Below are 114,288 nucleotides of genomic sequence, written 5' to 3' on the forward strand. Positions count from 1 at the left end.
AAGCACGGGGTGCGGGCCGTGAACGCGTACGGCAGCTCGCGGGTGTCCAGGGTCTGCTGCGCGAGCAGGTTGGTGAGCGGGACCTCGGCCGTGGGGATCAGGAACAGCTCGCGGTCGCCGACCTGGGTGGCGAACAGGTCCTCCGCGAACTTGGGCAGCTGGCCGGTGCCGGTCATCGTGTCGCGGTTGACCAGGAACGGCACGGAGTGCTCGGTGTAGCCGTGCTCGGCCGTGTGCAGATCGAGGAAGAAGTCGGCGAGCGCCCGCTCCAGGCGGGCGCCGGGGCCGCGGCTCACGGTGAAGCGGGCGCCGGAGAGCCGGGCCGCGGCCTTGCCGTCGAAGAGGCCGAGCCGCTCACCGATGTCGGCGTGGTGCCGCTCGTCGGCCGCCTCGCACGGCGGCGGGCCGCCCCGGCGCACCTCCACCGCCTCCTTCTCGGAGTCGCCGTCCGGCACCGAGTCGAGCGGGATGTTGGGGATGGCGAGGACCAGGTCGGCGAGGGTCCTGCCCGCCTCCTTGGCGGCGGCCTCGGCCCGCTGCACCTCGGCGCGCAGCGCGCGCGCCGCCTCCTTGTCCTGCTCGGAGGGCGGCCCGCCCTTGCGCTCGCGGGCCGCGCGGTTCATCTCGGTGCGCAGCCGGGTCACCTCGGCCTGGGCGTCGGCCCGGCCGCGGTGGGCCGCGTCGAGCGCGGCCACGTCGAGGTCGTGGCGGCGGCGGGCGAGCCGCCGTACCGCGTCGGGGCCGGACGCGATCAGTTCGCGCGGATCGTGCATGGCTTCTCCTGGGGTCTGCGGCGGGGCGGGGGAGATACGCCGAGCCGCCCCTCTGGCGAGGGGCGGCTGCGGCTCCTGCCGGGGCAGGGCGGGGGAGGGGCGCGGGGCTGGGAGCGGGTCCGCTCCGGTGTTCACGCGGGGGCGAGGGCCAGGACGGTGTTCTGGCCGCCGAACCCGCAGGAATTGCTGAGCGCCAGATCGATGGGCATGGAGGTCGCCGAGTACGCCAGCTTGATGTCGACCTCCGCGTCCGGCATGACGAGGTTGGCGATGGGCGGCACCAGTTCGTGCTCGATGCTCAGCAGCGTGAACGCCGCCTCCACCGCGCCCGCCGCGCCGAGCAGATGCCCGGTCACGCCCTTGGTCGAGGTGACGAGCGGATCCCCCTGGAGGGTCCGTTTGATCATCCTCGCCTCGGCGACGTCGTTGAGCGGCGTCGAGGTGCCGTGGGCGTTCACATGCTGTACGTCGTCCGGGTCCGCGCCGGCGTCGGCGAGGGCCGCGCGGACCGCCGCCTCCACCCCGGCGCCGTCCGGATGCGGCGACGTCATGTGGTGGGCGTCCGCGGTGGCGCCGTAGCCGATGATCCGGCCGTGCTGGTGCGCCCCGCGGGCCCGGGCGTCCTCGACGCGTTCCATGACGAGGATCCCGGCGCCCTCACCCGCGACGAACCCGTCCCGCTCCGCGTCGAAGGGACGCGAGGCGTGGGTGGGGTCGTCCTCGCGCCGGGACAAGGCGCCCATCTGCGCGAACCCGGCCATCACCAGTGGAGTGATCATGGCCTCGCTGCCGCCCGCCAGGACGACGTCGCAGCGGCCGAGCGCGAGCAGGTCCCTGGCGGTGCCGATGGCCGTCGCCCCGGAGGCGCAGGCGGTGGCCACCACCAGGTTGGGTCCCGTCGCCCCGAACTCGATGGCCGTCTGACCGGCCAGCATGTTCGGCAGCTGCATGGGAAGCAGCAGTGGCGAGACCCGGTCGGCGCCCTTCTCCCGTAGCGCGTGGTGCTGTTCCTCGACCGTGCCGGGGCCACCGTCCGCGCAGCCGAGCACCACCCCGACCCGGGCGCCGTCCCAGGTCAGCGGGTCGAGCCCGGCGTCGGCGATGGCCTCGCGCGCGGCGACGAGCGCGAACTGGACGAACCGGTCGAGACGGTGGGCCCTGCGGGCGGTCAACAGCGCTTCGGGGTCGAAGCCGGGCACACGGCAGGAGATCCGTACCGGGTTGTCCGCCAGTACGGGATCGAACGCCGCGCCCGACCGGCCCTCGCAGACCGCCGCCCAGCTCGGCCCCACCCCGATGCCGCCCGGGGTGACGAGGCCGAGCCCGGTGACGGCGATGTCGATGCCGGCCATCAGACCTTCGCGCTCCTCTTCTCCATGAGTTCCACCATGTCGGCCACGGTCTCGGCCTCCAGGAGGTCGTCGTCGCTGACGTCGATGTCCAGTTCGGACTTGAGCAGCAGCGACAGCTCCACCACGGCCAGCGAGTCCAGCTCGATGTCGTCCCTGGTGGCCTCCGGGGTGATGGCCTCGGGGGACACCTTGAGCTTGTTGGACAGGATTTCCTTGAGCTGCTCCAGCATGACGATCCCTTTCGGAAGGCGTACGCGCCGTTCGGCGTACGGGTCTTGAGGAGGTACCGCCGGGCGCCCGCGGGCGTCAGACGGAGTGCACTTCGGGCCAGACGAGCGTCGTGGCCCCCCAGGAGAGCCCGCCGCCGAACGCGGTGAGCAGCACCCGGTGCCCGGCGGTGAGCCGGCCGTCGGCGGCGGACTGGGAAAGGAGCAGGGGGAGCGAGGCGGCACCGGTGTTGCCGACCTGCTCGATGTTGCTGAGCTGCCGCTCGGCGGGGATGCCGAGCCGCTCCGCGACCGAGTCGAGGATGCGGGCGTTCGCCTGATGGGCGGCGAACCGGTCGATGTCGTCGAGCCGCCAGCCGGACCGCTCGGCCGCCTCCCGCGAGGTGGCCGTCATCCGCTCCACCGCGTGCCGGTAGGTGTCGCGGCCGAGCATCCGGAAGTACTGGTCGCCCGGTTCGGGCGCGGTGCCCGCCGAGCGCTGCCGGGAGCCGCCCGCAGGCACCTCGATGAGATGGCTCAGCTCACCGTCGCTGCCGAGGACGAGCGGGCCCACCGCGCCCGGCTCGTCCGCCTGCCCGGCCCGCAGCACCACGGCACCCGCGCCGTCCGCGAAGATCACCGCGGTGGTGCGGTCCTCCGGGTCGACGATCGTGGTGAACGCGTCGGCCGCTACGAGCAGCACCCGCCCGGCCACCCCCGAGGCGATGAGCCCCGAGGCGGCGGCGAGCCCGTAGAGGAAACCGGAGCAGACGGCGGCGACGTCGAACGCCGCGACCTGGCCGAGGCCGAGCCGCGCCGCCACCGTCGGCGCGGTCGCCGGGCACGGCTGGTCGGGGGTGGTGGTGGCCAGGACGACGGCGTCCACCTGCTCGGTGTCCGCCGACTTCAGCGCGCGCAGACCGGCCTCCACCGCCAGGTCGGAGGTGGCGGTGCCGGGCGAGACCATGTAGCGCTCGGCGATTCCGGTGCGGGAGCGGATCCACGCGTCGGAGGTGTCGAGACGCCGCGAGAGGTCGTCGTTGGTCACCTTGTTCGGCGGCACGTAGGAGCCGATGCCGCAGACCACCGCCGACCGGCCGAGCGGCCGGGCCGCGCCGCTCATGCGCCCGGCTCCGGACTGCTGAGGACCTCGACGGGCAGCCCCATGTACGCCATACGGGACTCGGCCATCTCGTCGGTCCACCGCTCGGCCATGTCGTAGCGCTGCTCGGGCGTGGTGTCGAGCATCCGTACGCCCGGCCAGATCTCGTAGTCGCCGATCTTGTCCGCGTGGTCGGCCATGCCCTTCTGGAACAGCTCCTCGCGGTGGATGACGAACTCCCTGTCGGGGATCTCGTCCCACAGCTTCACCCCGGCCCGCAGGATCTCCATCAGGCGCGGGCGGTACTCGGGGTGGGCGACGACGTGGTCGCGCAGGATGGTGCTCGCCACCGTCAGATGGCGGATCTCGTCGATGGCGGTGCCGCGCGAGATCTCCCCGGTGGCGGGGGAGAGCGGGGTCCACTTGCGCTCGCTCAGCTCGGCGGCCGGGGCGAGGACGCCCTCGATGACGATGGCGAAGACGGCGACGCCGCCCGCGAAGTCGCCCTGGTCGCGGACGATGTCGAGGGTGAAGTCGACGACCGGGTCCAGGACCCGCGCGCGGTAGTCCGCGGCCATCTCGTCGATGTCCTTGAGGAGGGTCTCCGCGGGGTGCCCCAGCTCCACCAGGTGGTTGCGGAAGACGCGGGCGTGCCGGGCCTCGTCGATGAGCTGGGTGGCGTAGAACTCCATCTCGGGCACGCCCGGGGCGAGCGCCACATAGTGGCCCAGCAGCCGGGTGGCGATCTCCTCGGACAGGCCGCGGAAGCCGAACTCCAGTACCAGCGCGTCGCGCAGCGGCCCCGGCGCCTTCAGGAAGTCGGGGACGGTCGCGTTCTCGTGGTGGCCGGTCGCGCCGCGGTCGCGCAGGGTGCCCTGGGCGACGGAGGTGAACCAGTAGGCGAGGTCGCAGTCGTCGGGGCCGAGGGTGAGTTCCTTCGCGCCGTCGAGCAGTCCTGGCGCCTTGTCCCAGTCGGCCTCGGGGGCCACAGAACCGGTCATGATGCCGATGTCTCCTTCGTGGTGCGGGCGGGATGCAGGGAGCCTGCGAAGAGGCCGCCCGCGTAGCTGAACAGCGGCGGCCGGCTCTCGGCGGTGGCGCGGACGACATAGCCGAGCAGCACCTCGCCGTCGCCCGCCCGGTGCGAGGAGTGGAGCCGGCAGGAGTAGTGGGCGAGCGCCTCGGTCAGCCGCGGGGCACCGGCGTAGGTGTCGGCCGTCCAGGGCACGCCGTCGAACTGGGCGCTGCCGTCGGGCCGGGAGCTGTCCGCGAACCACCGCGCCAGATCGCCCTGCCCGCCGTCCAGTACGTTGACGACGAACCGCCCCTCGGCGGTGGCGAGCCGCGCGAAGGACGAGCCGGGCCGCAGCGCCACCCCGATCAGCAAGGGCTCGCGCGAGACCAGCGTCACCGTGCTCGCCGTGGTGCCGTGCAGCAGCCCGGCGTGGCCGACGGTCAGCACCGACACGGGTGAGGCCAGGTGGTAAAGCGCCCGGCGCCGCTCCGCCGGGTCCTGGCGCACCGGGCGCCGCAGCGGGGTGAGCGTGCTCATCGCAGCGCCTCCTCGCGCGCCCGGGCCGCGGGCCGCGGCACCTCGGCGATGTGCCCGACCGGCTCCGGGTCCTGCGCGTGGCCGACCGGCTTGGGGTGGGCGACCCCCAGGTCGTCGAGGAGCCGCAGATAGCCGCTCTGCCGCACCGGCTCGAAGGGCAGCGCGAACGACTTCATGAAGTTGCCGAACAGGCCGCGGTCGCCGAAAAGATGGAAGGGCAGCACGAGCAGCGCCCACTCGGGACCGATCAGCCAGCACCACAGCGCGGCCACCGCGGCCTGGGTGATGAGGCTGTGCATCACGTTGTAGAGGACGTAGTACACCTTGGAGATCGGTTTCCCGCCGCTGCGCTTGAAGGCGATCGCGCCGGGGATGTAGCCGATCAGGTCGATGTAGAGGAAGAGGGCGACCGCCGGGATCCAGCGGATCTCGCCGATGTGCGCGATGAGCAGCCCGGTGGTGACCGCGAAGCCCACCAGGTACTCGGCGCGGTGCAGGGAGAACGTCTTCGGCGTCTCGAAGGGATTGGCCTGGTCCATGGTCAGCTCCTGGCTAAGGTCTCAGGCGCCGACGGCGGCGGGCTGCGACAGTTCGATGCCGCCCGCGATCCGCGTCCGGGGGAACAGACCGGTCAGCGCCCAGGCGACGGTCTCCTTGATGACCCGCTCGGCGATCGGGTCGAGGATGCCCTCGAGGCTCGGGATGCCGAAGTCGAACTCGGCGTCGAAGCGGACGGCGACGTCGTCACCGGCCTGCGTCAGCGCCCAGGTGCCGGTGAAGGAGTCGAAGTCCCCGTCGGACTGCTCGAAGCGGATCTCGCCCTGCTCCGGCAGGAAGGTGTCGTCCTCGGTCCAGCGCAGCAGGCCGCTGCGGAAGTGCAGCTCCCAGCTGGAACTGCACCGGGGTTCGGGCAGCGTGGCGTGGACCGTGGTGGAGTTCACGTGAGGGGCCAGGTCCGGGTACTTCTCCCAGCGCATCACGGCGTCGAAGACCGTGGAGACCTGCACCGCGGGGACCACTGCTTCCAGTTCTACGTGCCGCACGATCAGTTACCGCCTTCCGGCATGGTGGCCGCGCCGCGCACGAGGTCGCGGGTGGCCAGGTCGAAGGAGTTGAGGAGGAACTCCACGTCGGTGTCGCTGAGGACGGCGGGCGGCGTGAACCGCACCACCGAGCTGCCGTTCATGGAGTGGTTCGCGACCACCCCGTGGTTGAAGAGCTCGATCAGCAGCTCGCCTGCGAGACCGGCCTCGATCAGCTCCACGCCGATGAGCAGCCCCTGGCCGCGTACGTCGACGACGAGTTCGGGAATGTTGCGGTAGGCGATCTCGGCGATCCGCGGCAGCAGCACGGCGCCCAGGTCGGTGGCCCGGGTGACCAGGCGCTCCTCCTTCATCGCCCGCACCGCGCCCTGCACCGCGGCCATCAGGACGGGCTGCCCGGAGAAGGTGGCGGTGTGGACGTAGGGGTCCTTGTCGAAGGGACGGAACGCCTTGCGGGTGGCGACCGCCGCGGAGACCGGCAGCACACCGCCGCCGAGCGCCTTGCCCGCGAGCAGCACGTCGGGGCGTACGCCCTCGATGTCGGCGCCCCACCACTCACCGAGGCGGCCGAAGCCGGACTGCACCTCGTCGAGGATGAGGAACCCGTCGTGTTCGCGGACCAGTTCCTCGACGCGCTTCAGATAGCCCTTGGGCGGCATGATGACGCCGCCCTCGCCCTGGACGGGCTCCAGGATGACGCAGACCTCGCCGGGGTGGGCGGAAAGCTCCGCCTCCAGGGCGTCGGCGTCACCGAACGGCAGGTGCTGGAAGTCGGGGATCAGCGGCCGGAACGGCTTCTGGTAGACCTCCTTCGCGGTGGCGGAGAGGGCGCCGAGCGTCTTGCCGTGGTAGCCGCCCCGCATCGAGACGGTCCGCTTGAAGCCGCCCGCGCGGGCCAGCTTCAGGCCGGTCTCCACGGCCTCGGCGCCGGACAGCGCGAAGTGCACGCGGTCCAGGCCCTCCGGCATCACGGAGACCAGCGCCTCGGCGGCGCGGGCCACGGTCGGTTCGAGGAGGATGCGGGTGGCGGTGGGGTGCGTACGCAGCTGGCGCTCCACCTCCTCCATCACGATGGGGTGGCGGGCGCCCATGATGAAGACGCCGTAGCCGCCGGTGTTGAGGAAGCGCTCGCCGTCGCTGGTGGTGAGCCAGGCGCCCTCGGAGGCCACCTCCATGTGGCTGCCGAAGAGTTCGGCGAGGGTGGCTCTGCCCTTGCTCAGGTGGGCGCGGTACAGGCCGAGGATCTCCGCCTCGGTGTCGGCCACGGGGGCGCCGGAGGCCGCCGGCGCCCCGGCGGCCGGGGATTCCTGGGTTACGGTCACGGTTTTCTCACTCCAAAGAAGCGGTGCGGTCGGGGCCGGTGGTCAGGCGAGGACCAGCGGACCTCCGTCGAAGTAGCGCAGGAGCGGCTCGGCGGCGGCGCCCCGGCCCGGCGGGTGGAAGGCGAGCGCGGTGGACGCGGCGGCCTCGAAGGCGTGGCCCGACGAGCGGATGAAGTCCAGGCCGCCGAGGAGCTCCAGGGAGCGCGCGGTGATGCGGGGCAGCGCGTTCTGCACGGCGTAGCGGGCGACGAGCACCCGGGCCACCGAGGCCTCGTCGCCCGGCTCGGGGCCGATCGCGCGGGCCACTCCTTCGAGCAGCGCCAGCGAGGCCTCCAGCTCGACCGCGAGGGCGGCCCGCTCCTGGACGCTGCCGCGCTCCCGCTCCTGGACCTGCTCGACGAGGGCCGCCGCGCCGCCCAGGTACCCGGCGGTGATGAGCATCTCGAACCAGACGAACCCGGCGGTCTGGAGATCGTCAAGGCGGCGCGGATCGTCGGCCCCGGCGCGTACGACCATGTCCTTCGGTACGAAGACGTCCTCCAGGCGCACCTCGTCGCTCTCGGCGGCGGCGAGCAGTTCGCTGCCCCAGAAGGGGTGGACGGACAGGCCGGGCGCGTCGGCGGGCACCAGGGCGAGCGCCAGCTCGGGGTCGCCCTCCAGGCCGTGGATGGCGATGCTCGCGGTGAGCAGGCTCATGGAACGGGAGAGGCTGCACGGCTTCTTGGAGCCGGAGAGCAGATAGCCGCCCTCCACCGGGCGTGCGGTCACCGCCGGGGTGAGGATGTTCTGCTCGGTGCGGCCCTCGGCCCAGCCGGAGGCCATCACCTGCTGCTCGGGGACGGCCCGGCGCAGCAGCTCGGTCTGGGCGTCGGTGAGCCGGCCCTTCTCGGTGGCCAGCGAGTAGAGCATGGCGACGGTGAAGTGGTGCATGGACACGGCCGCCACCAGGGACGGCGAGAGCGCGCCGAGGGCCAGCTGGGTGTGGAGCGCGTCCAGCGGGGCCGCGCCGTGGCCGCCGAACCTCTCGGGGATCAGCAGGCCGACACCGCCGTGGATGCGGAAGAGGTCGATGATCGGGCTGCCGGGCTTCTCCCGCTCGGTGTAGGGGAGCTGTTCCAGCTCCTTGAGCAGGCCGGGGTGGTAGCGCTCGCAGACGGCCCGAGCGGCATCGAGGGAACGCACGTCAGAACCTCCGTGGGTCCGTGGGGATGGGTGCGGCTCAGTCGTCGAAGGCGCCGAAGACCGCGTCGTAGGGGCTGACGTCACGGGCGATGCTGACGCCCTGCACGTGGGAGGTCTTGAGCATCGGGTAGTTGGCCTCGCCGAAGGCGCCGCCGGTGCGGCCGGTGCCGCCGTGGCTGGGCAGGTAGGGCAGGAAGCCGATGTGGGAGTCGTTGACCTTCAGCAGGCCGCCGTTGACGACGCGGCGCACGAAGGTGTCGATGACGTGGTCGGAGCGCGACCAGAGGGAGTTGCGCAGCCCGTATTCGTTGGAGTTGACGAAGCGCAGGAAGTCCTCCAGGAGGGCGTCGTCGTTGTCGGCCTCCGGCACGATGACGGGGATCAGCGGGAAGAACGTCTCCTCGCGCACCACGTCGTAGGTGCGGGCCCGGTCGAGGCCGTCGACGCGTACGACGGTGGGCTGGAGGAAGACACCGGTCTCGGAGGGGGTGCCGTCGAGTTCGGTGCGGTGGCCGCCGGTGACCAGCTCGGCGCCGTTGTCCAGGGCCTGGCGCAGGAGGCGGAAGAAGCGCTCGCTGCGCCGCACCGGGGAGAGCAGGACGTCCTCCTCCTCGGGGAAGCCCGGCTTGATCGCCTTGACCTGCTCCTTGACCTCGGCGATGAGGGCGTCCGCGACCGCCGGGTGGACCAGCACGTAGTTGGGGACCATGCAGATCTGGCCGGAGCCGAAGAACGACTCGGTGATCGCCTCGGCCGCCCACTTCACGTCGGCGTCCTTCCACACCACGATGCCGTCGTTGCCGGCGAGTTCGAGGATCGGCTTCTTGCCGTTGGCCACGCACGCCTGCTCGAAGCGCAGGCCCTCCTGGCTGCCGCCGATGTAGAAGATGTCGTTGATCAGCGGATCGGCGACCCAGCGGTCCAGGGTCTGCTTGGGATTGCTGCACACCGCGTTCAGGACACCGGCGGGGGCGTCGAACTCCTCCAGGAGCGGCGCCACGATGTCCCGCAGCAGCCACATGGTGGAGAGCGCGATGCTGCGCGGCGCCCGGACGACCACGGCGTTGCCCGCCATCAGGGCGAGCACGGAGAGCGCGGCGCTGGGCAGCGGGGCGTTCTGCGGCGGGTTGAAGGCCACCACGCCGTCCGGCTGGCGCTGCAGGATCAGCTTGCGGCCGCCGTACTCCTTCTCGACCCGCATCTGCTTCGTGTACCAGCGCAGGGAGCCGGGGGCGTAGATCTGGAGCAGGCAGCTCAGCTCCCAGCGGGCCAGCTTCACCGGGTGGGACTCGGCGACCAGCATCTCCAGGAACTCGTCCTGGTGCTTGATCAGTTCCTCGCGGAACCGGGTGCCGAGACGCATCCTCCGCTCCTGCGGGACGGCCGCCCAGTCGGGGGCGGCCGCGGCGGCGGCCTGCGTGGCGAGGTCGATGGCGGAGTCGTCGGCGATCGCGCAGCGCCCGACCACGTAGGGGTGGTTGGCCGCGTCGGATTCGGGGTCCTGTTCCAGCGTGCGCTTGAGGCTCACGCTGGTGAAGACGTCCTCCAGCAGGGAGCGCCCGCTGACGGTGTAGACCCACCCGTCACCCGCGACGTCCTTGCCAGCGATGTAGAGGTCGTAGCTCTTGAGTCCGGAATGTGCCGGAGCACTTTCCTCCTGTATGGCGCCGCGCATTATCAGCCTTTCGGGTGGGGTTTCTCCGAGTGGATTCCGATCTGGTGAGCCCTTGCGAAGCATCTCGATCGTGACAGCGGGATCTGACCCGGCGCTGACGCCGTACTGATTGGCCGGGCCGAATCGATTGAGACAACCCCGCGGCAAGTTGGGGAAAGCGGTGACTGAGTGGCGCGCCCGCAGGGTACGCGCGCGATGTCAGTGAGGCGTCAGCCCGCATTGCTTTCATGGCCGCATGTCTCCCGAACACATGACTCTTCAGCAATTTCGCGAACTTCCGCGGGCGGAACTCGCCGAGGAAATGGAGCAGCTCCTCGTCAGCCAGTTCAGGGCGACCCTGCTCATGGACGACGCGGAGGAACTCCCGCTCGACATCAGCTACTTCGACCTCGGCCTCACCTCGCTGAAGCTCACCGAGATGAGGCGGACCCTGGAGGGGATCCTCGACCTCTCCATCAACGCGAACGTGCTCTTCAACGAGCCCACGGTCGGCCGGCTCCTCGACTATCTCGTCGACGCGGTATCCGACCCGTCCCACGCAATGACCGGCGCGATACCCAGCACCAACTGATCCACCAGGGTCCCGGACAGAAGGAGACGCGGTATGCCGCGCGAGGAATCAGAGAAGAATCAGGTGTCCGACCGGGCGCCGGAGCCGATCGCGATCGTCGGCGTGGGCCTGCGATTCCCCGGCGGCAGCAATTCCCTGGATGAATTCGACGCCTTCCTGCGCGAAGGACGGTCCGGGATCGGCCCCATTCCCGGCGACCGGTGGGACGTCGAGGCGTTCACCCCGCAGAGCCCGGACGACAAGGGGAAGATCCACACGACGTCCGGCGGATTCCTCGACCGCATCGACCGTTTCGACGCGGCCTTCTTCAACATCTCCCCGAAGGAGGCCCAGTACATGGACCCCCAGCAGCGCATGCTGCTGGAGACCGCCTGGCAGGCCCTCGAACACGCCAACATCGACCCGGCGCCGCTGCGCCGCGGCAACGGCGGCGTCTACATCGGCGCCAGCTCCATCGACTACGCCCTCGAACTGGACTCCCTGCCCTACGAGGAACTGGACGGCCTGCTCGCCTCCGGCATCACCATGTTCCCGCTCTCGGGACGCCTGTCGTACTTCCTCGGCTGGCGCGGCCCGAGCATGAGCGTCGACACCGCCTGCTCCTCGTCGCTCGCCGCCCTGCACGTCGCCGTCCAGGGGCTGCGCGCGGGCGAGACCGACATCGCGCTGTGCGGCGGCGTCAACGCCCTGCACCACCCGCGCATCCCGGTGATGTTCTCCAACGCGCAGATGCTCTCCCCCGACGGGCAGTGCAAGACCTTCGACGAGTCCGCCGACGGGTACGCCCGCGCCGAGGGATGCGGCATCCTCGTACTGAAGCGGCTCTCCGACGCCACCCGCGACGGCGACACCGTCCTCGCCCTCGTGCGGGGCACCGCCGTCGGCCAGGACGGCGACAGCGCGGGCCTGACCGTGCCCAACGGCCCCGCGCAGGAGAAGGTGATCCGCTCCGCGCTCGCCGCCGCCGCGCTCGCGCCCGAGGACATCCAGTACGTGGAGGCGCACGGCACGGGCACCCCGCTCGGCGACCCCATCGAGTTCGGCGCCATCGGGGACACCTTCGCCGACTCGCACACCAAGAGCGACCCGCTGCTCGTCGGCTCGGTGAAGACCAACCTCGGCCACATGGAGCCCGCCTCCGGCATCGTCGGCGTCATCAAGGCGGTCCTGCAGATCCGGTCCGCGACGATCTACCCCCACCTCAACCTGGACACGCCCTCCGGCCGCATCCCCTGGGACCTGTACCCGGTGCGGGTGCCCACCGCCTGCGAGCCGTGGAAGGCGCCGGTGCGGCGCGCGGTCGTCAACAGCTTCGGCTTCGCCGGCACGATCGGCGCGGTCGTCCTGGAGCAGCCCCCGGCCGCCGAGGAGCGGCGGGCCGCGACCGGCGAGGCGCCCGCGACCCCCATGTTCACGCTCTCCGCCAAGACCGCCGCCGCCCTGCGCGAACAGGTGGCGAACTACCGGCGCTTGCTCGACGAGGACCCGGACCTGCCGGTCGACGCCCTCTGCTACACCGGCAACGTCTCGCGCACCCACCACCCCTACCGCCTCGCGGGCCCGGTCACCGACCGCGCGGCGCTCACCAAGCTCCTGGACAAGGCCGCCGACCACGACCACCAGGGCCCGGCCGGCATCCGCAAGGTCGCGTTCATGTTCAGCGGGCAGGGCTCGCAGTACGCGGGGATGGGCGCCCACCTGTACGAGCGCTTCCCGGTCTTCCGCCGCCACGTCGACGAATGCGACCGCCTCTTCGCGGCCCACCTCGGGCGTTCCATACGGGACCTGGTGCTCGGCACCGCCGACGACCCCGAGGCGATCGACCGCACCGAGTACACCCAGCCCGCCCTGTTCACCCTGGAGTACGCGCTCGCTCAGCTCTGGATGGCCTGGGGCGTGCGCCCGAACGTGCTCATCGGGCACAGCATCGGCGAGGTGTCGGCCGCCGCGGTGGCGGGCCTGTTCAGCCTCCCGGACGCCGTGACGCTGGTGGCCGCCCGCGCCCGCCTCATGCAGGCCGTGCGCGCCGAGGGCGGCATGGCCGCGGTCGCCGCCCCCGCCGAGGACGTCCTGCCGCTCCTGGAGCCCCACCCCGACCTGGCGCTGGCCGCCGCCAACGCGCCGGACCAGTGCGTGATCTCGGGCGGCGCCGACGCGCTCGCGCAGGTCACCGGGGAGCTGGTCGCCCAGGGGGTGCGCGTCGACCAGCTGGCCGTCTCGCACGCCTTCCACTCGCCGCTCATGGCCGAGGTGTACGACGACTTCCGTACCGCCCTGGACGCCCTCACCTTCCGCGAGCCGTCCATCAGCCTCATCTCCAACGTCACCGGCAAGCTCGCCCGCTTCGCCGAGATCGGCACCCCCGACTACTGGGTGCGGCACATCGGTGAGCCGGTGCAGTTCCTCGCCGGGATCCGCGCGGTCGCCCGGCGCGGCCGCCACGCCCTCGTCGAGATCGGCCCCTCCACCGCGCTGACCGCCCTCGCCCAGCGCTCGCTGCCCGTCGCCGACCACCTCTGGCTGGCCAGCCTGCGGCGGCGCGACCGCGGCGGCGACACCACGCTGCGGGCGCTCGCGGAGTACTACACCGCGGGCCTGCCGGTCTCGTGGGCCGGCTACCACGAGGGCCGTCTCGTCCCCGCCAAGACGGCGCTGCCCACGTACGCCTTCCAGCGCAAGCGCTACTGGCTGCCCACCACGACCCCCCGTAAGGGCGGTGCGCGGGGCGGCGCGGCGCACCACGCGCTCCTTGGCGCCGAGACGCAACCGGGCGGCGAGGTGCGGGAGTTCACGGCGGAGTTCACCGCCGAGGAGCTGGGCGCGCTGGCCGACTTCGCCGACGGCGACCGTACGACGCTGCCCACCGGTGCCTATGTCGACCTGCTGCTCGCGCTCCAGGACGCCGTGCACGGGCACACCCGCACCGCCGTCCAGGAGCTGCGTCTCCTCGAACCGCTCACCCTGAACGCCGACACGCCCTTCACGCTGACCACCCGGCTGCGGCCGCGCGCGGACGGCGGCGCGGACGTGACGGTCCTGAGCGTCGCGGAGAAGACCGCCGACGACGAGGACGGCACCGAACTGGTGCACGCCACCGCCGTCTTCGCCGCCGGTCCCGACCAGGCCCAGGACGACCCTGAGCTGGCAGGCCTCGCCCTCGGGCCCGCCGTGCTGGAAGCCGACGCCGAGGACCTCTACACCGACCTCGCGTCGGTGGGCCGCCCGCACGGCCCGCGCGCCCGCGTCCTGGTGAGCGCCGCTCGCCACCAAGGCGGCTGCCACAGCGCCGAGTTGAGCTGCCGCGGCACCACCGCAGTCGAGCAGATGCCCGCCGAGCTGATCGAGGCGGCCGTGGAGGCGGCCGTCGCCCTCGACCCCGAGGGCCCCGTCTTCCACGCCCGGGAGATCGCCTCCGTACGGCACTTCAAGAAGCCCCGCGCCGAGCGGCTGACCGTCGTCGCCCGCGTCGCCACGGAACGGGACCGGCGCCTCGCCGACATCCTGGTCCTGGAGGACGGCAGCCCCGTACTCGAACTCGGCGGCGTCACCCTCGCTCGCCCCGAAGTCCCCTCGGGCCGCCGCCAGTTCCTGCACCGCCCGGAGTGGGTGCGCCGCGCCCTGCCCGCCCTCGCGTCCGGCACGGCACCCCGGCACCTCCTGCTCCTCGGCCGCACCGACAGCGCCCCCACGGGGGACGGCGGCCCGCGCGTCACCCCGGTCGCCGACTCCGCCGCCCTCAAGGCCGCCCTGGAGGACACCTCCGTCACCGACGTCTGCTGGAGCTGGCGGCAGCTGCCCGGCGCCATGTCCGCCGAGCTGATGCGCGCCGAGTGCGAGCACAACTACCGCGACCTGCTCGGCCTGCTGACCGTCCTGGACGCCGCCGCCCAGCAGCGCCCGCCCCGGCTGTGGCTGGTCACCGAGGGCGCCCAGCGGCTGCCCGGCGACCGGGCGGGCACCGGCGCGCACCTCGGCGCCGCAACCCTGTGGGGCTTCGGCCGGGTGCTGCTCACCGAGTCGCCCCAGTACCGCGCGACGCTCGTCGACATCGAGCCCGGCAGCGACCTGTCGGCGCTGCTCGACGAGGTCCGCGCCGAGGCGCCCGGCGAGTACCAGGTCGCCCTGCGCGCGGGCCTGCGCCACGTCCGCAGGCTGCTGCCCGGCGACGCCGCCCGCACCTGGCCCGGCGGCTTCGCCCTGCGCACCCCGGACTCCGGCGACCTCTCCGACCTCGCCCTCGCCCCGGCCGACGACCGCGCCCCCGCGGCCGGCGAGGTCCAGGTGCGGGTCGCGTCGGTCGCCCTCACCGCCGCCGACGCCCGGGCCGCCCTGGACGGCGAGCAGTCGGCGGGGGCGGGTCCCGTGCTCGGCTCACTCGCCGCGGGAACGGTCCTGGCGGCAGGCGCCGAGGCCGCGTTCACGGCGGGCGACGAGGTGTACGTACGTCATGAAGGCGCCCTGTGCGCCACTCTCACCATCCCCGCCACCGAGGTGGCCCTCGCCCCCGGCGCGGCGAACGGCAGGTCCGACGGCAATGGAGGGCGCAAGGGAAGGGGCGGGGCCCTGGCCTTCCGCCTGGAGGAGATCGGCGAGGCGCTGCGCACCGCCGCCTCCGGAGCCCGCGAGGTGTGGGTGGACGTGCCCGGCGGCCCGGAGGCCGAGCCCGCCCCGGCCCGCGTCCGCCCCGACCGCACGTATCTCGTCACCGGCGGTCTCGGCGGCCTCGGCCTGGTCACCGCCCGCAAGCTGGTCTCGCTCGGCGCCCGGCACCTGACCCTGGTCAGCCGCGGCGGACGCGCCACCGAGGAGGCCGCGCCGGTCCTCGCCGAACTGTCCGAGCGGGCCGAGGTCACCGTCGTACGGGCCGATGTGAGCAGCGCCGACGACGTGCGGAACCTCGCCGCCGAACTCGCGGCGGGACCGCACCCGGTCGGCGGTGTCGTGCACGCGGCGGGCTCCTTCGACAAGAAGCTGATCGCCGAGCTGACCTGGGAGTCCATCGACGCCCAGCTCGCCCCGAAGGCGTACGGCGGCTGGCTGCTGCACGAGGCCGCCGAGGAGTTCTTCCCCGACCTCGACTTCTTCGTGACGTACTCCTCGATCGCCTCCGTACTCGGCGGCGCCACCCAGGGCCACTACGCCGCCGCGAGCGCCGGACTCGACGGCCTCGCCGAGTGGCGCGGCCTGCGCGGGCTGCCCGGCCTCTCGGTCAACTGGGGCGCCTGGGCCAGGGTCGGCATGTCCGCCCGGCTCGACGAGCAGCTCGCCCAGGAGATCGACCGCAGCGGCGTCCGCTTCTTCTCGCCCACCAGGGCGCTCGACACCCTCGCCGCGCTCTGGCAGCGGCCCGGCAGCCGCCGGGTGGTGGGCGAGTTCGATTGGGCCCGGTATGTGGCGGGCGGCGGCGTGGACGACGCGTTCTACGACCGGCTCGCCCGCCACGACCAGGGCGGCGCGGACGGCACCGGGCTCGACCTCGCCGCACTCACCGCCCTGCCGAAGCCGGAGCGTACGGCGCTGATCGCCGCGGCCGTGCGGGAGAAGGTCGCCGACGCCCTGCACATGGACGCCGACGACGACCTCGACCCGAACGCCGAGTTCGTCTCGCTCGGCCTGGACTCACTGATGGCCCAGACCGTCAAGGGCGGCCTGGAGACGCTGTTCCGCCTGCCGCTGCCCGCCTCGCTGACCTTCGACCACCCGACGGTCCGCAGGCTCACCGAGTTCCTCGACGGGCGCCTCGCCCCGGCCACCCAGCAGCACCCCTGACGGGAGACCACAGTGGAGAACCACACCACCAGCAACTGGACGCTGACCCGCACCTCCAGGGCGCACGCAGGGGGCCGGGCGGAACACGCGGCGATCATCTGCGAGGGCCGCACCACCACCTACGGGAAGCTGCACAGGGACAGCAACCGCGCGGCCCACGCCCTGCGCGACGCCGGGATCAAGCCCGGCGACCGCGTCGCCTACCTGGGCCGCGAATCGGAGAACTACTACCTGACGATCCTTGCCTGCGCCAAGGCCGGCGCCGTCCTCGTCCCGGTCAACTGGCGCCTCACCCAAGGCGAGGTGGACCACATCCTGCGCGACTCGGGAGCCGTGCTCCTCTTCGTCGACGACGAGTTCTGGGAGACCGCGGACCGCGTCAAGCCGCTCCTTCCGGGGCTGCGTACGGTCGTCCGCGTCGACGGCACCGACAGGGAGGGCGAACCGGCGCGCGGCGCCGGGCTGCCCGCCTGGTACGCCGACCACCCCGACACGGACCTGGAGCCGGGCACCGGACCCGACGACGCGGTCGTCCAGATCTACACCAGCGGCACCACCGGGCTCCCCAAGGGCGCGGTCCTCGCCCACCGCAGCTTCTTCACGCTGCCCGCCGCGATGCGCGAACACGGCGCCGACTGGCTCGACTGGCTGCCGGACGACGTCAGCCTGATCTCCCTGCCGGGCTTCGGCATCGCGGGCATCGGCTGGTTCATGCACACCTTCAACGCCGGTGGCACGAGCGTGGTCATGCCGCAGTTCATCCCCCAGGAGGCGGTGCGCCTCATCCGGGAGCACGGCGTCACCATCACCTTCGCGGCACCCGCCATGCTCCAGATGATGATGGCCGAACGCGGCGCGGGACCGGCCGCGTTCACCTCGCTCCGCAAGATCGCGTACGGGGCGGCGCCGATGTCGGAGACGCTGCTGGAACGCTGCCTCGCGGTGTTCGGCTGCCAGTTCGCGCAGATCTACGCCAGCACGGAGACCGGCAGCGTCGCGGTCTGCCTGCCGCCCGAGGCCCACCGCCCCGGCACCGGCCTCCTGAAGTCGGTCGGCAGGCCCTGCCCCGGCAACGAGGTCAAGGTCATCGGCCCGGACGGCGAGAGCCTGCCGCCCGGGGAGACCGGCCAGATCTGCGTCCGCACCCCCTCCCGCATGCTCGGCTACTGGAACCTCCCTGAGGCCACCGAGCGGACCGTCGTGGGGGAGTGGCTGCACATGGGCGACGCCGGCTACCTCGACGAGGACGGCTATGTGTACCTGCGCGACCGCATGAACGACACGATCATCGTGGCCGGGCAGAACATCTACCCCGCCGAGGTCGAGAAGGCGCTCGCCGCCCACCCGGCCGTCGCCGACGCCGCCGTCGTCGGAGTGCCCGACGCGCACTGGGGCGAGGCCGTGCACGCCGTCGTCGTCCTGCGGCCCGGCGCCACCGTCCGGCCCCGCGAACTGCTCGTCGCCCTCCGCGCCCACCTCGCCGACTACAAGATCCCGAGCGCCTTCCACTTCGCCGACGACCTGCCGCGCAACCCCTCGGGGAAGATCCTGCGCCGCGCGGTGCGGGACCGGCTGACCGCCGAGGCGCCCCCGGCCGAGCGCCTGACCCTGCCCGTCCAGCGCCGCGACTCGGCGCGTACGGCCTCGCTGCCGCCGCAGCGCCAGCACGCCTGACGCACGTATCCCGACCCGCCTCTCCGCCAGACGAAACGGAGCACCCCATGCAGTCCTTTGCCGGGCCCCTGCGCATCGGCATCCTGTTGCCCACCCGGGAACAGGCCATCAACGGCACCTACGCGGCCGCACCGCTGCTCGACTTCGCCCGGCAGGCCGAGGCGCTCGGCTTTGACTCGCTGTGGGCGGGCGACTCGCTGACCGCCCGGCCGCGCCTCGACCCGCTGGTGGTGCTCTCCGCGGCCGCCGCCGCCACCGAGCGCATCACCGTCGGCACGGCCGCGTTCACGCCCGCCCTGCGCCACCCGCTGATCGGCGCCCACATGATCGCGAGCCTGGACCACGTGGCCGCCGACCGTCTCGTCCTCGGGCTCGGCTCCGGCTTCCCGATGCCCGAGACGGAGGAGGAGTTCGCCTCCGTCGGCGCCTCCTTCGCCGGGCGGGTGGGGCGGCTCGACGAGATCACCGCGCTGTGGCGCACCGCCTGGCGCTCCGGTGAGGAGGGCCAACCCACCGAATACCAGGGCAAGTTCTGGCAGGCCGAGCGTCTTGAGCGGCTGCCGAAGCCCGCCTCGCCCGGCGGTCCGCCGCTCTGGCTGGCCGGCAGCGACACCCCGAAGGTGCTCGCCAGGGCCGCGGAGAAGTACGACGGCTGGCTGCCGTTCCTGCCCGACGCCGAGGCGTACGGCAGGGCCCGCGCCCGTATCGCCGAACTCGCCGAGGCGGCGGGCCGCGCCCCCGGCGCGGTGACGCCCGCGCTGTACGCGACCGTCACCGTCGACCGCGACGAGGCGGCGGCCAAGGCCGAACTGGAGCACTACATCGAGCACTACTACGGGCGCTCCCTGGAGCAGATGTCGGCCATCCAGGCCTACGGCTGGGGCAGCGCCGAGAGCTGCGCCGAGTGGCTGGGCGTCTATGTGCGCGCAGGCGCCCGCCATCTGGTCATCCGCGTCGGATCGCTCGACCCGGAGCCGCAGTTGAAGGAGATCGCCGAGGTGCTGCTGCCCGCGGTACGCGCCATCGGGGAGCAGACAACCGTTGGGAGAACACAGTCGTGACCACCGCCACCGCCACCGCCGCCCTGGGCCAGGAGATGTCCGCCGCGGGCGAGTGGTTCCACCCCGCCGTGCCCTCCGAGGACGCCTCCGTACGGCTGTTCATGCTGCCGCACGCGGGCAGCGGCGCCATCATCTACCGCGACTGGGAGCGGCTGCTGCCCGGCGACATCGCCCCGCAGGCCGTGACCCTGCCCGGCCGCCACAACCGGCGTGACGAGATGACGTACGAGGACTGGGACCCGCTGCTCGACGCGCTGCACGAGGCGGTCGTCGACGACCTGGACGAGCGGCCCTTCGCGTTCTTCGGGCACTGCCTCGGCGCGCAGCTGGCGTTCCGCCTCACCATCCGCATGGAGGCGGAGGGCGGCCCCTCGCCGGTCCTCGTCGGGATGTCCGGCTGGTCGCCCGAGGGCTTCTTCCAGCCGACGGAGGAGCAGAGCCGGATGCCGGACGCCGAACTCGTCGAGTGGATCAAGAAGTTGGGGTCGTTCCCCGCCGAGATCTACGACAACCCGCAGATGCTCGCGCTCGTCGTCCCCGCGCTCCGCGCCGACCTGCGCGTCGCCGCCCAGTACGTCGACGACGGCGCGGGCACCGCCTGCCCGCTGGTCTCCTACGGCGGCGCGTCCGACCCGCTGATGGAGAGCCCGGACGCCATGACCCACTGGGCCGAACGCAGCCCGCAGTACCTGGGCCACAGCGAGTACCCGGGCGGTCACTTCTACATCGACAGCCACGCCGAGGCCGTCACCACGCACTTCGCCCAGCGGCTGCGGCGACTGGCGGGCCGCTCATGACCACCGAAGCGGACCTCAACGTCAAGGCCGAGGCGGACATCGGCGTCAAGGGCGCGGACGTCCCGCCCGTCGCGCCTGAGGCCGCGCCGCCGGACGGGACCCCGGCGGCCAAGCCCTCCTACGGGGCGCTGCTCGTCGTCCTGGCCGGCCTGTTCATCACCAACCTCGACTTCTTCATCGTCAACGTGGCGATCCCCTCGCTCCAGACGAACATGCACGCCACGGCGGCCGAGATCCAGCTCATCGCCGTCACCTTCACCATCGGCCTGTCCGCGCTGCTGATCACCGGCGGCAGGCTCGGTGACATCTACGGCAGGCGCCGGGTCTACTCGATCGGCGTGGCGCTCTTCACGCTCGCCTCGCTGGCCTGCGGCATCGCCCAGAACATGGGCGAGCTGATCGTCGCCCGCGGCTTCCAGGGCGCGGCCGCGGCCCTGGTCATCCCGCAGGTGCTGGGCATCCTGACGACGACGTACTCGGGCAAGCACCGGGCGGTCGCCTTCAACGCGTACGGCATCGCGCTCGGCGCGGCCGCGGTCTTCGGCCAGCTGATCGGCGGCCTGCTGATCAAGGCCGACGTCTTCGGCATGGACTGGCGGACGATCTTCCTGATCAATGTGCCGATCGGCGTGCTCGTCCTCGTGCTCACCCCGAAGCTGGTGCCCGAGTCGAAGTCCGAGGGCCGCACCGGGCTCGACCTGATCGGCGTCCTGCTGGTCACCGCCGGGCTCACCGCCGTCGTGCTTCCGCTGGTCATCGGCCGCGAGGAGGGCTGGCCCACCTGGACGTGGCTGTGCATGGCGGCCGCGGTCCCGCTGCTCGCCGCGTTCTGGTTCAGCCAGCGGCGGCTCGCGGCGGGCGGCAAGTCGCCGCTGGTGAGCCCCTCGCTCTTCCACGACCGGGCGTTCGGCGTCGGGTCCGTCACGATCCTCGTCTACTTCTCGGTGATGGCCTCCTTCTTCCTGGTCCTCGCGCTCTACCTCCAGCAGGGGCACGGCACCTCGGCCCTGGAGTCGGGCCTGCTCTTCGTGCCGCTCGGCCTCGGCTTCTTCGTGGCCTCCGCGATGGCGCCCAAGTTCGCCGCCAAGCTGGGACGCCAGGCGCTCGCGCTGGGCGCCCTGGTGGTGGCGGCGGGCGATGTCGCCTTCGCCCAGACGGCCTCCGCCCTCGGCACCACGGGCTCGGTCGGCTGGTGCGTCCCGGCGATGGTGGTGTGCGGCTTCGGCATGGGGCTTGTGGTCGCCCCGCTCACCTCACTGGTCCTTGAGGGCGTGGCGCCCGGGCACGCGGCGGCGGCCTCCGGGGTCTTCTCCACCGGGCAGGAGATGGGCAACGCGCTGGGCATCGCGGTCATCGGCGTCGTCTTCTTCGACCAGGTCGGCGAGCATCCGTCCGCACAGGGCTACACCGACGGGTTCGGGTTCAGCCTGTACGTCCAGGCCGGCATCTGCGTCCTGGTCGCGGTCCTGGTGCAGTTCCTGCCACGCAAGGCCGAAAAAGTCTGACCGAAGGCCCGAAGACGGGCGGCACGGACGGCGGGTGCCCCGGAGCGAAATGCTCCGGGGCACCCGTCTTTCCGCGTGTTACGGGCACGTTTCCCGCGCTGGTCGGAGGCGGTGTGGGCGGCGACGGAGAGGATCAGCCGGGCGTCAGGGGAGCATCAGGCCTTTCGGCCAGCATGACGGAAAGGAATCAGCCATATCCCAGGGGGGGAATGTCATGCTGGTCACTCCTGTCATGTCCGAGATTCAACCGTCGCTCGCTGCCTGGCCCATGCCGCGCACCTGCCCTTATTCACCACCGGACGCCTACGCCGGGCTCCGCGGTGGCGCGCCCGTCAAGGTGCGGATCAGGACAGGCGAGGCATGGCTCATCACGCGCTACGACGACGTCCGCGCCGTCCTGACCGACGCGCGTTTCAGCTCGGACGACACCCGGCCCGGTTTCCCCGTCCGTATACAACTGCCGCCCGCGCCCCGGGTGATGTCGTTCACGCGCATGGACGGCCCCGAGCACGGACGGCTGCGCCGGATGGCGATGACCGAGTTCACCGCCCGCCGCACCCGCGCGCTGCGGCCCTCGGTGGAGCTGCTCGTGGAGCGCCTCGTCGACGAGCTGGAGCGGGGGCCGCGCCCGGTCGACCTGGTGGCCGCCTTCTCCGTGCGGCTGCCGTCCCTGGTGATCGCCCGCATGCTGGGCGTCCCGGAGGCCGACGAGTGCGACTTCACCGAGCTGAGCCAGGCCGTACTCTCCCAGGACGCCACGCCCGAGCAGATCTACGCGGCCTTCGTCGAGATGACGCGCTACCTGGACGAGCTGATCCGCCGGAAGGGCCGCGACCCGCAGGAGGACCTGCTCAGCCGTCTCGCCACGCAGTACGTGGCCACCGGCGAGCTGTCCCACGACGACCTGGTGGCGATGGCGAGGCTCTTCCTGGTGGCGGGCCACGAGACCACCGCCCACCAGCTCAGCCTGAGCGTCCTCAGCCTGCTGCGCGAGCCGGCGCTGTGGGACCGGCTGCGCCGCGAGCCGGACCTGTTCGCCCCGGCCGTCGAGGAGCTGCTGCGCTACTGGTCCATCACCCAGGACAACCAGGTCCGCGTCGCCGTGGACGACGCGGAGATCGCCGGCGCCCGTATCGCCAAGGGCGACGGCGTGATCCTCGCCTACCCGAGCGCCAACCACGACGAGACGGTCTTCCCCGGCGGCGACCGCCTCGACCTGGACCGGGACGCGAGCCGGCACATCGCCTTCGGCTACGGCCCGCACCTGTGCCCCGGCGCCTCCCTGGCCCGCATGGAGCTGGAGGTCGCCCTGCGCGCCCTGGTGCGCCGCTTCCCCGGCCTGCGCGTCGCGGACGCCCCCGGGGCGGTCTCGTTCCGCGAGAACACGATCAACTACGGCCTCGACGCACTGCTCGTGACCTGGTAGCGCCCCCGGCGACGGAGTCAGCCGCACGTCAGACCGGCGTCAGCGCCCGGTGGAAGAGTCTTCCGCAGGTGCTACCAGATCAAGGAGTACGCCCGACATGGCCGACAGCAGCGACGCCGCGGGCCCCACCAGGGCCCTGGTCATAGCCAATCCCGCATCCGGCAGCCACAGCCCTGAACTGGTGCGCGAGGTGCGGGAGATGTGCTCCGCCCACCTCAACCATTGCGAACTCCACCTCACCACCGCCCGGGGGGACGCGACCGCCTTCGTGCGCCGCGCCCTGGAACGGCCCGAGGGGGCGCCCGACCTCGTCGTGGCCATCGGAGGCGACGGCACCGTCCGCGAGGTGGTCCAGGGGCTCGACGGGACCGCCGGGCGGGCCGCGCTCATGGTGGTGCCCGGCGGTACCGGGAACTCCGGGTACAAGATGCTCTGGGGCGACCGGCCCTGGACCGAGTCGCTCAAGGCGGTGCTCGCCGACTCCGGGACGGGCGGCAGCGCCCGCGTGCGCCACCTGGACCTGGCGCGGCTCGCCGAGACGGGCAACCGCGTCTACCTGGGCGCCTGCAGCGGTGTGATCGCCGACGCGCTCATCACCGCGAAGGACAGCCCGCTCCACGGGCGGGAGCGGTACGCCAAGGCGTTCACCGACACCGCGGCGGCCTATGTCCCCTACCCGGGCCGGGTCGTCGTCGACGGGCGGGTGGTGCACGAGGGGCCGACCGTCCTCGCCAACGTCGGGGGCGGCCGCTACCGGGGCGGGCGCTTCCTGGTGCTGCCCGAATCGCTGCTCGACGACGGGCTGCTCGACGTCTGTGTCATCGGTGGCGGTGTCGCCGCCACCGAGGTGCCCGGACTGACCCTCGAAGCCGCGCACATGGGCCATCCGGCGACCGTCTACGCGCGCGGCCGCTCGATCACCGTCGAGCGCACCGACGGCGAGCGGCTGCCCCTGGAGCACGACGGCGAGTACCAGCACACCATCGGCGCCTCGGCCACCTTCGAGGTGCTCGCGGGAGCGCTCGCCGCCTGGGCCCCGACGGATCCCGCCTGACCTGACCCTTACGAAGCCTTACGGCCCTTACCACCCTTACGAATCCTTTCGACCAAGGAGACCTCATGAGCGACCTCAGCAACACCGTCACCCGCTACCTCGCCATCTGGAACGAGGCCGACGCCGACAAGCGCGCCGCGGCGATCGCCGAACTCTTCACCGCTGACGCCCCCTACATCGACCCGCTCGCCGCGGTCGAGGGCCACGAGGGCGTCGCCGCGGTCATCGCGGGCGCCCGCGACCAGTTCAAGGGCCTCAGCTTCGAACTGATCGGCACGGTGGACACCCACCACAACATCGCCCGCTTCCAGTGGGGCCTGGTGACCGAGCCCGGCGCCGAGCCGATCGCCATCGGCTTCGATGTCGCGGTCACCGCCGACGACGGCCGCATCAAGGGCGTCTACGGCTTCCTCGACAAGGTCCCCGCGGCCTGATCACCCCGGGGCGGCCGTGCGCCACCGGCGTACCGCCGCCCCGGACCACACCGGTACAGGAAGGGTGCGGCACATGTCGGCAGTCCTCGCCGAACGCGTGGCCCGGACGCTGTGCGAGCAGTGGGAGCGGCCCCGACCCGCGGCGGCCCGCGCCGCCACGGACACGCCGCTGCGCGAACTCTCCGCGTGGGCCGCGCGGTTGCGCCCCCAGGACGTCCCCTGCCGGGTCCTCAAGCTCGCCGCCAGCCAGGTGCTCTCGCAGATCGCCTCCATCAGGGCGGGCCTCGCCCACCCGCTGGGCCGCAAGCTCGTCGCCGCCTTCGGCCACCCCATGCAGCGCGACCCGCGCGCCGCGGCGGGTGTCTTCGCCGCCCTCGGCTCCTGGCTCAACCTCGACGACACCGCGTACGCCGGTCATCTGTCGAACTCCACCGTCGCGGTGCCCCTCGCCTTCGCGTACGCCCGCAAGCTCGACGGGCTCTCTCTGCTGACGGCCGTCGTCGCGGCCAACGAGTGTGCGGCCCGCATCACCGCCTCCGCGACCCTCGGTCCGCTGCGCGGGCAGAGCGCCGTGCACACCCACCTCGCGGGCGCGGTGGCCGGCCGGCTGCACTGCGACCGCGCCCCCGCCGCCCAGTGGGAGAACGCCTTCGGCCTGGCCTTCGCGATGCCCAACTGGCCGCTGATGCGGGCCTTCCTCGCCAGCGACGCCCGGCTTTTCAACACCTTCACGCCCGTACGCACCGCCATGGACGCCTGTGACGCGGCGGCCGCCGGGCTGCGCGGCGCCCCCGACATCATCGAGCACCAGGACGGCTTCCTGGCCCGCTTCGCGACCGTGCCGCTGCCCCAGGCGGTGGCCAAGGGGCTCGGCCGCCGCTGGCACACCGACACCCTCTCCTTCAAGATGCACCCGGGCGGCCCCGGCATCGACGCGGCGGTGGACTGCGCCGCGGAGATCCACCGGGAGCTGGGCCCTCTCCGCCCGCGCGACGTGGCGGAGATCGTCGTCGAGGCGTCCCTCTACACCCTCTTCGCGGGCGAGCGCGCGGCCCAGTACGTCAACGGCCCGGGCTCCCCGCTCGGCGCCCTCGTCCTCGACGTGCCCTACCCGGTCGCCACCACGCTGCTGACCGGGGAGTTCTCGGTGGACGACTTCTCCTCGCCGCGCCTGGACGACCCCGACCGCTGGGAGCTGGCCGGGCGCGTACGCCTGGAGCACGACACGGGCATGACCCGCGAACTGTTCCTGTCCGACGCGCCGTTCGGGGAGGCCGTGCGCGAGGCCGGCCCGCTGGCCGCGCCCTGGCTGCGCGGCTTCGGCGGCGACGAACTGGTCGACCTCATCGGTGATCTCGGCACCGCGGGCCAGGACTTCACCCGCTCGACGAAGGCCACCGGCGCCCGGGTCACCGTACGGCTGACCGACGGCCGTACCGTGACGCGCGGCCGTCTCATCCCGGTCGGCGCGGCGGGCCCCGACACGCGCGCGCGCCACTCGGAGATGGTGCGCGAGAAGTTCCTCGCGGTCGGCGGCGCGCAGCAGGTGGCGGACACCGTGGGCGCGCTGCACCGCATGCGGCCGCGGGGTGTGCGGCGGTGGATAGAGGCGGCCTTCCTGGACTGACCGAGGGGCCCGGTCAGTCCGGCTGCCCGTACGCCGGCAGGAAGACGTCCACGATCTCCTGCACGCGGTCGACGACGTCCTGGCGGTTGGCCTGGACCCAGGAGATGTGCTGCGCGCCGAAGAGCGCGGACCGCAGCACGCGCGCCAGCGCGGCCGGGTCGGCGGTCTCCAGCGTGCCCGCCTTCCGGCAGTTCTCCAGGAGTTCGGTCAGCAGGTCGGTGAAGGCCACGTAGGGGACCGGCATCTCGACCTTGATGTAGGGCCGCTCGATCTGGAGCCGGGAGCCCGCCTTGATGAAGTCGTCGTCACGGAAGCCGCCGGCCACCGCCGTCATGACCTCCGCGACCGTCACGGGCGAGGACTGGTCGCCCTCCAGGACGGGGGCGATGATCTCGTTCAGCCTGCGGTAGAACTCGTCCGCCACGGCGGCGGCGATCGCCTCCTTGTTGGCGAAGTGGAAGTACACGGCCCCCTTGGTCAGCTCCGCCTCGTCGGCGACGTCCTTGATGGTGACGGCGGGGAAGCCGGACTCGGCGAAGACCGAGGCCGCCGCGCGGAGGATCGTCCTGCGGGTGTGGATGGCCCGCTCCTGCTTGAGGTGCGAGGTGTCGTCGGACGGGGTGGCGGTCGGCAGAGGGGGCAGCGGTGCCTTGCGTTCGTTGCTCATGGCTTCCATATCGTGCTGTGCGCCAACGTGACTGTACGCAGGGTGAGTTGGTGGTGATGGCACGTGGTTGCGGCTCTTGAAATATACCTTCTCGCAGGTATATTAATTCCCGCGCCGCAAGGCTTCACACGTCTGATCTCCGGCAAGTGTTCGTCCTGATTTGGGGGAAGCGTTGTCTCAGAATTCGGTCGTGCTCATCGATGATTCCAGAAACCGGGACGCCTCATCAATGGCCTCCACCGCGCCTGGCCTCACGTTCCTCAGACCCGTCCCGCGCGAGCTGGTGCACCGCAGCTCGATCGCGGAGGTCTTCGTCACGGACGGCTGTCGTGTAAGCGACAGCCGTTTCTCCGTCGCGGCCCAGTGGCCGCGCGACCACGCGCTCTACCACCCCGACGAGCAGGGGTTCAGCGATCCCATGCTCTTCGCGGAGACCATCCGCCAGGCCATGCTCTACGTGGCCCACGAGCACTTCGAGGTGCCGATCGGGCACCGGTTCGTCGGCCGCGATCTGTCCTTCGAGATCACCGACCCGGCCGCGCTGCGGATCGTCGGCGTGCCCGTGCCGGTGGTCCTGGAGACCGAGTGGACCTGGGAGGAGGGCCGGCCGCGGGGGGCCCGGCTCGACGTACGGCTGTTCGCGGGCGCCAAGCTCTGCGGCAGCGGCACGATCCGGGTCTACGTTATGGACGACAGGCGGTACGGACTGCTGCGGCGGATGGCGTGGGGCGGCGAGGCCCCGCCCGCCCCGGCCGCCGTCCGCGCCGCCGCCGCGCCGCTCGTACCGCCGCGCCGGGTCGGCCGGCTGCGCTGGAAGGACTGCGTCCTGGAGCGCTGCTGGCCGGACGGGGACTGGCAGCTGCGCCTCGACCGCGACCACGCGGTGCTCTTCGACCACCCCACCGACCACGTGCCGCTCATGGTCCTGATGGAGGGCTTCCGCCAGCTCGGCCACCTCTGCGTCCACGAGACGGTCGAGGAACCGCTCGGCGGCCAGGCGTTCACGCTGGTCGGCATGGAGGTGGAGTGCGCGGCCTTCGCCGAACTGAACGCACCGATCCGGCTCGTCGTCGAACAGAGCGTGCCCGGCCGCACCCCGGCCGACGCCTACCGGCTGCGCGTCGCGGCCCTCCAGGGAGACACCCTGCTGGCCAGGACCGACATGACGTGGGCGGGCACCGGAGCGCGCAGCCCCCGGGAGGCGGCGGGCCACTGGCCCGAGCCGGCCTCGCTGACCGGGCTCACCTCGTAGCCCCACCCCGCGGGCCCGCCCCGCGGCCTCACTGCCCTGATCTGCCCCGCAGGGCGTGGGACAGGACGTTCCACATGGCGGCCACCCGGCCGCCGGACTCCGGCCGTTCGTGGGCGGAGCCCATCCAGAACACACCGAAGAACGCGGCCACGAGCAGGTCGGCCACGGCCTTGGCGGACGCCGATGCCTCCCAGTGCCCCTCCTGCTGCACCTCGCCCACCAGGTCGAACACGGCCGAGTGGGTCCCCTCCAGCAAGGTCGCCGTCACCCCCGACGCCTGAGCGGTCTCCAGCGTCAGCCGGAGCGCGGCGCGAGCGCGCACATCGCACTGGAAGAGCTCTCCCAGGGTGAGCATGAGGGTCCGCAGCCGGTCGAGCGCCGGGCCGGTGGAGGCCTTCGCCTCACCCAGGGGGAGTTCGACCGCGGCGGTCAGGTGCGAGGACAGGACGGCGGCCAGCTCCTCCTTGTTGGAGAAGTGGCCGTAGAGGGCGCCCTTCGTCAGGCCGATCTGGTCGGCGATCTTCTGCAGGTTGGTGTTCGCGTAGCCGTACCGCGCGAACTCGTACGCGGCGGCGTCCAGGACGGCGTCGTATGTGCGCAAGGCCCGTGCTTGCTTCGGCAAGGTGCACACCTCCTTCACTGGGGATCGAGCGGCGAGGGACCGACGGCGCTAAAGATACGTTCAAGAACGAATTCTAATCGGCGAGAGAGGTGTATGCCACAGATGATTCAGTCACAGAGTTCACCGGCAGGACATCAGCGCTCCGGCGGCCACGCGCTGCCGCCCGCGGCGGTCGCGAGCGCCGCCAGGTCGGCGGCCGTCCACGCGGACGGCGCCGAGCGCGAACGACGGCTGCACGACGAGACCGTGGGGCTGCTGACCCGCGCCGGATTCGCCCGGCACTTCGTACCCCGCGCCTGGGGCGGCACCGAAGGCACCTTCGGCGCCCTCATCGACGCGGCCGCCACGGTCGGCGCGGGCTGCACCTCGGCCGCGTGGTGCGGCGCCCTGTGGGGCGCGCACGGCAGATTCGCCGCCTATCTGCCTCCCGACGGGCAGCGCGACCTCTGGGCGGCCTCGCCCGACACGCGGATCACCGCCGTGATGAGAGCGTCGGGCGAGGCCAGAGCCACCCGGGACGGCTGGCTGCTGAGCGGCACCTGGGCGTACGCGAGCGGGGTGGCCTTCGCCGACTGGCTGCTGCTCACCTCCACCGAGCCCGCCGAACAGGGCGGCCGCTGCCGGGTGTTCGCCGTCCCCCGCATGCGGGTCACCGTCCTCGACACCTGGGCGGCCGAAGGGATGCGCGGCACCGGCAGCCACACCGTCGTCGTCGAGTCCGTGCTCGTGCCCCGCCACCGCTCCTTCCTCATGGCCGACCTGACCGCGGGCACCCCCGGCCCCGGACGGTCCAGATGCCACACCGTCCCCGCCCAGCTCGGCGGCGGCCTCCTCTTCTGCGCCCCCGCCCTGGGCGCCGCCCGCCACGCTCTCGAGGCGTGGTCCCGAGGGGCGGCGCGCCGCGCCCCGGAGCTGTCCGACGCCGACGCGCTGCGGCTGCACCGGGTCCTCGCCGTGTCGGCGGACGAGATCGAGGCCGCCCAACTCCTGCTGCGGGACGCCGCGCAGAGCGCCGACTCCGGCACCTGGACCGAGCGGGACGTCGCGCGGAACCGGCGCATCGCGGCCTCGGCCGTCGGGCTGCTCGCGCGCGCGGTCGAGCGGCTCCACCGCACCGGCGTAGGCCCGGATCCGGCGGGCCGGGACGTCGTGGGGCGGTGCCGCCGCGACGTACGCACCGTGGCGGGCCACCGCATGCTGCGCCGGGAGCAGGCCGCGGTCGACTACGCCCGCAGCGTCTTCTCCGCCTTCTGTGAACCGACGCCCTCCGAAGTGCGGGCGACCGAGCGGGATTTGGCCCTGGAGGCTCCCCATGCCGACGTCTGAACGCCCCACCCGGCTCGTCTTCTCCGATGTCGACGAGACCCTGATCACCTGCAAGAGCCTTCTCGACTTCCTCGGCCACTACCTGGCGGGCCGGTACGGCGCCGAGGGGGAGCGCCGCGCGGCCGGGATCCGCGAGGACCTGCGCGCCAGGGTGGCCGCGGGCCTGCCGCGGGCCGAGGCGAACCGCGCGTACTACCGCGCCTGGCGGGGCGAACCGGTGGCGGCGGTCGAGGAGTGGGCCCGTAGCTGGTTCGCCGAACGCAGCGCCGCCGAGGGCTTCTACGTACGCCAGGTCGCCGCGGAGCTGCGCAGGCACCGGGCCGAGGGCGCGAGCATCGCCCTGGTCTCCGGCTCCTTCCGGCCGCTCCTCACCCCCCTCGCGGAGGCGGTCGGCGCCGAACACGTGCTCTGCGCCCGCCTGGAGCGGTGCGGCCGCGTCTACACCGGCGCGCTCCTCGGTGCTCCCGTCATCGGCGACGAGAAGCGCCGCCTGGTGCGCGAACTGCTGGACCGGTACGCGCACATCGACCCGGCGGACTGTTACGGCTACGGGGACGACCCGACCGACCTGCCGATGCTGTCGGAGGTGGGGCACGCGGTGCTGGTCGGGGCGCCCTCCTCCGGGTAGGGCGGCGGACCTCCCTCAGCCCCTCTTGTCCGCGGGCCCGTCCGCAAGCTTGTCCGCGGGTTTGTCCGCCGGGCCCACCTCCAGCCAGGTGTAGCGGTCCGCGGGGAGGGACTGGCCGCGGATCTTGTGGGTGTTCTCGAGGAGCAGGCCGGTGTCGGGGTCGACGACGTAGCGGTCCTTGGTCCAGTACGTCACGTCCTCGCCCGGGCCCGTGGAGTACCGCGCCTTGCGCGTCATCTCCACGGCGACACCCGGCCTGCCCTTGCTGTCCTCCACGTCACCGATCAGCTCGATGCCGGGGGTGTCCGCGAGGATCCGGAAGAGCGCGGATCGAAGCTTGGGACCGGCGGGGGAGTCCTCCAGCATGATCACGATCTGTTCGAACCGCCTCTCGGCGTCCTTCGGGAAGAGCGCGGCGAGCGCCTTCTCGTCGGTGGGCAGCTCGTCGAGCTGCGGCCAGGTCAGCCACTCCTCGCCCACCGGCCACTTCTTGACCTCGCCCGCCTCGCCGGAGCGGGCGTAGTAGGTGGTGAAGGTCCGCTTCCCGTCGTCCTGGTTGTCCGTCTCGACGCGTACCTTCCAGTACTCGGCGTCCGACGCGGGCGCCCCGGCGGCCACCCCCGCCATGTCGTCGAGGAACCGGCCCGCCGAGGCCGAGGCGGTCGCCGCGGGCTTCCCGCCCAGGTCGAGGACGGGGTAGGCCACGGCTCCCGCGGCGATCGCGGCCACGGCGGCGGTGGCGACGAGCAGCCTGCGGCGGCGCGGTACGGGACGCGTCCCCTCCCGCGCCGCGAAGGCCACGGCGGCCTGTGCCGCGGCCACCGCGCCCGGCCGGGGCGGCGCCACGTCACCCGCGGCGATCAGCTCCGCGGCGCCGGGGAAGTCGAGAAGGCCGGCGCGCTCGGTGCCTTCGCTGCCTTCGGTGCGTTCGGTCATGCCAGGTCTCCTGTCAGCTTGAGAGGTGCGTCGGCGCGCAGCCGGTTGCGGGCGCGGTGCAGCCGTGATCTGGCCGTCCCCGCCGGGATGCCGACGACCGCGGCGGCCTCGCCGGGTGTCAGCTGCTCCCAGGCGACGAGCAGCAGCAACTCTCGCTCCACCTCGGGGAGTTCGGTCAGCAGGGCGCACAGCCGCGGGGCGACCGCCGCCGCGTCGAGCCGTGCGTCCACCGCCTCCCACGGGTCGTCGCGGCCGTCACCCAGCCGTCCGGGGCGCTGCCGTTCGGTCCGCCGCCAGTGCGCCGACAGGACGTTCCTGGCCACTCCGAACAGCCAGGCCCGCACGGGCCCGCGGGCCGCGTCGAAGCCGTGCCGGGTGGAGTAGGCCTGGAGCCAGGCCTCGGCCAGCAGATCGTCCGCGGCGCCGGGCGCCCGCCGGGCGAAGTAGCCGTGCAGGGCGTCCGAGTGGCGGCGCACCAGCGGCTCGAAGGCCGAGGCGTCGCGCCCGGCGCGGGCGAGCAGTTCCTCGTCCGTCGCCGCGCCGCCCGTACCGGGGCCGTCCCGTTCATCGGGCGTGCCGTCCCGTTCATCCGGTGTCACGAGCCCTCCGTCTCCGACCGCCGGACGGCGGTCTCACCCCCTACTTGGCATCAGCCGCCCGCGGCGTTCGCGAGCCCCGTCCTCGCCCCCGCCCCGCACAGCGGAACCACCGCGGTCCGCTCGCCGAGCACCCCGTCCCGCACGGCCGCCCAGCAGGCCACGCCGGTCGGCTCGACGTACAGGCCGCGCCCCGCGAGATCCCGCTGGGCCGCCGCGATCTGCTCCTCCGTCACCGTCAGGAAGTCGCCCCCCGACTCCCGTACCGCGCGCAGGATCTGGCGCGCGCGGGGCGGGCGCGGGATCGCGATGCCCTCGGCGAGGGTGGGCGCGGGCTCACTCCCGCCGGCCCGGACCAGGTCGTCCGCGCCCGCCCGCCAGGCGTCGGCGAGCGGGGCGAGCGCCGCGGCCTGCACGGCGTAGAGCGCGGGCGCCTTCGCGATGAGTCCCGCCGCGTACAGCTCGCGCACCGCGAGGGCCGCGCCGAGCAGCAGCGTTCCGTTGCCGACGGGCACGACGAGGACGTCGGGCAGCCGGCCGCCCAGGTCCTCCCAGACTTCGTACACGTACGTCTTGGTGCCCTGGAGGAAGTAGGGGTTGTGGACGTGCGAGGCGTAGAAGGTGCCCGGCTCGTCGGCGGCGGCGCGGGCGGCGCGGGCCGCCGACTCCCGCCCGCCGTCGACGACTTCGAGCCGCGCCCCGTGCGCGCCGATCTGCTCCATCTTCTTCGGCGACGTGCCCGCGGGGACGTACACGGTGCAGGGGAGCGCGGCCCGCGCGCAGTACGCGGCGACGGCCGTGCCCGCGTTGCCGCTGCTGTCGGCGATGACGCGCTCGGGCCCGAGGCGCCGCGCGAGGGCGGCGAGCACGACCGCGCCCCGGTCCTTGAAGGACAGCGTCGGCATGAGGAAGTCCAGCTTGGCGCGGATGCCGTCGGTCAGCTCCACGACGGGCGTGCGGCCCTCGCCGAGCGAGATCGCGGGGGCGGGCAGCGGCAGGCACTCCGCGTACCGCCAGAGCGAATTGACGCGCCCGGCAAGGGACTTGAGCTGCCCGGGAGTGGGGGAGAAGTCCAGGTCGAGGGGGCCGCGGCAGACGGGGCAGGCCCATTCGAGCGAGCCCGCCGGGACGCGTGCCCCGTCGGCGGGGCAGTAGGAGTCCGGCAGGGCGTGGGCGCTCGTGGCGGTCGTGACGGTCATGCGCGCAGGCTAATCGGGCAGGCGGATCGAGCAGGCCGGCCGCTCCCGGCCCGCCGACCGGACGGCACGTGACCCGTGGGGCGGGCGGTGACAGTGATACATGGAGTGTGCGTGGCGGTCGTGTTACGTCCGGTCGTGACTCTTGTGGGATTCCTATGGATCAGCCAATCTTTCGTCCCGACGGAGGCGGAATCCCGTACGGCAGGGCACGTCCATGTGAATGTACGCGTACAGATGTACGTACATATTGACATGTCCCTGTCGAGTACCCCTGTCGGGCGACGCCTCCGCATGTGTGGGCACCACCAGCACCAATCCCCCACCAGCGCACCACCTATTGAGGAGGACCCCTCAGATGGCAGTGATGCGTCATACCCGCCGAAGACTGGCCGGGATCAGCGCGACAGCGGTCGCGGCCCTCGCCCTCGGCGTCGTCTCCGCCCTCCCGGCCAACGCCCAGCCGGAGCGCGCGGAAGGCAGGATCGAGAACGCCGGCGCCCCCGGCACGATCAAGAACAGCTACATCGTGAGCCTCGGCAAGGACGCCCCGAAGGCCCGCTCCGCCGAGGGCCGAGCCCTCGCCAAGGAGTACGGCGCCGAGATCGAGCGGACCTACGACAAGGCCCTCAACGGCTACGCGGTCGAGCTGACGGAGGCCGAGGCGAAGAAGTTCGCCGCCGACCCCGCGGTCGACGCGGTCGTCCAGAACCGGACGTTCACTGCCTCCGCGACCCAGACCAACCCGCCCTCCTGGGGTCTGGACCGCATCGACCAGAAGAACCTGCCGCTGGACCAGAAGTACACCTACCCGGACTCCGCGGGCGAGGGTGTCACGGCGTACGTCATCGACACCGGCGTCCGCATCAGCCACACCGACTTCGGTGGCCGCGCCTCCTACGGCTATGACGCCATCGACAACGACAACACCGCGCAGGACGGCCACGGCCACGGCACGCACGTCGCCGGTACCGTCGCGGGCACCCTGCACGGCGTCGCCAAGAAGGCCAAGATCGTCGGCGTCCGCGTGCTGAACAACCAGGGCTCGGGCACCACCGCCCAGGTCGTCGCGGGCATCGACTGGGTGACCAAGAACGCCGTCAAGCCCGCCGTCGCCAACATGTCGCTCGGCGGCGGCGCCGACAGCGCGCTCGACACGGCCGTACGCAACTCCATCGCGTCCGGCATCACCTACGCGGTCGCGGCCGGCAACGAGTCGACCGACGCGTCCACGAAGTCCCCCGCGCGCGTCCAGGAGGCCATCACCGTCGGCGCCACGACCAGCACCGACGCCAGGGCCAGCTACTCCAACTACGGCAGCGTCCTGGACATCTTCGCCCCGGGCTCCTCGATCACCTCGGCGTGGAACTCCGGCGACTCGGCGACCAACACCATCTCCGGTACGTCGATGGCGTCCCCGCACGTCGCGGGCGCGGCGGCGATCTACGTGGGCCAGAACCCGTCGGCGACCCCGGCGCAGGTCTCCACCGCCCTCGTCAACGCCTCCTCGACCGGCGTCGTCACCAGCCCCGGCACGGGCTCGCCCAACCGCCTGCTGAACGTGACGGGCGGCACCACCAACCCGCCGGGCCCGAAGTTCACCAACGACACGGACTACGCGATCGCGGACAACGCCACGGCGGAGTCCCCGGTGACCGTGACCGGCGTCCCGGGCAACGCGCCCGCCGCCCTGAGCGTGCCGGTGACCATCCAGCACACGTACATCGGCGACCTCCAGGTCCAGCTGATCGCCCCCGACGGCACGGCCTACACCCTCAAGGGCTATGGCACCGGCGGCAGTTCGGACAACATCAACACCACGTACACGGTGAACGCCTCCTCGGAGACGGCCAACGGCACGTGGAAACTCCGGGTCAGCGACAACGCGGCCCAGGACACCGGGAAGATCGACACGTGGAGCCTGCAGTTCTGACCGGCCTCTCGTGAGCACGTGACTCGCCCTCGCGGTACGGCACCGGGTCAGCGACCCGGCCGGCCGCGAGGGCGAGGCGCGTGGTGCGGGAGCGAGGCGCGTGGCGCGGGCGGCAACTCCCGCCGCGGGCGGCAACTCCCGCGCCGGGCCCGCCGCTTCGCCCGCGCCACCCGCGAGGGGCGCCCGGCCTAAGGGCTTTTTGTCCGCTTCTGTGATAGTTCTTCGGTGTGACGTCCGTCGTGCCACCGCCCCTCGTGGCCAGGGTCCTGCTGCTCGCCGGCGGGAGTCTGAACGCGGCGCTCGCCGTTCTCGTCGCCTCCCCGCTGCCCCGCGTCCCGCTCCTGGTGCTCGTCGCGGCCGCGATCACCTCCTGGGGGCTGCTGCTCGTGGCGCCGGGGCTGCTCGGTCTCGCCGCCGCCGCCCTCGCGGGGCGGCGCCACCCCTGGTGCGCGGGGCTCGCCTCACTCGCGTCCTTCGCGGCGCTCGTCTACGGAGTGATGCCCTACGCCGCCGCGTACGGCACGGCCGCACGGCAGGGGCAACCGCTCACTCCCGCCGATTACTTCGACGGCGTCAACTACGCCAAGGTGCCCGACCGCTCCCGTACGGTCACCTACGCGCGCGTGGGCGACCGCGAGGCGCGCGGGCGGCGGGGGCACGGGCACAGGCTGGAGCTGGACCTGTGGGCCCTGCCCAAGCGGGCGGGAGTGCGCCACCCCGCGGTCGTCTGGGTGCACGGCGGGGGCTGGAACAAGGGGCACCGCAGTCAGACCCCCGAGTGGAACCGGTGGTTCAACGCGCGCGGGTGGTCCGTCTTCGACATCGACTACCGCCTCGCGCCCCACGCCACCCAGCTCGACCAGATCGGCGACGTGAAGTGCGCGGTCGGCTGGGTCAAGCGCCACGCGCGCGCATACGGCGTCGACCCCGACCGCCTGCTGCTCGTGGGCAGTTCGGCCGGCGGCAACCTCGCGCTCTCCGCCGCCTACACCGACGGCGACAGCCGGGTCCCGGCCTCCTGCGAGGCGGGGGACAGCTCGGTCTCGGGGGTCATCTCGCTCTACGGGCCCACCGACATGCGCCGCCTGATCGCCGGCACCGCGCTGCGCGCCGACCCCATGATGGCGCGCCTGATGGGCGGTTCGGCAGCCTCCGCCCCCGCCCGCTACCGCCTCGGCTCACCCGCGCGGCTGGTGCGGGGCGACCTGCCCCCGACCCTGCTGCTGCACGGCGGCGCGGACCGCGCGGTGCCGGTGGCGCAGGCGCGCGAGCTGGCGCGGCGCCTGAAGGGGGCCGGGGCCCCGGCGACGTACGTCGAACTGCCGTGGGCCGATCACTGTTTCGACGTGAACTGGGGCGGCTGGGGCAGCCAGATCGCCCGCGCGGCGACCGAACGTTTCCTCAGCACGCTTGATCGTTCGCCATATCGGGGTAAGAGCCCTGCGTAAAGACCTGCGAGGGTAGAAATCATCACTTCGAGTGATTCCTTGGCCTTGGGTTGCAGCCAACAACCCACGGTTGCCAGGCTGTAGCTGTCTGTCAACCTGATGGGAGTGGCCAGTGACTTTCGGTGAGCAGCCGGCGTATCTGCGCGTCGCGGGTGATCTTCGCAAGAAGATCGTCGACGGTTCGCTCCCGCCGCACACCCGGCTCCCCTCGCAGGCCAGAATCCGCGAGGAGTACGGCGTCTCGGACACGGTCGCCCTGGAGGCGCGCAAGGTCCTGATGGCCGAGGGTCTGGTCGAGGGCCGCTCCGGCTCGGGGACGTATGTGCGCGAGCACCCCGTCCCCCGCAAGATCATCCGCACCGGGTACCGCGCGGTGAACGGCGGCTCGACCCCCTTCCGCCAGGAGCAGGCCGCCGACGGCGCGCGCGGCACCTGGGAGTCCCGCAGCGAGCAGGCCGAGGCGGGCGCCGGGATCGCCGAGCGCCTCGGCATCCGCCCGGGCGACCGCGTGATGTGCACCAAGTACGTGTTCCGGGACGCGGGGGAGGCGATGATGCTCTCCACCTCCTGGGAGCCCCTCGCCGTCACGGGCCGCACCCCCGTGATGCTCCCCGAGGAGGGCCCGCTCGGCGGCTGCGGGGTGGTGGACCGCATGGCGGCCATCGACGTCGTCGTGGACAACGTCGCGGAGGAGGTCGGCGCCCGCCCCGGCCTCGCCGAGGAGCTGACCGCGCTCGGCGGCGTCCCCGGCCATGTGGTCATCGTCGTCCAGCGGACGTACTACGCCTCGGGCCGCCCGGTCGAGACGGCCGACATCGTCGTCCCCGCCGACCGGTACCGCGTCGCGTACCACCTGCCCGTGAAGTGACGCCCGGCGGCGAGCCCTGGAGATGGGCCTGGCTCGCCGGGGGGCGGGTTTCGGCTCTTTCGGGTCGACCCTCGCGTCCCTCGGCTATGCGTCTTTCCCGTGCGAGACGCACACGCGGGGAACCCGCCGCCCCGCGGACCGAGGTGCTCACGCCCCAGGTGCCGACATCGCCGACTGCCCGTCCAGCGGGCCCCGGGGGCGCATCCACGCGGTGCGCCCCCGGCCGTTGTCGCCCCGATGGCCGATTGACTACGGCCTGCGTATCTCTTTGTGCAAACTCGTATCCGCTGAGTAAAGGTCGGGCGTAGGCTCGGGCATATGCGGATTGCGGTTTCCTTGGTGATCGAGGCGTGGCGCGCGCCGGGGGCGGCGAGCGGAGGAACGCGATGAACGACGGGACGGTCCTGCTGCCCTGGTTCGTCATACGACAGGACGACGACGGCAACCGCTATCGCGTGGGCAGGTTCGCGACGAAGGCCGAGGCCCAGAAGATCGCGGACAGCCTCGACGATCTCGGCTCCGACCAGCTGTACTCGGTCGAGCGGCTGAGCCAGAACGGCGGCGGGCGGCAGTAGCCCAGGGGGCGGCGGGACCCGATGCGCCGGACATCTCCGGACAGGCCCTAGGCTCCCGCGCATGAACGAACGCATTGTGGTGGGCGCGGCCCTGTACGACCAAGGGCGCCTGCTCGCCGCGCGGCGCAGCGCGCCCCCCGAACTCGCGGGCGGCTGGGAGCTGCCGGGCGGCAAGGTCGAACCGGGTGAGCGGTGCGAGGACGCGCTCGTACGCGAGCTGCGTGAGGAACTGGGCGTCGAGGCGGAGATCCTGGAGCGCGTGCCGGGCCAGTGGCCGCTCGCCAAGGGATACGCCCTGCGGGTGTGGAAGGCCCGACTCCGCTCGGGAGTGCCCGAGCCTCTCCAAGACCATGACGAACTGCGCTGGCTCGCCCCTGACCAGGTCTGGTCGGTCGAGTGGCTGAGCGCGGACGTGCCCGCGGTCACCGCGGCGCTCGAACTGCCGCACGTCGCGCACTGACACCTCCCGCGCACCTCCTACGCCGTTCGTGCCACAGTGCGCCCCATTACGCGGTAAAGCCACCCAGATATCGGGTATGTGCCCATTAACCGCCCGAAATCGGACAGGTTCTGCCGATGGTCTGGAAGTGATCGGCGTGATCGACACCGAAGGCGACTGCGCCGAGTGGGACTTCCCCGCCGACCCCGGCGCCGTCCGCACCGCCCGCTCCGTCGTCCGCGAGCAGCTCGGCGACTGGGGCCTCGCACCCCTCGGTGACGTCACCGCCCTGCTGGTGAGCGAGCTGGTCACGAACTCCCTGCGGCACGCCTCCGGGCCCATCGGCGTACGCCTCGTGCGCCCCGCCGACCCGCTGGGCACCCTCCTCGTGGAGGTGTCGGACCCGCTCCCCGACCCGCCGCTCGCCCGCACCGCCGCGCCCGACGACGAGGGCGGCCGCGGCCTCCAGCTGGTGGCCCGCTCCTCGCGGAGCTGGGGCACGCGTCCCGGCCGCCCGGGCAGCACGGGGAAGACGGTGTGGTTCGAGCTGGCGCTGCCGGGTTAGAAGACTTGCAGTGTGCGAAGGGCGTCGGGCACAAGAGCCGCACGGGCCAAAAAGCGACGAGTCCGTGCTGTGATCGTGAACGCCGTGTGGCGCGGCACCGTAGTGCTGGATACTGCGGTCAGCCGTACGCGGCGGCCGGTGCCGGACGCGGTGAGCTGGAGGGGACGGTTCGCGTGAGCGAGATACCAGCGAAGGCGACGGAGCCCGAGAGGCCGTCGGGCGACGCGCAGGCCGAGCGGCCGTCGGGTGACCCGGCGGCCGGAGAGTCGAGCGGTGACGCGGCGGGGGAGGGGTCCGGCGACGTGCCGGCCGGTCCGACGGCCGACATGACCTGGCAGAGCAGCCCGCCCGGCTCGATCTACGACTACATCAAGGTCGCCTCCTTTTCGATCGGCCCCGACGGCCTCGTCGACCAGTGGAGCGTGCGCGCCGAGCGGCTGTTCGGCGTGGCCGCGCGCGACGCGGTCGGCAAGGACCCCATCGAGGCGTTCGTGCCGCCCGAGCTGCGCGCCGACGGTCACCGCAAGATGGCGGAGATCCTCGACGGACGGGAGTGGACGGGCATCGTCCCCTTCCGCGTGCCCGAGGGCGAAGGCGGCGGCGGACCGGGCGGGCCCGGCGGACGCGGACCCGGCGGACCGGGCATGGCGGGCATGGAAGGCATCGCCGAGGTCTACGTTATGCCGACCGGCACGGAGGAGGGCGAGCGGGCCGCGGTCTGCATCGTCGTCGATGTCCGCGCGCTCCGGCAGATCGAGACGGACCTCGCCTCCTCGCAGGCCATTTTCGGCCAATCTCCCTTCGGCTTCCTGTTGTTCGGCACGGACCTCAAGGTGCTGCGGGCCAACCGCCGCTTCGCCGAGGTCTTCGGCGGCGGCGTCGAGGACCAGCGCGGCCGCACCGTCCACGACTACCTGCCGCGCCACGAGGCCGACCGCATGGCCGCCGCGATGAAGCGGGTCCTGGAGACCGGCGACGCCGTCACGGACATGCAGATCGTCGGCCCCACGCCCGGCGGCAAGGACCGCAGGCACTGGTCGATCAACCTCTACCGCGTGCACAGCGGGTCGGGCCGGCCCATCGGCGTCGCGGGGCTCGGCACCGACGTCACCCGGCGGCACGCGGCCGCCCGCGAGGCCGCCCAGGCCCGCCGCAACCTCGCCCTCCTGAACGAGGCGGGCGCCCGCATCGGCAACTCCCTCGACCTGGAGACGACCGCCAGGGAACTCCTCGACGTCGCCGTCCCCGGCTTCTGCGACCTCGCCTCCGTCGACCTCTACCAAGGCCTGCTCGACGGCGACGAGACGCCGCCCGGCCTCGCCGACGGCAGCGCGGAACTGCGCCGCGTGGCCTTCTCGAGCGCCGTCGCCGACGCCCCCTTCCCGGACGGCGGCTCGCCCGTCGACGTCGGCTCCGTGCACCGCTTCGCGTTCACCTCGCCCTGCGCCGACGCCCTGCGCGCGGCCCGCCCCCGGCTGACCACCGCGGAGGACGACGAGTCCGCGAGCCGGCTCACCGGCGGCCTCATCCAGTCGACGCTCGCGGTGCCGATGGTCGCCCACGACACCGTCGTCGGCCTCGCCCAGTTCTCCCGTACGAAGGGCAGCGAACCCTTCGGCGAGCGGGACCGGGCGCTCGCCGTCGAACTGGCCGCGCGCGCCGCCGTCTGCATCGACAACGCCCGCCTCTACCGCCGCGAGCACGAGCGCGCCCTGATACTGCAGCGGTCCCTGCTCCCGCCCGGCGACCCCGAGGCGTCCGGCCTGGACATCGCCTGCCGCTATCTGCCGGGCAACGCGGCCACGGAGGTCGGCGGCGACTGGTTCGACGTCATCGAACTGCCCGGCCACCGCACCGCCCTCGTCGTCGGCGACGTCATGGGCCGCGGCCTGCGCGCCGCCGTCGCCATGGGGGAGCTGCGCACCGCCGTGCGCACGCTGGCCCTCCTGGACCTGGAGCCCGCCGAGGTCCTCTCCGCCCTCGACGAGATCGCCCGCGGCCTCGGCAGCCCCGCCGGACCCCAGCAGAGCCCCCGAGCCGCCCGCAAGGCCGCGGACGCCGACCTCAGCGAGGTGTACCTCGCCACGTGCGTCTACGCGGTCTACGACGCCGTCACCCGCCGCTGTACGTTCGCCAACGCGGGGCATCTGCCGCCCGTACTCGTCGAGCCCGGCGAATCCGCGCTCATGCTCGACGTGCCGCCGGGCCTGCCGCTCGGGGTGGGCGGCGAACCCTTCGAGGACGTCGAGGTCGAACTCCCCGAGGGCGCCCTCCTCGCCCTCTACACCGACGGGCTCGTGGAGTCCCGCGACCACCCGCTCGACGAGGGCCTGAACGCGTTCGTACGCGCCCTCAACGACGCGCCTCCCGCCCTGGAGGACGTCTGCGACCACGTCCTCAACACCCTCGACACCCACCACGGCGAGGACGACATCGCCCTCCTGACGGCGCGTGTCCAGGGCCTGCCCGCCGAGCACGTCGGCGACTGGACGCTGCCGCGCGACCCCAAATCGGTGGGCCGCGCCCGCGAACTGGCCTGCGACCAGCTGCGCGACTGGGACCTGGAGCGCCTCTGCGACACGGCGGAGCTGCTCGTCAGCGAGCTGGTCACCAACGCCCTGCGGTATGGCGAGGGGGAGATCAGACTCCGCCTCCTGCTCGACCGCACCCTGGTCTGCGAGGTCTGGGACGGCGGCTTCGTCCAGCCGCGCCGCCGCCGGGCCCGCGACACCGACGAGGGCGGCCGCGGCCTCCAACTGGTCGGCCTGCTCAGCGCCGGCTGGGGCTCCCGGAGGACCCCGCGGGGCAAGACGGTCTGGTTCGAACTGGCGCTCCCCGACGGCGAGAACGAACCGATGGACCCGGCGGAGGCCCTGCTCAGCCTCTTCTGACCCCACGCCTGACGCGGGGTCGGCTGCGCGTACGCGGGTGTCATGTGCTGACGTCCCCGGGCCAGGCGTGCTGATGTCCCACGCGGACGTCCGCGTGCTTGGCGTGCTGACACACGCAGGGGCGCGTGCCGACCCCGTCGGCCTCCTGCGGACGCCGGGCGGCTTCAGGATCGGGCGCTCGTGGTTCTCGCTCGCCCCTGGGCCCGCCTCACGTGGTCGCCTTGAGGGCGGCGAGGCGGGCCTCCACCTCCGCCGCGTCGCCCAGGCCGTCCAGCTCCTCGAACTGCGCGTCGAGCGAGGACGCGGCCAGCTCCTGCTTGCCGAGCGCCCGCGCCTCCTCGCGGCGCACCTTCTCCTCGAAGCGGCTCAGCTCGCTGGTCGGGTCCAGGACGTCGATGGTCCGGGCGGCGTCCATCATCTGGTTCTGCGCCTGCGCGGTCTTCGCCCGCGCCACCAGCTGATCGCGCCGCGACCGGAGGTCCGCCAGCTTCATCTTCATCCGGTCGAGCCCCGACCTGAGCCTGTCCACGATCTCCGTCTGCGAGGCGATCGTCGGCTCGGCCGCCTTCGCCTCCTTCTCGCACTGCACCTGCCGCCCGAGCGCCACCTTGGCGAGCCGGTCGAACTTGTCGGCCTCCGTCGCGCTCCCGCCCGCCCGCAGCTCATCGGCCTTCCGGCTCGCGGCGAGCGCCTTGCCGCCCCACTCCACGGCCGCGTCCTGGTCCTCCCGGTGGTCCTGCTCCAGCATCCGCAGATTGCCGATGGTGGTCGCGACCGCCTCCTCGGCCTCCCTGATGTTGTCCGTGTAGTCGCGGATCAGCTGGTCGAGCATCTTCTGCGGGTCCTCGGCCTGGTCGAGGAGCGCGTTGATGTTCGCCTTGGCGAGCTGGGTGACACGGCCGAGGATGGTCTGCTTCGTCATGGCCTGGTCCTCCTTGTACGAGGGTCGAGGGACGTACGACGTGTTGTGCTGCCGGGCCTCAGAACCTGCCGCCCCCGCCCCGGCGCCCCCGCGTCCCCCCGCCGCCGAAGCTCCCCGGCCCGCCCCCGCCGAAGCCACCACCCCCGAAGCCACCGCCTCCATAGCCGCCGCGCCGCCCCCCGCCCCCGAGCAGCTCGCCCAGGATGATCCCGCCGAGGACCGCGCCACCCATGCCCCCGCCCCTCCCGTCGCCGATGCCTCCGCCGATGCCGCCGCCCGAGCCGGGACCCCCGTAGGGATTGCCGTAGCCGCGCACGTCCCGCTCGGCGAGCTGGTGCGCCTGCCGGGCCAGGGAGTCCGCCCGCTGGGCCGCCGCGAGCGCGGCCGTGGCGTCACCGTCCTCGGCGGCCTGCGCCTGCGCCAGGAGCCGCCCGGCCTCGGCCAGCCGGGTCCTGGCCTCGCTGCCGACGGCGCCGCGGTGCGTGGTGACGTAGTCCGTGGCCGCCCCGACGGCGCTGCGCGCGGTGAGCAGGGCCTGGGCGAGCAGAGCACGGGAGCGGCCTTCGGCGACCTCGCGCTCCCGGGCGCCCGCGAGCGCCGCGTCGAGGGCCGCGTCGGCCTCCTCCACGCGGCGCAGGGAGGCGATCGGATCGCAGGGCCCGGCGGCCAGGTGGCCCCGCACCTCGGCGACCACCGACTCCGCGCGGGCGACACGGCCCCGCAGGTCGGCGGTGGAGACCCCGGCCGCGGTGCCTTCGAGCAGGCCCCGCGCGTCCGCGAGGTCGGCCTCGGTCTCGGTGAGCGCCCCCGGCAGCCGCTCGGCGGCCTGCGCCAACTCGTCGGCCAGCCGGTCGACGGCGTCCACGAAGGTGCCCGCCTGGTCGACGGCGCCCTCGGCGGCCCGCAGATGGACGGCGGCCCGGCCGCTGTCGCCCGCGTCGACGGACTGCCGGGCCGCGTTGAGGTGGGTGGTGGCGAAGACGAGGCGGTCCTTGGCCTGCTCGACGTGGCCGAGAACCGCCGCGGAGGCGGTCGGCGCGTACGTCCCGCGGAGCCCGGCCAGGGTCTCGTCGGCCGCGCCGGTACGCGCAGCGACCTGCCGGAACGCCGTCTCGGCGTGCTCCAGGGCCTGCGGGGCGTTCTTCTTCAGGGCGCGCAGCTCGTCGAAGCCCGCGGTCTCCGCGTCCAGGCGGCGGTCGGCCTCCGTGCAGCGCGCGATGATCTCCTCCAGCATGCGGCGGCGGGTCGGCTCGTCCTCGGCGAAGGCGTCGTCCAGCTCCTGCCGCAGCCGGAACGCCGCCGTCAGCTCCGAACGCGCGTACGTCAGCGCCTCATCGAAGGGCCTGACCGCTTCCTCACCGAACTGCGCGGTGGCGAAGCCCAGCTCCTCGGTGCTGGTACGGATCGCGTCGTCGGTCTCGACGAGGAGCAGCCGGGCCCTCTTGTCCAGCTCCGGCAGCGGCGTGGGGGCCTTGCCCGCACGGCCGCCCGCGCCCCGGCTCCAGCCGCCGCTCGGTGTCGTACGCGTCGTGAGCCGCTTCTTGCGCCGCCGGTACGCGACCGTCGCCGCGACCCCGGCCGCGCCCGCCGCCAGCACGGGCAGCACCAGGTCACCGGCGACGGACTCGTCACCCCCGCCGGAATCGCCCCCGCCGGGGTCGGCCGCCCCCGGGGTGAGGGACGGGGTCGGCACGGGGTCGCCCGCGAGGACCGCCCGGTAGCCGTCCGCGGCGCCGATGGCGGCCCCGGCCCAGTCGTTCTCGCGCAGGGCGGGCCGGATCGCGGTGGTGGCGACCTCCTGGAGCTGCTCGTCACTGAGCCGCGAGCCGTCGTCCACGGAGTAGGCGAACTGCCGGTCGTGCGTGGCGACGGCGAGCAGCACGTCGTCAAGGCCCAGGCCGTTGCGCTCGGCGGTGGCGTCCGCCCAGCTCTGCGGGGAACGGCCGGAGAAGTCACGTACGTACACCACGAAGAGCTGTACCGAGCGGTCGTCGTAGAGCCGGTCCAGGGCCCGCTCGGAGGCGTCCTCGCGGTCCCCGAGCGCGCCCACCCGGTCGGTGGTCTGGCCGGTGCGGGAGAGCGTGACGGGGTCCTCGGCGGCGGCGGGCGAGGGGCACAGCAGCGGAAACCAGGCGAGCAGCACGGCCACGGCGACCGCGGCTGCCCGCGAGGTTCTGGACGGGGGCGGCGTCACATTTGGGAGCGTATGACCCCATACGGGGTGTCGCGACCCGGGGGAGCGCGGCCTCAGGTCTGCCCGCTCCAGACCCAGGGACGCGGCAGCCTCAGGGCGTGCTGCCGAACGAGCGGCGGTAGGAGCGGGGCGGCACCCCGCGGCGGCGCACGAACTGTTCCCGCAGGACGGCCGCGCTGCCGTACCCGACGCGGCGGGCGATCTCCTCCACCGGCAGGTCCGTGGTCTCCAGCAGCTCCTCGGCGCCGCTCAGCCGCAGGCTCCGCAGCCAGGCGTGCGGGGTGGTGCCGGTCGCGGCGGTGAAGCGGCGGGCGAAGGAGCGCTTGCTCATCATGGCGCGCCGGGCCAGTTCCGCGACGGGCAGCGGCTCGTGGAGGTGCGCGCGGGCCCAGGCGAGCACCTCGGCGAGCCGCTCGTCACGGCAGTCCTCCGGCACGGGGGCGGCCAGATACTGCGCCTGCCCGCCGTCGCGGTGCGAGGGCAGCACCACGTCCCGGGCGACCGCGTTGGCCATCGCGGCCCCGTGCTCGCGGCGCAGCAGGTGCAGGCAGAGGTCGAAGCCCGCGGCGGCGCCCGCGCCCGTGATGACGCGCCCTTCGTCGACGTAGAGGGCGTCCGGTTCGACGGAGACCTCCGGGTGGCGGCGGGCGAGCAGATCGGCGAACCGCCAGTGCGTGGTGGCCCGCCGTCCGTCGAGCAGTCCGGCGGCGGCGAGGGCGAAGGCGCCGACGCAGTGCGCCGCGACCAGCGCGCCGCGCTCGTGGGCGGCGGACAGCGCGGCGAGCACGGCGGGCGGGGGCGGGGTGCGGAAACCGGCCCCGGGCAGGGCGATGACCAGATCGGCGCGGGCGAGCCGGTCCAGGCCGTGCGCGATGCTCAGCGGCACGCCGAGGTCGGTGGGCACCGACCCCGGGCGGTCGGCGCACAGCGCGAAGTCGAAGCCGGGCACCGCCTCGCCGTGCGGACCGAACACCTCGCTGACGATGCCGACGGCGAGCATGCCGACTCCCGGCGGGGTGTACGCGGCGATGGTCTCGAAGGGAGGCACGCGTGCAGTGTGGCAGCCGTGGCAGTAATCCTGCGATCAACGGCAGCTGTGCCACTCGTGCCCGTCCGCGCGCCCCGGCAGGATCAAGGCCATGACAGACGCACCGCTCGGCCGCAGCGCCAAGTACACGGTCCTGACCACCGGTTACGTCGGCTCCACCGGCCCCGGAGTCGCCGCCACCGTCTCTTACATAGCCGACGCCGGACGGCATGTGATCTTCGACCCGGGCATGGTCGCGAGCCGCGACGACATCCTCGCCCCCCTCGCCGGACTGGGGCTCGGCCCCGACGACATCACCGATGTGGTGCTCAGCCACCACCACCCCGACAACACCATGAACGTGGGCCTGTTCGGGCAGGCCCGGGTGCACGACCACAAGGTGGAGTACCGCGGCGACCAGTGGAGCAACCGCGACGCGGAGGGCCACGAACTCACCCCCTCCCTCCGGCTGATCCGCACCCCCGGCCACAGCACCGAGGACATCACGCTGCTCGCGGGGACGGACGAGGGCGTGGTGGCCTTCGCCGGTGACCTGTGGTGGCACGCGCAGGGCCCGGTGGACGACCCGGTCGCCCCGGACCGCGAGGTCCTGCGCGCCTCCCGGCAGCGGGTCATCGAGGCCGCGGACCTGATCGTGCCGGGCCACGGCGGCCCGTTCCGGCCGGACGGCAGCACGCCCCGCTAGGTACGGTGATCACCCGCCGACGCTCAAGGGCGGGCCCGCACGGGGGAGGGACGGGGATGAGGAGTACCTGGACGGGGGTACGGGAGCGCGTGCTCGCCCTGCGCGAGGCACCGCACTGGAAGGCGGTGTTCGGCGCGGACTTCCACGCGTACGGCCACCGGTTCGAGCTGCTTCCCGTGCTGACGGAGGAACAGGTCGCCGCGGTCGAACGGCACCGCGGCGTGACCTTCCCCGCCGAGTACCGCACCTTCCTCCTGGAGGTCGGCGCGGGCGGGGCGGGCCCCGACTACGGCCTGTTCCCCGTGAAGCCGGTCGAGCCGGACGCGCCGGACGCCCCGGTCGAGCCGGACCACTCCGCACTCCTCTTCCGCCCCGAACGCACCCGCGAACTCGCCGCCCACCAGGAGGCGGAGCCCCGACGCGCGGCCTACGGCAATACGGCGGCCGACGACGAGCGGTTCTGCCGCGACCATCACGCCTGGGACACCCGCGAGGACGAACTCCTTGACGCCCTGAGCGAGGGCACGCTCTGCGTCAGCTCCCAGGGCTGCGGCTACTACACGCTGCTCGCCCTCACCGGCCCGGCACGCGGCACGATGTGGCACGACGCGAGGGCGGCCGCCGAAGGCCTGCTCCCGGTCCAGCTCATCGGCAAACCCGGCCGCCTCACCTTCGCCCCCTGGTACCTCCACTGGCTGAACCGCGCGGAACGCCAGGCACATCAGCCGCCCGCGGACAGCATTACTCCCCGCGCCGCCGGATCTTGTTCCCCAGCCACACCAGCGGATCGTACTTACGGTCAACGGCCCGCTCCTTCAGGGGAATCAGCGCGTTGTCCGTGATCTTGATGCCCTCGGGACACACCTCCGTACAGCACTTGGTGATGTTGCAGTAGCCGAGCCCGTGCTCCTCCTGCGCCGCCCGCTTGCGGTCGAGGCCGGACTCCGCCGCCGCGTCCAGCGGATGCATGTCCAGCTCGGCGACCCGCATCAGGAAGCGCGGCCCGGCGAAGGCCCCCTTGTTCTCCTCGTGGTCGCGCACCACATGGCAGGTGTCCTGGCACAGGAAGCACTCGATGCACTTGCGGAACTCCTGCGAGCGGTCCACGTCCGCCTGCTGCATGCGGTACTCGCCGGGCCCGACGCCCGCGGGCGGCACAAAGGCCGGGACATCGCGCGCCTTGGTGTAGTTGAAGCCCACGTCCGTCACCAGGTCGCGCACGACGGGGAAGGCCCGCAGCGGCGTCACCGTGATGACCTCGTCGCGCTCGAAGACCGACATGCGCGTCATGCACATCAGCCGCGGCCGGCCGTTGATCTCCGCCGAGCACGAACCGCACTTGCCCGCCTTGCAGTTCCACCGCACCGCGAGGTCGGGCACCTGCGTGGCCTGGAGGCGGTGGACGATGTCGAGCACGACCTCGCCCTCGTTGACCTCGACCTTGAAGTCCTCGAGGCCGCCGCCGCCCGGATCCCCGCGCCAGACCTTGAACCGTGCGTCGTACGAACTCGCGCTCATTCGTACAGCTCCTCGTCAGCCAGGTACTTGACCAGCTCCTCCTTCTCGAAGAGGGCGAGCAGGTCCGGGCGAATGGGTTCGGTCGTCACACGGACGAGGTCGATCTGACCGCGCACAGGATCGGTGGCGGCCAGGCCGCCGCTCGGATCGGCGAGTTGGCAGAGCAGATTGGCGCGCCGCCACTCGCGGTCCATCCCCGGGTGGTCCTCGCGGGTGTGGCCGCCGCGGCTCTCCGTGCGCTCCAGGGCGGCCCGCGCCACACACTCGCTGACCAGGAGCATGTTGCGCAGGTCGAGCGCCAGGTGCCAGCCCGGGTTGAACTGGCGGTGCCCCTCGACCCCGGCCCGCCGCGCCCGCACCCGCAGCTCGGCGAGCTTCTCCAGGGCCTGCTCCATCTCGGCCTCACGGCGGATGATGCCGACCAGGTCGTTCATGGTCTGCTGCAGTTCCTGGTGGAGGGTGTACGGATTCTCCGGCGTCGCCCCGTCCTCCGGGCCCTCCGCGCTGAACGGGCGCAGCGCCTCCGCCGCCGCCGTGTCCACCTGCGCCTCGTCCACCACGGGCCGCGCGGTGAGGCCCGCCGCGTACCGCGCCGCGTGCAGCCCCGCGCGGCGCCCGAAGACGAGCAGGTCGGACAGGGAGTTGCCGCCGAGCCGGTTGGAGCCGTGCATGCCGCCCGCGACCTCTCCCGCGGCGTAGAGCCCCGTGACGCGGCGCGCGGCGGCGGTGTCGGAGTCGACGGCGATGCCGCCCATCACGTAATGACAGGTAGGCCCGACCTCCATCGCCTCCGCGGTGATGTCGACGTCCGCCAGCTCCTTGAACTGGTGGTACATGGACGGCAGCCGGCGCTTGATGACCTCCGCGGGCATGCGGGTCGACACATCCAGGAAGACCCCGCCGTGCGGTGAGCCGCGGCCCGCCTTGACCTCCGCGTTGATGGCCCGCGCGACCTCGTCGCGGGGGAGCAGTTCGGGCGGGCGGCGGTTGTGGTCCGGGTCCTCGTACCAGCGGTCGCCCTCCTCCTCCGACTGCGCGTACTTCTCCTTGAAGACGTCGGGGACGTAGTCGAACATGAACCGCTTGCCCTCGGAGTTCCTGAGCACCCCGCCGTCGCCGCGCACGGACTCGGTGACGAGGATGCCCTTGACCGACGGCGGCCAGACCATGCCCGTCGGGTGGAACTGCACGAACTCCATGTTGAGCAGGGGCGCCCCGGCGAGCAGCGCGAGCGCGTGCCCGTCACCGGTGTACTCCCAGGAGTTCGACGTCACCTTGAAGGACTTGCCGATGCCGCCGGTCGCGAGGACCACACCGGGCGCTTCGAGCACGAAGAAGCGGCCCGTCTCGCGGTCGTAGCAGAAGGTCCCGCTGACCCGGTCGCCGTCCTTCAGCACGCGCGTGACCGTGCACTCCTGGAAGACCTTCAGCCGTGCCTCGTAGTCGCCGAATTCGCGGAAGTCCTCCTGCTGGAGTGAGACGATCTTCTGCTGGAGGGTGCGGATCAGTTCGAGGCCGGTGCGGTCGCCGACGTGCGCGAGGCGCGGATACTCGTGCCCGCCGAAGTTGCGCTGGGAGATCCGCCCGTCCGGCGTACGGTCGAACAGGGCGCCCCAGGTCTCCAGCTCCCAGACCCGGTCGGGCGCCTCGCGCGCGTGCAGCTCGGCCATCCGCCACTGGTTGAGGAACTTGCCGCCGCGCAGGGTGTCACGGAAGTGCACCTGCCAGTTGTCGCCGGAGTTCACATTGCCCATGGAGGCCGCGATGCCGCCCTCGGCCATCACCGTATGGGCCTTGCCGAACAGCGACTTGCAGATCACGGCCGTACGAGCGCCCTGCTCACGCGCCTCGATCGCGGCCCGCAGCCCGGCGCCCCCGGCACCCACCACGACGACGTCCCACTGCTGCCGCTCCACTTGAGACATCAGAACAACCTCGGATCGTCGAAGGCGCTGGACGCGAGCAGATACACGTAGAGGTCGCAGAGCGCCACGCTCACCAGCGACGCCCAGGCGAGCAGCATGTGGCGCGCGTTCAGCTTCCCGACCCACTGCCACATGCGGTACCGGACCGGATGCCTGGAGAAGTGCTTGAGCTTGCCCCCCACGATGTGCCGGCAGGAGTGGCAGGAGAGGGTGTACGCCCAGATCAGCACGATGTTGACGAGGAAGACGAGGGTGCCGAGACCCATGTGGCCCCACTCGTAGTGCTCGTCGCGGAACGCGAGCACGGTGTCGTACGTGAGGATGCCCGCGACCGGCACCGCCGCGTAGAAGAAGTACCGGTGGATGTTCTGGAGCACCAGCGGGAAGCGGGTCTCGCCCGTGTACTTCTTGTGCGGCTCGGCGACCGCGCAGGCGGGTGGTGACGCCCAGAAGCCCCGGTAATAGGCCTTGCGGTAGTAGTAGCAGGTCAGCCGGAAGCCGAGCGGGAAGATCAGGACGAGCAGCGCGGGGGACAGGCCCCACCAGCTGCCGAAGATCTCCCAGTTGGGCCCGGACCGCATCGGTTCGCAGTTGTCGGCCAGGCACGGCGAGTAGAACGGCGAGACGTAGGGCGCCTGGTAGTAGTCCGCGTTCGCGAACGCCCGCCAGGTCGAGTAGACGACGAAGGCGAGCAGCCCGGCGGCGGTCGCCGCGGGCGCCAGCCACCAGCGGTCGGTCCGCAGGTGGGCAGCGGCGATCGCGGCGCGCGTGCCGTCGCGCACTCCGCCGCCGGGGGCCGTTCCGCTCTTCGGTTGGGGTTCCGTGCCGGTGGCCAACGAGGCTCCACTCCTTCGTCCTCGGGTACCTGGGGGGTCAGGGCGCGTGGCGGCCGCTTCCGCCGAGTCCCTCGTCGTCGAGGTCCCCGCCGCTCGTCCACAGCGCGCTGTCGTACGGCGTGTCGGGGATGGTCACGAGCTCCGGCCCGCGCGGCTCCTCGCGGGGCTTCGGCGGCAGGGCGGCGGCCCGCAGCAGGGCGACGCTCTCGCTCAGCCGGTCGGTGTCCGCGCGCACCCGGCGCACGTCGACCTCCGCCACCTGGTCCCCGGCCTGTAGCTCCAGCCTGCCGACGGTGCGGACCAAGTCGTCGACGCAGCGCTGTACGGCCGTCAATTCATCGTGCAGAGCCATGACTTGCCCTCACTTCAGGTGTGCGGTGGCAACGCTCATGCGCCTGCGAGTGTCGCGCGTCACATCCCCGCTTGTGAAGGGATCTGCGCCGATTGCCGGATCAGGGGCGGTGAATGCGCCGGAACACGCGCCTATCGCGCCGATCTCGACCGTCGGCGACCGGTCCGGCCCACTCCCGTCCACCCGCCGCGCCGGGCCGGCACCGGCCGATCCCGCCCGCATTGGGCCGCACGAGTGGGATCTGGGCGCTGCCACGCCGTGGCTCCGCGGCGCGGTCGGTCCGGTCACCTTCAGTGGGGCCATAGATGTGATCAGCTCCATATACCGCCAAACGTGATCAAACCCGGCCCGGTCCTGGTAGCGGGCGGCCGGGCGAGCCCCGGACCCCGGAGGTACCACCCATGTCCCACGACCGCGTCAGGGTCAGATCTGTCGTGTTCCTCGCGACGGGGGTGCTGGCCCTGCCCACCCTCGCCGGATGCAGCTCCAGCGACGAGGCGGGCCGGCCGACCGCGGGCCAGGACGTCGCCCCGGCGGCCCGGGACATGGTCGCCGACGGGGGGACCATGAACTGGGCGCTCGACGCGCTGCCCGAGACCCTCAACACCTTCCAGTCCGACGCCGACGCGGGCACCTCCCGCATCGCGGGCGCGGTCCTGCCGTCCCTGTTCCGCCTCGACGCCCAGGGCAGGACGGAGCGCAACGCCGACTTCCTGGAGTCGGCGAAGGTCGTCGAGCGCGAGCCCAGGCAGGTCGTCCTCTACAAGCTCAACCAGCAGGCGGTCTGGAGCGACGGCCGGGAGATCGGCGCCGACGACTTCGCCGCGCAGTGGCGGGCCCTGTCCGGCAAGGACACCGCGTACTGGACGGCCCGCAACGCCGGATACGACCGCATCGAGAAGATCGAGCGCGGCGCGAACAACCTGGAGGTGCGGGTCACCTTCGCCAAGCCGTACGCGGACTGGCGCGCCCTGTTCTCCCCGCTGTACCCGAAGCAGGTCATGGGCAGCCCCGACACCTTCAACGACGGCGCGCGCCGCAAGCTGAAGGTGACCGCGGGGCCCTTCGCCCTCTCGGACATCGACCGCAAGACGGGCGCGGTGACGCTGGGACGCAACCCGCGCTGGTGGGGGCGCCCGGCCAAGCTCGACAAGCTGGTGCTGCGCGAGGTCTCCCGCACCGCGCGGGCCGAAGCGCTGGCCAAGGGCAAGGTCGACCTCGCCGAGATCGACTCCACGGAGGCCGGGCGGATCACGCTCGCGAGCAGCGACAAGGCGGACCAGGGCCCGCTGACCCACGGCCCCGGCGCACAGCTCACCCCCGGCAAGGCGCTGCGCTCCTGGGCGATCGCCCACGGCTCCGACGAGGAGGCCGCGGCGGCCGAGACCGAGGCGCGGCAGGCGACGCGCACCGCCGTCAAGAAGTACGCGAACGAACAGGCGGGCCTGAGCGGTTACGTGGTCCGCAAGTCCCTGGAGCCCGCCTACACCCAGCTCGCCCTCAACGGCTCCGAAGGCCCCCTCGCGGACGACCGGGTGCGCCGCGCGGTGGCCCGCGCCCTGGACCGCGAGGCGCTCGCGGAGGCGGTGCTCAAGCCGCTCGGCCTGCCCGCGGAGCCGGTCGGCAGCCATCTCGCCCTCGCCGGGCAGCAGGCGTACGCGGACAACAGCGGGGCCCTCGGCGAGCAGGACACGGCCGAGGCGCGGGCGCTGCTCGCGGACGCCGGGTGGACGCCGGGCGGGGCCCTGAAGGACAAGCTGAAGGACAAGAAGCCGAAGACGGCGGGCGGGGAGGCCGAAACGGAATCCGGCACCGGCACCGACTCCGGCTCCGGCACCGGCTCCGGCCAGGAATCGGACGACGGCGACGGCACGTACATCGTCGGCGAGGACGACGGCAAGGCCGCCGACAACAGCACCTCCGTGCTCGCCCCCGCGCCGGCCGCCGCCTACCAGCGGGCCGCCCTGACCCGCCAGGCCGACGTCCTCGGCCTCCCGGGCGAGGCCGACACCAAGACCGAGGCCAAGAAGAAGACCGACGCCAAGAAGGTCGCCGCCAAGAAGAAGAACGTCAAGAAAAAGGACGCCAAGAAGAACAGCGCCAAGAAGAAGGACGCGGCCGACCACCCCGGCCGGCACGACTCGCGGAAGTCCGCCGTCCGCACCAGCTCCCGGGACCAGGCCAAGGGCGGCGCCCCCGGGGCGTACGCCCCCAAGGGAACGGCCGCGCCCGCAGCCGCCCCCGCCGGCCCGCTCGGCAAGGACGGCAAGCCCCTGACCCTCCGCTTCGTGCTGCCCTCCGGCGACGGCTCGGAGCCGCTGCGTGCCGTGGCCGACCGGATCTCGCGGATGCTGGAGAAGATCGGCGTCCACACGGAGACGGCGAAGGTCTCCGACAGCAGCTACTTCAAGGACCACATCGCGTCCGGCCAGTACGACCTCGCCCTGTACTCGTGGCCCGCCTCGGCCTTCCCGGCCACCGACGCCCGCCCGATCTTCGCCAAGCCGGTCCCGGCCGCGGACGGCTCGCTCAACGTCGAGCAGAACTACACGCGCGTCGGCACCGACCACATCGATCAGCTGTTCGACCAGGCGATGGCCGAACTCGATGAAGAAACGTCACGCTCCTTGGTGAAGAAGGCCGACGCCCGCATCTGGGCCGAGGCCGGTTCCATCCCGCTCTACCAGCGCCCCCAGCTGATGGCGGCCCGCCCGAACCTGGCCAACGCCGGAGCCTTCGGCTTCCAGGCCCCGCACTACGAGGACATCGGCTTCCTCAAGCCGGGCGTGAAGCCCTCGGGCTCGCCCTCGGCGAAGTGACGTTCGTCCCTTCCCCGCGGTGACGTACGTCTCGTCCAGGCGGCGTACACGAGGTCTTCACGGGACCGACGCTCAGATTCCGCTCAACTCCCTTGCCCGTCGGCCACCCCGGCGGGCAAGGTCGTATCTACCCATTGACCTGCGGTTTCACCCCTGACACCCCCAGCAAGCACACGGGCTTTCGGCTGCCCGGAAGCCCCCCGCGGAGGCCGCCTCCGCGCGAGCCCCGTAGACTGGGGTAAGGCCGTGGCGTGTTGTCTGCCCGGCAGGGCCGCGTACCGGACCGTACGCGCCGCCGTCCACTCTTCCCGGGAGAAGCGCAGCTGTATGCCCACGCGCCACGACATTCGTAACGTCGCCATCGTCGCCCACGTCGACCACGGCAAGACGACCATCGTCGATGCCATGCTCAAGCAGGCCGGCGCCTTCGCCGCCCACGCCGCGGAGTCGCTCGACGACCGCATGATGGACTCGAACGACCTGGAGCGTGAGAAGGGCATCACGATCCTGGCCAAGAACACGGCCGTCAAGTACCACCCCAAGGATGGCGGCGACGTCATCACCATCAACATCATCGACACCCCCGGCCACGCCGACTTCGGTGGCGAGGTCGAGCGCGGCCTGTCGATGGTGGACGCGGTCGTCCTGCTCGTCGACGCCTCCGAGGGTCCGCTGCCGCAGACCCGCTTCGTGCTCCGCAAGGCCCTCCAGGCCCGGATGCCGGTCATCCTGTGCATCAACAAGACCGACCGCCCGGACTCCCGGATCGACGAGGTCGTCAACGAGACGTACGACCTCTTCCTCGACCTGGACGCCGACGAGGACCAGATCGAGTTCCCGATCGTCTACGCCTGCGGTCGTGACGGCATCGCCTCGCTGACCAAGCCGGAGGACGGCACCGTCCCGGCCGACAGCGACAGCCTGGAGCCGTTCTTCACCACGATCCTGGAGCACGTCCCCGCTCCGGAGTACGACGAGTCGGCCCCCCTCCAGGCCCACGTCACCAACCTGGACGCCGACAACTTCCTCGGCCGTATCGCGCTCTGCCGCGTCGAGCAGGGCGAGCTGCGCAAGGGCCAGACCGTCACGTGGATCAAGCGCGACGGCACCCAGCAGAACGTCCGCATCACCGAGCTGATGATGACCGAGGCGCTCACCCGCAAGCCCGCCGAGAAGGCGGGTCCGGGTGACATCTGCGCCATCGCCGGTATCTCGGACATCATGATCGGCGAGACCCTGGCCGACCCCGAGAACCCGATCGCGCTGCCGCTGATCACGGTCGACGAGCCGGCGATCTCCATGACCATCGGCACGAACACCTCGCCGCTGGTCGGCAAGGGCGGCAAGGGCCACAAGGTCACCGCCCGCCAGGTGAAGGACCGCCTGGACAAGGAGCTGATCGGTAACGTCTCGCTCCGCGTCCTGGACACCGAGCGCCCCGACGCCTGGGAGGTGCAGGGCCGCGGTGAGCTGGCGCTCGCCATCCTCGTCGAGACCATGCGCCGGGAAGGCTTCGAGCTGACCGTCGGCAAGCCCGAGGTGGTCACCAAGGAGATCAACGGCAAGGTCCACGAGCCGATCGAGCGCATGACGATCGACTCGCCCGAGGAGCACCTCGGCGCCATCACGCAGCTGATGGCGACCCGCAAGGGCCGGATGGAGACCATGACGAACCACGGTTCGGGCTGGATCCGCATGGAGTGGATCGTCCCGTCCCGCGGCCTCATCGGCTTCCGTACGGAGTTCCTGACCCAGACCCGCGGCACCGGCATCGCGCACTCCATCTTCGAGGGCCACGAGCCGTGGTTCGGCGAGCTGAAGACGCGTAACAACGGCTCCCTGGTCGCCGACCGCGCGGGCACGGTCACGCCGTTCGCGATGATCAACCTCCAGGAGCGCGGTGTCATCTTCACCGAGGCCGGCACCGAGGTGTACGAGGGCATGATCATCGGTGAGAACTCGCGCTCCGACGACATGGACGTGAACATCACCAAGGAGAAGAAGCTCACCAACATGCGCGCCGCCTCCGCGGACTCCACGGAGAACGTCGTGCCGCCGCGCAAGCTCTCCCTGGAGCAGTCCCTGGAGTTCTGCCGCGACGACGAGTGCATCGAGGTGACCCCGGAGACCGTGCGTATCCGCAAGGTCGTCCTGGACCAGAAGGAGCGCGGCCGCACCGCGTCGCGCGCCAAGCGCAACTGACGCGTGCGCGCCGCCGGTTGGTAAACCTCCGGTGGTGCGCCAGGTGCGCATGAGGCCGGTTTCCGCCCTCCCGCAAGGGAGTTGGGCGGAAGCCGGCCTCTCGCGTTTGTGCTGGCTGTACGGTGTGGCCACTGCCGTGTGAAGGCGTCCGCGGCAACTCCTTTTTCACGGCGAAGTGTCCGTTATGCGGACGTCGCTGACCGTTAGATGTAGAACCCGTCCGTTTCGCAACCATCTATCTAGGATCGGTTTGTCCGGATTTTGGAAGTTGTACGGACCAGGTGTGATTGAACCGAGACCAAAAGAGTGTGGTCGACCGGTACCTCATGGCTAATAGTTGACCGCGTATAGCTCGGGTCAATGGGTCACGCGCTGTGGGGAGCGCCGACTCACGAGCACACTGGGGTACTCGATCTTCGCCGTCAGGGGTGTCGGCGCGATCACCCGTACCCCCTCTTGTAGTGAACAAGTGGACTCATGAGGAGGAACCCCATGCGTGGTGCCAAGAGCGCCAAGTGGGTCGCGATAGCCGGTGTTGTCGCGCTGACAGCCACCGCTTGTGGCGGCGGCGACAGTGACAACAAGGGCAGCGGAAAGGTCGACCCCAAGGGGATCGTCAGCTACGCCAACGGTGAGCCGCAGAACCCGCTGCAGCCGTCCAACACCATGGAGGCGTACGGCAGCGTCGTCATCGACTCGCTCTTCACGGGCCTGGTGCACTACGACAAGCAGGGCGACATCACCTACGAGAACGCCGAGTCGGTCACTCCCGACAAGGCGAACAAGGTGTGGACCGTCAAGCTGAAGCCGGGCTGGAAGTTCCACAACGGCGAGGCCGTCACCGCCAAGTCGTACGTCGACGCCTGGAACTGGGCCGCCGACCCCGCCAACGGCCAGCAGAACAGCTCCTGGTACCGCGACATCACCGGTTACGAGGATGTCCACCCGGCCAAGGGCAAGGCCAAGAAGAAGGCCATGTCCGGCCTGAAGGTCGTCGACGAGAACACCTTCACCATCACGCTGAACCACGGCATCCCGTACTACGCCTACAAGCTGGTGTACGCGCCCTTCTACCCGATGCCCTCGGCAGCGCTGAAGGACCCGAAGAAGTACGGCGAGGCGCCGGTCGGCAACGGTCCCTACAAGTTCAAGAGCTGGGACCACAAGAAGTCGATCCAGGTCACCGCCTGGTCCGCCTACAAGGGCAACAACAAGCCCAAGAACGGCGGCATCAACTTCAAGGCGTACACGACGCCCCAGGCCGCCTACAACGACCTGCGGTCGAACAACGTCGACTCGATGCCGCAGATCCCGGACAGCGAACTCGCCAACTACAAGCAGGACTTCGGCGACCGCGCGATCACGTCCGACTACTCGGCGATCAACACGGTCAACCCCGCCTGGTACAGCAAGACGTTCAAGGACATCGACATCAAGGTCATCCAGGGCCTTTCGATGGCGATCGACCGCGACACCATCGTGAAGACCACGTTCTCGGGCACCCGTGAGCCGGCCACCGGCTGGGTCGCCAAGGGCGTGAAGGGCTACAAGGCCGGCGCCTGCGGCGAGTTCTGCGAGTTCAACCCGAAGAAGGCCAAGCAGTTCGTCGAGGACGGCGGCGGCGTTCCCGGCAACAAGATCTCCATCCAGTACAACGCCGACCAGCCGCACAAGGGCTGGGTCACGGCGGTCTGCAACGACATCCAGAAGAACACCGGCGTCAAGTGCGTCGGCGACCCGAAGACCGACTTCCAGGCCGACACCGAGGTGCGCGACAAGCGCCAGGTCAAGGCGATGTACCGGTCCGGCTGGGTGCTCGACTACCCGTTCAACGGCAACTTCCTCGCCGACCTCTACGGCACCGGCGTCGACGGCAACTGGGGCGAGTTCTCGGACAAGAAGTTCGACGCGCTGACCAAGAAGGCCGACACCGCCAAGACGATCGACGAGTCCGCGGAGCTGTACCAGAAGGCCGAGCAGCAGCTGAAGACGTCCTTCCCGGGCATCCCGCTCTGGTACAACAAGGTCACCTCCGGCTACTCGACGAACGTGAAGAACATGGAGTTCGACCAGGCCGGTGACCCCGTCCTGACGGACGTCGAGGTCTTCGAGAAGTAGGCGCCCGGAGTTCCGTCCCCGATGCGGCACCCGGAAACCCCGGGTGCCGCATCGGGCGGCTCCGCAATGGACGGAGGCACAATGGGGCGCTATGTCGCGCGGCGACTGCTCCAGATGATCCCGGTATTCATCGGGACGACACTGCTGATCTTCATCATGGTCAACGTCCTCCCCGGTGATCCCGTACGGGCGCTGTGGGGCGACAAGCCGCCGGACCCCGCGCAGGTCGCGCAGATCCGGCACGACCGCGGTCTTGATCTGCCGCTCTGGCAGCAGTATCTGCACTACATGGGTGGGCTGCTGCAAGGGGACTTCGGCAACACCATCGCCGGCAACCGGCCGGTGCTCGACGAGATCACCCAGGCGTTCCCGGTCTCGATGCGACTGGCCTCCATGGCCTGGACGTTCGAGCTGATCGTCGGCATCTCCCTCGGTGTCCTCGCGGGCATCCGGCGCGGACGGTTCGTCGACAACACGGTCACCCTCTTCACGCTCCTGGTGATCTCCGTCCCGATCTTCGTGGTCGGCCTGCTCTGCCAGCTCTTCTTCGGCAACGAACTGGGGTGGATCACACCCACGGTCCAGGACTCCGAGGACATGGGCCAGCTGCTCGTACCCGCCCTCGTGCTCGGCATGGTCGGCCTCGCCTACGTGGCCCGGCTGACCCGCACCTCCATCGCGGAGAACCGGCAGGCGGACTACATGCGCACCGCCGTCGCCAAGGGCCTGCCGCGCCAGCGGATCGTCACCCGGCACCTGCTGCGCAACTCGCTGATCCCCGTGGTCACCTACCTCGGCACCGACGTCGGCACCCTGATGGGCGGCGCGGTCATCACCGAGGGCATCTTCAACGTGACGGGCGTCGGCAACCTGCTCTTCCAGGCGCTGGCCCGCCGTGAGGGCGCGGTCATCGTCGGTGTGGTCACCGTCCTGGTGCTCGTGTACCTCGCAGCCAGCCTGATCGTCGACCTGCTTTACGCGGTCCTGGACCCGAGGATCCGTTATGCCTGACCTCACCAAGACCTCCACCACGGACGAGACGGCAGCGGCGCAGGACGAGGTCGTCGCCGGTTCCGCGGTCTCGGCCCACGCCTCGACGGGCAAGCCCCGCAGCCTCTGGGGCGACGCCTGGCGCGAGCTGCGGCGCAACCCGCTCTTCGTGATCTCCTCGGTCCTGATCCTGCTCCTGCTCCTGGTGGCGGCCTTCCCCGGCCTGTTCACCGGCGCGGACCCGAGCACGGGCGACCAGGCCAAGCACTTCCTCGGCAAGCCGGAGCTGAGCCACGTCTTCCAGGCGGACTGGTTCGGGTACGACAGGACGGGCCGCAGCATCTACTCCCGTGTCGTGCACGGCGCGCGCAACTCCATCCTCGTCGGCCTCGGCGTGACCCTGCTCGTCACCCTCTTCGGCGGCCTGTGCGGCATGCTGGCCGGCTACTTCGGCGGCTTCTGGGACAGCCTGATCTCGCGTCTGATCGACGTGTTCTTCGGCATCCCCTTCCTGCTCGGCGCGATGGTCGTCCTGAACGCCTTCACCGACCGCACGGTCTGGGTCGTCATGGGCGCGCTCGCCTTCCTCGGCTGGACGCAGATCGCCCGCGTGATGCGCGGCGCGGTCATCACCACCAAGCACGCCGACTATGTGATGGCGGCGCGCGCGCTCGGCGCCGGGACGAAGCGGATCCTCTTCCGCCACATCCTGCCGAACGCGGTCGCTCCGGTGATCGTCGTGGCGACCATCTCGCTCGGCACGTACATCGTGGCCGAGTCCACCCTGTCGTACCTGGGCCTCGGCCTCGCCGACGACGCCATCTCGTGGGGCGGCGACATCTCCACCGCGACGCAGGACATCCGCAACAACCCGCACACGCTGTTCTTCCCGGCAGGAATGCTGAGCATCACGGTGTTGGCGTTCATCATGATGGGTGACGCCGTACGCGAAGCCCTCGACCCGAAGCTGCGATGAGGGAGGCGTACGTGACCAGCATCGACATCAAGGAAGACTCGATTCCCGCCCCCCGCTCGCGCGAGGAGAAGAGCGGCAGGCTCCTGGACGTCAAGGACCTGCACGTCGAGTTCCACACCCGGGACGGTGTGGTCAAGGCGGTGAACGGCGTCAACTACAGCGTGGACGCGGGCGAGACGCTCGCCGTCCTCGGTGAGTCCGGCTCCGGCAAGTCCGTGACCGCGCAGGCCATCATGGGCATCCTCGACATGCCGCCCGGGAAGATCCCGCAGGGCGAGATCCTCTTCCGCGGCCAGGACATGCTGAAGATGTCCAACGAGGAGCGCAGGAAGGTCCGCGGCCGCAAGATCGCCATGATCTTCCAGGACGCGCTGTCGTCCCTCAACCCCGTGCTCTCGGTGGGCTACCAGCTCGGCGAGATGTTCCGGGTGCACGAGGGGATGGGCCGCAAGGAGGCCAAGGCCAAGGCCATTGAGCTGATGGACAGGGTCAAGATCCCGGCCGCCAGGGAGCGGGTCAACGACTACCCGCACCAGTTCTCCGGCGGTATGCGCCAGCGCATCATGATCGCGATGGCGCTCGCCCTGGAGCCCGACCTGATCATCGCGGACGAGCCCACCACGGCGCTCGACGTGACGGTCCAGGCGCAGGTCATGGATCTGCTCGCGGAACTCCAGCGCGAGTACCACATGGGCCTGATCCTGATCACCCACGACCTCGGCGTGGTCGCCGACGTCGCGGACAAGATCGCGGTGATGTACGCGGGCCGCATCGTCGAGACGGCACCGGTCCACGAGCTGTACAAGCGCCCCGCGCACCCGTACACGCGTGGCCTGCTCGACTCGATCCCGCGCCTCGACCAGAAGGGCCACGAGCTCTACGCGATCAAGGGCCTGCCGCCCAACCTGCTGAAGATCCCGTCCGGTTGTGCGTTCAACCCGCGCTGCCCCAAGGCGCAGGACATCTGCCGCACGGAGATCCCGGCCCTGGTGCCGGTCACCGAGCAGGACGGCGCGTCACTGCCGGGCCGCGGCAGCGCGTGCCACTTCTGGAAGGAGACGATCCATGGCTGAGCCGACGAAGGCTTCGAAGCCCTCCGGGACGGATGAGCCGGTGATCATTACCCCGAACGTCTCCGAGGTGGAGACGGTCGAGGCCGCTACCGCCGAGGAGGCCGTGGCGGCGATCGAGGCCCCGGTCGAGCGCGGCGAGCCGATCCTCCAGGTCCGCAACCTGGTCAAGCACTTCCCGCTCACGCAGGGAATCCTGATCAAGAAGCAGGTCGGCGCGGTCAAGGCGGTCGACGGCATCTCCTTCGACCTGTACCAGGGCGAGACGCTGGGCATCGTGGGCGAGTCCGGCTGTGGCAAGTCCACGGTCGCCAAGCTCCTGATGACCCTGGAGCGGGCCACGGCCGGCGAGGTCTTCTACAAGGGCCAGGACATCACCAAGCTGTCCGGGCGCGCGCTGAAGGCGGTCCGCCGCAACATCCAGATGGTGTTCCAGGACCCCTACACGTCCCTGAACCCCCGTATGACGGTGGGCGACATCATCGGGGAGCCCTACGAGATCCACCCCGAGGTGGCCCCGAAGGGTTCGCGGCGCCAGAAGGTCCAGGACCTCCTGGACGTGGTCGGGCTCAACCCCGAGTACATCAACCGCTACCCGCACCAGTTCTCGGGCGGCCAGCGCCAGCGCATCGGCATCGCGCGCGGTCTGGCGCTGAACCCCGAGATCATCATCTGCGACGAGCCGGTCTCGGCCCTGGACGTCTCCGTCCAGGCGCAGGTCATCAACCTGATGGAGAAGCTCCAGGACGAGTTCAACCTCTCCTACCTCTTCATCGCGCACGACCTGTCGATCGTCCGGCACATCTCGGACCGCGTGGGCGTGATGTACCTCGGCAAGATGGCGGAGATCGGCTCCGACGAGCAGATCTACGACCACCCGACGCACCCCTACACGCAGGCCCTGCTCTCCGCGGTCCCCGTCCCGGACCCGGTGGCCCGCGAGGGCCGCGAGCGCATCATCCTCACCGGAGACGTCCCGTCCCCGGCGAACCCGCCCTCCGGCTGCCGCTTCCGCACGCGCTGCTGGAAGGCGGAGGACAAGTGCGCGAAGGAGACCCCGCTCCTGGCGATCCCGGAGCGCTTCATCGGCCAGGACACCCCGGCGGCCCACGAGTCGGCGTGCCACTTCGCGGAGGAGAAGGACGTCGTGCACGCGGCGTAACACCCTCCCCGGCCCCCGGCCGTACGCACGTGAAGGCGCCCCCTGCCGATGTGGCGGGGGGCGCCTTCGTGTGCCGTGGTCAGCTCTCCAGGTCGCCCGGCTTTCCGTAGCGTCGGAACCCGGCGGTCTCCACCGTCCAGGGTCCGAACGGAACCACGTCTCCGAAGATGTACGGCTCCTTGTTCAGGTAGCGGCCTGAGCACGGCTCGGAATGCACTTCGATGGTGCCGGTCCGAGGGTCGACGATCATGTAGTGGCCGATGCCCATGGCCGGGTAGTCGGACAGCTTCTCGCCGTAGTCATTGCTGGGGTTGGACGGGGACACGATCTCGACCACGGCAAGCACCTGCGTGGCGTCGACGGCGAGCCCCTCTTCGTCCAGGACTTCCTCGGGGATCACCAGGGCGTCGGGGCGGCGCATGCGGGCGAGGGAGGGGTGCTCGATCTCGGGACCGTTCGCGCAGATGTAACCCGGGTGGGTGACGAGGAGCTGCTTGTCCAGCTGCTTGCAAATACGTCGGACCGCTCCCTCGTGACGCTTCGAGGGGCACATCATGGCCAGTATCGGCCCCGACGGTCCGATCTCGACGCTCCAGGCCCCCTCGAGGCGCTCGGCATAAGCCCCGAGCTCCTCGGCGATCGCACGCATCTTGGCGTAGTCCATGCCTGCAGAGTAGCCAAGACAGCTGGTCGGAGCGGCTGCCGAAGCAGTGCCTGCCGCGGAACCGGCCGCGCCCCGCTCGGGTCAAGGGGGAGGGGCGGGCCGGGGCCGGGGCGGAGAGGCCTTTGGGTCAGAGGGACTTGCGGGCTGCCGGGACCGTCAGGCCCGCCGAGTCCTCCGGGTAGTGGCACGCCGTCAGGTGCCCGCCGCGGTTGCCGTCGATCTGGACCAGCGGCGGGTCCTCCGACGCGCACTTGTCCGTCGCCTTCCAGCAGCGCGTGCGGAAGCGGCAGCCCGAGGGCGGGTTGACCGGGGAGGGGACGTCGCCCGTGAGCAGGATGCGCTCGCGGCGCGGGACGTCGTCCGGGGTCGCCTCGGGGACCGCCGACAGGAGCGCCTTGGTGTACGGGTGGCGAGGGTTGCCGTACAGGTCCTCGCGGTCCGCGATCTCCACGATCCGGCCGAGGTACATCACCGCGACCCGCTGCGAGAAGTGCCGGACCACCGCCAGGTCGTGCGCGATGAACAGGAACGCGATGTTCAGCTCCTTCTGGAGCTTCTGCAGCAGGTTCACCACCTGCGCCTGGATCGAGACGTCCAGGGCCGACACCGGCTCGTCCGCGACGATCAGCTTCGGTTCGAGGGCCAGGGCGCGGGCCACCCCGATGCGCTGGCGCTGGCCGCCCGAGAACTCGTGCGGGAAGCGGTTGTAGTGCTCGGGGTTGAGCCCGACCGTCTCCAGGAGTTCGCGCACGCGCGCCTCGCGGCCGCCGGCCGGGTTGATGCCGTTGACCTCCATCGGGCCGGAGATGATCTTGCCGACCGTCTGGCGCGGGTTCAGCGACGCGTACGGGTCCTGGAAGATCATCTGGATCTCCGAGCGGACCGGCGCCAGCTCCTTGCGCGAGGCGTGCGTGATGTCCTTCCCGCGGTAGGAGATCTGCCCGCCGGTCGGCTCCAGGAGGCGCGTGACCAGGCGGCCCGTCGTCGACTTGCCGCAGCCGGACTCGCCGACCAGGCCGAGGCTCTCGCCCTCGGCGACGGTGAAGTCGAGTCCGTCCACCGCCTGCACGGCGCCGATCTTCCGCTTGAACGGGAACCCGCCCATGATCGGGAAGTGCTTGGTCAGCCCGCTGACATCCAGGAGAGGAGTGGGAGTGGTGCTGCTCATTGTCTTGAAGTCCCGTCTCTTGTACGTCAGTCGCGTCGGTCGGCGTGGTGCGCGCCGAGCCCGGCCTCGGCCACGATGCCCGCGGCGCCCGCGGAGCCTGCGAAGTCGGAGAAGAACTCCGCCCGCTGTTCCGTGGTGAGGTGGCAGGCGGCGCCCCGGCCCGCGGTCAGTTCGAGGAGCGGCTGCTCGCCCGAGCAGCGGCCCCCGCCGACCTGCTCGGTGAACGCGCACCGAGGGTGGAAGCGGCAGCCGGACGGCGGGTTGAGGAGGCTCGGCGGGGTGCCGGGGATCGGCGACAGCGGCACGTCCACCGGGCCGTCCAGGGACGGCATGGAGCCCAGCAGGCCCCAGGTGTACGGGTGCTGGGGAGCGCGCAGCACTTCCTTCTTCGTGCCGCGCTCCACACACCGGCCGCCGTACATCACGAGGACCTCGTCCGCGATGTCCGCGATCACACCGAGGTCGTGGGTGATGAAGATGATCGACGTGCCGAACTCCTGCTGGAGGTCCTTGAGCAGGTCCATGATCTGCGCCTGGACCGTCACGTCGAGTGCCGTGGTCGGCTCGTCGGCGATCAGCAGCGTCGGGTCGCAGACCAGCGACATCGCGATCATCGCGCGCTGGCGCATACCGCCGGAGAACTGGTGCGGATAGTCGTCCACACGCAGGTCCGGCTGCGGGATGCCGACCTTCGTCAGCATCTCGATCGACCGCGCCCGCGCCTCCTTCTTGGAGGCACCGGTGTGCTTGCGGTACGTCTCGCCGATCTGCCGGCCGATGGTGTGGTACGGCGAGAGCGAGGCGAGCGCGTCCTGGAAGATCATCGCCATCTTGTTGCCGCGGAGCTTCTCCAGCTCCCGCTCGGTGGCGGTGAGGAGCTCCTGCCCGTCGAGCAGGACCTCGCCCTCGATCGTGGTGCTGTCCTTGTGGTGCAGGCCGAGGATGGCGAGGTTGGTGACGGACTTGCCGGAGCCGGACTCGCCGACGATGCCGAGGGTCTTGCCCTTCTCCAGGTCGAAGTCGAGGCCGTCCACGGCCTTGACCATGCCGTCCTCGGTGGAGAAGTGGACGCGCAGGTCGCGTACGGAGAGGAAGGGGGTGCTCATGGGTTCCGGCTCCTAGGCGAGGCGCACGCGCGGGTCGATGAGTGCGTAGATCGCGTCGACGATGATGTTGAAGACGACGATCGCCGTGGCGGCCACCAGTACGACGCCGAGCAGCATCGGCAGGTCACTGGTGTTGACGGCCCGGACCGAGAGGTCGCCGATGCCGTGCAGTGCGAACGTCTTCTCGGTGATGATCGCGCCGCCGAGCAGGACGCCGAGGTCGAGGCCGAAGATCGTGACGATCGGGCCCATCGCGCCGCGCCAGGCGAAGCGGAAGAAGACCGAGCGGCCGGAGAGGCCCTTGGCGCGTGCCGTGCGGACGTAGTCCTCGCTGAGCGTCTCGACCATCTGGGAGCGCGTCATACGGGTGTAGTTCGCCGTGAAGATCAGCGACAGGACCATCCAGGGGATCATCAGGCCCGAGAACCAGGCGCCCGGATCCTCGCTGAAGGGCGTGTACTGCGGCCGGTCCAGCCACTTGAGCTGGTAGGTGAAGAGGTACACGGCGAAGACGCCGACGACGTAGATCTGGAGCGAGGACGCGACCAGCGAGGCGGACGAGGCGATCTTGTCGATGGCCTTGCCCTGCTTGCGGGCGGCCAGCATGCCGGTGCCCACGCCGAAGACGACGAAGACGAGGGCCGCGCCGAGCGAGAGCGACACGGTGGTCGGGAAGCGGTCCAGGATCGTGCCGAGGACGGGCTCGCGGTTGCGGAACGAGTAACCCAGGCAGGGCGCGGGGCAGTTGCCGAACGAGGCGTAGTCGCGGCCGACGAACAGGCCCTGGAACCAGTGCCAGTACTGCACCGGAAGTGAATCGGCGATCCCCAGGTTGTGCCGCACCAGGTCCAGCGTCTCGGGGGAGCAGACCTTGCCGCAGGCGAGTCGTGCGGGGTCGCGCGGGGCGGCGTAGAAGAGGAAGAAGACGAGAACGCTGATGATCAGCAGGATCACCGCGCCACCGGCGATGCGGCGAAGGAGGAAGCGGAGCATGGCAGTTGGTTTTCCTGACGGATGCCGTGGTTGAGGAGGGGGCGGGGCGGCCCTCCCTCAGGAGTGCCGCCCCGCCTCTGGGGCCGGTCGTCAGGCCTTGACGTAGGTCTTGTAGATCAGCGTCGCGGCGAACTGCGGGTCGTACTGCGCGCCGCCGACCTTGGAGCCGTGCAGGTAGAAGCGGCGCTGGTAGGTCTCCGGGATGATCGGCACGACCTCTTCCATGATCCGCTTGTCCAGCTCGGCCCAGGCCTTGCCGGCCTCCTTCTGGTCCGAGATGACCGCGTTCTTCTTGATCGCCTCGTTGATCCAGTCGACATCGGTCTGCGAGATGTTGTTCTGGCCGTCGCCGATGGCGTCACCGTCGAAGAGCGGCTGGATCATCGTGTAGGCGGTCGGCCAGTCCGGGGACCAGCCGAACCACATGACATCGAACTTGTTGTCGATGCGCTGCGCCTGGTCGTAGTAGTCCGTCGAGTTGAGCGCCTTGATGACCGGGTCGAAGCCGGCGGCCTTCAGCGCGTTCTCGATGACGACCTTGGTCTTGTCGTACGTGGGGCGCTGCGGGAAGGCGTAGACGATCTTCTGGCCGAGCTTGCCGGCCTTCTTGAGGATGGCCTTGGCCCGCTCCGGGTCGCCGGCGGGCTTCTTCAGCTTGCCGAAGACGTCGAACTTCTCGCGCCCGATGATGTCGGGGCTGAGGACGGTCGTCGCCAGGTCACCGGCCGACTCGCCGCCGTAGATGCGGCGGATCTGCTCCAGCGGCCAGGCGATGTTGAGCGCCTTGCGCACCTCGACATCGGTGATCCGCTTGGTGTTGATGGCGTAGTAGTACGTGCCGGAGGAGAGGCCGTTGAAGGACCGCTTCTTGACGTCCGGGTTGGTGAGCACCTTCTGCATGCGCTCGGCGGGGATGTTCTCGTAGACGGCGATCATCTGCTGGTCCTTGCCCTGGTCCGCGATGAAGCGGTCGCAGGAGGCGAGGCCCGTGGGGCCGAACTCGAACTCGAAGTTGTCCGGGTAGGCGTTGCGGATCGGGTCGGTCTTCGGGTCCCAGTGCTTGTTGCGCGTGAACGTCAGCGACTTGTCGATGGAGCGGTTCTTGACGATGTAGGGGCCGCAGGAGAAGGGCTTCTTGTCGTACTTCTCCTTGGTGTCGTGCTTCTCGGGCACGGGGGAGTACGAGGTCATCGCCAGCGTGAAGTTGAAGTCCGGGCGGGCTTCCTTCAGCTTGAAGGTGATCGTCTTCTTCTTCTTGTCGGTGACGATCGAGTCCAGGTGGTCACCGCCGTACGGGCCCTTGTAGCCCTCACGCCACTTGGAGCCCTTGCCCGTCAGCGCCATCTGGACGTACGTGGCGCCCTCGGTGATGAACGGGGCCCAGGAGCGCTCGATGCCGTGGCGGACGTCCTCGACGGTCAGCTCGCTGCCGTCCTGCCACTTCAGGCCGTCCTTCAGCGTGAAGGTCCAGGTCTTGTTGCCGTCGGAGGCCTTGCCCGTGTCGGTGGCGAGGTCGCCGACGAGGGTCATCTTGCCCTTGGCGTCGATGTAGTAGCCGGTGAGGGCGCGCGCGAAGAGGTGGGCGACCGAGGAGTTGTACGCGAAGTAGATGCGCTGCGGGTCCATGTGCGACACGTCGTCCTCGGCGACGGCGTAGATCGTGCCGCCCTTCTGGGCGCCCGGGACCTCGGGGGCGGGGCCCTTCGAGTCCTCGGCGGTGCCGATCTCGACCTCGGCGCCCGTGTACTCGGTGGCGCCACCGTGGTTCGAGCCCTTGCCACCGTTGTCGGAGCCGCCGCTGCTGCACGCGGACAGGACCATCGATCCGGCCGCTGCGACCGAGGTCGCGACGACGAAGTTTCTGCGGGAGAGAGACATCTGGCTACCAACCCTGATTGTCGAGGAAGAAGAGCGGAGGAAGCGGCCCGGCACTGCCCCGTCGCAGGCCCGGCTTGGGGAGTGTCAGCGTTTGGTCTTCGGGTCGAGCGCGTCGCGCACCGAGTCACCGAGGAGGTTGAAGGCGACGACGAAGATCACCATCGCGATGCCGGGGAAGGCCATGTACGTGATGTCCTGCTCGTACACCTCGGAGGCGCGCTGGATCATCACGCCCCAGTCGGGGGTGGGCTCCTGAAGGCCCACGCCCAGGAAGGCGAGCCCGGCCTCGGCGGTGACGAACATCGGCAGGGCGAGCGTGGCCTGGATGAGGATCGGCGTCCACAGGTTGGGGAGCAGTTCCTTGAAGATGATCCGGGCCGGCGAGGCCCCGGTCACCTTCGCGGCCTCCACGAACTCCCGCTCGCGCAGGGCGAGCACCTCACCGCGGAGCAGACGGGCGATGGAGGCCCAGCCGAAGGCCGTCATCACCGCGATCAGGCTGGTCACGGTCAGCCAGGTCGGCGTCTTGTCCTCCGGCGAGACGACCACGGAGATCATCACGGGCCAGAAGGCGATGAAGAAGAGCGTCGAGGGGAAGGCCAGCAGGATGTCGATGACCCGGCCGATGAAGTAGTCGGTCTTGCCGCCGAGGTACCCGGCCGTGACGCCGACGACGATGCCGATGAGGGTCACGAGGATGGTCGTGGCCGCGGCGATCATCAGCGAGTTGCGCATGCCGTAGAGCAGGAAGGTCAGCACGTCCCGGCCGAGGCCGGGCTCGATGCCGAACCAGAACTCGCTGTCGATGCCGCCGTTCGGCTTCAACGGGTAGCTGAACTCGTTGAACAGGCTCGGGTCGTTCACCCCGTACGTCGTGTACGGGTCCTTGCCGTAGACCTTCGAAATCAGTGGCGCGCAGAGCGAGATGACGAAGAAGAAAATCACCACACATGCGGCGATCACCCCCGACTTGTCCCTCTTGAACCGCGCCCAGGCAAGCCGACCCGGCGAACGGCCCTCGCCGCCCTGCTTCTTGGGCATGGAAGGGGAACCGTCGGTTTTGTCCGTCACTTCAAGCGTGGCGGCAGCGGCGGGAGTTGGCGAGGTCATGGCGCTCCAGGCCCGGAGGGGTCATCAGGATTCCGCAGGACAACCAGCACCTACGGGCTAGGCGCGACTTTCGCAAGGCGTTTCCCACGCGGTCAATGAATGTTCGGTCGCCTTGATGGGCTCTTGGGAATCTTGGCCAAGGCTTTACGAAATCAAGGCCATAGCATTGCCTTGGCGTAATCAAGCGTGATGGACAAGGTCGGGCGAATCCGGGCAGGACCGGCAATGAGTCCGATATTCGGGCACCAGTGTCTCGGAATGCGTACATCCGGATGGCCTCGGACTCATACGGTCCTCATACGGGTGGGATAAATGTGCGGTTAGTGCCTCCTGAGGTGATATTGGCCGGTAAGCGACTCGGAGCACGGTGAAAGCTCCGGAACAGGAGGACTCCATGCGTGGAGCCACGCACGCCAAGTGGGCCGCATGCGCGGTGGCCGTCACCCTCGCGGCGACCGCCTGCGGTGGCGGGGGAGACGGCGGCGGCGGTGGCGGCTCCGGCATCGTCACCTCCTCCTGGGGCGACCCGCAGAACCCCCTCGAACCGGCGAACACCAACGAGGTCCAGGGCGGCAAGATCCTCGACATGGTCTTCCGCGGCCTCAAGCGGTACGACCCGAAGACCGGCGAGGCCAAGAACATGGTCGCCGAGTCGATCGAGTCGAAGGACGCCCAGAACTTCACGGTCAAGATCAAGGACAACTGGACCTTCAGCAACGGCGAGAAGGTCACCGCCAAGTCCTTCGTCGACGCCTGGAACTACGGGGCGAACCTGGAGAACAACCAGAAGAACGCGTACTTCTTCGGCTACATCGAGGGCTACGACAAGGTCCACCCCGAGAAGGGCGAGCCGAGCGCCAAGACCCTCTCTGGGCTGAAGGTCGTCGACGACAGGACGTTCACCGTCAAGCTCACCCAGAAGTTCTCCACCTGGCCCGACACCCTCGGCTACCCCACCTTCTCGCCCCTGCCCAAGGCGTTCTACGACGACCACGACGCCTGGCTCTCCCGGCCCGTGGGCAACGGGCCGTACACCGTGGACTCGTACACCAAGGGCTCGAAGATGTCCCTGCGCAAGTGGGACGCCTACCCCGGCCCCGACAAGGCGCGCAACGGCGGCGTGGACATGGTGGTCTACACCGACAACAACACCGCCTACACCAACCTGATGGCGGGCAACCTCGACCTCGTCGACGACGTGCCCGCCGCCCAGCTCAGGAACGCCAAGAGCGACCTCGGCGACCGGTACATCAACACCCCCGCCGGCATCATCCAGACCCTCGCCTTCCCCTTCTATGACAGCGAGTGGACCAAGCCGGGCAGGGAGAAGGTCCGCCGGGGCCTGTCCATGGCGATCAACCGCGAGCAGATCACCGAGACGATCTTCCAGAAGACGCGGACCCCCGCCACCGACTGGACCTCCCCCGTGCTCGGCGAGGACGGCGGCTACAAGGCCGGGCTCTGCGGCGACGCCTGCGAGTACGACGCCGCCAAGGCCAGGAAGCTGGTCGAGGAGGGCGGCGGCATCCCCGGCGGCCAGCTGAAGGTCACGTACAACGCGGACACCGGCTCCCACAAGGAGTGGGTCGACGCCGTCTGCAACTCCATCAACAAGGCGCTGGAGAAGGACAAGGCCTGCGTCGGCAACCCTGTGGGCACCTTCGCCGACTTCCGCAGCAAGGCCTCCCAGCAGGAGCTGGACGGCGCCTGGCGCGCGGGCTGGCAGATGGACTACCCGCTGATCCAGAACTTCCTGGAGCCGAACTACTTCACCGACGCCTCGTCCAACGACGGCAAGTTCTCCGACAAGGAGTTCGACAAGCTCGTCAACGAGGCCAACGGCGAGACCGACAACGCCAAGGCCGTCGCCAAGTTCCAGGAGGCCGAGAAGATCCTCGCCCGGAAGATGCCGGCCATCCCGCTCTGGTACCAGAACGGCAGCGCGGGCTACTCCGACAAGGTCTCCGACGTCTCGCTGAACCAGTTCAGCGTGCCGGTGTACGACCAGATCAAGGTCGACTGAGAAGCCGGGAGCGGCCCCCATGGGACGTTATGTGATCCGGCGCCTGCTGCAGATGATCCCGGTCTTCTTCGGCGCCACTCTGCTGATCTTCCTGATGGTGAACGTGATGGGCGACCCCGTCGCGGGCCTGTGCGGGGACCGCAAGTGCGACCCCGCCACGGCCATCAGGCTGAAGAAGGAGTTCGGCCTCGACAAGCCGGTCTGGCAGCAATACGCGACGTACATGGGCAACGTCTTCACCGGCGACTTCGGCACCGCCTTCAACGGCCAGAAGGTCACCGAGCTGATGGGGGCCGCCTTCCCCGTCACCATCCGGCTCACCATCGTCGCCATCGTCTTCGAGATCGTCATCGGGATCTCGCTGGGCGTGCTCACCGGGCTGCGGCGCGGGCGGCCGATCGACACCGCCGTACTGCTCCTCACCCTCGTCGTGATCTCCGTCCCCACCTTCGTCACCGGCCTCGTGCTGCAACTGCTCCTCGGCGTCCAGTGGGGCGTCATCAAACCGTCCGTCTCCAGCGAGGCGCCCTTCGACGAACTCCTGGTCCCCGGCCTCGTCCTCGCCTCGGTCTCCCTGGCGTACGTGACCCGGCTGACCCGCACCTCCATCGCGGAGAACCGGCGCGCCGACTACGTCCGCACCGCCATCGCCAAGGGCCTGCCCCGCCGCCGCGTCATCACCCGGCACCTGCTGCGCAACTCCCTCATCCCCGTGGTCACCTTCATCGGCACGGACGTGGGCGCGCTGATGGGCGGCGCGATCGTCACCGAGCGGATCTTCAACATCCACGGCGTCGGCTTCCAGCTCTACCAGGGCATCCTGCGCCAGAGCACCCAGACCGTCGTCGGCTTCGTCACCGTCCTGGTCCTGGTCTTCCTGCTGGCCAACCTGATCGTCGACCTCCTGTACGCCGTACTCGACCCCAGGATCCGCTATGCCTGAACCCCATCAGCCGGAGCGCGCGATCGCGGCGACCGGCGCGGGCGGCGCGATGGACCTCGCCGCGAGCGAGGCGACCTCGCTGGAGAGCCCGGAGACGCCGGGGAAGGGCCCGGGCGGCCCCGACGGCACCGGCCCCTCGGCGCCCGCGCGCAGCCTCTGGTCGGACGCCTGGCGGGACCTGCGGCGCAACCCGGTCTTCCTGGTCTCGGGCCTGATCATCGTCTTCCTCGTCGTCATCTCGCTGTGGCCCTCGCTCATCGCCACCGGCAACCCGCTCGCCTGCGACCTCGCCAACGCGCAGAAGGGCTCCGCACCCGGCCACCCGTTCGGCTTCAACGAGCAGGGCTGCGACGTCTACACCCGGGTCGTGTACGGCGCGCGGGTCTCCGTCACCGTCGGCGTGTGCGCCACCCTCGGCGTCGCCCTCCTCGGCAGCGTCCTCGGCGGCCTCGCCGGGTTCTTCGGCGGTGTGTGGGACGCGATCCTCTCCCGCGTCACCGACGTCTTCTTCGCCATCCCCGTCGTCCTCGGCGGCCTGGTCCTCCTGTCCGTGGTCACCAGCTCCACCGTTTGGCCCGTGGTCGGCTTCATGGTGCTGCTCGGCTGGCCGCAGATCTCCCGTATCGCGCGCGGCTCCGTCATCACCGCCAAGCAGAACGACTACGTCCAGGCGGCGCGGGCGCTCGGCGCCTCCAACTCCCGGATGCTGCTGCGCCACATCGCCCCGAACGCCGTCGCCCCCGTCATCGTCGTGGCGACCATCGCGCTGGGCACGTTCATCGCGCTGGAGGCCACGCTCTCCTACCTCGGCGTCGGCCTGAAGCCCCCGACCGTCAGCTGGGGCATCGACATCTCCGCCGCCTCCCTCTACATCCGCAACGCCCCGCACATGCTGCTCTGGCCGGCCGGCGCGCTGGCGGTCACCGTGCTCGCGTTCATCATGCTCGGCGACGCGGTGCGCGACGCCCTCGACCCGAAGCTGAGGTAGACGCCCATGGCAACCGTGGCATCCGAGGCCTCCGCCCCCGGTGAGCACCGGCCGTCCAAACTGCTCGAAGTGCGCGACCTGCACGTTGAGTTCCGCACCAGGGACGGCGTCGCCAAGGCCGTCAACGGCGTCGACTACGCCGTCAGCGCGGGCGAGACGCTCGCCGTGCTCGGCGAGTCCGGCTCGGGCAAGTCCGTGACCGCCCAGGCGGTCATGGGCATCCTCGACATGCCGCCCGGCCGCATCACGGCGGGCCAGATCCTCTTCCAGGGCCGCGACCTCCTCAAGCTCAAGGAGGACGAGCGGCGCCTGGTCCGCGGCGCCGGCATGGCGATGATCTTCCAGGACGCGCTGTCGTCCCTGAACCCGGTCCTGAGCGTCGGCGAACAGCTCGGCGAGATGTACGTCGTCCACCGGGGCATGTCCAGGAAGGACGCCAAGGCCAAGGCCATCGAGCTGATGGACCGGGTGCGCATCCCGGCCGCCCGCGAACGCGTCGGCCAGTACCCGCACCAGTTCAGCGGCGGCATGCGCCAGCGCATCATGATCGCCATGGCGATGGCGCTCGAACCCTCCCTGATCATCGCGGACGAGCCCACCACCGCCCTCGACGTCACCGTCCAGGCCCAGGTCATGGACCTCCTCGCCGAACTCCAGCGCGAGATGAACATGGGCCTGATCCTCATCACCCACGACCTCGGCGTCGTCGCGGACGTCGCCGACACCATCGCCGTGATGTACGCGGGCCGCATCGTCGAGAAGGCCCCCGTCCACGAGATCTACCGCGCGCCCGCCCACCCGTACACCCGCGGCCTGCTCGAATCCATTCCGCGCCTCGACCAGAAGGGCCAGGACCTCTACGCCATCAAGGGCCTGCCGCCCAACCTCATGAACATCCCGCCCGGCTGCGCCTTCCACCCCCGCTGCCCCCTGGCCCAGGACATCTGCGTCACCGAGGAGCCACCGCTCGCGCGCGTCACCTACGAAGGGCTCGTCGCGGAGCGCAGAAGCGCCTGCCACTTCTGGAAGGAGACGCTCGATGCCGCACGCTGAACACGGGCACGAACCCATCCTCCAGGTGCGCGGCCTGGTCAAGCACTACCCCCTGACCCAGGGCGTCCTCATCCGCAAGCAGGTCGGCGCGGTCAAGGCCGTGGACGGCGTCGACTTCGACCTCGTCCAGGGCGAGACGCTCGGCATCGTCGGGGAGTCCGGCTGCGGCAAGTCGACGGTCGCCAAGATGCTCGTCAACCTGGAGCGGCCCACAGCGGGTGAGATCCGCTACAAGGGCGAGGACATCACCAAGCTCTCCGGCCGCGCGCTGAAGGCCGTACGCCGCAACATCCAGATGGTGTTCCAGGACCCCTACACCTCCCTGAACCCGCGGATGACCGTCGGCGACATCATCGGCGAGCCCTACGAGATCCACCCCGAGGTCGCCCCCAAGGGCTCCCGGCGCCGCAAGGTCCAGGAACTCCTCGACGTGGTCGGCCTCAACCCCGAGTACATCAACCGCTACCCGCACCAGTTCTCCGGCGGCCAGCGCCAGCGCATCGGCATCGCCCGGGGCCTCGCGCTGCGCCCCGAGATCATCGTCGCCGACGAGCCGGTCTCCGCGCTCGACGTCTCCGTGCAGGCGCAGGTCATCAACCTCCTCGACCAGCTCCAGAACGAGTTCGACCTGAGCTACGTCTTCATCGCCCACGACCTGTCGATCGTGCGGCACATCTCCGACCGGGTCGGCGTCATGTACCTCGGACGGATCGTCGAGATCGGCTCCGACGAGGAGATCTACGAGCATCCGACGCACCCCTACACCCAGGCGCTGCTCTCCGCCGTGCCGGTCCCCGACCCCGAGGCCCGCGAGCACCGGGAGCGGATCATCCTCAGCGGGGACGTGCCCTCGCCCGCCAACCCGCCCTCGGGCTGCCGGTTCCGCACCCGCTGCTGGAAGGCGCGGGAGCGGTGCGCCCTGGAGGTGCCGGCGCTGGCGGTCCCCGCGGAGTTCCGGTACGAGCGGGGGCCCGCGGCACACGACTCGGCCTGCCACTTCGCCGAGGAGAAGCAGGTCGTGCCGTAGCCGGGGCCCCGTGGACCGCTACCCGAGCCCCAGCGACCGCTTCAGGAAGTCCACTTGGAGAAGGAGCAGATTCTCCGCGACCCGCTCGTGCGCCATCATGTGCGTCACGCCCGACAAGGGCAGCACCTCGTGCGGGCGCCCCTCGGCGAGCAGCGCGGAGGAGAGCCGCAGGGAGTGCGCCACCACCACGTTGTCGTCGGCCAGGCCGTGCACGATGAGCAGCGGCCGGTGCGGCTCGGCCGCCTCGACCAGGCCGTCGTCCCAGACCAGCGAGTTGTGGCGGTACGTCTGCGGGGTCCGGGTCGGGTCGCCGAGGTACCGCTCCTCGTAGTGCGTGTCGTACAGCCGCAGGTCCGTGACCGGGGCGACGGCCACCGCCGCGTGGAACACGTCGGGGCGGCGCAGCGCGGCCATCGCCGCGAGGTAGCCGCCGTAGGACGAGCCGCGGATCGCCACCCGGTCCAGGTCCAGGGGGTATTCCCCGGTCGCCGCGAGGGAGTGCAGGGCGTCGGCCTGGTCGTCGAGCGTCACCGTGAGGTCGTTCTTGATCGACTTCTCCCAGGCGGGGGAGCGCCCCGGTGTGCCGCGGCCGTCCGCCACGATCACCGCGAAGCCCTGGTCCGCGAACCACTGTGAGGTCAGGAAGACGTCCTGCGCACACCGCACACGCTGACCGTGCGGACCGCCGTACGGATCGAGGAGTACCGGAAGTGGCCCGTCCGCCGCCTTGTATTCCCTGGGGAGCAGGACGGCGCACGGGATCCGGCGCGTGCCCCCTTCCGTGAGTGTCACGCGCGGCGTGAGCCCCGGGCGCCGGGCGTGTGAGGCGACGGTGGCGACCCGCTTGCCGCCGCGCAGCACCTGGACCCGGGCGCCGGGCCGGTCCAGGGCCGCCGAGACGAGCACGGTGAGACCGCCCGCCCGCACCGCCGAGTGCACACCGGGTTCCCGCGAGAGGCGTTCCACACCCAGTTCGTTGACGCGGTAGACATGCACCTCGCCGATCTCCGGAGCGGCCGCCGCCGCACCCGCCGACGCCGAGACGAGGATGTCCTCCTCGGTGACGTCCAGGACCGCCCGGACATGCAACTGCGCTCCGGTCAACGGCCGTTCGCCCCACGCGAGGACCCGCGCGCCGCCCTCGTCGGCGATCCGCACCAGTTTGCCGCTGGGGGACCAGCAGGGCACTCCGGGGAAAAGATCCAGCCAGTCGGCGTCCTCCTCGGCGTGCACCATCCGCGTCGAACCGTCCTCGGGGTTCACCGCGAGGTACGAGTGGCTCCGCTGGTCGCGGGATTGCACGAGCACCAGCGGGGCGCCATCCGCCGACCAGTGCACCCGGGCGAGATAGGGGTGGCGGACGCGGTCCCACACCACCTCGGTGCGCGACCCGTCAAGACCGAGGACGAACAGGCGTACGTCCGCGTTCGCCGTCCCCGCCGCCGGATAGGCGACCTTGACGGGCTCGCGGTCCGGGTGCGCGGGGTCCGCGATCCACCAGCGCTTGACCGGGGCGTCGTCGACCCGCGCGACGAGCAGCCGGTCGGATTCGGGCGACCACCAGAAGCCGCGGTGCCGCGCCATCGACTCGGCCGCGACATGCTCCGCGAGGCCGTAGGTGACCGTCTCCGCGTGGCCGGATTCCGGCTCCGCGAGCGCCCTGTCCCCCTCGCCGTCGGCGCCCGTCACGCGCAGGGCGCCGCCGGACACGTACGCGACATGGCGGCCGTCGGGCGAGGGGCGCGGATCGATCACCGGGCCCCGCGCGGGGAGGCGGCGTGTGGTGCCCGCGCGCAGCTCCGCCGTGAAGAGGCGGCCCGACAGCGCGAACGCGGCCAGCTCCACCGCGGCGTCCGTCGCGTACTCCACGATGCCCGCGCCGCCCTCCCGGCTGCGCTCGCGCCGCGCCCGCTCCCGGGGGGAGAGCCGCTCCGCCGCGCCGCCGAGCAGCACTTCCGGGTCCGCCGCCACCCGCTCGACGGCGCCGCCCGCCAGGTCGAGCACCCAGAGCGCGGCCACCGGGTCGGTGCCGGAGGACGAGCGCAGGAACACCACCCGCGACCCGTCCGGCGCGACGGTGAAGGCGCGGGGCGCGCCGAGGGTGAAGCGCTGCGTCCGCGCGTTCTCGCGCGGGAAGGAGACCCGCCGCGCCGGGCTGCCGTCGGGCATGGGGATTCCGGGGTTCTCGGTCGTCATCCGCCGACCCTATGGCGCATGCGCCCCCCTGTGCTGCCGTGCTCCGACTCATGCGTCCGCACGGATAGTTATGATCCGTAGCGCTTGGTGGGTATGAACCTGCTGGCGTCCGCACTGGGTTACGGCAACGACTTGGAGGTGACCGCCGTGGCACTCTCGATTTCGGCGGTGGTGCTGCTGGCGATCATCGTCTTCCTGCTGGTCAAGAAGTCAGGGCTGAAAGCGGGGCACGCGGTCGTCTGTACGCTGCTCGGCTTCTACCTGGCCAGCTCGTCCGTCGCGCCGACGATCAACGAGCTGACGACGAACGTGGCGGGGATGATCGGCGACATCAAGTTCTGACCCGCGCCGGCGCCTTCGCGGGCGGGTTCCGCGCGGCCTCCTGGGGCGCTTTCGCGCGGCCCTCGTAGGCTGGTCCCATGACGGAACCGCCCGCCCGGCGCCTGCTGCTCGTGCACGCGCACCCAGACGACGAGTCGATCAACAATGGCGCGACCATGGCCAAGTACGCGGCCGAGGGCGCCCATGTCACGTTGGTGACCTGCACGCTGGGCGAGGAGGGCGAGGTCATCCCGGCCGAGCTCGCCCACCTCGCCGCCGACCGCGAGGACTCCCTGGGCGCCCAGCGCATCGGGGAACTGGCCGCCGCCATGAAGGAACTCGGCGTCACCGACCACCGCTTCCTCGGCGGGACCGGCCGCTACCGCGACTCCGGGATGATGGGCCTCGAACAGAACCACCGCCCCGGCGCCTTCTGGGCGGCCGAGGTCGACGAGGCGGCCGCGTACCTCGTGGAGGTGATCCGCGAGGTCCGGCCGCAGGTCCTCGTCACCTACGACCCGGACGGCGGGTACGGCCACCCCGACCACATCCAGGCGCACCGCGTCGCCATGCGCGCCGCCGACCTCGCGGCCGAGTCCGCCTTCCGCGCCGACCTCGGCGAGCCGCACACCATCAGCAAGATCTACTGGAACCGCGCGCCGCGGTCCGTGGTCGAGGAGCGCTTCCGGTGGATGTCGGGGCCGCTGCGGTTCTCGCCCTTCACGACCTCCGCCGCCGTCGCGGACGTGCCGGGCGTCACGGACGACGAGCGGATCACGACGGAGATCGACGGCACGCCCTACAAGGCGGCCAAGGCGGCGGCGATGCGGGCCCACGCCACCCAGATCACGGTGAGCGAACCGCTGTTCGTCCTCTCGAACGATCTCGCCCAGCCCCTCTTCGAGGTGGAGTACTACGAACTGGTGCGGGGAGAGATGTCGCGTCAGGACGGAGCCCGCGAGACGGATCTCTTCGCGGGACTCGGAAGGGTGACGGGTGTGACTGAGGCGACTGAAGCGACTGAAGTGACTGAGGTGACTGAGCTGTGAGTACGCGATCTCAGGCGTCGTCTTCGTCTTCGTCCTCGACGTCGGATGCGGCGCCCACCGCGCCCGCCGGGAGCTTCCTCGCGCAGCCCCTGAGAGCGGGGCGACTCGCCGCGTACGCCGCTCTCTTCGTGCTCGGCGCCCTCGTGGGCGCCGCGGGCGCGCTCGTCCAAGGCGGCTACTTCCAAGGCGGGATCTTCCCCGCCGGATTGTTGCTCGCCCTCCTCGGCGCCGCCGGTCTCTTCTACGGCGGGGCGCGGGCGGTCGGCACCGGGGCGGGGGCCGTCGCGCCCGCCGCCGGCTGGCTGGTCGCCGTCATGCTGCTCACCGCCACCAGACCCGAAGGGGACTTCCTCTTCGGCGCGGGCCCGGGCTCGTACGGCTTCCTGGCCGGCGGCATGGTGGTGGCTGTGATGTGTGCCACCCTCGGCCGGCGCCCGCAACCGGGCGGGTCCGCCGCCCGACTTGGCAAGTGACGTACCACTTCGGCCCGCGTCCCGCACGGGTTTGACGCCGGTCACAGGATGAGCGCCGACGGCGGCCAGTATGGTGGTGCGGCCGCCGAGCCTCCCCAACCTCCGGCCGGGGGGGACCCCGGATGAGGTCGAGACGGGCGGCGGAGTCAACCAGGAGAACCTGCCTTGAGTCGTGAAACTGACAGTTCGTCCCCCGGGCCCCAGGGGCGCGGCGGAGCCGCATACCCCTCGGGGACGCCGCCCTACGGCTCCCCGGCGCAGGGCGCCGCCGCGGACGGCGGCGCGGACGGCCAGCGGCGGCAGGCCGCCGACGAGCGGCCCGAAGAGCCCGAGACCCAGACCACGCTGACCACCCGGATCCGGATCAACATCCCCGGTTCGCGGCCCATCCCGCCGGTCGTCATGCGTACGCCCGTCGGCGACGAGGGCGGCTCGCGCGGCGACGCGGGCGGTGGCTCGCGCGGCGACGCCTCGTACGAGGGCGGCGAGAGCCGCCGTGACGCCGCCGCGCCGGGGGCCCCCGGCGCGGGAGACGCGGGCGCCACGAGAGGGGCCGCTACCGGCGGAGACCTCTCTTCCGGTTCCGGTTCGGGCGCGGGGTCCGGCAGCGGCACCGGCGCCGGTGGCGGCGCGGGATCCGCTCCCGGTGAGGGCGGCGCGGGCGGTCCCGGCGCGGCCGGCGAGAAGACGAGCGACTGGTTCGCGCCGCGCAAGCCCGCGCGGGGCGAGAGCGGCGCGCCGGGCGCGGGCGGGGCGTCGGCCAACGGAGGCCCCCCGGCGACCGGTTCGGGCGGCTCGAACGGCTCGGGAGCCCCCGGCGGCCCCGGCACCGGCTCCTACGACGTGTCCGGCGCCGTCGCGTCGGGCCCCCTCGGCTCGGGGGCCCCGCAGGGCGGCGACCCGGCGCGGGGCGACCTGCCGTACTTCTCCTCAGGTCCGGGCGCCGGCGGCCCCCAGGACTCCCGTGGCCCCGCGGGCCCGACCGGCGGCCCCGTCACCGGCGACAGCCCGCTGACGCCGCCCACCCCCGGCCCGCGCCCCACGGCACCCGGCCCCGGCGGCCCCGGCGGCCCGGGTGGCTCCGGCAGGCCGGGCGGGCCCGGCGCCCCCGGTGGGCCCGGCAACGCCACCGGCCACCCCCCGCGTTCGGGCGCCATGAGCGACGACACCGCGATCCTCACGCCGCAGAAGGCCGGGCCCCTCTCGCCGCCCCCCGGCGGCCCGCGCCCGCCCGCGGGAGGCCCCGGCTCCCTGCCCGGCGGCGCCGGCGCGCCCACGCCGGGCGGCAACGTCTCGGGGGAGACGCTCACCAGCGGCATCCCCGTCGTGCCGCCCGTGCAGGACAACTCCCCGTTCCCGCCCGGCACGCAGGGCGACGGGCCGATGGCGCACACCCCGCCGAAGCTGCCCGAGCCGGTGCGCTCCGACGTACCGGCCGCCCCCAAGCCCGCGCCGAAGAAGAAGGGCCGCAACAAACTGGTCCTCCTCGCGGCCCTCGCGGTCGTCGCGGCCTGCGGTGCGTACGGCGCGGGCCTGCTGATGAACCACGCGGACGTGCCGAAGGGCACCACGGTGCTCGGCGTCGACATCGGCGGCGGCACCCGCGACGAGGCCGTCAAGAAGCTCGACGACGCCCTCGGCGAGCGCGTCGCCAAGCCGCTGAAGCTGTCGGTCGCCGGTGAGCAGGTCACGCTCAAGCCGGACCAGGCGGGCCTGACCCTGGACAGCCAGGCCACCGTCCGCGCGGCCGCGGGCAGCGACTACAACCCCGTATCCGTGATCGGTTCGCTCTTCGGCAACCACCGCGTCGTCGAGCCGGTCATGCCCGTCGACGAGGAGAAGCTGGCGGCCGCCCTGGAGCGGGCCGCGGGCGGCTCGGGCTCGGCCAAGGAGGGCACGGTCAAGTTCGAACCCGGCAAGGCCGTCCCCGTCTACGGCAGGGTCGGCAAGGGAATCGACGCCGAGGCGTCGACGACCGCCGTCGCGGAGGCGTACGAGAAGCAGGTCGAGACGGGCAGCGCGGGCGCGGTGCAGGTGCCGGTCACCACCCGCAAGCCGACGGTCTCCAAGGCCGAGGTCGACAAGTTCATGACCCGGTTCGCCAAGCCCGCGATGTCCGCCAACGTCACGATCAAGGCGGGCGCCAAGTCGATCCCCTTCGGCCCGTCGAGGTCCCTGCCGAAGATCCTGGAGACCAAGGTCGCCGACAACGGCACCCTCCAGCCGCACTACAACCTGGAAGAGCTGAAGAAGCTGTACGGCAACGTCTTCGACGGCATCCTGATCCAGCGCGGCAACGGCGACAAGACGCCGGTCCAGCCGACCGACGTGGCGGGCGCCATGAACAAGGCGCTGCTCGGCAAGACGCCCGCGGAGCGGATCGGCGTGATCGAGACGAACGCGAGCTAGCCCCTCGCGAACCCCTGGTGCCGGGTCCGGCATGACAGTGGTGCCGGGTCCGGCATGACAGATGTCATCCCGGACTCGGCACACACGACACTGCCCCCGTCGTCCGCCGCCGCCGACGATGGATCACATGACAGCAGTGACCTTCACAGAGGTGACCAAGAGCTACGGCGACGTCCGCGCCGTGGACGGTCTCACCCTCGACCTGCGCCCCGGCGAGACCGTGGCGCTCCTCGGGCCGAACGGCGCGGGCAAGTCCACCGCCCTCGATCTGCTGCTCGGCCTGCGGCACCCTGACAGCGGCACGGTCCGCGTCTTCGGGACCTCGCCGCGCGAGGCGATCACCGCGGGCCGGGTCGGCGCCATGCTGCAGAGCGGCGGCCTGATGGGCGAGGTCACCGTGGGCGAGCTGGTGCGGCTCGCCTGCGATCTGCACCCGAGGCCCCGCCGGGTCGGCGACGTGCTCAGCCAGGCGGGCATCGCCCAGATCGCCGACCGCAAGGTCGACAAGCTCTCCGGCGGCCAGGAGCAGCGCGTGCGCTTCGCGCTCGCCACGGCCGGCGCGAACGACCTCATCGTCCTCGACGAGCCGACGACCGGCATGGACGTCACCGCCCGCCAGGCCTTCTGGGCCACCATGCGGGAACAGGCGGACCAGGGCCGCGCGGTCCTGTTCGCCACCCACTACCTGGAAGAGGCCGACGCGATCGCCGACCGCGTCCTCGTCCTGCACCGCGGCCGCCTCCTCGCGGACGGCACCGCCGCCGAGATCAAGGCGAGGGCGGGCGCCCGCAAGGTCGCCTTCGACCTCGCGGAGATGGACGAGGCGGTGACCGGACGGCTGCGGCAGCTGCCCTTCCTGACGGCACTGGACGTCTCGGGCCACACGGTCCGCCTCCAGTCCGCCGACGCCGACGCCACCGTGCACGCGCTGTACGGACTCGGCCTGTACCCCCACAACCTGGAAGTCGCCGGGCTCGGCCTCGAGCAGGCGTTCGTGGCGATCACCGAGGCCGAGGAGGCCAAGACCCGATGACGAACACCCTGGCCTCACGCGGCCTGATCAAGCTGGAGATCACCCGCGCCCTGCGCAACCGCAAGTTCCTCTTCTTCTCCGTGGTCTATCCGGTCCTGCTCTTCGTGATCGTCTCGAACACCCAGGGCGGCGTCCCCGACTCCCGTCTGTCGCTCTCCGCGTACATGATGGTCTCCATGGCGTCCTTCGGCGCCCTCACCGCCGTCCTGATGGGCAACAGCGAGCGCATCGCGAAGGAGCGGGAGAGCGGCTGGGTCCGCCAGCTGCGCCTGACGCCCCTCCCCGGCCGCGGTTACGTGCTCGCCAAGACCGCGAGCGCCGCGGTGGTCAGCCTGCCCTCGATCCTCGTGGTCTTCGCGGTCGCCGCGCTCTTCAAGGGCGTCCGCTTCGCGGCCTGGCAGTGGCTGGCGCTGAGCGGCGCGATCTGGGCGGGCAGCCTCTGCTTCGCGGCGCTCGGCGTCGCCATCGGCTACCTCGCGTCCGGGGACACGGTCCGCCCGATCACGATGATCGTCTACTTCGGGCTCTCCCTCCTCGGCGGCCTGTGGATGCCCGCGACGACGTTCCCCCAGTGGCTCCAGAGCGTGGCGTCCTGGCTGCCCACGCACGCGTACGCTGCCCTCGGGCAGGCCATCGAACTGGGCGGTGCCCCGCACGCGAAGGACGTCATCCTGCTGGCCGCCTACTTCCTCCTCTTCGCGGGCGGCGCGGCCTGGCTGTACCGGAAGGACACCCTGAAGGCGTGAGCGAGAACCCCCGCGCCGAGACTCCCCGCGCCAGGACCCGCCGCGCGAAGGCCTCCCGCGCCGAGGACCCGCGCGACACCACCCGCCTCGAACTGGCCCAGCCGCTGCTCACCTTCGGGCAGCCCGCCCTCGACCGCCGCCAGATCCTCGCCAAGGCGCTGTGGATCGGCATCTGGCTGGTCTTCCTGGCGAGCCCGGTGCGGGACCTCGCGACGGCCGAGCGCTCCGGCACTGCCACGGCCCTCGGCTCCCTGGGCCTCGCCGCCTTCGTCGCCTGCTACCTCTCGCTCGTCTTCCGGTACACCGTGCGGGTGCTCGACTGGCGTGTGGTGTACGTGTCGTTCGCGGCGCAGCTCGCCCTCGCCGTGCTCCTCGCGCTCGCCTTCGGCACCAACTGGCTCGGTCTCTTCGTCTACGTCTCCGTCTCGGCGGGCGCGGTGCTGCCGCTGCGGTACGCGGTCCGCGTCATCCCCGCGGTCACGGCCGTGCAGGTCGCCGTGGGCCTGCGTACGGACAGCCTCCAGGACCTGCTCGGCAACCTGGCCGTGCTCAGCCTCCTCATCGGGTTCGCGATGAGCGGCGTACGCCAGCTGATCCGTACGACGGTCCAGCTCCGGCAGGCACGGGCCACCGTCGCCCAGCTCGCCGCCAACGAGGAACGGCTGCGGCTCGCCAGGGACCTGCACGACCTGCTCGGCCACTCCCTCTCCCTGATCACCCTCAAGAGCGAGCTGGCCGGGCGGATGCTCCCCGCCCACCCCGAGAAGGCGGCCAAGGAGGTGGCCGACATCGAGCGCGTCAGCCGCCAGGCCTTGGTGGACGTGCGCGAGGCGGTCTCCGGCTACCGCAGGCGCACCCTGGCCGGCGAGCTGGCGGGGGCGCGCACGGCGCTGACCGCGGCGGGCATCGAGGCCGACGTGCCGCTCCAGGCGCCCGACGGACTCCCGGACGAGAAGGGCGAGGCGGCGCTCGCCTGGGCGCTGCGGGAGGCCGTGACCAACGTCGTACGGCACAGCTCCGCCCGGCGCTGCACGGTGGCGTTCACGGCCCGCCAGACCCTGGCGGGACCGGTGCTCGAACTGTCCGTGGAGGACGACGGCACGGGCGGCTCGGGCGCGGCGCCGGGCAACGGCCTGACGGGGCTCACCGAGCGCGTGGAGGCGGTCGGCGGAACCCTGGAAGCGGGGGCGGCGGGCCCGGCGGGCAGGCGCGGCTTCCGCCTGACGGCCCGCGTCCCGCTGACCGGGGCGGCCGTAGGATCCCGGTCATGAGCAGCGAGAACGGCCACCGGGCGGCAGCGGGCGGCGACGGTGTGGCGGCGGGCGGCGACGGTGTGATCAGGGTGCTGCTCGCCGAGGACCAGTCGATGGTCCGCGAGGCACTCGCCGCCCTGCTCGGCCTGGAGCCCGACATCGACGTCGTCGCCCAGGTGGCGCGCGGCGACGAGGTGCTGGCGGCGGCGCGCGCGCACGAGGTGGACGTGGCGCTGCTCGACATCGAGATGCCCGGATGCACGGGCATCGAGGCCGCGGCCGAACTGCGCGCCGCCCGCCCCGGGGTGAAGGTCGTCATCCTCACCACCTTCGGCCGCCCCGGCTATCTGCGCAGCGCCATGGAGTCCGGGGCCCACGCGTTCCTGGTCAAGGACGCCCCGGCCGCCCAGCTCGCCGCGGCGGTGCGCAAGGTCCTCGCGGGGGAGCGGGTCATCGACCCCGCCCTGGCGGCCGCCGCACTCGCGGAGGGCGCGAACCCCCTGACGGACCGCGAGCGCGAGGTCCTGCGCGCGGCGGCGGGCGGGGCCACCAACGCCGAACTGGCCGCGTCCCTGCACCTCTCCCAGGGCACGGTCCGCAACTACCTCTCGACGGCGATCCAGAAGCTGGCGGTCCGCAACCGCGCGGAGGCGGTCACCACCGCCCGCGACAAGGGCTGGCTCTGACCGGCGAGAAGGGCGGGCTCTCTCAGTTGAGCAGCGCCCGCGCGCCCCGCGCCTGCCACCGCGCCAGCTCGGCCGTCGCCGTGTCGTGCCCCGCGACCTCGTCGGCGTACGCGTCCAGCTCCCGCGCCCCCTCCGTGAAGTCGCCCTTGCGCACGAGGAGCTGGGCGCGGTCGTAGCGCAGCCGGGGCGGCGGTGACGGCAGCAGCAGGGAGAGTTCGACCGCCCAGAGCGAGACGTCACAGCGCTCGGGGCGCGGCGCGGCCCAGGCGCGGATGGTGTCGAGGACGCGCCGCACGATGTCCAGCGTGTGCGCGGGGGTCAGCATCGACGGCACGGGCGGCGCCCCGGTGGCCGCCGTGACGAGCAGGTCCACGTCCGTGCCGCTCAGGACGCGCCCGCCGTCGAAGGGGTTGGCGAACACCCGGTCGTCCACGGGGCCGAAGCCGACGACGAAGTGGCCGGGCAGCGCCACACCGTGGACCGGCGCGCCCGCCCGCCGCGCCACCTCCATCCACAGCACCGAGAGCAGGATCGGCAGCCCTCTGCGGCGCCGAAGGACCTGGTGGAGCAGGGCGGACTCGAGGCGCTGGTAGTCGCCGGGCCTGCCCCGGAACCCGCAGCGCCCGCCGAGCAGTTCGGCGAGGGCCACGGCCCACGCCCTTGAGCCCTCGGCAGGGACGCAGCGGTGGCCGTGCGCGGCCTGTTCCGCGAGCCGGCCGAGCAGGCGCCGCGCCCTGTCGATGCCCTCCTGGCCGAGCGAGGGGTCGGCCTCCGCGCCGATCAGCAGGCACAGCAGCGCGAGATCGGGCCGCGGCGCCCCGGCCTCGGCCGCGAACAGTCGTCGCCACTCGGTGGTTCCGGGGGATGGGGAACGCATACGAGCGTGTTGCCCGGTCGGCCCGATCGATACGTCGCTCCACCGCGGCCCGCGCTGCCGCCGCCGGTCAGTTCAGCATGGCCCGCGCCGCCCGCGCCTGCTGGCGCACCCGGTCCGCCGTGGTCGGCTCCACCGCCGTCACGACATCGGCGTACTCCTCCAGCGCCGCGGCCCCACCTAGGAAGTCGCCGCGCTGGACCAGGAGTTGGGCACGCTCGTAGCGCAGCCGCGCCGGGTGGGCGGGCAGCAGCAGGGAGAGGTCGAGGGCCCACAGCGCGACCTCCGAGCGCTCCGGGCGCGCCGCCGCCCAGGCCCGGATGTTGTTCAGGATGCGCTGCACGATGTTCAGCGGGTCGGCGGGCGTCAGCATCGACGGCTGCACCCCCGTGCCCGCGGCCCCCGCCACCAGCAGCTCGGCGTCCTGGCCGGTCAGCAGCCGCCCGCCGTCGAACGGGTCGGCGAGCACCTGGTCGTCGCGCGGCCCGAAGCCGACCACGAAGTGCCCCGGCAGCGCCACCCCGTACACCGGGGCGCCCGCCCGCCGCGCCACCTCCATCCACACCACGGAGAGCAGGATCGGCAGACCCCTGCGGCGCCGGAGCACCTCGTGCAGCAGGGAGGACTCAAGGCGCTGGTAGTCGCCGGGCGTCCCCTCGAACCCGCACCGCTCGCCGAGGAGTTCGGCCATCGCGACCGCCCACGCGCGCGGCCCGCCGGGACGGAACGGCAGCAGGCCCGCGAGCCGGTCCAGCTCGATCTCGGCGGCGTCGATGCCCGCCTCGTCGAGCCCGGGGTCGGCCTCGGCGCCGATCAGCAGACACAGCAGCGCGAGTCCCGGCCGTTCGGACCGCGCCTCTTCGGCGAACCGCCGCCGCCATTCGCCGGACTCCGCGTGCATACGTGCCTCGTGTCTCATGCCCTCGCCGGGCTGTTTTCCGTGCCGTGCCGTGCTGCCCCGCCGGGCCGCCGCTCAGGCTCCGCCGTGCCGGTAGTGGTGGTAGGTGTGATGCGCCGCGAAGCCCATCCGGCCGTACAGCGCCCGCGCGCCGTCGTTGCCGTCCTCCACCTGCAACCAGGCCGCCGACGCGCCGTCGAGCAGGGCTTGGCGGGCCAGCGCGGACATCACCGCGGTGGCGAGCCCCTGCCGCCGCAGCCGCGGGTCTACCTCCACCGCCATGAACCCCGCCCAGCGCCCGTCCACCACGCACCGCCCGATGGCCGCCGCGGTGTCACCGCTCCCGGGCACGGAAGCGAACCACACCAAGGGCCCGCTCGCCAGCACCTTGGACACATGAGGCGCCAAGTCCCCGGCCCGCCCGTACCGCCGCAGCCACGCCTCGTCGCAGGACCTGGAGAGTTCTACGCGCGACACGTCCGCGTCCAGATCGGCGACCGGAGCGAGGGCCCCGACGTGCAGCGCGGCGCTCACCTCACGCGCCCAGCCGCGCGCCTCCAACTCCGCGCACAGCAGCTCCTGGGTGCCCTCGGCACCCGTCGCCGTCTGGAGGTAGGCGGGCAGCTCCCGGGCCGCGTACCACTGGCGTACGTACGCGAGCGCCTCGTCCAGCGGACGTCCCGGATCGCCCAGCGGGAGCACCGAGTTGGCCCGCCGCGTGAACCCGCCGGAGGCCCGCAGCTCCCACTCGCCGAGCCGTTCGCTCTCCACCGGCCGCCAGGCCCGCGCGGAGACCCGCGCCAGCTCCTCGTACGAGGCGGCGGGGCCGCGTCGGCGGGCGGGTGCCGGCGGCACGACCTTGCCCGCGACCAAAGTGTGCTCCGGGATGGGGACGCTCTCGCCGGTCCGCCGTGTGATCACCACCACACCGTTGTTCCACGATGTGAGAACACCCACCGTGTCGGTGAACTTGCCGCCAGGTGATCCCGGGTCACCCAGGCGCCGCACCGAGACTCGTTTCCCCACGTCAGCAGGGGTGATGCGGACCTCGAGCCGTCCGCCCGCAGTGAATTCCACAGCTCTGTACGCCCCTCCTGTTCGGATCATGCCCAGGAACGGAGATACTAGGGGCGGGCATCGACGACGCCGCGCTCCCGCGCGCCAGGCGAGCGGAGCCTGAGGACGGCCCGCCAACGCCCGTATCGAGGAGGAACGACAGCGTGACCTACGTCATCGCGCAGCCTTGTGTCGACGTCAAGGACAAGGCGTGCATCGAGGAGTGCCCGGTCGACTGCATTTACGAGGGCTCCCGGTCCTTGTACATCCACCCGGACGAATGCGTCGACTGCGGAGCCTGCGAACCGGTCTGCCCGGTCGAGGCGATCTTCTACGAGGACGACACTCCCGAGGAGTGGAAGGACTACTACAAGGCGAACGTCGAGTTCTTCGACGAGCTGGGTTCGCCCGGTGGTGCGAGCAAGCTCGGACTGATCGAGCGCGACCACCCCTTCATCGCCGCACTGCCGCCGCAGAACCAGTAACGGCAGCCTGAGCGCCGCCCCGGTCCCGTACGGCATCTCCTGCCGTACGGGACCGAGGCATTTCCACCGAGGCGTTCCAGGCGCCCCCGAACGAACAAGCGCACCACGGGAGTGAGCACGTGTCCGCAGTCTCCGATCGGCTTCCCACCTTCCCCTGGGACAAGCTGGAGCCCTACAAGGCCACGGCGGCCGCGCACCCGGGCGGCATCGTCGACCTCTCCGTCGGCACGCCGGTCGACCCGGTCCCCGAGCTGATCCAGAAGGCCCTTGTCGCCGCCGCCGACTCGCCGGGCTATCCGACGGTGTGGGGCACGCCCGAGCTGCGCGACGCGCTCACCGGCTGGTGCGAACGGCGCCTGGGGGCGCGGGGCATCACGCACCGCGAGGTCCTGCCGGTCGTTGGCTCCAAGGAGCTGGTGGCCTGGCTCCCGACGCAGCTGGGCCTCGGCCCGGGCGACGTGGTCGCCTACCCGCGGCTCGCCTACCCGACGTACGAGGTGGGCGCGCGGCTCGCCAAGGCGGAGTACGTCGTCTACGACGAGCCGACGGACCTGGACCCCACGCACCTCAAGCTCCTGTGGCTCAACTCGCCCTCGAACCCGACCGGCCGGGTCCTCACGCGCGAGGAGCTGACCCGCACCGTCGCCTGGGCGCGCGAGCACGGCGTGCTCCTCGTCAGCGACGAGTGCTACCTGGAGCTGGGCTGGGAGGCGGACCCGGTCTCGGTCCTGCACCCGGATGTGTGCGGCGGTTCGTACGAGGGGATCGTCGCCGTCCACTCGCTCTCCAAGCGGTCGAACCTCGCGGGCTACCGCGCCGCGTTCATCGCCGGTGACGCGGCCGTCCTCGGCGACCTGCTCCAGATCCGCAAGCACGGCGGCATGATGACCTCCGCGCCGACCCAGGCCGCCGTGGTGGCCGCGCTCGGCGACGACCAGCACGTCCACGAACAGCGCGAGCGGTACGCGGCCCGGCGCGCTCTCCTGCGCGACGCGCTGGTGGAGCACGGCTTCCGCATCGAGCACAGCGAGGCGAGCCTGTATCTGTGGGCCACGCGCGACGAGTCCTGCTGGGAGACCGTGGGCCATCTCGCGGAGCGCGGCATCCTGGTGGCGCCCGGCGACTTCTACGGCCCGGCGGGAGACCGCTTCGTGCGGGTGGCGCTGACGGCGACGGACGAGCGGGTGGCGGCGGCGGTCGAGCGCCTGGCGTGAGCGCCCGGCAGGAGACGCGGCGGTAGCCGCGGCAGGACATGCGGCAGGGCCCGGAGCCAGTGGCTCCGGGCCCTGCGTGCGGGTGCCGTCGATCAGCTGCCGGGCGGTCAGCCGAGCGGCAGGCCCTGGGTGGAGAGAGCGCCGGTGGGCAGCCCACCGGTGGGCAGACCGCCCTTGGTGACCGCGTCGGTCGGCAGGCCGCCCTTGGCCACGTCGTCGGTGGGCAGACCGCCCTTGGTCGCCGTGCCCGCCGTGTCGCCGAGCACCTCGCCCGCGCTGCCCGCGACGTCACCGGCGGCCTTCTGCGCGGCGGGGGCCGCGGTCTTGGCGCCCTTGCCGACGACCTTGCCCGCGGTCGGGACGGCCTTCTTCACGGCCTTCCCGCCGGTGTCACCGGCGGTCCTGGTGGTGTTCTGGGCGGCGCCGTCGACGGTGTTGCCCAGGCCGGCGCCGTCCAGCGCGGTCAGCCCGCCCAGGTCGGGAGCGGCAGGCAGGCCAACGGCGCTCGCGGAGCCGGCCGCACCGACCACGGAGGCTGCGCCTGCTGCGCTGAGCAGCGCGGCGCGGGCGATCCGGCGGGTCAGGGGGAGGGACATGATGCTCCTTCAGACGGGAGAGAACGTTGGGTGTCCGGCCGGATCGGCTCCGGCGTCCCACCGGATGGCTTCCGGCGCTCGGACGCCGTGACTACCGCTCGAAGTCCGCGAAGGTTGCGGTGCGCCAACGTAAAGAGTTGGTAATGCGTCGCATTATCGGCTCTGGATAAAAACGGGCAAACGGCTCGCCGCCCCGTGGTGCTGCTGAATCCTTAATCCCCTTTGTTCTCAAGGGATTTGGCGCTGAGGCAAGGCGGTGCGGAAAAGCCGGGCGGTCCGCCGCCCCTCGATGATCCCCGCCCCCCGAACGGGTGACGCGCCGTACTACTGCCCGGTGACGATCCGGACCTCGTCCGCGGCGCCGCCCGGCCCCGCGGCCCCCTCGGCCCGCACCTTGCGCCACGCCCCCGGCCCCGAGGCGTGCCACTCCCACCCGCCGTACGAGACGCGCTCGACGCGCAGCGCCGAGGAGTGCGCCACCGCCCAGTGCGCCAGCTCCCAGCCGCGCCGCGGGGCCCTGCCGGCCGCGGCGGCCGTGGCGGGCACCGGGACCGTCACCGTCCGCCCCCGGGCCCGCTCCGGACGCACCTCGCGGCCGAAGTCGCGCACCAGCGCGGCCCGCACCCGCGCCGGGCCACCGGGTTCCGTGCCGACGCGGCCCTCACAGCTGAAGGCGGCGGGCGCGCGGCCGGTGAGCGCGGCGGCGAGCAGTACGGCGTCCGGCTCGTGCTTGGCGTACGCCTGCGGATAGCCGCTGCGCTGCACGCGCTGGGCGGCGACCGTCAGCGGCAGCCGCGAGTAGCCGGGGACCTCGGCCAGATGCTCGTAGAAACGGGCCGCCGAGTACGCCGGGTCCATGATCTGGCGCTCGTCGCCCCAGCCCTGCGTGGGGCGCTGCTGGAAGAGGCCGAGCGAGTCCCGGTCGCCGTGCCGGATGTTGCGCAGCCCCGACTCCTGGAGGGCGGTCGCCAGGGCGATGGTCACCGCGCGCTCGGGCATGCCGCGCGCGGTGCCGACGGCGGCGACCGTCGCGGCGTTCTGCGCCTGCTCGGCCGTGAACTCGTACGACGCGCCGTCGTCGTTCGCCGACACCACCGTGCACCGCGGCGAGGGCCTGTCCCCGTAGACGTACTGCACCGCCACATAGCCCACGACGGCGAGCAGCACCACGACCGCGGCCGTGAGACGGGTGAGACGGCCGCGCCGGAGGAGGGTGGGGGGCTCAGGCACGCGTCCAAGGTACTGGAGTCCGCCGACAGCTCGGCACGCCCCGTGGACGTCCTCTGGCGTTAGGGTCTTCCGCATGTCCCAGACCCCGCTTGACCTCACGCTGGACGCCGCCGAGCTGACCGCGCGGCTCGTCGACTTCCCCTCCCCGAGCGGCTCGGAGAAGGACCTCGCCGACGCCATCGAGATGGCCCTGCGCGGCCTTTCGCACCTCACCGTCGACCGCCACGGGAACAACGTGGTGGCCCGCACGGACCTCGGCCGCGCGGAGCGCGTCGTCCTCGCCGGGCACATCGACACGGTGCCGATCGCCGAGAACCCTCCGAACGTGCCGTCCCGGCTCGACGAGGACGGCGTCCTGTGGGGCTGCGGCACCTGTGACATGAAGTCGGGCGTCGCCGTCCAGCTGCGCATCGCGCAGACCGTGACCGAGCCCAACCGCGACCTCACCTTCGTCTTCTACGACAACGAGGAGGTCGCCGCCCACCTCAACGGCCTCGGCCACATCGCCGAGGCCCACCCCGACTGGCTGGCGGGCGACTTCGCGGTCCTCCTGGAGCCGACCGACGGCCAGGTCGAGGGCGGCTGCCAGGGCACGCTGCGGGTGCTGCTGCGGACCAAGGGCGTACGGGCGCACTCCGCGCGCGCGTGGATGGGCTCCAACGCCATCCACGCGGCCACCCCGATCCTCGACAAGCTCGCCGCGTACGAACCGCGCAAGCCGGTCGTCGAGGGCCTCCAGTTCCACGAGGGCCTCAACGCCGTACGCATCGAGGGCGGCGTCGCCACCAACGTCATCCCCGACGAGTGCACCGTCACCGTCAACTTCCGCTACGCGCCGGACCGCACCGAGGAGGAGGCCGTCGCCTTCGTGCGCGACTACTTCGCCGACTGCGGCGTCGACGAGTTCATCGTCGACGACCACACGGGCGCGGCCCGCCCCGGCCTCACCCACCCGGCCGCCGCCGCGTTCATGGCGGCCGTCGGCGGCGAGGCCCGCCCCAAGTTCGGCTGGACGGACGTCTCCCGCTTCAGCGCGCTCGGCGTGCCCGCGGTGAACTTCAGCCCCGGCGACCCGCTGCTCGCCCACAAGATCGACGAGCGGGTGAAGGCGTCGCTCATCCCGGAGGCGGAGGAGCGGCTGCGGGCCTGGCTGACGTCGTCGTAGACCTACGCTGTGGTCACGTACGCGTGGAGGGAGCAGACGATGACCAACCCCGATGCCGGCACAGACAGTGGTGCCCCCGCTGCCAGGAAGCGTCCCGAGGAGCAACGGCTCGGCCCGGTGCTGCGCCGGCGCGACAAGGTCCAGGCAGGCACCACCGATCAGCGTCTCCTCGACTCCGACGGCCCTTCCGAGTGGGTGCACACCGACCCCTGGCGGGTGCTGCGCATCCAGTCGGAGTTCATCGAGGGCTTCGGCACCCTCGCCGAGCTCCCGGCCGCCATCAGCGTCTTCGGCTCGGCACGCACCGCCGTGGACTCGCCGGAGTACGCGGCGGGGGTCGCGATCGGCAAGGCGCTCGTGGAGGCCGGCTTCGCGGTCATCACGGGCGGCGGGCCCGGCGCGATGCAGGCCGCCAACCAGGGTGCCGTCGAGGCGAAGGGCACCTCGGTCGGCCTCGGCATCGAGCTGCCCTTCGAGCAGGGCCTGAACCCTTACGTCGACATCGGCGTGAACTTCCGCTACTTCTTCGTCCGCAAGACGATGTTCGTGAAGTACGCGCAGGGGTTCGTGGTGCTGCCCGGCGGCCTCGGCACCCTGGACGAACTCTTCGAGGCGCTCACCCTCGTACAGACCCGCAAGGTCACGCGCTTCCCGATCGTCCTCTTCGGCTCGCAGTACTGGAGCGGCCTGATCGACTGGCTGAAGAACACGGTCATCGCCCAGGGCAAGGCCTCCGAGGCGGACCTGCTCCTGTTCCACGTCACCGACGACGTCGACGAGGCGATCTCCCTGGTGACCAAGGAGGTCGGCAAGTAACGCCCCGCGCGCGGGGGCCAGGCCACACCATCGGCTAGGCCAGCCCCCGCCGCGCCACGGCGGGTTCCCGATGACCCGCGATCGTCGCCACCATGTCCAGGACCTGCCGGGTCTCCGCGATCTCGTGTACGCGGTAGACCTGCGCGCCCAGCCACGCCGAGACCGCCGTCGTCGCCAGCGTGCCGAGTACGCGCTCCTTGACCGGCTTGTCCAGCGTCTCGCCCACGAAGTCCTTGTTGGAGAGGGAGACGAGCACCGGCCAGCCCGTCTCCACCATCTCGCCGAGCCTGCGCGTGGCCTCCAGGCTGTGCCGGGTGTTCTTGCCGAAGTCGTGGCCCGGGTCGATGAGGACCGACTCGCGCGGCACCCCCAGGGCGACCGCGCGCTCGGCGAGGCCCACCGTCACGCGCAGGATGTCGGCCATCACATCCTCGTACGTGACGCGATGCGGCCGCGTCCGGGGCTCGGCGCCGCCCGCGTGCGTGCACACCAGGCCGACCCCGTACCGCGCGGCGACCTCCGCGAGCCTCGGGTCGACGCCGCCCCACGCGTCGTTGAGGAGATCGGCACCGGCCTCGCAGACCGCCTCGCCGACGTCGTGCCGCCAGGTGTCGACACTGATCACCACCTCGGGGAACCTCTTGCGGACCTCGGCCACGAAGCCGACCGTGCGGCGCGCCTCCTCCTCGGCCGTGACCTCCTCGCCGGGCCCCGCCTTGACCCCGCCGATGTCGATGATCGCGGCCCCCTCGGCCACCGCCTGCTCCACGCGGGCCAGCGCGGGCTCGTCGCGGAAGGTGGCGCCCTGGTCGTAGAAGGAGTCCGGGGTCCGGTTGACGATCGCCATGATCACCGGCTCGTGCGCGTCGAACTCGCGCCTGCCAAGCCTGAGCATCCCCTGTGGCCCTCCTGGGTCCTTGTCGCTGGTGGTCCTCGCCGCCGACGGGTCCTCGCCGCGGTTCGGCCGCCTGCGACCTTAACTGTCACAGGCACATGGCACGATCGGACCCAGACAGTTTCAGCGACACTTTCAGCACGGGCAGTCGAGTGTGGGGGCCTGACGGCATGGTCTTGTTCTTGTTCCTGGTCATCGCCCTCGTCGTGGTGGTCGGCGCGGTGACCCTCGCCGTGGTCGGCGGCGGCGAGAGCGGCGCCCTGCCCGACGCCGCGCCCGAGCGCCTCACCGACCCGCTGCCCCTGGACCGCCCGCTGCGCCGGGCGGACGTCGACGCGGTGCGCTTCCCGACGACGCTGCGGGGCTATCACATGGACGACGTCGACGACGTGCTCGGCCGCCTCGGCGCGGAGCTGGCCGAGCGCGACGCCCGCATCGCCGAGCTGGAGGCGGCCCTTGCGGGCGCCCAGGCCACGGCGGTCGCGGGCCCGGCGCTCTTCGAGAAGTACGAACCGCGCGAGCCCGAGGACAAGGGGGGCGAGAAGTGAGCACCGCGACCGGCGCGCTCGCGGGCCCGGACGGCGGCCTGCGCTGTCCTTGGGGCCTGTCCACCGAGGAGTACGTGGCGTACCACGACGACGAATGGGGCCGCCCGGTCCACGGCGACGACGCGCTCTACGAAAGGCTCTGCCTGGAGGCCTTCCAGTCGGGCCTGTCCTGGATCACGATCCTGCGCCGCCGCGAGGGCTTCCGCGCCGCCTTCGCCGACTTCAAGATCGCCACGGTCGCCGGGTTCACCGACGAGGACCGGGCACGGCTCCTCGCCGACCCGGGCATCATCCGCAACCGCGCCAAGATCGACGCGACCCTCGCCAACGCGCGCGTGCTCGCCGACTGGCCCGAGGGCGAACTGGACTCGCTGATCTGGTCGTTCGCGCCGGACCCGGCCTCCCGCAAGGCCCCCAGGGCCCTCTCCGACGTGCCCGCGATCACCGACGAGTCCACGGCCCTGTCCAAGGCCCTCAAGAAGCGCGGCATCCGCTTCGTCGGCCCCACCACGGCGTACGCCCTGATGCAGGCCTGCGGCCTGGTCAACGACCACCTCGCGGACTGCGTGGCCCGCGAGGCGTCGGAGAGACGTTAGCGGCCCAGGTACGCCGGCTTCTCCTTGGCGATGAAGGCCTGGACGGCGATCGCGTGATCCTCGGAGGCGCCCGCCCTGGCCTGCAGCTCGTCCTCCTTGTCCAGCGCCTCGTCCAGGGAGTGGTCCGCCGCGTAGGCAAGGGACTCCTTGAGCGCCGCGTACGCGAGGGTCGGCCCCTCGGCCAGGGCGCGGGCCACCTGCGCGGCCTCGTCGGCGAGGTCCGCCGCGGGCACCACCTTGTTGGCGATACCCAGGTCGTACGCCTCCTGCGCGGTGATGTTGCGCGGGAAGAGCAGCAGGTCGGCGGCGCGGCCGGGGCCGACCACGCGCGGCAGCGTCCAGGAGACGCCCGAGTCGGCGGTGAGGGCGACCCCGGCGAACGAGGTGTTGAACTTGGCGGTGTCCGCGACCACCCGGTAGTCGGCGGCGAGCGCGAAGCCGAGACCGGCGCCCGCAGCGGCACCGTTCACCCCGGCCACCACCGGCTTCGGCATGCCCGTCAGGGCCCGCACGATCGGGTTGTAGTGCTCCTTGACCGTGCTCATGGTCTGCCCGGTGCCCGCCTCGCGATCCGCCGCCAGGGAGCCGATGTGCTCCTTGAGGTCCTGCCCGACGCAGAAGGCGCGCCCGGTCGCGGTGAGCAATACGGCGCGCACGGCGGCGTCCCCGGCGGCGGCCCGCACGGCCTCCCGCAGGGCGACCTTGGCCTCCGTGTTCATCGCGTTCATCGCCTCGGGACGGTTGATCGTGATCGTCGCGAGTCCGTCGCTCACCTCGTAGAGCACGCTGTCGGCCATGGTGGTCCCCTCCGCTGGTCCAGTACGTGGGACTCAGCATGACGGAGATCATCGGGGTCCGGCATGAGGCCGGATATGTGACCTGCGTCAAAGAATTTCGGGTCTGTGGGGCGTATGGGGCGGCGAAGTATCGCAGCCACATCGCCGAATTGGGTGGTTTTGCGGGCGCGCGTTGCTCAAGCGATGCCGACCGATGTTGGTCATCGGGTCCCGCCATGCGGGATAATGACCTGGAAGCAATGTGTTCGATGCCGGTGACACCTGGGTTGTCGGCTGCGATGAGCTGGTTTCAGGAAGGGGAACGAGCATGGCGGCCATGAAGCCGCGGACGGGCGACGGCCCGCTCGAGGTGACCAAGGAGGGGCGGGGCATCGTCATGCGCGTTCCGCTCGAAGGCGGCGGACGACTTGTCGTCGAACTGACTCCGGACGAGGCCGACGCACTCGGCGACGCTCTGAAGAAGGTCGTCGGCTGACGCGGAAGCGCTCCCACTTTTTTCCCTGCCCCGGCATCGAAGGATGCCGGGGCAGCGCTATTCCCGGGCCCCTGGGCCTTCAACGGGCCGAGGCCGAGCCCCGTAGGGGCGCGGCGCTGTTCCGATGTGCGGCTCCGCCGCGCGGGCGCGCCCCGTAGGGGCGCGGGGAACTGCGCGACCAGCCAAAGACGGCCCGCAGAGAGGAAACGCGCGCCCGGCGGCAAGCCAAGCCGGCAGCAACGAACAACCGCTCCCGGCGCTACCGCTTAACGGCGCAAAGCAGCCCATCCCCCACCGGCAGCAACGACGTAACAAGCTCAGAACTCTCCCGCACCGTACGCAACAGATCCCGCAAGTGCAGAACCTCGACCGGCTGCGGCCCCGAGTCCACGGTCCGCCCGTCCGCGAAGACACCCTCGAAGCAGACGAGCCCACCCGGCCGGAGCAGGCGCAACGATTCAGCGAGGTACTCCAGGGACTCCACGCGGTCGCCGTCGCAGAACACGAGGTCGTAGCCGCCGTCCGCGAGCCGCGGCAGGACGTCCAGCGCGCGCCCCGGGATGAACCGCGCGCGGTTGCCCGCGAAGCCGGCCGCGCGGAAGGCCTGCCGGGCGAACTGCTGGTGGTCCGGCTCGGGGTCGACCGTGGTGAGCACGCCGTCGGGCCGCATGCCGTGCAGGAGATGGATCCCCGACACCCCGGTCCCCGTACCGATCTCGGCCACCGCTTTCGCGTCAGCCGTGGCGGCGAGCATCCGCAGCGCGGCGCCGGTGCCGGGCGACACCGAGGGCAGCCCTGCCTCCCGGGCCCGGTCCCGGGCCCAGCGCAGCGCCTCGTCCTCGGCGACAAACGCGTCGGCGAACGCCCAGCTCGTCTGCCGGTTGCCGGTAATGGCCCTCTCCTGTCCCCGTGGTTGCCTGGCCGTGACTGTATCCGTTGGGGCCGGGAACCCGCAGATGGGACCGTGCGTTTACAGGGGGTGGGAGGAGAGCGGGGGTGACGGATGGATCCGAACCGGAAGCGGGCGCGTCGAAGCGGCAGGACACTCGCAGCGAAGCCCGTACCAAATTCACGTAAAAACGCTTATCCGGAGCTAACGGGCGAGGTGGTTATGGTAGGGGCTCCACTGGACACCACCAGAGCCGATAGGGGAGGTGCGGCTGCGTCCGCGGATCGGGGAGGAGCGCTGCGGCGTTTTCTCGGGTTGGCGGGTGAGCCGAAATCCGTGACCGAGACTGCTGACCGCATCCGTGCCAACGACTCCGCTCAGACCGCGACCTTTGCCGCTGACGCGGAATCGCAGGCGTGGACTCCGCCCACCTGGGAGGAGATCGTCAGCACGCACAGCGGCCGCGTATACCGCCTGGCGTATCGCCTGACCGGTAATCAGCACGACGCCGAGGACCTCACGCAAGAGGTCTTCGTCCGTGTATTCCGGTCCCTTTCGACCTACACCCCCGGCACGTTCGAGGGCTGGCTGCACCGCATCACCACCAACCTCTTCCTGGACATGGTGCGCCGCAAGCAGCGCATCCGCTTCGACGCCCTCGGGGAGGACGCGGCGGAGCGGCTGCCGAGCCGCGAGCCGTCCCCGCAGCAGGTCTTCAACGACACGCACTTCGACGCGGACGTCCAGCAGGCGCTCGACACCCTCGCGCCCGAATTCCGCGCCGCCGTGGTCCTCTGCGACATCGAGGGCCTTTCGTACGAGGAGATCGCCGCCACCCTCGGCGTCAAGCTCGGCACGGTCCGCAGCCGTATCCACCGGGGCCGTTCGCAGCTGCGCAAGGCTCTCAAGCACCGCTCTCCCGAGGCCCGCGCCGAGCGCCGCTCGCTCGCGGTCACCGGCGCCGTGGCGCTGGGAGGAGGGGGTGCGACCGCGTGAGTGGATCACGGTCGAATCCTGCCGAGCGGCGTCTGACCGAGGCCGAGCAGCATCTGGGGGACCGGCTCGCCGCCCTGGTGGACGGCGAGTTGGGCCATGACGCGCGCGAGCGCGTCCTCGCCCATCTGGCGACCTGTCCGATGTGCAAGACCGAGGCCGACGCCCAGCGTCGTCTGAAGAGCGTCTTCGCGCAGGCGGCGCCGCCGCCGCCCAGCGAGAGTTTCCTCGCCCGGCTCCAAGGTCTTCCGGCGGGCGGCTCCGAGCCGCCCGGCGGTCCCGGGCGCCCCGGCGACGGGGACGGCTTCGCCACCGGAGCCACCAGAGCCACCGGTTCCGCCGGACTGCCGCGGACCGGGATCTTCGGCGTGAGCACCGAGCCCTTCGTGGGGTATGTCCCGTCCGGCGCCCATGCCGCGGTGCTGCCCGACGAGGGCCGGGGCTTCCGCATCCACGACGTCACCCGGCACGACGGTGATCGCTCGCTCTGGCGCGGGCGCCGCTTCGCCTTCGCGGCGGCCGGTGCGGTGTCGCTGGCCGCGATCGCGCTGGGCGGGGTCACCGCGGTCGCGCCAGCCGACCCCGGGGACGCGCGGGCCGGCGGCGCCAAGACCAACAGCAAGGTGACGCCGCAGCGCACCCAGGGCTCGACCGCCGTCGCGACCCCCGACTCCGTGCGGCGCCGCGGCGGCGGCAACCCGCTGTCGGCACAGGGCCAGCGTCCCGGCGTCCTGTCGGCGCCGGTCGCCCCGAGCGAGGTGACGGGGCCGCTGCTGCCCGGGGCCGCGCGCTCCCACGTGAGTGTGCGGGAGCTGACGGCGCCGATGCTGGCGGGCGCCGCCGCACTCTCCCCGCTCATACGCCCGCCGCATACGGCCCCCGCGCGGCCGCCCGTGCTGGGGCCCGTGCGGACGAGAGGCGCGGATCCGGTGAACACGGCCGCCGCGCCCCCAGGTTCGGGCCCCCTGCAAGGCACCTCGCAGGTCCACTGACGCGACAGGTGCCCTGCGCTTGGGCGGCGGAACCTGGTTGAATCTCGGTGGACCGTGCTCGCCGGGGAGACTTGGCGGGCGCGGGGTTGAGCAGGCAATCGGCGTCCGCCGCGGGCAGTTGTGGGGAGAGCATGGACGAGGGCAAGCCCACGAAGGCCAAATGGTGGAGCCGCCCCCGGCCGGAAACCCCGGCCCCACCCACCGCCCCGCCCCCGGAGGCGGCCCCCCAACCGGGCGCGGCCGCAGGCCAGGAAGCGACCCCGCACCTGAACACGGCTCCCGAGCCGGGCGCCGCCCCGCACCTGAGCCCGGCCTCCGAGCCGGGCGCCGCCCCGCACCTGAGCCCGGCCTCCGAGCCGAGCGCCGCCCCGCACCCCGGCGCGGCACCGGGCCAGGGCGCCGTCCCGCACCAGACCGGCACCCCTGCCCCCGGCGCCGCACCGGCTCAGACCGGCACGCCTGCCCCCGGCGCCGCACCGGCTCAGGGCGCTGTCCCGCAGCAGGACGCCGCCCCCGCGCAGGTCGGCCCCCCTACCCCCAGCGCCGCACCGGCTCAGGACGCCGCCCCCGCGCAGACCGGCATCCCCGCCCCCGGCACCGGACTTCCCGGAGGCGTCACCGCACCGGCCGATCGGCCCCGCCCCCTGCACGACCCGGATCCGTACAGCACCCCGCCCTACGGCGAGCCCGGCCCTTGGGCACCCGCGCCCCCCGTCCAGCACCCGGCGACGACCCCGACCCACGGCACCTTGCTGCCGCCCGCAGCTGCGCACGGCGCCACGCCCGCGCACGGCACGCCCGCGGGCCCCGCCCCGGCGCACGGCACCCCCGCCGCCCTGGGCCACGGCGCCACGCCCCCGCACGGCACCCCCACCCACCCCGCCCCGGCCCACGGCGCCCCGCTCCCGCCCGCCGCCCCGCACGCCTCCTCCACGCCCCCGCACGGCACCCCCGCGCCCCCCGGCGCCGACGTGTCCGCCCCGGCCCCCTACGGCGGCGTAGGGCGCCCCCACGAGGCCGCGCCCCACGCGGGGCACCCCCAGGGGGCTCAGGGCGCGGTTCGGCTGCCGTATGACCCCTGGAACGCGCCCCTCCAGCAGAACGGGTCGCTGCCTCCGGAGGCCAAGGAGCGCCAGCGCAAGCGGGGCCGGCGGCTCGTCGTGGCCGGGATCGCCCTCATCGCTCTGATGTCGGGGCTCATCGGCGGAGCCCTCGGGTCCTACCTGGAGCGCAACGGCGTGGGCGACATCGAGCTGCCGCAGGCCGGCGCCGAGCCCAAGGACAGGCCGAGCGGCAGCGTCGCCGGTATCGCCGCCGCGGCCCTGCCCGGCGTCGTCACCCTGCACGTCAGCGGGGACTCGGCGCAGGGCACCGGCACCGGCTTCGTCCTCGACGGCAAGGGCCACATCCTCACCAACAACCACGTCGTCGAGCCCGCCGGCACCGGCGGCGAGATAACGGTCACCTTCAGCAGCGGCGACACCGCCGAGGCCGAGGTCATCGGCCGCGACTCCGGCTACGACCTCGCCGTCGTCAAGGTGGACCGCGTGCGGGGCCTCAAGCCCCTGACCCTCGGCAACTCCGAGAACGTCCAGGTCGGCGACCCCGTCGTCGCCATCGGCGCCCCCTTCGACCTGGCGAACACCGTCACCTCCGGCATCATCAGCGCCAAGGAGCGGCCCATCACCGCGGGCGGCGAGAAGGGCGACGGCAGCGACGTCAGTTACGTGGACGCGCTCCAGACCGACGCCCCCATCAACCCGGGCAACTCGGGCGGCCCGCTGGTCGACTCCAAGGCGCGCGTCATCGGCATCAACAGCGCCATCCGCTCCGCCGACGAGGGCTCGGACTCGCGCGGCGGCCAGGCGGGCTCCATCGGCCTCGGCTTCGCCATCCCCATCAACCAGGGCAAGCGCGTGGCCGAAGAGCTGATCAACTTCGGCAAGGCCACGCACCCGGTGATCGGCGTCACGCTCGACACCGAGTTCACCGGCGACGGCGCCCGCATCGCGGAGAAGGGCAAGGACGGCGGCCCCGCGGTCAACGCGAACGGCCCCGGCGACAAGGCGGGCCTCAAGCCGGGCGACACCATCACCGAGGTGAACGGCGCCCCGGTGCACTCCAGCGACGAACTGATCGTCAAGGTCCGCGCCCACCGCCCCAAGGACCGGCTGGACCTGACGATCGAGCGCGACGGCCGCGACCGCGAGGTGACCCTGGTGCTCGGCTCGGCACACTCCGACTAATCGCTGCCTGACCGCTGCCTGACCGCTGCCTGACCGCCGCTGTTCCCGGTTGTGGCGCAGCGGCTACCGGACAGACATGGGCGCCGGGTACCGTGGTCACGGTCCAGACCTCGGACGACGACCTGTTGCGGGCTGAGGACATCGCAAGGAGCTCTAGGTGTTCAATGACATTGGCGCACTCGAGATAGTGGCGCTGGTCGTCCTCGCCGTGCTCATCTTCGGCCCCGACAAGCTGCCGAAGGTCATCCAGGACGTCTCCCGCACGATCCGCAAGATCCGTGACTTCTCGGACAGCGCGAAGGCGGACATCCGGGAAGAGCTGGGCCCGGAGTTCAAGGACTTCGAGTTCGACGACCTGAACCCGAAGAAGTTCATCCGCAAGCAGCTCGACAACGACGAGCTGGGGCTCAAGGAGATCCGTAACGGCTTCGACCTGAAGAAGGAGATGAACGAGGTCGCCGACGCCGTGCACGGCCGCGGCGGCGACTCGTCGGACTCCTCCTCGGAAGCCGCGGCCGCCTCCTCCGCGGGGGCGAGCGTGGACATGCGCAAGGCGTCCGCGGAGCCCAAGAAGCTCGACTCCGCCGACCGCCCGCCGTTCGACGCGGACGCCACCTGAGGGATCACCTGAACCGCCGCCGCCGACCGGTGTGGCTATCCTGCCTTGTTGTCCGGCGTGAGGACGCCCGAGGGGGGCGGGCCGCTCCGGACCGACGAGAGCGAGGAGGCGGCCGGGTACATGGAGACGACAAGTCGCGTAGGCGCGCAGGCGCCGGCCGCGGACGGCACCGCACAAGCGGTGCCCTCCGCCCGGCGCACGGTCGACGGCTACCTGCTGGCGCCCTTCCCCTGGTACGGCCTCGACGAGGCCTTCACGGGGCCGCGCTGGCTGATGCAGGTCGGCGCGACGGCGGACGGGTCGGTGGAGCACGGTTCGATCGGCCACGGCGACGAGCCGTCGGTCCGCGCCGAGGGCAGCCTCGGCAACAGTGACAAGGAGCGGTTCGCGGTGGTGGTGACCGTCGCGGCCAACCCGGTGCGGCGCAGCGCGGACGGCACGGGCGTCCTGGAGGCCACGTCGGTCTCCTCGGCGGCCTGGCTCGCGGGGGTGGGGCTGCTCTCGTACACGTGGCCGGGGCAGATGGACCACTCTCTGCGTGACGACTGGCTCGACCAGCAGACGGAGACGGCCTGGTTCCTCGCGGACGACCTGGAGGGCTCCGACTGGTCGTCGCTCTCGCTTCCGGTGGACGGGGTGCCGACGCCGTTCCACTACCGGGAGTCCGAGTACGGGTGGGTCCTCGCCGGTTCCGCGAAGGAGAGCGTCCACCTGGGGGCGTATGGGCGCGGCATGAGCGCGTACGGGCTCGGGTTCTCCGTCATCCAGGACATCGGCGCGTACGCGTAGCGCTTCCGCGGGGCGCGTGGTTCTGTGCGGGTCCGTCGTGGCTGGTCGCGCAGTTCCCCGCGCCCCTGACGGGGCGCTCAAGCGAAGCCGCTCAGAACTTGTTGCGGGGCGTGATGCCGAGGGTCATTCCCGCGAGGCCGCGCTGGCGGCCGCCCAGCTTGCCCGCGATCGTGCGCAGCGCCGAGCCCGCGGGGGACTCCGGGTCGGTCAGGACGACCGGCTTGCCGTCGTCGCCGCCCTCGCGCAGCCGCACGTCGATCGGGATGGAGCCGAGGACCGGCACCGTGGCGCCCGTCGTCTTCGTGAGCCCCTCGGCGACCTTCTGGCCGCCGCCCGTGCCGAACACGTCGACCATCTCGTCGCAGTGCGGGCAGGGGAGCCCCGACATGTTCTCGACGACGCCCACGATCTTCTGGTGGGTCTGCACGGCGATCGAACCGGCTCGCTCGGCGACCTCGGCCGCCGCCTGCTGAGGCGTCGTGACGACGAGGATCTCGGCGTTCGGGACCAGCTGCGCCACGGAGATGGCGATGTCGCCGGTGCCCGGGGGCAGGTCGAGGAGGAGCACGTCGAGGTCGCCCCAGAAGACGTCCGCGAGGAACTGCTGGAGGGCGCGGTGCAGCATCGGGCCGCGCCACACCACCGGGGCGTTGCCCGGGGTGAACATGCCGATGGAGATGACCTTCACGCCGTGCGCGGACGGCGGCATGATCATGTTCTCGACCTGGGTGGGCTTGCCGTCGACGCCCAGCATGCGCGGCACGGAGTGGCCGTAGATGTCCGCGTCCACGACGCCGACCTTCAGACCGTCCGCGGCCATCGCGGCCGCGAGGTTCACCGTCACCGAGGACTTGCCGACGCCGCCCTTGCCGGACGCGACCGCGTAGACGCGGGTCAGCGAGCCGGGCTTGGCGAAGGGGACCTCGCGCTCGGCGGTGCCGCCGCGCAGCGCGGAGGCCAGCTCCTTGCGCTGCTCGTCGCTCATCACGTCGAGGGTGACGTCGACGCGCGTGACGCCCTCGACCGCGGCGACCGCGTCCGTCACGTTCTTGGTGATGGTCTCGCGCATCGGGCAGCCGGAGACGGTCAGATACACGGTGACCGCCACCGCCCCGTCGGCGCCGATGTCCACCGATTTGACCATCCCCAACTCGGTGATGGGTCGCTGGATCTCGGGGTCGTTCACCGTCGCCAGTGCTTCACGCACCGCGTCTTCCGTAGCCATAGACCTGATAGTACGGCGCGGTAACCCCGCCCGGGAAAGGGCCGTCAGCGGTCGCCTACATCACGTCCGCGCGCACCCTCCGGGGGGAATACGACGCGCTTCTCCGCGCGCTGCTCGCTCCGCTGTTCCTCCACCTCTCTGACCAGGTCCTGGAGCTCGGAGCGGATCCAGTCGCGGGTCGCCACCTCGCCGAGGCCCATGCGCAGGGAGGCGATCTCGCGCGTGAGGTACTCGGTGTCCGCGATGGACCGCTCGTTCTGTTTGCGGTCCTGTTCGAGGTTGACGCGGTCGCGGTCGTCCTGGCGGTTCTGCGCGAGGAGGATCAGCGGGGCCGCGTACGAGGCCTGGAGGGAGAGCATCAGCGTCAGGAAGATGAAGGGGTACTGGTCGAAGCGCAGGTGACCGGGGGCCGTGATGTTCCAGACCACCCACAGGATGATGACGACCGTCATCCAGACGATGAACCTGCCGGTGCCCAGGAAGCGCGCGATCCGCTCCGAGAGGCGTCCGAACGCCTCCGGGTCGTAGTCGGGCAGCAGCTTGGGCCGCGGGGTGCGCGGCTGGTCGAGGCGGAACCGTGGGCTCCTGGGCTCGGCGCGGTTGTCGCGCTCCCGGTCAGCCGCCATGGTCCGCTCCTTCCCCTTCCAGATGGAACTCCGTCTCGCGCCAGTCCTCGGGCAGCATGTGGTCCAGTACGTCGTCGACGGTGACCGCCCCGAGCAGCGCGCCGCCCTCGTCGACGACGGGCGCCGCGACCATGTCGTACGCGGCGAAGAAACCGGCGACGGTGGGCAGCGTGGCGCCCGGGGCGAGCGGTTGCAGGTCGTCGTCGAGGATCGAGCCGACGAGCGTGTACGGCGGGTCGCGAAGGAGCCGCTGGAAGTGCACGGTCCCCAGATACTTGCCGGTCGGCGTCTCGTCGGGCGGCCTGCATACGTACACCTGTGCGGCGAGCGCGGGGGAGAGGTCCTCCTTGCGGACCCGGGCGAGGGCGTCGGCGACCGTGGCGTCGGGGCGCAGCACGATCGGCTCGGTGGTCATCAGGCCGCCGGCGGTGCGCTCCTCGTAGGCCATCAGACGCCGCACGTCGGCCGCGTCGGCGGGCTGCATCAGGGTGAGCAGGCGCTCCTTGTCCTCCTCGGGCAGCTCGGCGAGGAGGTCGGCGGCGTCGTCGGGGTCCATGGCCTCCAGGACGTCGGCGGCGCGCTCCTCCTTGAGCTTGCCGAGGATCTCGATCTGGTCGTCCTCGGGCAGCTCTTCGAGGACGTCGGCGAGCCGGTCGTCGTCGAGGGCGGCGGCCACCTCGGCCCGCCGCTTGGGCGACAGGTGGTGCAGGACGTTGGCGAGGTCGGCCGGGCGCAGCTGTTCGAAGGTGGCGAGCAGATTCTCCGCGCCCTGCCCGTGCTCCTCCAGGGAGAAGCCGTCGACGGCCGACCAGTCGACGGTGAGCGTCTCGCCCTTGCGCCGGAACGTCCCGCCCTTCCCCTTGCGTACGAAGATCCGGTCGATCTCCCAGTCGCGGCGGGCGGGCAGCTGGCGCACCGACACGTCGAGGACGGTCACCTCCTCGCCGGTCTCCACCAGATGGACCCGGCGGTCGAGCATCTCGCCGAGCACGAGCCGCTCGGTGGGCCGCTGCTCGAAGCGCCGTACGTTCAGTACGCCGGTGGTGATGACCTGGCCGGACTCGACGCCCGTCACGCGGGTCATGGGCAGGAAGATGTGGCGCCGGGTGGCCAGCTCGACGACGAGGCCGAGCAGCCGCGGGGGTCTGCGGCCGACGCGGAGCATCGCCACGAGGTCGCGCACCCGTCCGACCTGGTCGCCGTTGGGGTCGAAGACGGGGATGCCGGAGAGGTGGGAGACGAAGACCCGGGGGGCGCCTGCCGCCATGCGCGCGCCTCCTCTTCTGACGTGCTCTCACGAGCCCGAAGCGATTCCTGCCGTTCTGTCCGGCAATACGGGCTTCAGGCTAGCCCGTCCCGGTCGGATACGCCCCGGTGAAGGGTCCGGACGGACTGGCTCCGCTCCTCCCGGCCGGCCCGGGTACGCTGCCGTACTGCCGAAGCCGTAGAGGTCGACCGCACGAGAGGCAGCGCCACCTGTGACCGCACTTTCCCAGGCCAGCCGAGCCCGCAGGGCGGCGTTCGTGAGCGCGATGTGCGCGGGCACGGTCGCGGCGGTCACGAGTCTGACCGGGTGCGGCGGCAGCGCCGAGGATCCGGACGCGGGCACGAACGGCGTGGGCAAGCTGTCGGCGCCGAAGATCCAGAGCAAGTCCTCGAAGGTGGCGGAGGCGGCGTCGGCGGTCCGCTTGTCGGGGACGGTGGTGAGCAAGGGCCATACGTACACCCTCGACATGCGCCTCAAGGGCGACGGCGGCACGGGCTCGGTCACGTCCAAGGGGCAGACGTTCCGGCTGCTGCGCGTCGGCGAGCAACTGTTCCTGAAGGCCGACTCGCGGTTCTGGACCCACGAAGGTGACCAGGGCGACGGGAAGCCCCAGCCGGCGGACGAGACCGCCGCGGCCAAGCTCGACGGCAAGTACGTCAAGGTCCCGCAGGGCGATCCGGCCTACGAGCAGCTGAGCGGCTTCACGGACAAGGACGTACTCCTGGAGGGCATGCTCACGCTCCACGGCCACCTGGCCAAGGGCGACCGCGGCAAGACGGGCCCCCTGCGCACCATCAAGATCACCGGCGACGAGGGCGCGGGCGGCACGCTGAGCGTCTCCCTGGACGGCAAGCCGTACCCCCTGCGCCTGGAGCGAGGCGGCCACGCGGGCATCCTCAAACTCACGGACTGGAACAAGGACTTCCCCCTACAGCCCCCCGCCAAGTCCGAAATGGTCGACTACGGCAAACAACTCCCCACGTCATAAGGGGAAGCAAGCCCCGAAGGGGCAAGCTTCAGGGGCGCGAGGAACTGCGCGAGCAACCACAAACGCACCCGCAGAGCGAGGACACCGAAACCTCAACGGCGCTTGCGCCTGAACAACAACTTAGGAAGCCCCGCAGGCACAGGCTGCCGAGTAGTAGCCCCAGTGACCAGCGGCGCCGCCGCGAGAGACCCCGAGGGCAACTCGCAAACCGCCCCACGCGGAGTGAGCCGCACAACCCGACACTCCGACGCCCACCGCGAGGTCATCTGCTCAGCGTCCGGCGCATTCAACCGCTTCCCCTTCAGCTCCGAGACCGCCGCCTCCCACGCCTCCGAGCCCGCCGCCAGCTCATCGACCGTCGCCGTCCAGGCGACGACCCGCCCGCCCTTGTCCTTGCTGCGGACGGTCACCTCCGCGACGTCGCCGTCGACGAGCCCCGGCAGCGGCTGCTCGCCGGGGCCGTCGCCCACGAGGCAGGCGGCGCCGTCGAGCCAGACGTGCCACAGCGCCCGGGCGGGCGAGCCCTCGCCCCGTACCCAGATGAGGCCGGACTTCTTCGTGGCCTCCTCGACGAGCGCGCGGTCGAGCAGCGGGTCAGCAGTCATGGCGGCAGCCTACCGAGTGACGCCTCACAGCCAGCCGTTGCGCTTCAGGGTCCGGTGGATCGCGAAGCAGACGCCGCCGATGAGGGCGAGCACCATCGGGTAGCCGAACCGCCAGTGCAGTTCGGGCATGTGGTCGAAGTTCATGCCGTACACCCCGCAGACCGCGGTCGGCACGGCGATGATCGCCGCCCACGAGGTGATCTTGCGCATGTCCTCGTTCTGCGCGACGGCGGCCTGCGCGAGGTTGGCCTGGAGGATGGAGTTGAGCAGTTCGTCGAAGCCGATGACCTGCTCCTGGACGCGCGTGAGGTGGTCGGCGACGTCACGGAAGTACTTCTGGATGTCGGGGTCGACAAGCCGCATGGGCCGCTCGCTCAGCAGCAGCATCGGGCGGAGCAGCGGCGAGACGGCCCGCTTGAACTCCAGGACCTCGCGCTTGAGCTGGTAGATCCGCCCGGCGTCGACACCGCGCGCGGTCCCCTTGCCCTTGCTCGGCGCGGAGAAGACCTCGGTCTCGACCTCGTCGATGTCGTCCTGCATCGCGTCGGCGACCGCGAGATAACCGTCGACGACGTGGTCGGCGATGGTGTGCAGGACGGCGGAGGGGCCCTTGGCGAGCAGCTCGGGGTCCTCCTGGAGGCGCCGGCGCAGGGCGCGCAGCGAGCCGTGTCCGCCGTGCCGGACGGTGATGAAGAAGTCCCGTCCGGTGAAGCACATCACCTCGCCGGTCTCCACGACCTCGCTGGTGGCGGTGAGTTCTTCGTGCTCGACGTAGTGGATGGTCTTGAAGACGGTGAACAGGGTGTCGTCGTAACGCTCCAGCTTGGGCCGCTGGTGGGCGTGGACGGCGTCCTCGACGGCGAGCGGGTGCAGCCCGAACTCGGCCGCGATACCGGCGAATTCGGCCTCGGTCGGCTCGTGCAGGCCGATCCAGGCGAAGCCGCCGTGGCGGCGCACCTGGAGCATCGCCTCGTGCGGGGTGAGGGTGTCGGCGCACTCCATGCGCCGCCCGTCCGTGTACACGGCGCAGTCGACGACCGCGGACGCGGCCTCGCGGGTGGCGTCGTAGGAGTACGAGGACGTGGAGGGGTAGGAGGTGCCGTCCTTGCGGAGCGAGGGGCGGACGGCGGCACGGAGGTCGCGGATCATCGACATGGGCAGGCTCCTTCGAAGGAGGCCGCCTGCGACGGTTGGAACTGCCCGGAATGGGGACGTCCTACTGCGGAGATGTTTGGCACGTCCACAAAGCGGGGAGCACCGCACCGGCGCGGTGGCAGCTTCGCTACTGACACAGATCAGAGAACTCAGACAGATCAGGTGGAAACGAAGTGCTCTTCCGTCGCACACGGCACGGACACCGCGAGCGGTGTGTGCGGGTGCTTCTGCAGCTACCGAGCTGCGTGATTCATCGGGCGGAAGAGCGGGTGGTACTGCACGGTCGACTTCGGTCCATAGCAGCCCCACCTCCTCCGGCCGGTCCCCCGTAAGGGAAGTCCCATGCGCCCTCTGCGCCCGTGGCGCAGAGTCAGTGTCTGTCCGCAGGACTTGAAAGCGACGCTTCTGCGTGCTGCCCTGGGCCAGCGGCCAACACTATCAGCCGACTGAAGTGTCAAGCCCCCGCTTTGCCTTTCACTGACGAGTTCTATGCTCACGTCATGGCTGATGTTCTTGCGCTGGTCGAGGCCCGTCTCCGTACTGGCCTGGGGGAACCGGACGCACGCGCCGCGGTGACCTTCCTCGGCACCGACCGGATCGAGGTGCTGCGGTTCACGGACGGCGACGTGGTGCGCTATGCCACGCTCGGCATGTCCGCCCAGCCGATGACCGACCCGACCGCCACGCTCGCCGACCCCGTCAAGGGCCCGCGTGCCGAGCTGGTGCTCTCCGTGCGAGGAGGGCTCGCCGACACCGACAAGGTGCTGCGCCCCCTCGCGGTGCTCGCCGCCTCGCCGCAGGTCGAGGGCCTGGTCGTGGCCCCCGGCGCCTCGCTGGACACCGGCGAACCGCTGTGGCCCGGCGCGCCGTTCACCTCGGTGCTCGTCGCGGAGCCCGGCGGTCTGGTGGAGGACCTGGACCTGGCCGAGCCGATGGACCCCGTACGTTTCCTGCCGCTGCTGCCGATGACGCCGAACGAGGCGGCGTGGAAGCGGGTGCACGGGGCGGCGGCCCTCCAGGAGCGCTGGCTGAGCGGCGGCACGGACCTGCGCGATCCGCTGCGCAAGTCCGTGTCCCTGGACTGAGATCTCGTACGGAGAGCCTCAGTCGGCGAAGACGGTGACGCCGTCCTCGGTGGCGTGCTTCGGCTCGAGCTCCTCGGCCTCGTGGGCGAGTGAGGCGCGCCGCACCCAGACCACGCCCGCCCCGAGCACCGCCGTGACGGCCGCGACCACGAACGGGACGTGGACGTCGCTCCACTCCTCGATCTTCGGCGCGAAGAAGGGCGCGGCGGCCGCGGCGAACCACCGCACGAAGTTGTAGCCCGCGCTGGCGACCGGACGGGGGGCGTCGGAGACGCCGAGGGCGAGTTCGGTGTAGACGGTGTTGTTCACGCCGATGAAGGCGCCGGACAGGATCGTGCAGATGATGGCCGCGGTGTGGCCGCCGTAGCCGAGGACGAGCACGTCCACGGCGAGCAGGACGAGCGAACCGCCGAGCACCCTCAGCGACCCGAACCGCTCCTGGAGCCGCGGCGCGACGAGCACCGAGAAGACCGCGAGCAGCACACCCCAGGCGAAGAAGACCGCGCCCGACTTGTACGGGGTCATGTCCAGCACGAACGGCGTGAAGGCCAGCACGGTGAAGAACGTGTAGTTGTAGAAGAACGCCGAGGCCGCCACCGAGGCGAGCCCGCCGTGGCCGAGGGCCCTGACCGGGTCGAGCAGGGACGTCTTCCTCGCGGGCCTCGGCTGCTCCTTGAGGAACGCCGTGACGCACAGGAAGCCGATCGCCATCAGCGCGGCCGTGCCGAAGAACGGGTAGCGCCAGCTGGCGTCGCCGAGCACCGCGCCGACCAGCGGCCCGCACGCCATGCCGAGGCCGAGCGCCGACTCGTACAGCAGGATCGCGGCCGCGCTGCCCCCGGCCGCGGCGCCGACGATGACGGCCAGGGCGGTCGACACGAAGAGCGCGTTGCCGAGCCCCCAGCCGGCCCGGAACCCGACCAGCTCACCGACCGAGCCAGAGGTGCCGGAGAGGGCGGCGAAGACGACGACGAGCGCGAGGCCGAGCAGGAGCGTCTTCTTGCCGCCGATACGGCTGGAGACGAAGCCGGTCACCAGCATGGCGACGGCGGTGATCAGGAAGTACGAGGTGAACAGGAGGGACACCTGGCTCGCACTGGCGTCCAGGCCCTTGGCGATGGAGGGCAGGATCGGGTCGACGAGGCCGATGCCCATGAAGGCCACGACGGAGGCGCCCGCCGTGGCCCACACGGCCTTCGGCTGGCGCAGGATGCCGCCCGATCCGGCGTCGAACGGATCCCCTTCGGCGGGACCTCCCGTGCTGCTGTGCATACAGCCGCTCCTTCCGAGTTCGTTGGCGTATGCACATATTAAGTTAGAGAGGCTAAAGAGTGCAAGCTACATCTAAATTTCCCCGGTGACAGGGCCACCGGACGGGTGATCGTCCTTGACGGGGCGACGAGCGGAGAGGACCGTTGGTCGTTATGAGGGGCGAACCCAGTTGCCCGAAGTGTGGTGGCCGGGTCAGGGCTCCCGGTCTCTTTGCCGACTCCTGGCAGTGCGATGTGCACGGCACCGTGCACCCGTTGCAACCCGTGATCCCGCCCAGCGTCGAGGCGCTCCAGGTCGTGGTGCACCGTGCGCAGGTGCCGGTGTGGATGCCGTGGCCCCTGCCGGTCGGCTGGCTGTTCACGGGCGTGGCCTGCGCGGGGGACGACCGAAGCGGCGGCCGCGCGACCGCGGTGGCCTGCTCCGGACCGGCGCCGCTCGGCGGCGTCGGCGAACTGGTGCTCGTCGCCGAGGAGCTGGGCGTCGGACTCGGCGCGCGGTATGCCGGCGTCGACGGGCCCGACCCCGGCCCCTATATGAGCGTGGACAAGCCGGCGCACGCCAAGGTGCACGCCGCCGGGCGGCCCACGCCGCTGTGGCATGTGTCGGGGACGCCGGACGACCGCGCCGTCTTCGCGGGCGAGGCGCGGGGCCTGTGGCTGTGGGCCATCGCGTGGCCGGAGCAGTCGGGGCTCCTGATGTACGACGAACTGGTGCTCACCGATCTCCGGGACGCGGGCGCCGAGGTGGACCTGCTGCCGTGCGGGGCGCTGTCGCCGCGGTTGCTGTCGCCTTGAGCGGGGGGTGCTCGCGTGCTGGGTGGGGGGTTGCTCGTGCCCTGAGCGGTGAGTGCTTGCTCCCCGCGCGGTGAGTGCGTGCACCCCGAGCGGCGTCGTGAGGGATGCCTCGTCCGTGGCGGGCGGGGGAGCGTTCGATTCCCGTTATCCTTGAGCGTCCCCGCCGTCCGCCCCGTCAGAGCCTGGAGTCAGCGCCGTGCGCATCGATCTGCACACTCACTCCACCGCTTCCGACGGCACGGACACCCCGGCCGAGCTGGTGCGCAACGCCGCGGCGGCCGGTCTCGACGTCGTCGCGCTGACCGACCACGACACGACCCGCGGCCACGCGGAGGCGATCGCCGCGGTGCCCCCGGGCCTGACCCTCGTCACCGGCGCCGAACTCTCCTGCCGCCTCGACGGCGTGGGCCTGCACATGCTGGCGTACCTCTTCGACCCCGAGGAGCCGGAGCTGGCTCGCGAGCGCGAGCTGGTCCGCGACGACCGGGTGCCGCGCGCCAAGGCGATGATCGGCAAGCTCCAGGAACTCGGCGTGGACGTGACCTGGGAGCAGGTCGCGCGCATCGCGGGGGACGGCTCGGTCGGCCGCCCGCACATCGCCGAGGCCCTCGTCGAACTGGGCGTCGTGCCGACCGTCTCCGACGCGTTCACGCCGCAGTGGCTCGCCGACGGCGGCCGCGCCTACGCCGAGAAGCACGAGCTGGATCCCTTCGACGCGATCCGCCTGGTCAAGGCGGCCGGCGGCGTCACCGTCTTCGCGCACCCCGCCGCCGTCAAGCGCGGCCAGGTCGTGCCCGAGAGCGCGATAGCCGAGCTGGCCGCGGCGGGCCTGGACGGCATCGAGACCGATCACATGGACCACGCTCCCGAGACCCGCACCCGGTTGCGCGGCCTCGCGGCGGACCTCGGTCTGCTGGTCACCGGCTCCAGCGACTACCACGGCAGCCGCAAGACGTGCGTGCTCGGGGAGTTCACGACCGACCCCGAGATCTACGGCGAGATCACGCGCCGGGCGACCGGGGCGTTCCCCGTGCCCGGAGCGGGCGGAAGCCCGGCCGCGTAACACCGGCGTTCTGCGCGGGCACCGTCGCTGCC

102 protein-coding genes (1 of these 102 cut by a window edge) are annotated in these 114,288 nt (G+C 71.7%); 58 read left to right on the forward strand and 44 right to left on the reverse strand.

Annotated elements, in window-relative coordinates; genetic code table 11:
* The 11 genes from serS to DMA15_RS24270 all read right to left on the reverse strand — a co-directional run.
* On the reverse strand, positions 1 to 773 hold the 5' portion of the coding sequence (serS, locus tag DMA15_RS24220; RefSeq protein ID WP_125514868.1) for a serine--tRNA ligase. The gene continues 505 nt to the left of window position 1, outside the view; the window shows 773 of its 1,278 coding nt (coding positions 1-773); it begins with the start codon at positions 771 to 773; the stop codon falls past the left edge of the window.
* Positions 774 to 904: 131 nt separating this feature from the next.
* Positions 905 to 2,125, reverse strand: coding sequence for a beta-ketoacyl-[acyl-carrier-protein] synthase family protein (locus DMA15_RS24225; RefSeq protein WP_125514869.1), 1,221 nt, complete (start codon positions 2,123 to 2,125; stop codon positions 905 to 907).
* On the reverse strand, positions 2,125 to 2,355 hold the full coding sequence (locus DMA15_RS24230) for a phosphopantetheine-binding protein (protein WP_030791443.1): 231 nt from the start codon (positions 2,353 to 2,355) through the stop codon (positions 2,125 to 2,127). The genes DMA15_RS24225 and DMA15_RS24230 overlap by 1 nt, the downstream gene beginning before the upstream one ends.
* 76 nt (positions 2,356 to 2,431) lie before the next feature.
* The gene (locus DMA15_RS24235) at positions 2,432 to 3,454 is read right to left on the reverse strand and encodes a beta-ketoacyl-ACP synthase III (RefSeq protein ID WP_125514870.1); all 1,023 of its coding nucleotides are present in this window, start codon (positions 3,452 to 3,454) and stop codon (positions 2,432 to 2,434) included.
* Positions 3,451 to 4,434 (reverse strand): VlmB-like protein, encoded by a 984-nt coding sequence (locus tag DMA15_RS24240; protein ID WP_125514871.1) that lies wholly within the window; start codon positions 4,432 to 4,434, stop codon positions 3,451 to 3,453. Before DMA15_RS24240 ends, DMA15_RS24235 begins: the two co-directional genes overlap by 4 nt.
* Entirely contained in the window at positions 4,431 to 4,985 is a 555-nt protein-coding gene (locus DMA15_RS24245) for a flavin reductase family protein (RefSeq protein WP_125514872.1), read from the reverse strand. Before DMA15_RS24245 ends, DMA15_RS24240 begins: the two co-directional genes overlap by 4 nt.
* Complete coding sequence (locus DMA15_RS24250; protein ID WP_125514873.1) at positions 4,982 to 5,524, reverse strand: hypothetical protein; 543 nt, start codon at positions 5,522 to 5,524, stop codon at positions 4,982 to 4,984. The genes DMA15_RS24245 and DMA15_RS24250 overlap by 4 nt, the downstream gene beginning before the upstream one ends.
* 21 nt (positions 5,525 to 5,545) lie before the next feature.
* On the reverse strand, positions 5,546 to 6,028 hold the full coding sequence (locus DMA15_RS24255) for an SRPBCC family protein (RefSeq protein WP_125514874.1): 483 nt from the start codon (positions 6,026 to 6,028) through the stop codon (positions 5,546 to 5,548).
* Between the two features lie 2 nt (positions 6,029 to 6,030).
* Entirely contained in the window at positions 6,031 to 7,293 is a 1,263-nt protein-coding gene (locus DMA15_RS24260; RefSeq protein WP_125517980.1) for an aminotransferase class III-fold pyridoxal phosphate-dependent enzyme, read from the reverse strand.
* A 99-nt stretch (positions 7,294 to 7,392) separates the two neighbouring features.
* Positions 7,393 to 8,532, reverse strand: a complete 1,140-nt coding sequence (locus DMA15_RS24265) for an acyl-CoA dehydrogenase family protein (protein WP_125514875.1) — start codon at positions 8,530 to 8,532, stop codon at positions 7,393 to 7,395.
* A 37-nt stretch (positions 8,533 to 8,569) separates the two neighbouring features.
* Positions 8,570 to 10,207 carry an aldehyde dehydrogenase gene (locus tag DMA15_RS24270; RefSeq protein ID WP_240659916.1) on the reverse strand — a complete coding sequence of 546 codons (1,638 nt, stop codon included), beginning with the start codon at positions 10,205 to 10,207 and terminating at the stop codon, positions 8,570 to 8,572.
* A gap of 235 nt (positions 10,208 to 10,442) precedes the next feature.
* Between DMA15_RS24270 and DMA15_RS24275 the strand changes: the two genes are divergently transcribed.
* From DMA15_RS24275 to DMA15_RS24320, 10 genes are all read left to right on the forward strand, one after another.
* On the forward strand, positions 10,443 to 10,778 hold the full coding sequence (locus DMA15_RS24275; protein ID WP_125514876.1) for an acyl carrier protein: 336 nt from the start codon (positions 10,443 to 10,445) through the stop codon (positions 10,776 to 10,778).
* 33 nt (positions 10,779 to 10,811) lie between these two features.
* The gene (locus tag DMA15_RS24280) at positions 10,812 to 16,547 is read left to right on the forward strand and encodes a type I polyketide synthase (protein WP_125514877.1); all 5,736 of its coding nucleotides are present in this window, start codon (positions 10,812 to 10,814) and stop codon (positions 16,545 to 16,547) included.
* A gap of 42 nt (positions 16,548 to 16,589) precedes the next feature.
* Positions 16,590 to 18,221, forward strand: coding sequence for a long-chain-fatty-acid--CoA ligase (locus DMA15_RS24285; RefSeq protein ID WP_240660256.1), 1,632 nt, complete (start codon positions 16,590 to 16,592; stop codon positions 18,219 to 18,221).
* Between the two features lie 47 nt (positions 18,222 to 18,268).
* A complete protein-coding gene (locus tag DMA15_RS24290; RefSeq protein WP_125514879.1) occupies positions 18,269 to 19,282 on the forward strand; it encodes an LLM class flavin-dependent oxidoreductase in 1,014 nt (337 codons plus the stop codon).
* A 35-nt stretch (positions 19,283 to 19,317) separates the two neighbouring features.
* Positions 19,318 to 20,079 (forward strand): alpha/beta fold hydrolase, encoded by a 762-nt coding sequence (locus tag DMA15_RS24295; protein WP_125517982.1) that lies wholly within the window; start codon positions 19,318 to 19,320, stop codon positions 20,077 to 20,079.
* Complete coding sequence (locus tag DMA15_RS24300) at positions 20,076 to 21,584, forward strand: MFS transporter (RefSeq protein WP_125514880.1); 1,509 nt, start codon at positions 20,076 to 20,078, stop codon at positions 21,582 to 21,584. The genes DMA15_RS24295 and DMA15_RS24300 overlap by 4 nt, the downstream gene beginning before the upstream one ends.
* A 232-nt stretch (positions 21,585 to 21,816) precedes the next feature.
* A complete protein-coding gene (locus DMA15_RS24305) occupies positions 21,817 to 23,010 on the forward strand; it encodes a cytochrome P450 (protein ID WP_164551815.1) in 1,194 nt (397 codons plus the stop codon).
* Between the two features lie 97 nt (positions 23,011 to 23,107).
* Positions 23,108 to 24,064 (forward strand): diacylglycerol kinase family protein, encoded by a 957-nt coding sequence (locus DMA15_RS24310; RefSeq protein ID WP_125514881.1) that lies wholly within the window; start codon positions 23,108 to 23,110, stop codon positions 24,062 to 24,064.
* Positions 24,065 to 24,129: 65 nt separating this feature from the next.
* Complete coding sequence (locus tag DMA15_RS24315; protein ID WP_125514882.1) at positions 24,130 to 24,498, forward strand: nuclear transport factor 2 family protein; 369 nt, start codon at positions 24,130 to 24,132, stop codon at positions 24,496 to 24,498.
* Positions 24,499 to 24,571: 73 nt separating this feature from the next.
* Positions 24,572 to 26,125: an MmgE/PrpD family protein gene (locus DMA15_RS24320; RefSeq protein ID WP_125514883.1), complete on the forward strand. Its 1,554-nt coding sequence runs from the start codon at positions 24,572 to 24,574 to the stop codon at positions 26,123 to 26,125.
* 13 nt (positions 26,126 to 26,138) lie between these two features.
* Here the strand turns inward: DMA15_RS24320 and DMA15_RS24325 are convergent, their stop codons facing one another.
* Positions 26,139 to 26,792 (reverse strand): ScbR family autoregulator-binding transcription factor, encoded by a 654-nt coding sequence (locus DMA15_RS24325; RefSeq protein ID WP_240659917.1) that lies wholly within the window; start codon positions 26,790 to 26,792, stop codon positions 26,139 to 26,141.
* A gap of 229 nt (positions 26,793 to 27,021) precedes the next feature.
* Here DMA15_RS24325 and DMA15_RS24330 point away from each other — a divergent pair, with 229 nt between their 5' ends.
* The gene (locus DMA15_RS24330) at positions 27,022 to 28,044 is read left to right on the forward strand and encodes a ScbA/BarX family gamma-butyrolactone biosynthesis protein (RefSeq protein ID WP_125514885.1); all 1,023 of its coding nucleotides are present in this window, start codon (positions 27,022 to 27,024) and stop codon (positions 28,042 to 28,044) included.
* A gap of 28 nt (positions 28,045 to 28,072) precedes the next feature.
* Here DMA15_RS24330 and DMA15_RS24335 read toward each other — a convergent pair whose 3' ends face one another.
* Entirely contained in the window at positions 28,073 to 28,666 is a 594-nt protein-coding gene (locus tag DMA15_RS24335) for a TetR/AcrR family transcriptional regulator (protein ID WP_240659918.1), read from the reverse strand.
* Positions 28,667 to 28,768: 102 nt separating this feature from the next.
* On the opposite strand from DMA15_RS24335, the gene DMA15_RS24340 reads away from it, so the two are divergent.
* Positions 28,769 to 29,992 carry an oxidoreductase gene (locus tag DMA15_RS24340; RefSeq protein ID WP_125514887.1) on the forward strand — a complete coding sequence of 408 codons (1,224 nt, stop codon included), beginning with the start codon at positions 28,769 to 28,771 and terminating at the stop codon, positions 29,990 to 29,992.
* Positions 29,979 to 30,620, forward strand: coding sequence for an HAD-IB family hydrolase (locus DMA15_RS24345; protein ID WP_125514888.1), 642 nt, complete (start codon positions 29,979 to 29,981; stop codon positions 30,618 to 30,620). Before DMA15_RS24340 ends, DMA15_RS24345 begins: the two co-directional genes overlap by 14 nt.
* Before the next feature lie 15 nt (positions 30,621 to 30,635).
* On the opposite strand, the gene DMA15_RS24350 is transcribed toward DMA15_RS24345, so the two are convergent.
* The 3 genes from DMA15_RS24350 to DMA15_RS24360 are packed head-to-tail and all read right to left on the reverse strand — an operon-like array spanning position 30,636 to position 33,351.
* Positions 30,636 to 31,556, reverse strand: a complete 921-nt coding sequence (locus DMA15_RS24350; RefSeq protein WP_125514889.1) for a hypothetical protein — start codon at positions 31,554 to 31,556, stop codon at positions 30,636 to 30,638.
* Positions 31,553 to 32,155 carry an RNA polymerase sigma factor gene (locus DMA15_RS24355; protein WP_125514890.1) on the reverse strand — a complete coding sequence of 201 codons (603 nt, stop codon included), beginning with the start codon at positions 32,153 to 32,155 and terminating at the stop codon, positions 31,553 to 31,555. The genes DMA15_RS24350 and DMA15_RS24355 overlap by 4 nt, the downstream gene beginning before the upstream one ends.
* 50 nt (positions 32,156 to 32,205) lie before the next feature.
* Positions 32,206 to 33,351 (reverse strand): pyridoxal-phosphate dependent enzyme, encoded by a 1,146-nt coding sequence (locus DMA15_RS24360; protein WP_125514891.1) that lies wholly within the window; start codon positions 33,349 to 33,351, stop codon positions 32,206 to 32,208.
* A gap of 355 nt (positions 33,352 to 33,706) precedes the next feature.
* Here DMA15_RS24360 and DMA15_RS24365 point away from each other — a divergent pair, with 355 nt between their 5' ends.
* The 7 genes from DMA15_RS24365 (at position 33,707) to DMA15_RS24395 (ending at position 42,067) form a co-directional block, all read left to right on the forward strand.
* The gene (locus DMA15_RS24365) at positions 33,707 to 35,281 is read left to right on the forward strand and encodes a S8 family peptidase (RefSeq protein ID WP_125514892.1); all 1,575 of its coding nucleotides are present in this window, start codon (positions 33,707 to 33,709) and stop codon (positions 35,279 to 35,281) included.
* A gap of 227 nt (positions 35,282 to 35,508) precedes the next feature.
* Positions 35,509 to 36,729: an alpha/beta hydrolase gene (locus tag DMA15_RS24370; protein ID WP_125514893.1), complete on the forward strand. Its 1,221-nt coding sequence runs from the start codon at positions 35,509 to 35,511 to the stop codon at positions 36,727 to 36,729.
* 112 nt (positions 36,730 to 36,841) lie between these two features.
* Entirely contained in the window at positions 36,842 to 37,597 is a 756-nt protein-coding gene (locus DMA15_RS24375; protein ID WP_125514894.1) for a GntR family transcriptional regulator, read from the forward strand.
* 386 nt (positions 37,598 to 37,983) lie between these two features.
* Positions 37,984 to 38,172: an SPOR domain-containing protein gene (locus DMA15_RS24380; RefSeq protein WP_125514895.1), complete on the forward strand. Its 189-nt coding sequence runs from the start codon at positions 37,984 to 37,986 to the stop codon at positions 38,170 to 38,172.
* Between the two features lie 61 nt (positions 38,173 to 38,233).
* The gene (locus tag DMA15_RS24385) at positions 38,234 to 38,632 is read left to right on the forward strand and encodes a (deoxy)nucleoside triphosphate pyrophosphohydrolase (protein ID WP_125514896.1); all 399 of its coding nucleotides are present in this window, start codon (positions 38,234 to 38,236) and stop codon (positions 38,630 to 38,632) included.
* Between the two features lie 127 nt (positions 38,633 to 38,759).
* Positions 38,760 to 39,176, forward strand: coding sequence for an ATP-binding protein (locus tag DMA15_RS24390; RefSeq protein WP_125514897.1), 417 nt, complete (start codon positions 38,760 to 38,762; stop codon positions 39,174 to 39,176).
* Positions 39,177 to 39,349: 173 nt separating this feature from the next.
* Positions 39,350 to 42,067 carry a SpoIIE family protein phosphatase gene (locus tag DMA15_RS24395; protein ID WP_125514898.1) on the forward strand — a complete coding sequence of 906 codons (2,718 nt, stop codon included), beginning with the start codon at positions 39,350 to 39,352 and terminating at the stop codon, positions 42,065 to 42,067.
* A gap of 208 nt (positions 42,068 to 42,275) precedes the next feature.
* Here the strand turns inward: DMA15_RS24395 and DMA15_RS24400 are convergent, their stop codons facing one another.
* The 3 genes from DMA15_RS24400 to DMA15_RS24410 form a co-directional block, all read right to left on the reverse strand.
* Complete coding sequence (locus tag DMA15_RS24400; RefSeq protein WP_125514899.1) at positions 42,276 to 42,989, reverse strand: PspA/IM30 family protein; 714 nt, start codon at positions 42,987 to 42,989, stop codon at positions 42,276 to 42,278.
* A 58-nt stretch (positions 42,990 to 43,047) separates the two neighbouring features.
* Positions 43,048 to 45,138 carry a TPM domain-containing protein gene (locus DMA15_RS24405; protein WP_125517984.1) on the reverse strand — a complete coding sequence of 697 codons (2,091 nt, stop codon included), beginning with the start codon at positions 45,136 to 45,138 and terminating at the stop codon, positions 43,048 to 43,050.
* Between the two features lie 136 nt (positions 45,139 to 45,274).
* Complete coding sequence (locus DMA15_RS24410; RefSeq protein ID WP_125517985.1) at positions 45,275 to 46,183, reverse strand: helix-turn-helix domain-containing protein; 909 nt, start codon at positions 46,181 to 46,183, stop codon at positions 45,275 to 45,277.
* Positions 46,184 to 46,322: 139 nt separating this feature from the next.
* Between DMA15_RS24410 and DMA15_RS24415 the strand changes: the two genes are divergently transcribed.
* Positions 46,323 to 46,916, forward strand: coding sequence for an MBL fold metallo-hydrolase (locus DMA15_RS24415; RefSeq protein WP_125514900.1), 594 nt, complete (start codon positions 46,323 to 46,325; stop codon positions 46,914 to 46,916).
* Between the two features lie 56 nt (positions 46,917 to 46,972).
* On the forward strand, positions 46,973 to 47,758 hold the full coding sequence (locus DMA15_RS24420; RefSeq protein ID WP_125514901.1) for an SMI1/KNR4 family protein: 786 nt from the start codon (positions 46,973 to 46,975) through the stop codon (positions 47,756 to 47,758).
* On the opposite strand, the gene DMA15_RS24425 is transcribed toward DMA15_RS24420, so the two are convergent.
* The 4 genes from DMA15_RS24425 to DMA15_RS24440 are packed head-to-tail and all read right to left on the reverse strand — an operon-like array spanning position 47,658 to position 51,547.
* Positions 47,658 to 48,434: a succinate dehydrogenase/fumarate reductase iron-sulfur subunit gene (locus tag DMA15_RS24425; protein ID WP_125514902.1), complete on the reverse strand. Its 777-nt coding sequence runs from the start codon at positions 48,432 to 48,434 to the stop codon at positions 47,658 to 47,660. The two genes, DMA15_RS24420 and DMA15_RS24425, sit on opposite strands and share 101 nt — an antisense overlap.
* Positions 48,431 to 50,359, reverse strand: a complete 1,929-nt coding sequence (locus tag DMA15_RS24430) for a fumarate reductase/succinate dehydrogenase flavoprotein subunit (protein WP_125514903.1) — start codon at positions 50,357 to 50,359, stop codon at positions 48,431 to 48,433. The genes DMA15_RS24425 and DMA15_RS24430 overlap by 4 nt, the downstream gene beginning before the upstream one ends.
* A complete protein-coding gene (locus DMA15_RS24435) occupies positions 50,359 to 51,195 on the reverse strand; it encodes a hypothetical protein (RefSeq protein WP_125514904.1) in 837 nt (278 codons plus the stop codon). Before DMA15_RS24435 ends, DMA15_RS24430 begins: the two co-directional genes overlap by 1 nt.
* Before the next feature lie 37 nt (positions 51,196 to 51,232).
* Positions 51,233 to 51,547, reverse strand: a complete 315-nt coding sequence (locus tag DMA15_RS24440; protein WP_125514905.1) for a hypothetical protein — start codon at positions 51,545 to 51,547, stop codon at positions 51,233 to 51,235.
* Between the two features lie 401 nt (positions 51,548 to 51,948).
* On the opposite strand from DMA15_RS24440, the gene DMA15_RS24445 reads away from it, so the two are divergent.
* The 7 genes from DMA15_RS24445 to DMA15_RS24475 all read left to right on the forward strand — a co-directional run bounded on the left by DMA15_RS24445 (position 51,949) and on the right by DMA15_RS24475 (position 62,884).
* The gene (locus DMA15_RS24445) at positions 51,949 to 54,366 is read left to right on the forward strand and encodes an ABC transporter family substrate-binding protein (protein WP_125514906.1); all 2,418 of its coding nucleotides are present in this window, start codon (positions 51,949 to 51,951) and stop codon (positions 54,364 to 54,366) included.
* 327 nt (positions 54,367 to 54,693) lie between these two features.
* Positions 54,694 to 56,568: a translational GTPase TypA gene (gene typA, locus DMA15_RS24450; protein ID WP_125514907.1), complete on the forward strand. Its 1,875-nt coding sequence runs from the start codon at positions 54,694 to 54,696 to the stop codon at positions 56,566 to 56,568.
* Positions 56,569 to 57,060: 492 nt separating this feature from the next.
* Positions 57,061 to 58,686, forward strand: a complete 1,626-nt coding sequence (locus DMA15_RS24455) for an ABC transporter substrate-binding protein (protein WP_125514908.1) — start codon at positions 57,061 to 57,063, stop codon at positions 58,684 to 58,686.
* A gap of 81 nt (positions 58,687 to 58,767) precedes the next feature.
* Positions 58,768 to 59,697: an ABC transporter permease gene (locus DMA15_RS24460; protein ID WP_125514909.1), complete on the forward strand. Its 930-nt coding sequence runs from the start codon at positions 58,768 to 58,770 to the stop codon at positions 59,695 to 59,697.
* On the forward strand, positions 59,690 to 60,652 hold the full coding sequence (locus DMA15_RS24465; RefSeq protein ID WP_125514910.1) for an ABC transporter permease: 963 nt from the start codon (positions 59,690 to 59,692) through the stop codon (positions 60,650 to 60,652). Before DMA15_RS24460 ends, DMA15_RS24465 begins: the two co-directional genes overlap by 8 nt.
* Positions 60,653 to 60,663: 11 nt before the next feature.
* The gene (locus DMA15_RS24470) at positions 60,664 to 61,725 is read left to right on the forward strand and encodes an ABC transporter ATP-binding protein (protein WP_125514911.1); all 1,062 of its coding nucleotides are present in this window, start codon (positions 60,664 to 60,666) and stop codon (positions 61,723 to 61,725) included.
* A complete protein-coding gene (locus tag DMA15_RS24475) occupies positions 61,718 to 62,884 on the forward strand; it encodes a dipeptide ABC transporter ATP-binding protein (protein WP_125514912.1) in 1,167 nt (388 codons plus the stop codon). Before DMA15_RS24470 ends, DMA15_RS24475 begins: the two co-directional genes overlap by 8 nt.
* Positions 62,885 to 62,963: 79 nt before the next feature.
* Here the strand turns inward: DMA15_RS24475 and DMA15_RS24480 are convergent, their stop codons facing one another.
* The 6 genes from DMA15_RS24480 to DMA15_RS24505 all read right to left on the reverse strand — a co-directional run bounded on the left by DMA15_RS24480 (position 62,964) and on the right by DMA15_RS24505 (position 69,734).
* Positions 62,964 to 63,548, reverse strand: a complete 585-nt coding sequence (locus DMA15_RS24480) for a Uma2 family endonuclease (protein ID WP_125514913.1) — start codon at positions 63,546 to 63,548, stop codon at positions 62,964 to 62,966.
* 127 nt (positions 63,549 to 63,675) lie between these two features.
* Positions 63,676 to 64,716 carry a dipeptide ABC transporter ATP-binding protein gene (locus DMA15_RS24485; RefSeq protein ID WP_125514914.1) on the reverse strand — a complete coding sequence of 347 codons (1,041 nt, stop codon included), beginning with the start codon at positions 64,714 to 64,716 and terminating at the stop codon, positions 63,676 to 63,678.
* Between the two features lie 26 nt (positions 64,717 to 64,742).
* Positions 64,743 to 65,822: an ABC transporter ATP-binding protein gene (locus DMA15_RS24490; protein WP_125514915.1), complete on the reverse strand. Its 1,080-nt coding sequence runs from the start codon at positions 65,820 to 65,822 to the stop codon at positions 64,743 to 64,745.
* A 12-nt stretch (positions 65,823 to 65,834) separates the two neighbouring features.
* Positions 65,835 to 66,815, reverse strand: coding sequence for an ABC transporter permease (locus tag DMA15_RS24495; protein ID WP_125514916.1), 981 nt, complete (start codon positions 66,813 to 66,815; stop codon positions 65,835 to 65,837).
* A 90-nt stretch (positions 66,816 to 66,905) separates the two neighbouring features.
* On the reverse strand, positions 66,906 to 68,693 hold the full coding sequence (locus DMA15_RS24500) for an ABC transporter substrate-binding protein (RefSeq protein ID WP_125514917.1): 1,788 nt from the start codon (positions 68,691 to 68,693) through the stop codon (positions 66,906 to 66,908).
* Between the two features lie 84 nt (positions 68,694 to 68,777).
* Positions 68,778 to 69,734, reverse strand: coding sequence for an ABC transporter permease (locus tag DMA15_RS24505; protein WP_240659919.1), 957 nt, complete (start codon positions 69,732 to 69,734; stop codon positions 68,778 to 68,780).
* Positions 69,735 to 70,197: 463 nt separating this feature from the next.
* Here DMA15_RS24505 and DMA15_RS24510 point away from each other — a divergent pair, with 463 nt between their 5' ends.
* The 5 genes from DMA15_RS24510 to DMA15_RS24530 are packed head-to-tail and all read left to right on the forward strand — an operon-like array spanning position 70,198 to position 75,837.
* Entirely contained in the window at positions 70,198 to 71,826 is a 1,629-nt protein-coding gene (locus DMA15_RS24510) for an ABC transporter substrate-binding protein (RefSeq protein ID WP_125514919.1), read from the forward strand.
* Between the two features lie 19 nt (positions 71,827 to 71,845).
* Positions 71,846 to 72,769, forward strand: a complete 924-nt coding sequence (locus tag DMA15_RS24515) for an ABC transporter permease (protein WP_125514920.1) — start codon at positions 71,846 to 71,848, stop codon at positions 72,767 to 72,769.
* Complete coding sequence (locus DMA15_RS24520) at positions 72,762 to 73,757, forward strand: ABC transporter permease (RefSeq protein ID WP_125514921.1); 996 nt, start codon at positions 72,762 to 72,764, stop codon at positions 73,755 to 73,757. Before DMA15_RS24515 ends, DMA15_RS24520 begins: the two co-directional genes overlap by 8 nt.
* 6 nt (positions 73,758 to 73,763) lie before the next feature.
* The gene (locus tag DMA15_RS24525) at positions 73,764 to 74,810 is read left to right on the forward strand and encodes an ABC transporter ATP-binding protein (RefSeq protein ID WP_125514922.1); all 1,047 of its coding nucleotides are present in this window, start codon (positions 73,764 to 73,766) and stop codon (positions 74,808 to 74,810) included.
* Positions 74,797 to 75,837, forward strand: a complete 1,041-nt coding sequence (locus tag DMA15_RS24530; protein ID WP_125514923.1) for a dipeptide ABC transporter ATP-binding protein — start codon at positions 74,797 to 74,799, stop codon at positions 75,835 to 75,837. Before DMA15_RS24525 ends, DMA15_RS24530 begins: the two co-directional genes overlap by 14 nt.
* Positions 75,838 to 75,855: 18 nt before the next feature.
* Here the strand turns inward: DMA15_RS24530 and DMA15_RS24535 are convergent, their stop codons facing one another.
* On the reverse strand, positions 75,856 to 78,033 hold the full coding sequence (locus tag DMA15_RS24535; RefSeq protein WP_240659920.1) for an alpha/beta fold hydrolase: 2,178 nt from the start codon (positions 78,031 to 78,033) through the stop codon (positions 75,856 to 75,858).
* Between the two features lie 147 nt (positions 78,034 to 78,180).
* Between DMA15_RS24535 and DMA15_RS24540 the strand changes: the two genes are divergently transcribed.
* From DMA15_RS24540 to DMA15_RS24575, 8 genes are all read left to right on the forward strand, one after another.
* Positions 78,181 to 78,375 (forward strand): hypothetical protein, encoded by a 195-nt coding sequence (locus DMA15_RS24540; protein WP_055569071.1) that lies wholly within the window; start codon positions 78,181 to 78,183, stop codon positions 78,373 to 78,375.
* Positions 78,376 to 78,452: 77 nt separating this feature from the next.
* Positions 78,453 to 79,403 carry an N-acetyl-1-D-myo-inositol-2-amino-2-deoxy-alpha-D-glucopyranoside deacetylase gene (gene mshB, locus DMA15_RS24545; protein WP_125514924.1) on the forward strand — a complete coding sequence of 317 codons (951 nt, stop codon included), beginning with the start codon at positions 78,453 to 78,455 and terminating at the stop codon, positions 79,401 to 79,403.
* An 89-nt stretch (positions 79,404 to 79,492) separates the two neighbouring features.
* Positions 79,493 to 79,876, forward strand: a complete 384-nt coding sequence (locus DMA15_RS24550) for a DUF6113 family protein (protein WP_125517987.1) — start codon at positions 79,493 to 79,495, stop codon at positions 79,874 to 79,876.
* 165 nt (positions 79,877 to 80,041) lie between these two features.
* Positions 80,042 to 82,285, forward strand: coding sequence for a hypothetical protein (locus DMA15_RS24555; protein WP_125514925.1), 2,244 nt, complete (start codon positions 80,042 to 80,044; stop codon positions 82,283 to 82,285).
* 118 nt (positions 82,286 to 82,403) lie between these two features.
* Positions 82,404 to 83,318: an ABC transporter ATP-binding protein gene (locus DMA15_RS24560; RefSeq protein ID WP_125514926.1), complete on the forward strand. Its 915-nt coding sequence runs from the start codon at positions 82,404 to 82,406 to the stop codon at positions 83,316 to 83,318.
* Entirely contained in the window at positions 83,315 to 84,064 is a 750-nt protein-coding gene (locus DMA15_RS24565; protein ID WP_125514927.1) for an ABC transporter permease, read from the forward strand. The genes DMA15_RS24560 and DMA15_RS24565 overlap by 4 nt, the downstream gene beginning before the upstream one ends.
* Before the next feature lie 104 nt (positions 84,065 to 84,168).
* The gene (locus tag DMA15_RS24570) at positions 84,169 to 85,335 is read left to right on the forward strand and encodes a sensor histidine kinase (protein WP_240660258.1); all 1,167 of its coding nucleotides are present in this window, start codon (positions 84,169 to 84,171) and stop codon (positions 85,333 to 85,335) included.
* 62 nt (positions 85,336 to 85,397) lie between these two features.
* On the forward strand, positions 85,398 to 86,003 hold the full coding sequence (locus DMA15_RS24575; protein ID WP_276314396.1) for a response regulator transcription factor: 606 nt from the start codon (positions 85,398 to 85,400) through the stop codon (positions 86,001 to 86,003).
* A 22-nt stretch (positions 86,004 to 86,025) separates the two neighbouring features.
* Here DMA15_RS24575 and DMA15_RS24580 read toward each other — a convergent pair whose 3' ends face one another.
* The 3 genes from DMA15_RS24580 to DMA15_RS24590 form a co-directional block, all read right to left on the reverse strand.
* Complete coding sequence (locus DMA15_RS24580; RefSeq protein ID WP_125514929.1) at positions 86,026 to 86,880, reverse strand: transglutaminase-like domain-containing protein; 855 nt, start codon at positions 86,878 to 86,880, stop codon at positions 86,026 to 86,028.
* A gap of 67 nt (positions 86,881 to 86,947) precedes the next feature.
* Complete coding sequence (locus tag DMA15_RS24585; RefSeq protein ID WP_346428921.1) at positions 86,948 to 87,778, reverse strand: transglutaminase-like domain-containing protein; 831 nt, start codon at positions 87,776 to 87,778, stop codon at positions 86,948 to 86,950.
* Between the two features lie 72 nt (positions 87,779 to 87,850).
* Entirely contained in the window at positions 87,851 to 88,852 is a 1,002-nt protein-coding gene (locus DMA15_RS24590; protein WP_125514931.1) for a GNAT family N-acetyltransferase, read from the reverse strand.
* Between the two features lie 143 nt (positions 88,853 to 88,995).
* On the opposite strand from DMA15_RS24590, the gene fdxA reads away from it, so the two are divergent.
* Together fdxA and DMA15_RS24600 are read left to right on the forward strand one after the other, a co-directional pair.
* The gene (gene fdxA / locus DMA15_RS24595) at positions 88,996 to 89,316 is read left to right on the forward strand and encodes a ferredoxin (protein WP_018089397.1); all 321 of its coding nucleotides are present in this window, start codon (positions 88,996 to 88,998) and stop codon (positions 89,314 to 89,316) included.
* Between the two features lie 119 nt (positions 89,317 to 89,435).
* Positions 89,436 to 90,530, forward strand: a complete 1,095-nt coding sequence (locus tag DMA15_RS24600; RefSeq protein WP_125514932.1) for a bifunctional succinyldiaminopimelate transaminase/glutamate-prephenate aminotransferase — start codon at positions 89,436 to 89,438, stop codon at positions 90,528 to 90,530.
* Between the two features lie 107 nt (positions 90,531 to 90,637).
* On the opposite strand, the gene DMA15_RS24605 is transcribed toward DMA15_RS24600, so the two are convergent.
* Positions 90,638 to 91,126, reverse strand: coding sequence for an ATP-binding protein (locus DMA15_RS24605; protein WP_125514933.1), 489 nt, complete (start codon positions 91,124 to 91,126; stop codon positions 90,638 to 90,640).
* Between the two features lie 324 nt (positions 91,127 to 91,450).
* A complete protein-coding gene (locus DMA15_RS24610; protein WP_206302825.1) occupies positions 91,451 to 92,356 on the reverse strand; it encodes a heavy metal transporter in 906 nt (301 codons plus the stop codon).
* Positions 92,357 to 92,429: 73 nt separating this feature from the next.
* On the opposite strand from DMA15_RS24610, the gene dapE reads away from it, so the two are divergent.
* The gene (gene dapE, locus DMA15_RS24615) at positions 92,430 to 93,521 is read left to right on the forward strand and encodes a succinyl-diaminopimelate desuccinylase (RefSeq protein WP_125514934.1); all 1,092 of its coding nucleotides are present in this window, start codon (positions 92,430 to 92,432) and stop codon (positions 93,519 to 93,521) included.
* A 39-nt stretch (positions 93,522 to 93,560) separates the two neighbouring features.
* Complete coding sequence (locus tag DMA15_RS24620) at positions 93,561 to 94,337, forward strand: TIGR00730 family Rossman fold protein (protein WP_125514935.1); 777 nt, start codon at positions 93,561 to 93,563, stop codon at positions 94,335 to 94,337.
* 34 nt (positions 94,338 to 94,371) lie between these two features.
* Here DMA15_RS24620 and folP read toward each other — a convergent pair whose 3' ends face one another.
* Positions 94,372 to 95,232: a dihydropteroate synthase gene (gene folP, locus DMA15_RS24625; RefSeq protein ID WP_125514936.1), complete on the reverse strand. Its 861-nt coding sequence runs from the start codon at positions 95,230 to 95,232 to the stop codon at positions 94,372 to 94,374.
* A 170-nt stretch (positions 95,233 to 95,402) separates the two neighbouring features.
* On the opposite strand from folP, the gene DMA15_RS24630 reads away from it, so the two are divergent.
* On the forward strand, positions 95,403 to 95,780 hold the full coding sequence (locus tag DMA15_RS24630) for a DivIVA domain-containing protein (protein ID WP_125514937.1): 378 nt from the start codon (positions 95,403 to 95,405) through the stop codon (positions 95,778 to 95,780).
* Positions 95,777 to 96,376 (forward strand): DNA-3-methyladenine glycosylase I, encoded by a 600-nt coding sequence (locus DMA15_RS24635; RefSeq protein WP_125514938.1) that lies wholly within the window; start codon positions 95,777 to 95,779, stop codon positions 96,374 to 96,376. The genes DMA15_RS24630 and DMA15_RS24635 overlap by 4 nt, the downstream gene beginning before the upstream one ends.
* Here DMA15_RS24635 and DMA15_RS24640 read toward each other — a convergent pair.
* Positions 96,373 to 97,173, reverse strand: a complete 801-nt coding sequence (locus tag DMA15_RS24640; protein WP_125514939.1) for an enoyl-CoA hydratase-related protein — start codon at positions 97,171 to 97,173, stop codon at positions 96,373 to 96,375. The two genes, DMA15_RS24635 and DMA15_RS24640, sit on opposite strands and share 4 nt — an antisense overlap.
* 307 nt (positions 97,174 to 97,480) lie before the next feature.
* Between DMA15_RS24640 and DMA15_RS24645 the strand changes: the two genes are divergently transcribed.
* The gene (locus DMA15_RS24645; protein WP_003966491.1) at positions 97,481 to 97,648 is read left to right on the forward strand and encodes a DUF3117 domain-containing protein; all 168 of its coding nucleotides are present in this window, start codon (positions 97,481 to 97,483) and stop codon (positions 97,646 to 97,648) included.
* Between the two features lie 259 nt (positions 97,649 to 97,907).
* On the opposite strand, the gene DMA15_RS24650 is transcribed toward DMA15_RS24645, so the two are convergent.
* Positions 97,908 to 98,606, reverse strand: a complete 699-nt coding sequence (locus DMA15_RS24650; protein ID WP_125514940.1) for an O-methyltransferase — start codon at positions 98,604 to 98,606, stop codon at positions 97,908 to 97,910.
* 153 nt (positions 98,607 to 98,759) lie between these two features.
* Between DMA15_RS24650 and sigE the strand changes: the two genes are divergently transcribed.
* The 5 genes from sigE to DMA15_RS24675 all read left to right on the forward strand — a co-directional run bounded on the left by sigE (position 98,760) and on the right by DMA15_RS24675 (position 104,176).
* Positions 98,760 to 99,533, forward strand: coding sequence for an RNA polymerase sigma factor SigE (gene sigE / locus DMA15_RS24655; RefSeq protein ID WP_206302827.1), 774 nt, complete (start codon positions 98,760 to 98,762; stop codon positions 99,531 to 99,533).
* On the forward strand, positions 99,530 to 100,522 hold the full coding sequence (locus DMA15_RS24660) for a zf-HC2 domain-containing protein (RefSeq protein WP_125514941.1): 993 nt from the start codon (positions 99,530 to 99,532) through the stop codon (positions 100,520 to 100,522). The genes sigE and DMA15_RS24660 overlap by 4 nt, the downstream gene beginning before the upstream one ends.
* Positions 100,523 to 100,653: 131 nt before the next feature.
* Entirely contained in the window at positions 100,654 to 102,768 is a 2,115-nt protein-coding gene (locus DMA15_RS24665) for a trypsin-like peptidase domain-containing protein (protein ID WP_125514942.1), read from the forward strand.
* Between the two features lie 157 nt (positions 102,769 to 102,925).
* Positions 102,926 to 103,387: a sec-independent translocase gene (locus DMA15_RS24670; RefSeq protein WP_125514943.1), complete on the forward strand. Its 462-nt coding sequence runs from the start codon at positions 102,926 to 102,928 to the stop codon at positions 103,385 to 103,387.
* A 120-nt stretch (positions 103,388 to 103,507) separates the two neighbouring features.
* Positions 103,508 to 104,176 (forward strand): hypothetical protein, encoded by a 669-nt coding sequence (locus DMA15_RS24675; RefSeq protein WP_206302828.1) that lies wholly within the window; start codon positions 103,508 to 103,510, stop codon positions 104,174 to 104,176.
* A 91-nt stretch (positions 104,177 to 104,267) separates the two neighbouring features.
* Here DMA15_RS24675 and DMA15_RS24680 read toward each other — a convergent pair whose 3' ends face one another.
* Genes DMA15_RS24680 through DMA15_RS24690 form a run of 3 tightly spaced genes read right to left on the reverse strand, consistent with a single transcriptional unit; the run spans position 104,268 to position 107,294 of the window.
* On the reverse strand, positions 104,268 to 105,401 hold the full coding sequence (locus tag DMA15_RS24680; RefSeq protein WP_125514945.1) for an Mrp/NBP35 family ATP-binding protein: 1,134 nt from the start codon (positions 105,399 to 105,401) through the stop codon (positions 104,268 to 104,270).
* 44 nt (positions 105,402 to 105,445) lie between these two features.
* Entirely contained in the window at positions 105,446 to 106,027 is a 582-nt protein-coding gene (locus DMA15_RS24685) for a DUF1003 domain-containing protein (RefSeq protein WP_125514946.1), read from the reverse strand.
* On the reverse strand, positions 106,017 to 107,294 hold the full coding sequence (locus tag DMA15_RS24690) for a CBS domain-containing protein (protein ID WP_125514947.1): 1,278 nt from the start codon (positions 107,292 to 107,294) through the stop codon (positions 106,017 to 106,019). Before DMA15_RS24690 ends, DMA15_RS24685 begins: the two co-directional genes overlap by 11 nt.
* Positions 107,295 to 107,559: 265 nt before the next feature.
* On the opposite strand from DMA15_RS24690, the gene DMA15_RS24695 reads away from it, so the two are divergent.
* Positions 107,560 to 108,282, forward strand: coding sequence for a hypothetical protein (locus DMA15_RS24695; protein WP_206302960.1), 723 nt, complete (start codon positions 107,560 to 107,562; stop codon positions 108,280 to 108,282).
* A gap of 92 nt (positions 108,283 to 108,374) precedes the next feature.
* Here the strand turns inward: DMA15_RS24695 and DMA15_RS24700 are convergent, their stop codons facing one another.
* Entirely contained in the window at positions 108,375 to 108,887 is a 513-nt protein-coding gene (locus DMA15_RS24700; RefSeq protein ID WP_125514949.1) for a hypothetical protein, read from the reverse strand.
* A gap of 24 nt (positions 108,888 to 108,911) precedes the next feature.
* Positions 108,912 to 110,042, reverse strand: a complete 1,131-nt coding sequence (locus DMA15_RS24705) for a magnesium and cobalt transport protein CorA (protein ID WP_125514950.1) — start codon at positions 110,040 to 110,042, stop codon at positions 108,912 to 108,914.
* A gap of 500 nt (positions 110,043 to 110,542) precedes the next feature.
* Between DMA15_RS24705 and DMA15_RS24710 the strand changes: the two genes are divergently transcribed.
* A complete protein-coding gene (locus DMA15_RS24710) occupies positions 110,543 to 111,127 on the forward strand; it encodes a suppressor of fused domain protein (RefSeq protein WP_125514951.1) in 585 nt (194 codons plus the stop codon).
* An 18-nt stretch (positions 111,128 to 111,145) separates the two neighbouring features.
* Here DMA15_RS24710 and DMA15_RS24715 read toward each other — a convergent pair whose 3' ends face one another.
* Entirely contained in the window at positions 111,146 to 112,399 is a 1,254-nt protein-coding gene (locus DMA15_RS24715) for an MFS transporter (protein ID WP_125514952.1), read from the reverse strand.
* Between the two features lie 152 nt (positions 112,400 to 112,551).
* Between DMA15_RS24715 and DMA15_RS24720 the strand changes: the two genes are divergently transcribed.
* Both DMA15_RS24720 and DMA15_RS24725 read left to right on the forward strand, forming a co-directional pair.
* Complete coding sequence (locus DMA15_RS24720; protein WP_125514953.1) at positions 112,552 to 113,193, forward strand: DUF6758 family protein; 642 nt, start codon at positions 112,552 to 112,554, stop codon at positions 113,191 to 113,193.
* A 196-nt stretch (positions 113,194 to 113,389) separates the two neighbouring features.
* Positions 113,390 to 114,256, forward strand: a complete 867-nt coding sequence (locus tag DMA15_RS24725; RefSeq protein ID WP_125514954.1) for a PHP domain-containing protein — start codon at positions 113,390 to 113,392, stop codon at positions 114,254 to 114,256.
* Positions 114,257 to 114,288: the final 32 nt, after the last annotated feature.

The organism is Streptomyces sp. WAC 01529 (assembly GCF_003945545.1).
Taxonomy (GTDB): domain Bacteria; phylum Actinomycetota; class Actinomycetes; order Streptomycetales; family Streptomycetaceae; genus Streptomyces; species Streptomyces anatolicus.

Coding starts and splice junctions, on each gene's coding strand:
- DMA15_RS24520 (WP_125514921.1), top strand. CDS start 72,762: ATGCCTGAACCCCATCAGCCGGAGCGCGCGATCGCGGCGACCGGCGCG.
- DMA15_RS24270 (WP_240659916.1), bottom strand. CDS start 10,207: ATGCGCGGCGCCATACAGGAGGAAAGTGCTCCGGCACATTCCGGACTC.
- DMA15_RS24290 (WP_125514879.1), top strand. CDS start 18,269: ATGCAGTCCTTTGCCGGGCCCCTGCGCATCGGCATCCTGTTGCCCACC.
- DMA15_RS24430 (WP_125514903.1), bottom strand. CDS start 50,359: ATGTCTCAAGTGGAGCGGCAGCAGTGGGACGTCGTCGTGGTGGGTGCC.
- DMA15_RS24535 (WP_240659920.1), bottom strand. CDS start 78,033: ATGACGACCGAGAACCCCGGAATCCCCATGCCCGACGGCAGCCCGGCG.
- dapE (WP_125514934.1), top strand. CDS start 92,430: ATGTCCCAGACCCCGCTTGACCTCACGCTGGACGCCGCCGAGCTGACC.
- DMA15_RS24245 (WP_125514872.1), bottom strand. CDS start 4,985: ATGAGCACGCTCACCCCGCTGCGGCGCCCGGTGCGCCAGGACCCGGCG.
- DMA15_RS24410 (WP_125517985.1), bottom strand. CDS start 46,183: ATGCTCGCCGTCGGCATCGTCAGCGAGGTGTTCGGTCCGCACGGCGAG.
- DMA15_RS24415 (WP_125514900.1), top strand. CDS start 46,323: ATGACAGACGCACCGCTCGGCCGCAGCGCCAAGTACACGGTCCTGACC.
- DMA15_RS24710 (WP_125514951.1), top strand. CDS start 110,543: ATGGCTGATGTTCTTGCGCTGGTCGAGGCCCGTCTCCGTACTGGCCTG.
- DMA15_RS24495 (WP_125514916.1), bottom strand. CDS start 66,815: ATGCTCCGCTTCCTCCTTCGCCGCATCGCCGGTGGCGCGGTGATCCTG.
- DMA15_RS24665 (WP_125514942.1), top strand. CDS start 100,654: ATGGACGAGGGCAAGCCCACGAAGGCCAAATGGTGGAGCCGCCCCCGG.
- DMA15_RS24420 (WP_125514901.1), top strand. CDS start 46,973: ATGAGGAGTACCTGGACGGGGGTACGGGAGCGCGTGCTCGCCCTGCGC.
- DMA15_RS24300 (WP_125514880.1), top strand. CDS start 20,076: ATGACCACCGAAGCGGACCTCAACGTCAAGGCCGAGGCGGACATCGGC.
- DMA15_RS24385 (WP_125514896.1), top strand. CDS start 38,234: ATGAACGAACGCATTGTGGTGGGCGCGGCCCTGTACGACCAAGGGCGC.
- DMA15_RS24690 (WP_125514947.1), bottom strand. CDS start 107,294: ATGGCGGCAGGCGCCCCCCGGGTCTTCGTCTCCCACCTCTCCGGCATC.
- DMA15_RS24425 (WP_125514902.1), bottom strand. CDS start 48,434: ATGAGCGCGAGTTCGTACGACGCACGGTTCAAGGTCTGGCGCGGGGAT.
- DMA15_RS24460 (WP_125514909.1), top strand. CDS start 58,768: ATGGGGCGCTATGTCGCGCGGCGACTGCTCCAGATGATCCCGGTATTC.
- DMA15_RS24310 (WP_125514881.1), top strand. CDS start 23,108: ATGGCCGACAGCAGCGACGCCGCGGGCCCCACCAGGGCCCTGGTCATA.
- DMA15_RS24645 (WP_003966491.1), top strand. CDS start 97,481: ATGGCGGCCATGAAGCCGCGGACGGGCGACGGCCCGCTCGAGGTGACC.
- DMA15_RS24345 (WP_125514888.1), top strand. CDS start 29,979: ATGCCGACGTCTGAACGCCCCACCCGGCTCGTCTTCTCCGATGTCGAC.
- DMA15_RS24630 (WP_125514937.1), top strand. CDS start 95,403: ATGGTCTTGTTCTTGTTCCTGGTCATCGCCCTCGTCGTGGTGGTCGGC.
- DMA15_RS24680 (WP_125514945.1), bottom strand. CDS start 105,401: ATGGCTACGGAAGACGCGGTGCGTGAAGCACTGGCGACGGTGAACGAC.
- DMA15_RS24465 (WP_125514910.1), top strand. CDS start 59,690: ATGCCTGACCTCACCAAGACCTCCACCACGGACGAGACGGCAGCGGCG.
- DMA15_RS24530 (WP_125514923.1), top strand. CDS start 74,797: ATGCCGCACGCTGAACACGGGCACGAACCCATCCTCCAGGTGCGCGGC.
- DMA15_RS24560 (WP_125514926.1), top strand. CDS start 82,404: ATGGATCACATGACAGCAGTGACCTTCACAGAGGTGACCAAGAGCTAC.
- DMA15_RS24705 (WP_125514950.1), bottom strand. CDS start 110,042: ATGTCGATGATCCGCGACCTCCGTGCCGCCGTCCGCCCCTCGCTCCGC.
- sigE (WP_206302827.1), top strand. CDS start 98,760: ATGGTAGGGGCTCCACTGGACACCACCAGAGCCGATAGGGGAGGTGCG.
- DMA15_RS24605 (WP_125514933.1), bottom strand. CDS start 91,126: ATGTCCCTCCCCCTGACCCGCCGGATCGCCCGCGCCGCGCTGCTCAGC.
- DMA15_RS24715 (WP_125514952.1), bottom strand. CDS start 112,399: ATGCACAGCAGCACGGGAGGTCCCGCCGAAGGGGATCCGTTCGACGCC.
- DMA15_RS24315 (WP_125514882.1), top strand. CDS start 24,130: ATGAGCGACCTCAGCAACACCGTCACCCGCTACCTCGCCATCTGGAAC.
- DMA15_RS24365 (WP_125514892.1), top strand. CDS start 33,707: ATGGCAGTGATGCGTCATACCCGCCGAAGACTGGCCGGGATCAGCGCG.
- DMA15_RS24295 (WP_125517982.1), top strand. CDS start 19,318: ATGTCCGCCGCGGGCGAGTGGTTCCACCCCGCCGTGCCCTCCGAGGAC.
- DMA15_RS24360 (WP_125514891.1), bottom strand. CDS start 33,351: ATGACCGTCACGACCGCCACGAGCGCCCACGCCCTGCCGGACTCCTAC.
- DMA15_RS24325 (WP_240659917.1), bottom strand. CDS start 26,792: ATGAGCAACGAACGCAAGGCACCGCTGCCCCCTCTGCCGACCGCCACC.
- DMA15_RS24305 (WP_164551815.1), top strand. CDS start 21,817: ATGTCCGAGATTCAACCGTCGCTCGCTGCCTGGCCCATGCCGCGCACC.
- DMA15_RS24400 (WP_125514899.1), bottom strand. CDS start 42,989: ATGACGAAGCAGACCATCCTCGGCCGTGTCACCCAGCTCGCCAAGGCG.
- mshB (WP_125514924.1), top strand. CDS start 78,453: ATGACGGAACCGCCCGCCCGGCGCCTGCTGCTCGTGCACGCGCACCCA.
- DMA15_RS24455 (WP_125514908.1), top strand. CDS start 57,061: ATGCGTGGTGCCAAGAGCGCCAAGTGGGTCGCGATAGCCGGTGTTGTC.
- DMA15_RS24280 (WP_125514877.1), top strand. CDS start 10,812: ATGCCGCGCGAGGAATCAGAGAAGAATCAGGTGTCCGACCGGGCGCCG.
- DMA15_RS24240 (WP_125514871.1), bottom strand. CDS start 4,434: ATGACCGGTTCTGTGGCCCCCGAGGCCGACTGGGACAAGGCGCCAGGA.
- DMA15_RS24515 (WP_125514920.1), top strand. CDS start 71,846: ATGGGACGTTATGTGATCCGGCGCCTGCTGCAGATGATCCCGGTCTTC.
- DMA15_RS24500 (WP_125514917.1), bottom strand. CDS start 68,693: ATGTCTCTCTCCCGCAGAAACTTCGTCGTCGCGACCTCGGTCGCAGCG.
- DMA15_RS24695 (WP_206302960.1), top strand. CDS start 107,560: ATGTGCGCGGGCACGGTCGCGGCGGTCACGAGTCTGACCGGGTGCGGC.
- DMA15_RS24675 (WP_206302828.1), top strand. CDS start 103,508: ATGGAGACGACAAGTCGCGTAGGCGCGCAGGCGCCGGCCGCGGACGGC.
- DMA15_RS24235 (WP_125514870.1), bottom strand. CDS start 3,454: ATGAGCGGCGCGGCCCGGCCGCTCGGCCGGTCGGCGGTGGTCTGCGGC.
- DMA15_RS24640 (WP_125514939.1), bottom strand. CDS start 97,173: ATGGCCGACAGCGTGCTCTACGAGGTGAGCGACGGACTCGCGACGATC.
- DMA15_RS24490 (WP_125514915.1), bottom strand. CDS start 65,822: ATGAGCACCCCCTTCCTCTCCGTACGCGACCTGCGCGTCCACTTCTCC.
- DMA15_RS24330 (WP_125514885.1), top strand. CDS start 27,022: ATGGCCTCCACCGCGCCTGGCCTCACGTTCCTCAGACCCGTCCCGCGC.
- DMA15_RS24525 (WP_125514922.1), top strand. CDS start 73,764: ATGGCAACCGTGGCATCCGAGGCCTCCGCCCCCGGTGAGCACCGGCCG.
- DMA15_RS24720 (WP_125514953.1), top strand. CDS start 112,552: ATGAGGGGCGAACCCAGTTGCCCGAAGTGTGGTGGCCGGGTCAGGGCT.
- DMA15_RS24230 (WP_030791443.1), bottom strand. CDS start 2,355: ATGCTGGAGCAGCTCAAGGAAATCCTGTCCAACAAGCTCAAGGTGTCC.
- DMA15_RS24250 (WP_125514873.1), bottom strand. CDS start 5,524: ATGGACCAGGCCAATCCCTTCGAGACGCCGAAGACGTTCTCCCTGCAC.
- DMA15_RS24485 (WP_125514914.1), bottom strand. CDS start 64,716: ATGAGCAGCACCACTCCCACTCCTCTCCTGGATGTCAGCGGGCTGACC.
- typA (WP_125514907.1), top strand. CDS start 54,694: ATGCCCACGCGCCACGACATTCGTAACGTCGCCATCGTCGCCCACGTC.
- DMA15_RS24475 (WP_125514912.1), top strand. CDS start 61,718: ATGGCTGAGCCGACGAAGGCTTCGAAGCCCTCCGGGACGGATGAGCCG.
- folP (WP_125514936.1), bottom strand. CDS start 95,232: ATGCTCAGGCTTGGCAGGCGCGAGTTCGACGCGCACGAGCCGGTGATC.
- DMA15_RS24480 (WP_125514913.1), bottom strand. CDS start 63,548: ATGGACTACGCCAAGATGCGTGCGATCGCCGAGGAGCTCGGGGCTTAT.
- DMA15_RS24350 (WP_125514889.1), bottom strand. CDS start 31,556: ATGACCGAACGCACCGAAGGCAGCGAAGGCACCGAGCGCGCCGGCCTT.
- DMA15_RS24620 (WP_125514935.1), top strand. CDS start 93,561: ATGACCAACCCCGATGCCGGCACAGACAGTGGTGCCCCCGCTGCCAGG.
- DMA15_RS24275 (WP_125514876.1), top strand. CDS start 10,443: ATGTCTCCCGAACACATGACTCTTCAGCAATTTCGCGAACTTCCGCGG.
- DMA15_RS24440 (WP_125514905.1), bottom strand. CDS start 51,547: ATGGCTCTGCACGATGAATTGACGGCCGTACAGCGCTGCGTCGACGAC.
- DMA15_RS24565 (WP_125514927.1), top strand. CDS start 83,315: ATGACGAACACCCTGGCCTCACGCGGCCTGATCAAGCTGGAGATCACC.
- DMA15_RS24445 (WP_125514906.1), top strand. CDS start 51,949: ATGTCCCACGACCGCGTCAGGGTCAGATCTGTCGTGTTCCTCGCGACG.
- DMA15_RS24685 (WP_125514946.1), bottom strand. CDS start 106,027: ATGGCGGCTGACCGGGAGCGCGACAACCGCGCCGAGCCCAGGAGCCCA.
- DMA15_RS24505 (WP_240659919.1), bottom strand. CDS start 69,734: ATGCCCAAGAAGCAGGGCGGCGAGGGCCGTTCGCCGGGTCGGCTTGCC.
- DMA15_RS24580 (WP_125514929.1), bottom strand. CDS start 86,880: ATGCGTTCCCCATCCCCCGGAACCACCGAGTGGCGACGACTGTTCGCG.
- DMA15_RS24320 (WP_125514883.1), top strand. CDS start 24,572: ATGTCGGCAGTCCTCGCCGAACGCGTGGCCCGGACGCTGTGCGAGCAG.
- DMA15_RS24340 (WP_125514887.1), top strand. CDS start 28,769: ATGATTCAGTCACAGAGTTCACCGGCAGGACATCAGCGCTCCGGCGGC.
- DMA15_RS24510 (WP_125514919.1), top strand. CDS start 70,198: ATGCGTGGAGCCACGCACGCCAAGTGGGCCGCATGCGCGGTGGCCGTC.
- DMA15_RS24585 (WP_346428921.1), bottom strand. CDS start 87,778: ATGCACGCGGAGTCCGGCGAATGGCGGCGGCGGTTCGCCGAAGAGGCG.
- DMA15_RS24225 (WP_125514869.1), bottom strand. CDS start 2,125: ATGGCCGGCATCGACATCGCCGTCACCGGGCTCGGCCTCGTCACCCCG.
- DMA15_RS24380 (WP_125514895.1), top strand. CDS start 37,984: ATGAACGACGGGACGGTCCTGCTGCCCTGGTTCGTCATACGACAGGAC.
- DMA15_RS24700 (WP_125514949.1), bottom strand. CDS start 108,887: ATGACTGCTGACCCGCTGCTCGACCGCGCGCTCGTCGAGGAGGCCACG.